The 113,838-nt window shown below is 42.4% G+C and carries 96 protein-coding genes; 52 read left to right on the top strand and 44 right to left on the bottom strand.

From position 1 onward, the window contains the following. Positions 1-2,064: two-component regulator propeller domain-containing protein (locus tag WC743_RS17980; RefSeq protein ID WP_373014134.1), on the bottom strand; the 2,064-nt coding region annotated here is incomplete at its 3' end. Positions 2,065-2,253: 189 nt separating this feature from the next. Between WC743_RS17980 and WC743_RS17985 the strand changes: the two genes are divergently transcribed. Further along, on the top strand, positions 2,254-3,300 hold the full coding sequence (locus WC743_RS17985) for an exo-alpha-sialidase (protein ID WP_373014135.1): 1,047 nt from the start codon (positions 2,254-2,256) through the stop codon (positions 3,298-3,300). 65 nt (positions 3,301-3,365) lie between these two features. On the opposite strand, the gene WC743_RS17990 is transcribed toward WC743_RS17985, so the two are convergent. The 5 genes from WC743_RS17990 to WC743_RS18010 all read right to left on the bottom strand — a co-directional run bounded on the left by WC743_RS17990 (position 3,366) and on the right by WC743_RS18010 (position 12,785). After that, positions 3,366-4,919, bottom strand: a complete 1,554-nt coding sequence (locus tag WC743_RS17990; protein WP_373014138.1) for an FG-GAP repeat domain-containing protein — start codon at positions 4,917-4,919, stop codon at positions 3,366-3,368. A 16-nt stretch (positions 4,920-4,935) separates the two neighbouring features. Next, positions 4,936-7,200 (bottom strand): GH92 family glycosyl hydrolase, encoded by a 2,265-nt coding sequence (locus WC743_RS17995; RefSeq protein WP_373014141.1) that lies wholly within the window; start codon positions 7,198-7,200, stop codon positions 4,936-4,938. 100 nt (positions 7,201-7,300) lie between these two features. Continuing rightward, positions 7,301-8,599: a sugar MFS transporter gene (locus tag WC743_RS18000; protein ID WP_373014143.1), complete on the bottom strand. Its 1,299-nt coding sequence runs from the start codon at positions 8,597-8,599 to the stop codon at positions 7,301-7,303. Between the two features lie 35 nt (positions 8,600-8,634). Continuing rightward, entirely contained in the window at positions 8,635-11,322 is a 2,688-nt protein-coding gene (locus WC743_RS18005; protein ID WP_373014145.1) for a glycoside hydrolase family 2 TIM barrel-domain containing protein, read from the bottom strand. A 26-nt stretch (positions 11,323-11,348) separates the two neighbouring features. Further along, on the bottom strand, positions 11,349-12,785 hold the full coding sequence (locus WC743_RS18010) for an alpha-L-fucosidase (protein WP_373014147.1): 1,437 nt from the start codon (positions 12,783-12,785) through the stop codon (positions 11,349-11,351). Between the two features lie 285 nt (positions 12,786-13,070). Between WC743_RS18010 and WC743_RS18015 the strand changes: the two genes are divergently transcribed. From WC743_RS18015 to WC743_RS18045, 7 genes are all read left to right on the top strand, one after another. Continuing rightward, positions 13,071-13,715 (top strand): RNA polymerase sigma-70 factor, encoded by a 645-nt coding sequence (locus tag WC743_RS18015; RefSeq protein ID WP_373014149.1) that lies wholly within the window; start codon positions 13,071-13,073, stop codon positions 13,713-13,715. A 57-nt stretch (positions 13,716-13,772) separates the two neighbouring features. Then, on the top strand, positions 13,773-14,885 hold the full coding sequence (locus tag WC743_RS18020; RefSeq protein ID WP_373014151.1) for a FecR family protein: 1,113 nt from the start codon (positions 13,773-13,775) through the stop codon (positions 14,883-14,885). A 207-nt stretch (positions 14,886-15,092) separates the two neighbouring features. Then, positions 15,093-18,428: a SusC/RagA family TonB-linked outer membrane protein gene (locus WC743_RS18025; RefSeq protein WP_373014153.1), complete on the top strand. Its 3,336-nt coding sequence runs from the start codon at positions 15,093-15,095 to the stop codon at positions 18,426-18,428. A 4-nt stretch (positions 18,429-18,432) separates the two neighbouring features. Continuing rightward, positions 18,433-20,028, top strand: coding sequence for a SusD/RagB family nutrient-binding outer membrane lipoprotein (locus tag WC743_RS18030; RefSeq protein WP_373014155.1), 1,596 nt, complete (start codon positions 18,433-18,435; stop codon positions 20,026-20,028). 111 nt (positions 20,029-20,139) lie between these two features. After that, positions 20,140-23,454 carry a VCBS repeat-containing protein gene (locus WC743_RS18035; RefSeq protein WP_373014157.1) on the top strand — a complete coding sequence of 1,105 codons (3,315 nt, stop codon included), beginning with the start codon at positions 20,140-20,142 and terminating at the stop codon, positions 23,452-23,454. Beyond that, a complete protein-coding gene (locus tag WC743_RS18040; RefSeq protein WP_373014159.1) occupies positions 23,451-24,797 on the top strand; it encodes a vanadium-dependent haloperoxidase in 1,347 nt (448 codons plus the stop codon). Before WC743_RS18035 ends, WC743_RS18040 begins: the two co-directional genes overlap by 4 nt. Positions 24,798-24,817: 20 nt before the next feature. Next, positions 24,818-26,983, top strand: coding sequence for a glycoside hydrolase family 3 N-terminal domain-containing protein (locus WC743_RS18045; protein ID WP_373014161.1), 2,166 nt, complete (start codon positions 24,818-24,820; stop codon positions 26,981-26,983). 72 nt (positions 26,984-27,055) lie between these two features. On the opposite strand, the gene WC743_RS18050 is transcribed toward WC743_RS18045, so the two are convergent. The 3 genes from WC743_RS18050 to WC743_RS18060 are packed head-to-tail and all read right to left on the bottom strand — an operon-like array spanning position 27,056 to position 28,274. Next, positions 27,056-27,505 (bottom strand): SRPBCC domain-containing protein, encoded by a 450-nt coding sequence (locus WC743_RS18050; RefSeq protein ID WP_373014163.1) that lies wholly within the window; start codon positions 27,503-27,505, stop codon positions 27,056-27,058. A gap of 12 nt (positions 27,506-27,517) precedes the next feature. After that, complete coding sequence (locus tag WC743_RS18055) at positions 27,518-27,841, bottom strand: ArsR/SmtB family transcription factor (RefSeq protein WP_373014165.1); 324 nt, start codon at positions 27,839-27,841, stop codon at positions 27,518-27,520. Then, entirely contained in the window at positions 27,822-28,274 is a 453-nt protein-coding gene (locus tag WC743_RS18060) for an SRPBCC domain-containing protein (RefSeq protein ID WP_373014167.1), read from the bottom strand. Before WC743_RS18060 ends, WC743_RS18055 begins: the two co-directional genes overlap by 20 nt. A 233-nt stretch (positions 28,275-28,507) precedes the next feature. Here WC743_RS18060 and WC743_RS18065 point away from each other — a divergent pair, with 233 nt between their 5' ends. The 6 genes from WC743_RS18065 (at position 28,508) to WC743_RS18090 (ending at position 32,237) form a co-directional block, all read left to right on the top strand. Beyond that, the gene (locus WC743_RS18065; RefSeq protein ID WP_373014169.1) at positions 28,508-29,086 is read left to right on the top strand and encodes a Crp/Fnr family transcriptional regulator; all 579 of its coding nucleotides are present in this window, start codon (positions 28,508-28,510) and stop codon (positions 29,084-29,086) included. 91 nt (positions 29,087-29,177) lie between these two features. Continuing rightward, positions 29,178-29,714, top strand: coding sequence for a YceI family protein (locus tag WC743_RS18070; RefSeq protein WP_373014171.1), 537 nt, complete (start codon positions 29,178-29,180; stop codon positions 29,712-29,714). A 10-nt stretch (positions 29,715-29,724) separates the two neighbouring features. Continuing rightward, the gene (locus tag WC743_RS18075) at positions 29,725-29,946 is read left to right on the top strand and encodes a 4-oxalocrotonate tautomerase family protein (protein ID WP_373014173.1); all 222 of its coding nucleotides are present in this window, start codon (positions 29,725-29,727) and stop codon (positions 29,944-29,946) included. A 23-nt stretch (positions 29,947-29,969) separates the two neighbouring features. Continuing rightward, positions 29,970-30,716, top strand: a complete 747-nt coding sequence (locus WC743_RS18080) for an SDR family NAD(P)-dependent oxidoreductase (RefSeq protein WP_373014175.1) — start codon at positions 29,970-29,972, stop codon at positions 30,714-30,716. Positions 30,717-30,772: 56 nt separating this feature from the next. Beyond that, positions 30,773-31,150 (top strand): nuclear transport factor 2 family protein, encoded by a 378-nt coding sequence (locus WC743_RS18085; protein WP_373014177.1) that lies wholly within the window; start codon positions 30,773-30,775, stop codon positions 31,148-31,150. 4 nt (positions 31,151-31,154) lie between these two features. Then, positions 31,155-32,237 (top strand): NAD(P)H-dependent flavin oxidoreductase, encoded by a 1,083-nt coding sequence (locus tag WC743_RS18090; protein WP_373014179.1) that lies wholly within the window; start codon positions 31,155-31,157, stop codon positions 32,235-32,237. 133 nt (positions 32,238-32,370) lie between these two features. Here the strand turns inward: WC743_RS18090 and WC743_RS18095 are convergent, their stop codons facing one another. Continuing rightward, positions 32,371-33,246, bottom strand: coding sequence for an alpha/beta fold hydrolase (locus WC743_RS18095; protein WP_373014181.1), 876 nt, complete (start codon positions 33,244-33,246; stop codon positions 32,371-32,373). Positions 33,247-33,534: 288 nt separating this feature from the next. Then, positions 33,535-34,386, bottom strand: coding sequence for a helix-turn-helix domain-containing protein (locus WC743_RS18100; protein ID WP_373014183.1), 852 nt, complete (start codon positions 34,384-34,386; stop codon positions 33,535-33,537). A 113-nt stretch (positions 34,387-34,499) separates the two neighbouring features. On the opposite strand from WC743_RS18100, the gene map reads away from it, so the two are divergent. The 7 genes from map to WC743_RS18135 all read left to right on the top strand — a co-directional run bounded on the left by map (position 34,500) and on the right by WC743_RS18135 (position 46,988). Beyond that, a complete protein-coding gene (gene map, locus WC743_RS18105) occupies positions 34,500-35,261 on the top strand; it encodes a type I methionyl aminopeptidase (protein ID WP_373014185.1) in 762 nt (253 codons plus the stop codon). Between the two features lie 269 nt (positions 35,262-35,530). Next, on the top strand, positions 35,531-36,103 hold the full coding sequence (locus tag WC743_RS18110; protein ID WP_373014187.1) for an RNA polymerase sigma factor: 573 nt from the start codon (positions 35,531-35,533) through the stop codon (positions 36,101-36,103). A gap of 114 nt (positions 36,104-36,217) precedes the next feature. Beyond that, positions 36,218-37,309: a FecR family protein gene (locus WC743_RS18115; RefSeq protein ID WP_373014189.1), complete on the top strand. Its 1,092-nt coding sequence runs from the start codon at positions 36,218-36,220 to the stop codon at positions 37,307-37,309. Positions 37,310-37,549: 240 nt separating this feature from the next. Continuing rightward, a complete protein-coding gene (locus WC743_RS18120; RefSeq protein WP_373014191.1) occupies positions 37,550-40,933 on the top strand; it encodes a TonB-dependent receptor in 3,384 nt (1,127 codons plus the stop codon). Positions 40,934-40,943: 10 nt separating this feature from the next. Beyond that, the gene (locus WC743_RS18125; RefSeq protein WP_373014193.1) at positions 40,944-42,578 is read left to right on the top strand and encodes a RagB/SusD family nutrient uptake outer membrane protein; all 1,635 of its coding nucleotides are present in this window, start codon (positions 40,944-40,946) and stop codon (positions 42,576-42,578) included. A 78-nt stretch (positions 42,579-42,656) separates the two neighbouring features. Beyond that, on the top strand, positions 42,657-44,798 hold the full coding sequence (locus WC743_RS18130; RefSeq protein WP_373014195.1) for a hypothetical protein: 2,142 nt from the start codon (positions 42,657-42,659) through the stop codon (positions 44,796-44,798). Positions 44,799-44,843: 45 nt separating this feature from the next. Continuing rightward, positions 44,844-46,988, top strand: coding sequence for a TIM-barrel domain-containing protein (locus tag WC743_RS18135; RefSeq protein ID WP_373014197.1), 2,145 nt, complete (start codon positions 44,844-44,846; stop codon positions 46,986-46,988). A gap of 230 nt (positions 46,989-47,218) precedes the next feature. Here WC743_RS18135 and WC743_RS18140 read toward each other — a convergent pair whose 3' ends face one another. From WC743_RS18140 to WC743_RS18170, 7 genes are all read right to left on the bottom strand, one after another. Continuing rightward, positions 47,219-48,748, bottom strand: coding sequence for a RagB/SusD family nutrient uptake outer membrane protein (locus tag WC743_RS18140; RefSeq protein WP_373014199.1), 1,530 nt, complete (start codon positions 48,746-48,748; stop codon positions 47,219-47,221). Between the two features lie 19 nt (positions 48,749-48,767). Then, positions 48,768-52,217 carry a TonB-dependent receptor gene (locus tag WC743_RS18145; protein WP_373014201.1) on the bottom strand — a complete coding sequence of 1,150 codons (3,450 nt, stop codon included), beginning with the start codon at positions 52,215-52,217 and terminating at the stop codon, positions 48,768-48,770. Between the two features lie 372 nt (positions 52,218-52,589). Next, positions 52,590-53,777, bottom strand: a complete 1,188-nt coding sequence (locus tag WC743_RS18150; RefSeq protein ID WP_373014203.1) for a FecR family protein — start codon at positions 53,775-53,777, stop codon at positions 52,590-52,592. A gap of 100 nt (positions 53,778-53,877) precedes the next feature. Next, on the bottom strand, positions 53,878-54,486 hold the full coding sequence (locus WC743_RS18155) for an RNA polymerase sigma factor (protein ID WP_373014205.1): 609 nt from the start codon (positions 54,484-54,486) through the stop codon (positions 53,878-53,880). A gap of 831 nt (positions 54,487-55,317) precedes the next feature. After that, positions 55,318-55,737, bottom strand: coding sequence for an OsmC family protein (locus WC743_RS18160; RefSeq protein ID WP_373014207.1), 420 nt, complete (start codon positions 55,735-55,737; stop codon positions 55,318-55,320). Between the two features lie 51 nt (positions 55,738-55,788). Continuing rightward, a complete protein-coding gene (locus WC743_RS18165; RefSeq protein WP_373014209.1) occupies positions 55,789-56,583 on the bottom strand; it encodes an alpha/beta fold hydrolase in 795 nt (264 codons plus the stop codon). A 149-nt stretch (positions 56,584-56,732) separates the two neighbouring features. Next, complete coding sequence (locus WC743_RS18170; protein ID WP_373014211.1) at positions 56,733-57,329, bottom strand: Crp/Fnr family transcriptional regulator; 597 nt, start codon at positions 57,327-57,329, stop codon at positions 56,733-56,735. 213 nt (positions 57,330-57,542) lie between these two features. Here WC743_RS18170 and WC743_RS18175 point away from each other — a divergent pair, with 213 nt between their 5' ends. Next, entirely contained in the window at positions 57,543-58,370 is an 828-nt protein-coding gene (locus WC743_RS18175) for an alpha/beta fold hydrolase (protein ID WP_373014213.1), read from the top strand. A gap of 310 nt (positions 58,371-58,680) precedes the next feature. Here the strand turns inward: WC743_RS18175 and WC743_RS18180 are convergent, their stop codons facing one another. From WC743_RS18180 to WC743_RS18190, 3 genes are all read right to left on the bottom strand, one after another. Further along, the gene (locus WC743_RS18180) at positions 58,681-59,439 is read right to left on the bottom strand and encodes a hypothetical protein (protein ID WP_373014215.1); all 759 of its coding nucleotides are present in this window, start codon (positions 59,437-59,439) and stop codon (positions 58,681-58,683) included. Between the two features lie 150 nt (positions 59,440-59,589). After that, complete coding sequence (locus WC743_RS18185) at positions 59,590-60,840, bottom strand: sensor histidine kinase (protein ID WP_373014217.1); 1,251 nt, start codon at positions 60,838-60,840, stop codon at positions 59,590-59,592. Continuing rightward, complete coding sequence (locus WC743_RS18190; RefSeq protein ID WP_373014219.1) at positions 60,840-61,514, bottom strand: response regulator transcription factor; 675 nt, start codon at positions 61,512-61,514, stop codon at positions 60,840-60,842. Before WC743_RS18190 ends, WC743_RS18185 begins: the two co-directional genes overlap by 1 nt. Positions 61,515-61,719: 205 nt before the next feature. Here WC743_RS18190 and WC743_RS18195 point away from each other — a divergent pair, with 205 nt between their 5' ends. Continuing rightward, positions 61,720-62,397, top strand: coding sequence for a cytochrome b/b6 domain-containing protein (locus WC743_RS18195; RefSeq protein WP_373014221.1), 678 nt, complete (start codon positions 61,720-61,722; stop codon positions 62,395-62,397). A 74-nt stretch (positions 62,398-62,471) separates the two neighbouring features. Here WC743_RS18195 and WC743_RS18200 read toward each other — a convergent pair whose 3' ends face one another. The 4 genes from WC743_RS18200 to WC743_RS18215 are packed head-to-tail and all read right to left on the bottom strand — an operon-like array spanning position 62,472 to position 65,322. After that, a complete protein-coding gene (locus WC743_RS18200; RefSeq protein ID WP_373014224.1) occupies positions 62,472-63,695 on the bottom strand; it encodes a DUF3570 domain-containing protein in 1,224 nt (407 codons plus the stop codon). Between the two features lie 15 nt (positions 63,696-63,710). Then, positions 63,711-63,938, bottom strand: coding sequence for a DUF4266 domain-containing protein (locus WC743_RS18205; RefSeq protein WP_090471276.1), 228 nt, complete (start codon positions 63,936-63,938; stop codon positions 63,711-63,713). A 3-nt stretch (positions 63,939-63,941) separates the two neighbouring features. Beyond that, positions 63,942-64,898 (bottom strand): FAD:protein FMN transferase, encoded by a 957-nt coding sequence (locus WC743_RS18210; RefSeq protein WP_373014227.1) that lies wholly within the window; start codon positions 64,896-64,898, stop codon positions 63,942-63,944. After that, positions 64,885-65,322 carry a thioredoxin family protein gene (locus WC743_RS18215; RefSeq protein WP_373014229.1) on the bottom strand — a complete coding sequence of 146 codons (438 nt, stop codon included), beginning with the start codon at positions 65,320-65,322 and terminating at the stop codon, positions 64,885-64,887. Before WC743_RS18215 ends, WC743_RS18210 begins: the two co-directional genes overlap by 14 nt. 351 nt (positions 65,323-65,673) lie before the next feature. Between WC743_RS18215 and WC743_RS18220 the strand changes: the two genes are divergently transcribed. Then, the gene (locus WC743_RS18220) at positions 65,674-65,943 is read left to right on the top strand and encodes a hypothetical protein (RefSeq protein WP_373014230.1); all 270 of its coding nucleotides are present in this window, start codon (positions 65,674-65,676) and stop codon (positions 65,941-65,943) included. Between the two features lie 84 nt (positions 65,944-66,027). Here WC743_RS18220 and WC743_RS18225 read toward each other — a convergent pair whose 3' ends face one another. Next, the gene (locus WC743_RS18225) at positions 66,028-66,738 is read right to left on the bottom strand and encodes a Crp/Fnr family transcriptional regulator (protein WP_373014232.1); all 711 of its coding nucleotides are present in this window, start codon (positions 66,736-66,738) and stop codon (positions 66,028-66,030) included. A gap of 136 nt (positions 66,739-66,874) precedes the next feature. Here WC743_RS18225 and WC743_RS18230 point away from each other — a divergent pair, with 136 nt between their 5' ends. The 6 genes from WC743_RS18230 (at position 66,875) to WC743_RS18255 (ending at position 72,064) form a co-directional block, all read left to right on the top strand. Continuing rightward, positions 66,875-67,588 carry a class I SAM-dependent methyltransferase gene (locus WC743_RS18230; RefSeq protein WP_373014234.1) on the top strand — a complete coding sequence of 238 codons (714 nt, stop codon included), beginning with the start codon at positions 66,875-66,877 and terminating at the stop codon, positions 67,586-67,588. A 5-nt stretch (positions 67,589-67,593) separates the two neighbouring features. Next, a complete protein-coding gene (locus tag WC743_RS18235) occupies positions 67,594-68,253 on the top strand; it encodes a hypothetical protein (protein ID WP_373014236.1) in 660 nt (219 codons plus the stop codon). 64 nt (positions 68,254-68,317) lie between these two features. After that, a complete protein-coding gene (locus WC743_RS18240; RefSeq protein ID WP_373014238.1) occupies positions 68,318-68,743 on the top strand; it encodes a DUF983 domain-containing protein in 426 nt (141 codons plus the stop codon). Between the two features lie 8 nt (positions 68,744-68,751). Next, complete coding sequence (locus WC743_RS18245; RefSeq protein ID WP_373014239.1) at positions 68,752-70,428, top strand: SulP family inorganic anion transporter; 1,677 nt, start codon at positions 68,752-68,754, stop codon at positions 70,426-70,428. 7 nt (positions 70,429-70,435) lie between these two features. After that, a complete protein-coding gene (locus WC743_RS18250) occupies positions 70,436-70,813 on the top strand; it encodes a glycine cleavage system protein H (RefSeq protein ID WP_373014241.1) in 378 nt (125 codons plus the stop codon). Between the two features lie 15 nt (positions 70,814-70,828). Then, complete coding sequence (locus tag WC743_RS18255; RefSeq protein ID WP_373014243.1) at positions 70,829-72,064, top strand: aminotransferase class I/II-fold pyridoxal phosphate-dependent enzyme; 1,236 nt, start codon at positions 70,829-70,831, stop codon at positions 72,062-72,064. Between the two features lie 2 nt (positions 72,065-72,066). Here WC743_RS18255 and WC743_RS18260 read toward each other — a convergent pair whose 3' ends face one another. The 3 genes from WC743_RS18260 to WC743_RS18270 all read right to left on the bottom strand — a co-directional run bounded on the left by WC743_RS18260 (position 72,067) and on the right by WC743_RS18270 (position 73,153). After that, on the bottom strand, positions 72,067-72,303 hold the full coding sequence (locus WC743_RS18260) for a hypothetical protein (protein WP_373014245.1): 237 nt from the start codon (positions 72,301-72,303) through the stop codon (positions 72,067-72,069). Between the two features lie 113 nt (positions 72,304-72,416). Next, positions 72,417-72,797 carry a hypothetical protein gene (locus tag WC743_RS18265; RefSeq protein WP_373014247.1) on the bottom strand — a complete coding sequence of 127 codons (381 nt, stop codon included), beginning with the start codon at positions 72,795-72,797 and terminating at the stop codon, positions 72,417-72,419. A 179-nt stretch (positions 72,798-72,976) separates the two neighbouring features. Beyond that, the gene (locus tag WC743_RS18270) at positions 72,977-73,153 is read right to left on the bottom strand and encodes a histone H1 (RefSeq protein ID WP_166087356.1); all 177 of its coding nucleotides are present in this window, start codon (positions 73,151-73,153) and stop codon (positions 72,977-72,979) included. Positions 73,154-73,879: 726 nt separating this feature from the next. Between WC743_RS18270 and WC743_RS18275 the strand changes: the two genes are divergently transcribed. From WC743_RS18275 to WC743_RS18285, 3 genes are all read left to right on the top strand, one after another. Then, complete coding sequence (locus WC743_RS18275; RefSeq protein ID WP_373014249.1) at positions 73,880-74,095, top strand: hypothetical protein; 216 nt, start codon at positions 73,880-73,882, stop codon at positions 74,093-74,095. 104 nt (positions 74,096-74,199) lie between these two features. Next, positions 74,200-75,360 (top strand): hypothetical protein, encoded by a 1,161-nt coding sequence (locus tag WC743_RS18280; protein ID WP_373014251.1) that lies wholly within the window; start codon positions 74,200-74,202, stop codon positions 75,358-75,360. Between the two features lie 36 nt (positions 75,361-75,396). After that, a complete protein-coding gene (locus WC743_RS18285) occupies positions 75,397-75,588 on the top strand; it encodes a hypothetical protein (protein ID WP_373014253.1) in 192 nt (63 codons plus the stop codon). A 36-nt stretch (positions 75,589-75,624) separates the two neighbouring features. Here the strand turns inward: WC743_RS18285 and WC743_RS18290 are convergent, their stop codons facing one another. From WC743_RS18290 to WC743_RS18320, 7 genes are all read right to left on the bottom strand, one after another. Beyond that, positions 75,625-76,578 carry a nucleotidyl transferase AbiEii/AbiGii toxin family protein gene (locus WC743_RS18290; RefSeq protein WP_373014255.1) on the bottom strand — a complete coding sequence of 318 codons (954 nt, stop codon included), beginning with the start codon at positions 76,576-76,578 and terminating at the stop codon, positions 75,625-75,627. 1 nt (position 76,579) lies between these two features. After that, the gene (locus WC743_RS18295) at positions 76,580-77,164 is read right to left on the bottom strand and encodes a hypothetical protein (protein ID WP_373014256.1); all 585 of its coding nucleotides are present in this window, start codon (positions 77,162-77,164) and stop codon (positions 76,580-76,582) included. 280 nt (positions 77,165-77,444) lie between these two features. Next, a complete protein-coding gene (locus WC743_RS18300) occupies positions 77,445-78,269 on the bottom strand; it encodes a DUF6544 family protein (protein WP_373014258.1) in 825 nt (274 codons plus the stop codon). Between the two features lie 9 nt (positions 78,270-78,278). Then, positions 78,279-78,728, bottom strand: coding sequence for a hypothetical protein (locus tag WC743_RS18305; protein WP_373014260.1), 450 nt, complete (start codon positions 78,726-78,728; stop codon positions 78,279-78,281). Next, positions 78,725-79,060 (bottom strand): hypothetical protein, encoded by a 336-nt coding sequence (locus WC743_RS18310; protein WP_373014262.1) that lies wholly within the window; start codon positions 79,058-79,060, stop codon positions 78,725-78,727. Before WC743_RS18310 ends, WC743_RS18305 begins: the two co-directional genes overlap by 4 nt. 29 nt (positions 79,061-79,089) lie before the next feature. After that, a complete protein-coding gene (locus WC743_RS18315) occupies positions 79,090-80,205 on the bottom strand; it encodes a nitroreductase (protein WP_373014264.1) in 1,116 nt (371 codons plus the stop codon). Continuing rightward, positions 80,202-82,733 (bottom strand): cation-translocating P-type ATPase, encoded by a 2,532-nt coding sequence (locus tag WC743_RS18320; RefSeq protein WP_373014265.1) that lies wholly within the window; start codon positions 82,731-82,733, stop codon positions 80,202-80,204. Before WC743_RS18320 ends, WC743_RS18315 begins: the two co-directional genes overlap by 4 nt. A gap of 479 nt (positions 82,734-83,212) precedes the next feature. On the opposite strand from WC743_RS18320, the gene WC743_RS18325 reads away from it, so the two are divergent. Together WC743_RS18325 and WC743_RS18330 are read left to right on the top strand one after the other, a co-directional pair. Continuing rightward, positions 83,213-83,797: a CDP-alcohol phosphatidyltransferase family protein gene (locus tag WC743_RS18325; protein ID WP_373014267.1), complete on the top strand. Its 585-nt coding sequence runs from the start codon at positions 83,213-83,215 to the stop codon at positions 83,795-83,797. A 12-nt stretch (positions 83,798-83,809) separates the two neighbouring features. Then, positions 83,810-84,880, top strand: coding sequence for an AI-2E family transporter (locus WC743_RS18330; RefSeq protein WP_373014269.1), 1,071 nt, complete (start codon positions 83,810-83,812; stop codon positions 84,878-84,880). Here the strand turns inward: WC743_RS18330 and WC743_RS18335 are convergent. Together WC743_RS18335 and WC743_RS18340 are read right to left on the bottom strand one after the other, a co-directional pair. Continuing rightward, a complete protein-coding gene (locus WC743_RS18335; protein ID WP_373014270.1) occupies positions 84,877-87,570 on the bottom strand; it encodes a cation-translocating P-type ATPase in 2,694 nt (897 codons plus the stop codon). The genes WC743_RS18330 and WC743_RS18335 overlap by 4 nt on opposite strands. 60 nt (positions 87,571-87,630) lie before the next feature. Then, positions 87,631-88,473, bottom strand: a complete 843-nt coding sequence (locus tag WC743_RS18340) for a universal stress protein (protein WP_373014272.1) — start codon at positions 88,471-88,473, stop codon at positions 87,631-87,633. A gap of 377 nt (positions 88,474-88,850) precedes the next feature. Between WC743_RS18340 and WC743_RS18345 the strand changes: the two genes are divergently transcribed. Further along, complete coding sequence (locus WC743_RS18345) at positions 88,851-89,729, top strand: universal stress protein (protein WP_373014274.1); 879 nt, start codon at positions 88,851-88,853, stop codon at positions 89,727-89,729. Between the two features lie 33 nt (positions 89,730-89,762). Continuing rightward, on the top strand, positions 89,763-90,248 hold the full coding sequence (locus WC743_RS18350) for a pyridoxamine 5'-phosphate oxidase family protein (protein WP_373014275.1): 486 nt from the start codon (positions 89,763-89,765) through the stop codon (positions 90,246-90,248). A gap of 191 nt (positions 90,249-90,439) precedes the next feature. On the opposite strand, the gene WC743_RS18355 is transcribed toward WC743_RS18350, so the two are convergent. Continuing rightward, the gene (locus WC743_RS18355; RefSeq protein WP_373014277.1) at positions 90,440-91,339 is read right to left on the bottom strand and encodes a CorA family divalent cation transporter; all 900 of its coding nucleotides are present in this window, start codon (positions 91,337-91,339) and stop codon (positions 90,440-90,442) included. A gap of 97 nt (positions 91,340-91,436) precedes the next feature. Between WC743_RS18355 and WC743_RS18360 the strand changes: the two genes are divergently transcribed. The 15 genes from WC743_RS18360 to WC743_RS18430 all read left to right on the top strand — a co-directional run bounded on the left by WC743_RS18360 (position 91,437) and on the right by WC743_RS18430 (position 111,120). Beyond that, positions 91,437-92,123, top strand: a complete 687-nt coding sequence (locus WC743_RS18360) for a response regulator transcription factor (RefSeq protein ID WP_373014279.1) — start codon at positions 91,437-91,439, stop codon at positions 92,121-92,123. Further along, positions 92,120-92,419, top strand: coding sequence for a hypothetical protein (locus WC743_RS18365; protein WP_373014281.1), 300 nt, complete (start codon positions 92,120-92,122; stop codon positions 92,417-92,419). The genes WC743_RS18360 and WC743_RS18365 overlap by 4 nt, the downstream gene beginning before the upstream one ends. A gap of 93 nt (positions 92,420-92,512) precedes the next feature. Beyond that, complete coding sequence (locus tag WC743_RS18370) at positions 92,513-92,857, top strand: hypothetical protein (RefSeq protein WP_373014283.1); 345 nt, start codon at positions 92,513-92,515, stop codon at positions 92,855-92,857. 71 nt (positions 92,858-92,928) lie between these two features. Then, positions 92,929-97,275 carry a CusA/CzcA family heavy metal efflux RND transporter gene (locus WC743_RS18375; RefSeq protein ID WP_373014285.1) on the top strand — a complete coding sequence of 1,449 codons (4,347 nt, stop codon included), beginning with the start codon at positions 92,929-92,931 and terminating at the stop codon, positions 97,273-97,275. A gap of 2 nt (positions 97,276-97,277) precedes the next feature. Then, positions 97,278-98,447 carry an efflux RND transporter periplasmic adaptor subunit gene (locus WC743_RS18380; RefSeq protein WP_373014287.1) on the top strand — a complete coding sequence of 390 codons (1,170 nt, stop codon included), beginning with the start codon at positions 97,278-97,280 and terminating at the stop codon, positions 98,445-98,447. Further along, positions 98,440-99,672 carry an MFS transporter gene (locus WC743_RS18385; protein ID WP_373014289.1) on the top strand — a complete coding sequence of 411 codons (1,233 nt, stop codon included), beginning with the start codon at positions 98,440-98,442 and terminating at the stop codon, positions 99,670-99,672. The genes WC743_RS18380 and WC743_RS18385 overlap by 8 nt, the downstream gene beginning before the upstream one ends. A gap of 213 nt (positions 99,673-99,885) precedes the next feature. Continuing rightward, positions 99,886-100,350, top strand: a complete 465-nt coding sequence (locus tag WC743_RS18390; RefSeq protein WP_373014291.1) for a 5-fold beta-flower protein — start codon at positions 99,886-99,888, stop codon at positions 100,348-100,350. A gap of 157 nt (positions 100,351-100,507) precedes the next feature. After that, positions 100,508-102,547 (top strand): copper-translocating P-type ATPase, encoded by a 2,040-nt coding sequence (locus WC743_RS18395; RefSeq protein ID WP_373014293.1) that lies wholly within the window; start codon positions 100,508-100,510, stop codon positions 102,545-102,547. Positions 102,548-103,363: 816 nt separating this feature from the next. Then, complete coding sequence (locus tag WC743_RS18400; RefSeq protein WP_373014295.1) at positions 103,364-103,750, top strand: hypothetical protein; 387 nt, start codon at positions 103,364-103,366, stop codon at positions 103,748-103,750. Between the two features lie 137 nt (positions 103,751-103,887). Further along, entirely contained in the window at positions 103,888-104,133 is a 246-nt protein-coding gene (locus WC743_RS18405) for a heavy metal-binding domain-containing protein (protein WP_373014297.1), read from the top strand. A 60-nt stretch (positions 104,134-104,193) separates the two neighbouring features. Next, positions 104,194-105,468, top strand: coding sequence for an efflux RND transporter permease subunit (locus WC743_RS18410; RefSeq protein ID WP_373014299.1), 1,275 nt, complete (start codon positions 104,194-104,196; stop codon positions 105,466-105,468). Continuing rightward, a complete protein-coding gene (locus WC743_RS18415) occupies positions 105,465-107,357 on the top strand; it encodes an efflux RND transporter permease subunit (protein WP_373014301.1) in 1,893 nt (630 codons plus the stop codon). The genes WC743_RS18410 and WC743_RS18415 overlap by 4 nt, the downstream gene beginning before the upstream one ends. 4 nt (positions 107,358-107,361) lie before the next feature. Continuing rightward, entirely contained in the window at positions 107,362-108,624 is a 1,263-nt protein-coding gene (locus WC743_RS18420; protein WP_373014303.1) for a TolC family protein, read from the top strand. Further along, positions 108,621-109,877: an efflux RND transporter periplasmic adaptor subunit gene (locus WC743_RS18425; RefSeq protein ID WP_373014305.1), complete on the top strand. Its 1,257-nt coding sequence runs from the start codon at positions 108,621-108,623 to the stop codon at positions 109,875-109,877. Before WC743_RS18420 ends, WC743_RS18425 begins: the two co-directional genes overlap by 4 nt. Next, positions 109,870-111,120: an efflux RND transporter periplasmic adaptor subunit gene (locus WC743_RS18430; RefSeq protein WP_373014306.1), complete on the top strand. Its 1,251-nt coding sequence runs from the start codon at positions 109,870-109,872 to the stop codon at positions 111,118-111,120. The genes WC743_RS18425 and WC743_RS18430 overlap by 8 nt, the downstream gene beginning before the upstream one ends. Positions 111,121-111,151: 31 nt before the next feature. Here WC743_RS18430 and WC743_RS18435 read toward each other — a convergent pair whose 3' ends face one another. The 5 genes from WC743_RS18435 to WC743_RS18455 all read right to left on the bottom strand — a co-directional run. Next, the gene (locus WC743_RS18435) at positions 111,152-111,322 is read right to left on the bottom strand and encodes a hypothetical protein (protein WP_373014308.1); all 171 of its coding nucleotides are present in this window, start codon (positions 111,320-111,322) and stop codon (positions 111,152-111,154) included. 46 nt (positions 111,323-111,368) lie between these two features. After that, on the bottom strand, positions 111,369-111,944 hold the full coding sequence (locus WC743_RS18440) for a sigma-70 family RNA polymerase sigma factor (RefSeq protein WP_373014310.1): 576 nt from the start codon (positions 111,942-111,944) through the stop codon (positions 111,369-111,371). Beyond that, positions 111,910-112,602, bottom strand: a complete 693-nt coding sequence (locus WC743_RS18445; RefSeq protein ID WP_373014312.1) for a metallophosphoesterase — start codon at positions 112,600-112,602, stop codon at positions 111,910-111,912. Before WC743_RS18445 ends, WC743_RS18440 begins: the two co-directional genes overlap by 35 nt. After that, positions 112,602-113,372: a metallophosphoesterase gene (locus tag WC743_RS18450; RefSeq protein WP_373014314.1), complete on the bottom strand. Its 771-nt coding sequence runs from the start codon at positions 113,370-113,372 to the stop codon at positions 112,602-112,604. Before WC743_RS18450 ends, WC743_RS18445 begins: the two co-directional genes overlap by 1 nt. Beyond that, positions 113,372-113,838, bottom strand: a 467-nt coding sequence (locus WC743_RS18455; protein WP_373014315.1) for an arsenic resistance protein, incomplete at its 5' end; no start/stop codon positions are given. The genes WC743_RS18455 and WC743_RS18450, both read right to left, overlap by 1 nt.

Consider the following 113,838-nt stretch of genomic DNA (forward strand, 5'->3'; position numbering starts at 1 on the left):
CAGCTTAGCCATATCAATAATACCCTTGTAATCAGTAAGCTTGCTTGCGCCCAGTAACTGCTTGTTGTTTACCTGAAGGCCAACGATTTTAAGGTTTGGTTTTGACTGATACTGATTGATACTATCAGGATGAAAAACGTTGAAACCGTTTATTCCACCGAAAACCAGTTCGCCGCTTCGTAACTTCAGTGCCGCGTTAAAATTGAACTGGTTACTCTGTAAACCATCAGATACATCATAATTTTTAAAGGTGTTTGACCGCACATTATACTCAGCCAGGCCGTTATAGGTACTTGCCCAAAGCCTGTCCTTATCGTCCATAAGTACATTAAGTACAGAATTACTTGGCAATCCGTTTGCCTGGGTGTACCTTACAAGTTTACCTGTGGCTTTAATATATTTTAGTAAGCCGCCGCCCTCTGTACCAAGCCATAAGTTGTGCCAACGGTCCTCTGTAATGGAACGTACCGCATTCCTGACCGAAAGGTATTGGTGCCGCTTTCCAGAACGATCTATCCTTATCAAATTGGAATAATCTCCGGCCCAAAGATCGCCCCCCGAATCTTCGAACAAGGCATGTATATTTATAAGCCTTTCGTCAAACAGTTCAAATTTGTTTTGGGCGCTGTTAAATTTGTATAATGCACCGCCACGCGTGCTGCCCGCCCACAGGTTATTTTTGCGGTCAACATATAGTTTCCAAAGGTTCTTATCCTCTGTGCCGGTTGCGGTGTTGAAACATTTGTAATGAATAAACTTACCTGTTTGATCGTCAAACTGATCGATACCACCATTAAACGTGGCAACCCAAATACGCTTCAGGCTATCCTTAACGATACTAACTACGAAATTACTTTTCAACGAGGCATTGTCTGCATTGTGGCTATAGTTGGTAAACGTGTTATATTTTCTGTTCCAAACACTTAGCCCGCCTCCGTCTGTACCGATCAATAAATTGCCCAACTTGTCTTCGCAAAAGGAAAGAATAAAGTTGTTTACAACGCTATTCTGGCTAAACGGATCATGAGTAATTAACCTGAAAGCATTCTTTTTGGTATCGAAGCAGGTAGCACCCCCTCTTAGCGTCGCAACCCATACCAGCTGTTGGTTATCTTCGTAGACCATGCTGACGGCGTCACTGCGAAGGCCGTTGGATGCAGGGTTTCTGTTACTGGTAATATACCTTACCGTTTTTTTAACCGTGTCTAAAACATTAACGCCGCCGCCGTTGGTGCCTATCCATGCATTGTTAGATTTTACGAACTTTATATCTGTTATATTCTCATTATTTAACCGGGCAGATAGGGTTGAGTTTTTTTCAATATTTCCGGTTGCCATGCTGTATTGGTAAAGGCCATTGTCGGTACCTATCCAAATATTGCCCTTATTATCAGTTGTAAGACAGTTGGCATATTTAAGCCCGGGGTTTACAATATCAGCCTCTTTTTTGGTTTTATTCAGGCGGCACAAACCAACGTTTCTAACAAAAAGCCAAATATTTTGCGCTGCATCAACAGTTACAGATTGCACACTGTAATCGTTGCCACGGCCTTTGATTTGAACCCGGTAAGCAGAGGAGTTACCGGAATTGTAAATAAACAAACCTGTATATTCCGTCCCAATGAAAATGTTCCCGGTGGCATCAGCCTGTAAAGCGGTTACATTACCGGTTATTTTTGATCTGGGTCCATCCTTTTTTTCTTTATAATAGATGTGAGAAAATTTAGATGTGCTGTAATCAAAATAAACAGCCCCCTTCAGGGTACCTGCAAAGACCTTGTTTTTATACCCGGTAAGCCGATTAATATGATTGTCTGCCAGGGAGGTGGTATCCTGCCAGATATTTCTGAAAATAGTGACCACACTTCCGTCATACCTGTTTAAACCGTCATAAGTGCCTAACCAAATAAAACCATGCTTATCTTTATAAACGCTGGTAACTGCATTGTTGGACAAGCCGCGATCAATTCCAAGATAGTGACTTGACTGCGCTTTTACTTCATTGCCGAAAAATATAAATAAGCCAGTACTAAAAGCACATAACATGTGCAGAACTTTCTTCATGAACGGTCTGGGCAGGATATAATTAGTTAAAGTATAATTAGTTAAACAAAGCTAATCATTCTACTAAAATAACCTCCTAAAAGATCGTCTCCTTAATAAATTAATCTGCCGTTACTTGTTCTCGTAGCTGATAATTCAATATTGGAATTTAAGGTAAGCTGTGAGTGCTTATCTTTACCAAACATGACCATGATCTCCCGTCGAAAAAACGTGTATATACCAGGAATGATTTTGCTGGCTTTGATTGCTTGTTTAAATACAAAAGCGCAACAGGTTACAGTGGTTGCTGAAACCTATCTGAGCGATTCAACAGCATTCAAAGCCTGCCATGCTTCAACCGTTGTGAGGTTACCTGATAATGAACTGATGGTTGCATGGTTTGGCGGTAAGCATGAAGGCAGCCCTGATGTAAGTATTTGGACCGCGACAAGAAAAGAGGAAAGCTGGAGTCGCCCCAAAAAAGCTGCCGATGGAATTGGAGCTGATGGGACACGGCAGGCTTGCTGGAACCCGGTGTTGTTTAAGGCGAAAGACGGCCGTTTATACCTTCACTACAAAGTAGGCCCAAACCCGAGAGAATGGAAAGCCTGGTACAAATGGTCGGCTGATAATGGCAAGAGCTGGTCAACTGCCATTAGCTTACCCGATAAGTATCTCGGCCCCATTAAAAACAAACCGGTACAGCTGCGCAATGGTTCCATACTTTACCCATCAAGTACCGAAAGCCTTGATGAAAAGCAGTGGCTCATCCACCTGGAAAAATCTGATGCACAATTAAAGCACTGGAAACAAGTTGCTATAGATTGTGACACCTTTCAAACTATCCAGCCATCTATCCTTGTTTATCCTGATCACCGGCTTCAGCTCCTTGCCAGAAGCAAGCAGAATGTAATTGTACAAAGCTGGTCTGATGACGAAGGAAAGTCGTGGTCAAAATTAAGTGCTACCCAATTGCCTAATCCAAACTCGGGCAGCGATGCCGTTAATTTAAACGGCGCCCAATACTTAGTTTATAATCCGTTAAAAGCAGGTAAAAATTGGTGGGAAGGCCGGTCGGTGCTTAAGCTTGCCGTGTCGCGGGATGGTATACATTGGAGGGATATTTATACTTTCGAAAATCAGGAAAAGGGTGAATACAGCTATCCGGCCATTATAGCCGGCAACAACGGCCACCTTTACGTTACTTATACCGCTGATAGAAAAAGCATCAAGTTTGTTGAATTAACAATAAAATAAAGACCAGTTTTTATTTTACCGAACGGGCCGCAGCGTATGCTAAAGCGGTGTTAAGGGAAAAATTTCTATTTAGCCTTTATCAAATTATTTAAGAAAATAGTTAAACCATGCCTCGCCGATTTCCATTTCTGGTCTAATTCTGGTGGGACAGCGCCCGGGCTTTGAGCAAAATTGCCGGCTATGATATCTATATCACCGTCACCATCTATATCGGCCTTCTCCAACGCTAATGTCTTTAAAGGCACATCGCTTTTTAAGTTGAAAGGCTTAAAGGTGTACTTGTCCCTGTCTATGTTCTCCAGGTAAACGAATGATTCATTTATCAGCGGCCCCATATCAGGGAAGAAGGCACTGGCAGCAAGATCAATGTCTCCATCCTTGTCAAAATCTTCAGCCAAAACCTTTGTAACGCCATATATAGGGTAAAAAAACTTTTCGGCGTAAACAGCATTGCCCTGGTTTATATGCAGCCTAACCCCGTGATAGGGCTTTAAAATATTCGAGTAGTCGGCATTGTCGCCATGTACCGTAACAATATCAGTAAGCCCATCATGGTTATAATCAACCAGGACCATGTCCGTAGTACCATAGTTTGGCGGGAAGCGCAAAACACGCAGGCTTTTGAATCTTAGCTTATCGGTTTGATAAAAAATGTAAACGCTCTCATCGCCCTGCGAAAACATGGCTACAATGTCCTTTTTGCCATCGCCGTTCATATCCTGCACATAACATTTAATTGCGCCGGGCAAGGCTGACAGGATCTCCTCTTTATACTTTGCTGCTTTTACCTTTTTGAACAAGGATAACGATCCCGTTTTATTACCAAAATTGCAAACTACCATCTCTGGCACACCATCATTATCAAGATCATCTACCACCGTATTAACCGGCCTGTGAAGCGACCCGATCAAAGTGGATGAATCATTATATTTTGTAATTGCCCCTATACTTAGTTCGGTGGGATACAGCTTGCCTACCTGCGTAAAGTAGGTGCTGTTTTGATAGAAACTAAAATCAACAACAGGGCTTTGCGTTCTAATAACTTCGATTACACCTATGCGGGGCTTCCAGGTTAAAACTTTATTAAAGTAACTGCCTATCCATAACGTGTTGGTTTCGGTATTAAACTTTAAGCCGGTAATTAATGATGGCAATTGTTCATCCACGCGGATATCGGCCCTTTCAAACTGTGTTAAATTACTATTCCGGGTTAAGCGGGTTTCATCAAGTAAAACAGAATCAGGCGCATTGCTTATAACATACTTTTGCAGCATATCCCATTGTTTTTGAGTTAACATGGGTTTTGAGGGGATGATGCCATTACGATTTACAATGTCTCGTTCCTCTGGCGACAAACCTTTTAAAGGGTCATAATTAGGATAAATAATCCCCATACGGCTGGCCATAACCGGCAATACATGCATTTTCCAGATAGTCTTGGTTAAACTGGCCGGATCAGGCAGCATGTGGCAGGCGGCACAGTAAATGGTAAAAAGCCCTTTACCATCCTCTTTAATGCTTCTCTTTTTTTTAACAGTAAAAGCATTAAAACTAATAAGGGCAGTACTTACAAATAAGGTTGTAAATATCAAACGTCGTGATTTGATCCTGATTTGCATGCACTGCCCTTTTGAATTAATTTACAGATCTTGGCCTGCTTTCAGGCGTCGTTCCGAATTTGGTTGGTTTATCTGCCATGGTTATTAGCAGTTCACCGCCGGCTGCCACACTGCTATGGGCCAGGTAGTTTAACAGGTATGGCTTGCCATTTAACGTAACGCTTGCTATATACTTATTTGCCGTACTATTGTTCTTAACCAAAATATGAAACTTCTTACCGGCAGGTAAATTAATGGTAGCCTCGTTTACGCGGGGGCTGCCAAATACATATATGCCATTAGCCGGGTTTACAGGGTAAAACCCAAGCGTTGAAAGCACATACCAGGCCGACATCTGGCCTACGTCTTCATTACCAATAATACCATCTGTTTTGGTAGTATAAAAGTTATCCAGAATAAAGCGCACCTTATCGGCAGTTTTCCAGGGCTGGCCAACATAGGCGTACAAGTAAGCTATGTGATGGCTGGGCTCATTCCCATGAGCATATTGACCAATAAGGCCTGAAATATCCGGTGAATGTTCCTTGCCAAGGTCGCCCTGCGCAATAAACAACGAATCAAGCTTTTTGATGAATGGCTGCTCACCACCTTGTAAACTGATCAGGCCCTCCACATCATGCGGCACCAGCCAGGTGTACTGCCAGGCATTTCCCTCGGTGTAATCGTCCTGCTCATGGCGCGATTCAAACGGACTAAACGGCGTGCGCCATTTGGTAGCCGACACCTTGCCCCGCATAAAGTGGGTTTGCTTATCAAAGTAGTTCTGGTAATACTTGGCTCGTTTGCTAAAATATTGGTAATCTTCAGTTTTGCCCATTTTGCGGGCCATTTGGGCAATGCACCAATCATTTATAGCGTATTCCAAACCCATTGCCACGTTTTCCCGGGTGCTGTCAGCAGGGATAAAGCCCAGTTCTTTTACAAACTTAAGGCCGCGCGCATCCTGCATTTGTGTTGCTTTAACCGCCTCGTATGCAAGGTTTGCGTCAAACCCTTTAAACCCTTTTAAGTAAGCATCAACCACCACCGGCACGGCACTATTACCCACCATTGTATTGGTTTCGTTTGCCATGAGGTGCCATACGGGCAATTTGCCCTGCTCTTTATAAATGGCAAGCATAGTATTGATTATGTCGGGGACACGCTCAGGTTGTATTATGGTATATAAAGGATTAGCCGAACGATAGGTATCCCACAAGGAAAATGTAGTTAAGTTGTTAAATGAAGCTTTTTTATGCAGCTGCTTATCAGCGCCCCAATAATCGCCGTTTACATCGTTAAATATTGATGGCGCTATCATAGTATGATACATGGCGGTATAAAACTTCTTTAATTGGGAAACAGAATCGGCTTTGATGGTAAGCTTTTGCAATTCTTTGTTCCACTCAGCATTTGCATTAGCAACTACCTTATTAAAGTCCCAGCCGGGTATTTCGGTATTGATGTTAAGCAAGGCGTTGGCCGCACTCACCGGTGAGATACCAACCTTCACAAATACCTTTTCGCCCTTTTTGCTTTCAAACGAAATAACACCTTTTACCTTTTTACCGGTAAGGGTTAGCCCCTTTTGTAAAGCAGTGCTATCATAGACGGTAAACTGGGTTATGGGCTTAGAAAATACCGCTGTAAAATAAATGCGTTGCGCACGTGCCCAGCCTCTTGAATAACGATAACCCTCAATAGTAGTATTGTTAACTTGCTTAATGTAAGTTTCTGTAGGTATGTCGGCTATACCTTCGGCCAGATCTATTAGGATGTTTGCTTGCTTAGCCGCCGGGAATGTGTATTGATGGAAGCCTACCCTTTTAGATGCTGTTAACTGTACGTTTATATCGTACTTTTTTAGTTTTACACTATAGTAGCCGGGCTTTATCACCTCGTCTTTATGGCTAAACAGCGAAAAATACCCTTCTTGCGGGTCTTTAATATCGCCTTTATTTACATTGATATTGCCGGTTGTGGGCATAAAAGAAATATAGCCAAGATCGCCGATACCCGTACCGCTTAAATGCGTGTGCTGAAAACCTACAATGGTAGAATCGGAAATATGATAGCCCGAACACCAGTCCCATCCTTTTGATAACTGGGTAGGCCCTAATTGTACCGCACCAAATGGCACGTTTGCGCCAACGAATACATGCCCGTGAAAACCCGTGCCGATAAGCTGGTCGACGTATTGAGTAAGATCGGCCTTAATGCTCTGCGCTTTTTTTGATTGTTGTGCAAATGCCAGCGAGGCAATAAAAACGAATGGTATAATTAGCTTGAATTTGTTCTTCATTAATTGGTATATAATATATTATTTAACCTGCGCCTATCCCTGCAGTGCTTGTTCCTGTTCCCTTATCACTTTACTTAAAACGCCATGGTTGGGTTTATATTTATTCAACAGGAACTAATACTTCGTTAATTTTCGTTTTTTTCAATCCTGCTTTATGACCCGAGATCGCGTAATACAGAATAAATAAATAACACGGTACTAAAAGCCAGTAAGCCAATCTTGGTGACATAGCATCGGCAAGGCGGCCATATATCAATGGCAATATAGCGCCACCGGATATCGCCATGATCATGAACGAAGCGCCGATTTTAGTAAATTTCCCTAAACCGGTTATCGCCATAGGCCATATAGCAGGCCACATTAATGAATTTGCCAGGCCCAGCATGGCAATAAAAAAAACAGATGTGTAACCGGTAGTAAAAACTGCCACAACAGTAAATATTGCCCCAAAAAAAGCAGATACCTTTAAGGCTGCTTCCTGTTTAAAATATTTAGGGATACAAATAATGCCCAACACATACCCTATTGTCATCCCTATTAAAGTGAAAGTTGTAAAAAATTTAGCGGTAGATAACGGGATACCCTGGCTTGAGCCGTAGCTGATGATCGTATCGCCTGCCATAACCTCTACACCTACGTATAAAAACAAGGCCAGCACCCCTAATAGCAAATGCGGAAATTGAAAAACACTTGTTTTGGCAGTGCTTCCGGTGTTGGTGGCTATATCATCTTCTGTTTTATCAATTTCAGGCAGGCCCGAAAAATAAATAAATACTGTTAAGGCCAGCAATACCACTATTATAATAATGTAAGGCCAGATAACCCTGCTTGCCAGTTCATTCAACTCAATTATTTTTTGAGCAGGCGCCATGGTTAGCAAGCGCACCTTTAATCCATCTGCATCTTTAAGTGCTATAGCACCAAGCACTATCGGTGCAATTGCCCCGGCTACCTTGTTGCAGATCCCCATAATACTTATACGTCTGGCAGCGCTTTCAACAGGCCCCAAAATCACAATGTATGGGTTAGATGCTGTTTGCAATACCGACAACCCGGTGCCTTGTATAAACAGCCCCAATAAAAACAGTGCGTAAGTACGGGTCATAGCGGCGGGTATAAATATCAAAGCACCTAATGCCATAATAGCCAACCCTATTGCCATGCCGTTTTTAAAGCCCGTAACTTTTAAAACCCATGCCGATGGAATAGCCATTACCAGGTATGAAAGATAAAAGGCTGTTGTTACCAGGTAAGCTTCAAAGTTATTTAACTCGCAGGCTAACTTTAGATAGGGTATCAACACGGAATTCATCCAGGTTACAAACCCAAATATGAAAAACAGGATGCCAATAATAAAGATGGCTTTGTTACTTTTACTGGTGGTTGCTGTATCGGTCATTTATTTATGCGTTTGATATGTAAATTAACTTTATACTAATTTGCTATAGTGATGTGTGATGCATTTGATGTCCCGTTCCAGCCTTCAACATCTATCATAAGGTTTTTACCAAATAATGCCGGATTGTAATCTACAATGATCTTTTTTTGCTGGCCAGGTAAAACAGATACGTAATTATCGCTATAAAATGCGGGCAAAATGCGGGCTTTTGTAGTGGCATCAATCAACGATATACGATTAAAGAAAGCTACTACTTTATTCTGAGGATTTGTAAGTATTACTTCAACTTTTCCTGATCGCAAATATCTGGCTGTAGTTATCAGGCTATTGGTTTTTATTTTTTGCAAACCGGTGAACTCCCCTTTTGCATCAGGTATCCAGTAAAGGTTATCAGCAAATATCTTTTTATCAGTATCCAATAATTGTAACGAAAGAAACACGCCCTCTTTTGCGCCCATTTCATCAATTATTTTTTTAACTGATAAGATCCTTTTGGTAGCCGTTGGTACTATATCAACAAAGACCTGGGTAAGTAAGCTATCCTTACCTGCCATATCATAGGCTTTAATAACCAGCATTATGCTGCGTTTGGCTTTAAAGGTATTATTAGCAAGCACTACCATGCCATTTACCGGGTTATACATTACATGCAATGCCTCGCTTCCATTATGCAGGCCGTAAAGACAAGCATTCGGATCAAGGTAATAATCATACATCTGCCCGCGCATAGCGCTCCATGGGTTTTGTGTTTTCCAGATAATAAAGCCTGTATACCAATCCCACATATGTGAGGTAAAGCCTTCGGCCAGGCCGCGATACTGATCATAGTTTACAAGCTGTGCCTTTTTGGCAAAATCTGCTGCGCTTTTTATTTTACCATATTTACTAATACTGGTGTCATACCCTATGTATTTATGATAATCCCAAACGCTATCGGTTTTGCTCTTCCGGGTAACCGGGTCAAACTCGGGCGCTACCATATTTTTTGCAGGAATGAACCTTTTTAATGATTCATAATCGCCAACACCAACAGAGCCTACCTCAGAGTTGAACGGATAAGTTTTAAACTCCCAAAACACAGATAGCGGTTGTATGCCATAAGGGCCATCGCCATTGCCGCCTAAAACATTGCGTGACATTTCTTCTGAATTGGAATAATCAACAAACCAGCGGGTGTTATCTAACCTTGGCAAAATATCTTCTTTTAACGCGATCAGGATATCTTCAGGCGGGGTGATCTCGTTTCCGCCGCACCAGATAGCCAAAGATGCATGATTACGAATCATTTTTATCTGGTCTTCGGCCGAGCGCAGGAACAAGCCATGGTCATCCGGGTATTTGCGGCGTGTCCATTGGTCATCAAGCTTCATTGGGTCTAACCAGCGCCCGTTACAATCGCCTGATCCCCATAGGTCCTGGAAAACCAGTATGCCATATCTATCGCAGGCATCATAAAATTCCGGGCGCTCTATCATGGCGCCACCCCATATCCTGATGAGGTTAAGGTTCATATCCCTGTGGAAACGCACTTCGGCATCATACCGAAGATCAGACAGGCGCAGCATCGCATCAGATATTACCCAGTTACCGCCTTTGATAAATATTTTTTGCCCATTCACCCTAATTTGCCTGCTTCCGGTATGGTCATTCCACTCGCTCTGAATTTCGCGAACGCCCACTTTAAGCATTTGCTGATCTGAAACTACTTTACTACCAGCCACAAATTTTACTTTAACATCGTACAAATTTTGCGGACCGTAGCCATTTGGCCACCATAACTTTGGATTTTGCAGGGTGTAATTGTCCAGTTTTACAGTGGTGGTTGTTTTAGGTTTTAAAGTAACGCTTTTTGACAATACCGATCCGGCTATTTCATAGCTTAAAACGCCTGTAATATTACCTGCAGTAGGGTTACTAACTTCGGCCTCCAGCTTAATAATAGCTGGTTTTTGCGGACCTTCAGGTAGCCTTGTGCCCGGCACTATAGTTACAACATGTGTGTCGGTTATGCGTACGGCTCCGGTTTTTTGGATGGTAACTTTATCCCAAATACCCGTATTTCTGTCGCGGATGGGTTGGATCCAATCCCAACCGGCTGTGTATTGTAAACCAACATTGCGGGCAATAGTGCCATCACCGCCCTGGCCGCCATTGGCATTGCCCAAAACATCGGGCGGATGCACCAATACTGCCAGTTTGTTGTTACCTGTTTTATTTAAATAGGATGTAATATTATAAGAAAACCTCAGGAACATCCCCTTCTGCAAGGTCTTATTTAATTTATGACCGTTCAGGAAAACATCAAAGCTATAGTTAACCCCTCTGAAATTAAGATAAACCTGGGCGCCATTTGTAGTGGATGTTTCTTTAAACTCTTTTATAAACCAATAGGTGTAGTAAGCTGCACCGGTTTTAAATATATCCGGGATCGCCTCATTGTTCATCCCGTAAAATGGGTCGGGCACTTTTTTATTATTTAAAAGCGTGGTTAATACGGTACCGGGTACCGTTGCCGGCATCCAGGCGGTGGTGCTATATGATACATTTGAAAGTTTAGATCCGTCTTCTTTTACATTGGCAATTGGCGCGCATCTCCAGCCGGAATTCAGTTCATAAGTGCTTTGAGCTTTAACTTCATGATAAAAGCAACTTAAGGCAACTAATACGGTAAGAGCAGATATTATTTTCGGTTGTAGTAATCTGCAAAATAATTTCCGGAGCATTTTTAGATGATATTAAGATGAAATAATTAGTACTGAATTTTAAAAACAGCCGCTTGTGTTAAGCCATTATTGGTTTGCAGGGCGGCCGGTATACTTATATTAATGGTGCCATCATTGGCCGTCCACTTTGCTTTTTTATGTACGCCTAATAATGTTATATTTTTCACTTTAATATCCTTTAGATGTAATGTGATATTTGATGGCAATATCACAGCATCTTGAGCTGAAATTACAAAGGCATAAATAGTATTACTGTTGGCTGCTTTAGTATAATAAGTACTCCCCTCTGAATATGGTGCTACCGCGGTTGAATTATAGATGCCTTCGCCGTTCACTTTTATCCAGCTGCCTACTTGCTGCAGGCGACTGTAAGCTACCGGATCCCAATCACCATCGGGGCCGGGGCCAATATTCATTAAAAGGTTACCTCCGCGCGAAACTATCTTGATCAGTAAGGTTATGATCTCATTAGCAGATTTGTATTTGTCACCCGGCACATAGCTCCAGGAATTACCCATGGTAATGCAACTTTCCCAGGGGTGGTCCAGCGGGCTATTGGGTACCTGCTGCTCGGGGGTGGTGTAGTTTTCGTAAGGGCCCGCAACAGTGCGATCTACCACAATTAAGCCGGGTTGCTTTTCACGGGCCATTGCAGCTATCCGGGGCATATCTATATCCTGATTAAAGGTGATGGATTTTTGCCAATTTACCTCTGTGTTAATAGTTTTTTTAGGGCGCACCCAGCCGCCATCTAACCATAAGATATCCACCTTTCCGTAATTACTCATCAATTCACCAATCTGGTTATAAGTAAAGTCTTTAAACTTTTGCCATTTATCCGGATATTTGGCAGGGTCATAATTTACATTCCTGTCCTTAGGTGGAAAATATGGCCACCAATAGTTTTCAGAATGCCAATCCGGTTTTGAAAAGTAAGCCCCTATCATGAAATTCTCTTTCGAAAAAGCATTGAAAATTTCTTTGGTGACATTGCTTTTAGGGTTTGATGAATAGGGTGTTTTAGTACTGGTTATTCTATAATCTGTCTCTTTGGTATCAAACATGCAAAAACCATCATGGTGCTTGGTTGTAAATACCACATATTTCATCCCGGCCTCTTTGGCGGCCTTTACCCATTTGTCTGGGTTGAACTTTACGGGGTTAAAAGAAGTCTGAAGATTTTCATACGCTTTTTTGTAAGCATTATAATCGGCACCGTAAGGGCCTTTACGCTGTGTCCAGCCCTCGTCTTCGGGGCAAAGGCTCCAGCTTTCAACCACGCCCCATTGACTATAGGGCCCCCAGTGCATAAATAACCCAAATTTTAATTGCTGCCACTTATGAAGATTAGCCTGCACCAATGCATCGGTAGGGGCCACATAATTTTTAGACTGCTGGTGCTCCTGAGCCAATAAAATTTTAAACTGAACTAAAAGCAGAAGTACTAAGGAAAGTTTTTTCATATCTTTTAAAAAAGTAAATATAGTTGACTTGTAATAGCAAATGCTTTAACCGGCGAAATGATACGCTGTTAATTTGCAAAATCCATTTAATTACACCCTACTTGTGTCGATTACTGTTCTATTGACAATATATATTTAATTATTGCCTACAGTGTTGTTAAATTTTTTTAAAATCTTCAAATAGAATGCAGTTTTTTTTAAGAAAGTTTACAATTTCTTTTTATTTTTATAACGGAAATGTTACATTGCGGTTAATTGTCATGGAGACACTTAAATAAGTCGATTTTGAAGATAAGCGATACCAACACATTAGATTTGTGGAAAAGAGTTTGCATAAATAACGATCTTAAGGCATTTGAACAACTTTTCCATACATTAAACACTAAGCTGATAAAATTCTGTATATTTTATATACGGCAGAAGGAGGCGGCCGAAGATATCGTGTCCGAAGTATTCATACGATGTTGGGAGTCGCGTCACAACCTAAGTGAAATTGCCAATCCCGAAACTTATTTGTTTGTAGTGGTTAAAAACCAATCGCTCAACTACATCAAAAAGTATTCAAACATACACCTTGTCCAGACCGAGGATTCTAAGGAATTAGAATTTGTAAATAATTACGATCCTGAAAAAGAAATGGAACGTAAAGAACTTCATTTCATTTTAGACAAAGCTATTTCTTCATTGCCACCACAGGCATGCCTGGTATTCCGCCTTGTAAAGGAAGATGGCTTGCGTTATAAAGAAGTAGCCGAGATATTGAACATCTCACCACGAACAGTACAAACCCAGCTTTTTAGAGCAATAAAAAAGCTAAGCCTTATACTGGCACACCATCGGGTATCAGTTAAACAAAATAAACGCTCCGTAGTTGACCTGTATGCTCCTGGTATTTTGTTATTATTAACTTTTTGTAAATTCCTTTCTTAGCCTGTAGGCAATTTTTAATTTTTAATTGTCTTAACTTAAATCGGGTTCACGAACTACATGGTTAACGATAGATTTATTCAGCTTCTTACAACAATACTTACAGACGAGCTCGATCCGAAAGAACAAGAAGAGTTTAATTACCTGCTTGAAGATAACGAACTTAATAAGCTGCAGTATAATTTTTTTAAGACTTATTGGGTACAGGATCAGGAACAATATTCGAATTCCGATTTGATGTTTCAGCAGATAAGAAGTAAGATCACTTTACCGGAAGAAGGAGGCGAAGCAACAAATACCAAGCGCTCTAAAGTTAAAACACTCACTATACTCATAAGTATAGCAGCCATATTAATAGTAGCCCTGGGCACGGGCTTGTTCTTTTACTTTAATCGGCAACCGGATCTAAACAATAACGCAAAACTTGAACTGATCAAAACGCCAAGCCGCGTTAAATCTAAGATAGTTTTGAGTGATGGCACAGTTGTTACCTTAAACTCAGAAACACGACTTAAATATCCACCCGAGTTCAAAGGCAAAACAAGAGAAGTGTATCTGGATGGTGAAGCTTTTTTTGATGTTAAAAAAGATCACCAGCATCCGTTTATTGTGCACACCGGTAAAATGAGGGTACGAGTTTTAGGCACTGCATTCAATATAAAGTCATATGCCAATGATGTAGCCAGCGAAACGTCACTGATAAGAGGTGCAATAGAGGTTACACTTACAGACAGGCCATCTGACAGGATCATATTGAAACCGAACGAAAAATTAGTAATCAGGAGCACTCCTGTGAAGGGCGTAAGTAATAAAAAGAGTAAGGTGGTATTAAATCACGACAGTGTAAATACCAGTTATGCATTAACTACCCTTACTTATCTAAGATCTAACGATACTGCTGTGGTTGAGACTTCATGGGTAAACAATAGGTTAGTTTTTAAAGACGAAGAATTTAAAGATATAGCTAACCAGATGGAACGCTGGTATGGTATTAAAATAAAGTTTAAAAACAGTAACGTGGAAAAGTATCGTTTTACCGGTGTTTTTGATAAAGAAAGCATTTACCAGGCCCTTAAGGCCCTGCAAATGATAGAACCTTTTACTTACAAGCAAGAAAATGGAACCGTATATATTTTTAAACCTGTAATTGATTTGAGAGTGCCTATGGATTGAAAAAGACTTAACGACCCCCAAAGAAACGGGGACTACAAGTGTAATCCCCGCAAAGATGAAAATCTGTTAGATAATTAACGCAATGTTCTCTCGAACAGAACATTGCTATTTATTCAAGTCACCTTTTAATTAAGTAAAAGTATGGAATATTTTAAACACCCTAAGGGTGTAAGAGATAAATATTGGCTATTAAAGTCTATATTAATAATGAAATTGACACTTATTTTAATAGTAACATTTACTCTACAATCCGTAGCCAATGTATACTCTCAGCAAAAAGTAACCATTAACCTTAAGTCTGCGGATTTTACAAAGGTTATTGCGGCTATTCAAAAGCAAACCAACTACCACTTCGTTTTTAGCGAGCGTAAACTATCTGCAACAAAAAAGGTATCCATCAATGTGGAGAACCGCGACGTTAGCGAAGTTCTTACCCGCTTACTTGAGGGGACCGATCTTAAATTTACGCAGCTTGAAAATAACCTGATCGTTATTACTACTAAAAACGAAATTGTTAATGCTGCAGTTATTACCGGTAATGTTGTTGATGAAAATGGCTTGGGTTTACCCGGCGTAACCGTAAAGGTTAAAGGCACAACTACTGGTACAGTAACAGACTCTAATGGCTCATTCTCTATTAATGCGCCTGATAATGCCATACTGGTATTTTCATTTTTAGGATACGAAACACAGGAAGTTTCAACAGCCGGCAAAACCACTATTTCGGTTAAACTGGCAACAGCAAGTAAAGGCCTTACCGAAGTTGTTGTTACCGCTTTGGGTATAACAAAAGAGCAAAAAAAGTTAGGCTATTCTGTATCTACCGTTGGCGGCGATCAACTTAATAAAGCAAAAGAATCAAACGTTGTACTTTCGCTTGAAGGCCGCGTAGCGGGTTTAAGTGTTGGTGCTGCAAACGGTGGCCCGGGCTCATCTGCAAGGGTATTGTTACGTGGTTTAACCAGCTTTACAGCGGGTAGCCCATTATACGTTATAAACGGCGTACCTATGGATAACACCCAGCGTGGTGCATCGGGCGAATGGGGTGGTGCTGATTATGGTGATGGTATCTCTAACATCAACCCTGACGATATTGAATCAATGACTGTATTAAAAGGCCAGTCGGCATCAGCGCTTTACGGTTCAAGGGCCGCAAACGGTGTTATATTGATCACTACTAAAACAGGTAAGAAAAACACTGCTTTTGGTGTTGAATTTAATACCAACGTGCAATTTGATAAACCTGTAGATAATACAGATTTTCAACAGGTTTATGGCCAGGGCATACAAGGCGTAAAACCAACTACACTTTCTTCTGCAATCGCATCAGGAAGTTTGGCATGGGGTTCTAAAATGGATGGTTCTGATGTAATGCAGTTAGATGGTGCTATGCATCCGTACTCGCCGGTAAAAAACAACTATATTTCTTTTTACCGTACAGCTCCAAGCTTTACTAATACTGCTTCGTTTACAGGCGGCAATCAAAACGGTGCTTTCCGTTTGTCTGTTTCAGACCTCCGCGCAAACTCAATGGTGCCAAACAGCTACCTTGACAGAAAAACTTTTAACTTTAATGGCAACCAGAATGTTACCAGTAAACTTAACATTAACGTAGTAGCTAACTATGTTATTGAAAATTCTAAAAACAGATCAAGCTTAAGTGATGGCCCGGGTAACCCCAACAACGGACAGCTTTTAGCCCCTAACCAGGACCAGAGGTTGCTTTCTCCAGGCATTAAAGCCGATGGTACAGAGCTCACCTTTACAGATGACACATATGTAACTAACCCTTATTTTGCAGCCAACTATTTTGTAAACAATATAAAACGCAAGCGTTTAATTACTTCGCTTTCTGCAAAATATGATTTCACAAAATGGCTTTACTTACAAGGCCGTGTGGGTTATGATAACATTAACGACGACAGGACTAATATTGAACCAACAGGTACCGCATATCGTAATGATAATGGTACAATGAGATATCTGAACACCCAAACAACAGAGTTTAATACTGACGTTTTGATCAATGCAAAGCATGACCTTGTTAAAGATCTGTTAAACTTAGACCTATCAGTTGGTGGTAACATCCGTAAATCAAACTTTGGCGGTTATTTCATTAACGGAGGTAACGGTGGTTTTACCATTCCTTATTTTTATAGTTTAACTAACTTTGCTTCTCGCGATAGCGGGCCGTTAAGAGATGATAACAAGCCATCGGTAAAACAAGTAAACTCTGCCTATTACTCAGCAGATTTTTCTATCAAAAACTTCCTGGTAGTAAGCACAACCGGCCGTTATGATGCTTATAGCAGCATTTCAAACGCTGTAGGTCGCGGTATATTTTCACCATCAGTTTCAGGTAGCTTTATATTCTCTGAATTATACCCGGTTACTGGTATGGATCTAGGTAAAGTAAGATTATCATATTCACAAACCAGTGGTGACCCTGATGCTTACGCTAACCAGGTTTATTACAACATCAACAACTCTATCAATGGTATACCTGCTGCCGGCATCAGTACGCAATTGCCAAATCTTTTCTTAAAACCATATACTTTAAAAGAACTTGAAGCTGGTTTGGAAATGAAATTCTGGGGCGATAGGTTAGGTTTTGACGTTGCTTACTTCTCTCGTCGTACACATAACGAGATCATTAACGCTACTATTGATTATTCTACTGGTTATAACAACAGGTATATCGCTACCGGTTCAACCCAAAACCGCGGTGTTGAAGTTGAAATACATGGCACCCCCGTTAAAACCTCAGACTTTAGCTGGACCCCATCATTCAACTTTACCTACGTTAAAAATAAGATCATTCAAACAGACGGGGTAACCAATTCAAATATTGCCTTCGGAACTTACCGCCCGTTAAATGCTAACCTTGCGTTAGTTGCCGGTTTACCTGGCCCGCAAATTTTAGCATACGATTACCAGCGTAGTGCAAATGGCAGTATTGTTTATGATGACAGCGGTTTACCAGTACAAGGTGATCTTAAACCAATGGGTTCAACTATCCCTAATGTTTATGGTGGTTTAAATAACAATTTCAACTACAAACAATTCAACCTTTCATTCCTGGTTGACTACCGTTTTGGCAACAAAGTGCTTTCTGCAACAAACTATTACAGCATTTTCAGAGGCTTAAACAAAATAACGCTTGATGGCCGCGAAACCGGTGTTGTTGGCGATGGTGTTACAAGCACCGGTGCTGATAATACAGTAAATGTTCCTGCACAAACTTATTACCAGGCTTTGGCCCGCAGAATATCTACTTTAAACGTATTAGACGGCAGCTTTATAAAATTACGCCAGGTTAGTTTAGGTTATACTTTCAATGCATCAATGCTAAGAGGCACTCCGTTCAGCAGCATAGGCGTATCGGCAGTTGCACGTAACCTTTGGACTATTATGAAACATACTGACAACATTGATCCGGAATCAGGTTTCTCAAATGATGTAAGGTATGCAGGTATTGAAGGCACAAGCCTGCCTTTCGCCAGGACATATGGTTTAAACGTCAACTTTAAATTTAAAAACTAACGAAATGAAAAAACGATATATATACAGCTGCATTATAGCGGGATCTATATTTATGGCGGGCTGTACCAAGAATTTTGATGAGATAAACACCAACCCCAATAAAACTACTGCTGATCTTATCAACCCTAATTATTTGGTTTCTCAGGCTCAGATGAACTTTTCTCAAACAGGCTATGATCAATTGCTTTTTCAGAGCATGTGGACCCAATCACTGGCATCAACATTTAGCTATTATAGCAATGGTGATAAATATGTGCTTGGTGGTAGCGGAATTGGTTACTATAACCGTACCTGGAATGCAGGATACAGTGCGCTTACCCTTGTTGACGAAATGAAGAACCTGGTAAAAGACAAACCGGAATTCGCTAACCTTGACAATTGCGGAACCATTATGCGCGTGTTGTTTATGCAACGCATTACAGATTTGTATGGTGATGCTCCCTACTCTGAAGAAGGCCAGGCAAAAAGCGGGATATTTACGCCTGTATTTGACAAACAGCAAGATATTTATACCGCTATGTTAAGTCAGTTAGATGCAGCCGCTTCGGCTCTGGATGCCTCAAAAGCAGGCCCGACATCAGATTTATTTTATGGCGGCGACATTTCAAAATGGAAACGTTTAGCCTACTCATTAATGTTGAAAGTTGCTATGCGTTTAACAAAAGCTGACGCGGCAACCGCCCAAAAGTACGCTGAAAAAGCTTTTGCAGGTGGCACTATGACAAGTGTTGCCGATAATGCAAAAGTACTTACTGATAACGCTAACGGTAATTCAAATTCCAACTCAAACGCGTTGTTGGTAACTGATGATTTCAGGGAAGTACGCTGGGGTAAAACATTAATTGATTTATTAAAATCAACTAATGATCCGCGTATATCTGCTATAGCCGAAATAACTGTTGGTAATGGTAAAGCTGCTAATGAAGACAGGAATACAGCCGGAGACAATACCGCAAGTTTACAATTAGGTATGCCTAACGGCTATGACCTGCTTAACGGCAGTACCGATATATCTAAAGCTCCTGGCTATCCTGGTGCTACCCCTGCGGCAACCGGTACTGATGCACCTGCACCGCTTGGTAAGTATTCTCGCCCACGCCTTAGGGTTTACGATGACCGTAATGCGGTAAATATGATATACACTTACGGAGAATCTGAACTATTATTGGCAGAGGCAGCTTCAAAAGGCTGGAATACAGGCGTTGCGGCAACACATTTTGCAAACGCTTTAGCAGCCGATATGAGGTCTCTTGCGTTAATGAATGCAACTCCGGTAGCAGTTGTTAGCGATGCAGATATTGCACTTTACGTTGCTGCTCATCCGCTTTTACCTGCAACAGCATTACAGCAAATTAACCTGGAGTATTATGTCGTTACCTCAACAACATTTAACTTTAATGAAACATTTGCTAACTGGAGAAGATCCGGGTTCCCGGTATTAACTCCTGTTACCTATCCGGGGCAATACGTATCAGGTGGTTTACCAAGAAGAATGCCTTACCCGGTTACTTTACCACAAACCAATGGTACAAACTACCAGGCGGCTGTGTCTAGTATGGGTGGAGACAACTTTAGCACCAGAGTTTGGTGGGATAAATAATCATACCCATTATAAAAAAGGAGACGAAATGTCTCCTTTTTTATAATTCTTTGTTCTTACTTATCTTATCTGCAACACCTAATTATTTATTATAAGTATCAACAAAAACTTATGGCCCTATTTGATAGATACTTTTTCAAGACAGCCTATAAAGCCGCTGTTATATGCATTGTTGAGGTTTGTTTTGTTCTTACATCATCTTTTGCACAGCAACCGCTTTTTAAGCTTTTGCCGGCTGCACAAACCGGTATAAAATTCAGCAATGATATTGTAGAGAAAGAATCGCTTAACGTACTATCATACGAGTATTTTTACAATGGCGGCGGCGTTGCAACCGGCGATATCAATAACGATGGCCTGCCCGATCTGATGTTCACCGCAAACATGAAACCCAATAAACTTTACCTCAACCTGGGTGGGTTAAAATTTAAAGACATTACAAAAGAGGCATCAACTTACCTTGAAGGCCGGTCAAACGGCTGGAAAACCGGCGTTACCATGGCCGATGTAAATGGTGATGGCCTGCTTGATATTTATGTCTGCTACTCGGGCAAAACTGATAACGAAACCCGTAGTAATCAATTATTCATTAACAAAGGAAATAACAAATTTACAGAAGAGGCAAAAGCCTATGGCTTAGCCGACCCGGGATACAGCACACAGGCTGCTTTTTTTGATTATGATAATGACGGTGATCTGGATATGTTCCTGCTCAATCATAACATTAAAAAGATTGACAATATGGAACTGGCGCGTTACAAAAACGAAACCGACCAACTGGCCGGCAATAAACTTTTCCGGAATGACGACAACCACTTTACTGATGTATCTAAAACAGCCGGTATTATTCAAAACCCGCTTACATTTGGCCTGGGCATTGCCATTGCCGATATTAATAAGGATGGCTGGGCAGACATCTACGTAACAAACGACTATAACGAACCCGATTATATATACATAAACACCCACGACGGCAATTTTGCCGAACGTTCAAAAGACATGCTGAGGCACATGTCGCACTTTTCGATGGGTGCCGACATTGCCGATTTTAACAATGACGGCCTGCCTGATATTATTACCCTGGATATGATGCCCGAAAGCAACCACAGGCAAAAATCGCTGCAATTACAGGAGAATTATGAATCATTTGCATTGATGCAAAACCAGGGGCTTTACAACCAATATATGCGTAATATGCTGCAGCTAAACAATGGCGATGGTACTTTTAGCGAGATTGCACAGTTAGCTGGTTTAGCAAACACCGACTGGAGCTGGTGCCCGCTCCTGGCCGACCTTGATAACGATGGTTATAAAGACATATTTGTAAGCAACGGTTACCTGAGAGATTACACCAACAAAGATTTTTTACGCTATTGGGGTGATTATAAAATTAAAAAGGCAATGGCCGCCGAGCCCTTTCTGTTGATGGATCTGATCTCGGCTATGCCATCTACCGCCCTGGCTAACTATGCTTTTAAAAACGACCATAACCTTACCTTTACCCAAAAACAGGCCGAGTGGGGATTAAATCAGCAAAGCATCTCCAGCAGTGCTATTTATGTTGATTTAGATAATGATGGCGACCTTGACCTCGTTGTAAACAATATTAACCAACCGGCATTTATCTATCAGAACACCGCTCGCGATAACGGGAACACATCGTATCTGGCGGTAAAACTACAAGGCACCGGCAAAAACACCAATGCTGTAGGCGCAAAGGCTTATATATACACCGGGCAAAACACACAGTACCAGGAAGTAAACCCTAACCGGGGATATTTGTCATGCGTATCAACCACTTTAAACTTTGGATTGGGCAATAGTAACGAAGTTGATTCGGCACGTATCATCTGGCCTGATCAGTCAAGTCAGCTGCTTACAAAAGTAAAGGCTAATCAGCTCCTTACCATCAGGTATCAACCAAAAGAAAAATTGTATAATGTAACGGCAAAAACAGTAAAGCCCATATTTACAACAGCACCCGCATTCATAAATTTTAAGCCCGAAGAGATCACCCTGAACGATTTTAAGCGCCAATTATTAATGCTTTTCATGTACTCACGCACGGCACCGGTTATCACAAAAGCAGATGTGAACGGTGACAGCCTGGAAGACCTTTTCATCAGCGGTGATAATAACGGGCCTGGTAAAATTTACCTGCAGCAAAGCGGTAGCAAGTTCCAAATGGTAGATATTATACGTGGCAGTAATGATAACATCGGTACAACTTCAGCCGCCGAATTCTTTGATGCAAACGGCGATGGCAAACCCGACTTGTATATTGCAAAAGGCGGTTATTCAACCTATGAGCCCAACACTGCCGTTTTGCAGGACGAATTATACATAAATGAGGGTAATGGCCGTTTTGTACTGTCCCCTATGGCTTTACCGGTATTAAACGCCAATAGCAAATCGTGTGTAAAGCCGTGCGACTTTGATGGCGATGGTGACCTTGACCTTTTTGTAGGCGGCAGGGTTATTCCGGGGCAATACCCTCTTCCGCCCGAAAGTTATTTGCTGGTAAATGACGGCAAAGGTAAGTTTACTTCCGCAACTATCCCGTTCAGGAAAGCGGGTATGGTAACCGATGCGCAATGGATAGACCTTGACGGTGACGGCCGTAAAGATTTAGTTATATGTGGTGAATTTATGCCGATAACTGTGTTACTGAATACAAAAAACGGCTTTCAGGATAAAACACCGGATTACTTTGGTACCCCTCAAAAAGGCTTTTGGTTTAAAATATCATTTGCCGATGTAAATGGCGATGGCAAACCTGATCTGATAGCCGGTAACCTGGGCCAAAACGTCCAATTCCATGCATCAGAAAACGAACCTGCCGAACTATACTTTGCCGATTTTGACAAGAATGGTTCAATTGACCCTTTCTTTAATTTTTACACCCAGGGCAAAAGCTACCCATTTGTAAGCCGTGATGAACTGAATGAGCAGATCTACCCCATGCGCAGACGGTTCGCCTCTTATAAAGCCTATGCCGATGCTTCTATCTCAGAAGTATTTACCTCTGAGGAATTGAGCACAGCCGCTAAACTAAGTATTAACGAAACTAAAACAACGCTCTTCATCAATCAAAACGGAAAGTTTATAGTTTCGGCATTACCAATACAGGCACAGTTTGCACCGGTTAGTCAAATACTAACCAAAGATTTTGACCAGGATGGCAAAACTGATATCTTGCTCTTAGGCAACCATGCCGACAATCGCCTTAAGCTGGGAAGTATAGATGCCAATTACGGATGTTTGTTAAAAGGCGATGGAAAAGGTGGGTTTACTTATGTAGATCAGCCCGTGTCAGGCTTATCCATTACAGGCGATGTAAAAGCAGCTTTGGAATTACAGATAAATAAAGCGCCCTATTTACTGATAGGCGTAAGTGACGGCCCTTTAAAGTTTTATAAAGAATGAAAATTTTAAAACAGTCCCTTATTATCTTTTTTGTATTTGCATGCCAATATTGCCAGGCGCAAAGCACTAAAAGAACACCCTACCCCAATTACCTGCAAATAAACCACGCAGTTAATGCAGTAACTATGGTAATGGTGCATGATGTTGTGAGCCCGCCGGTAGCAGCCCGCTATTACGCGTATTGCATGCTTGGCGCTTATGATATTGTTTCGGTCAACAATAAAAAAATCCCTGCCTTAAACAGCTTTGTTAAAAGTTACTTGCCCAATAATAGTTTAACGGATCTTACTATAAAATACGATTACAAAATTGCGGCTTATTACAGCATACTGGAAACCGCCAAACTTTTGCTCCCGTCAGGTTTTATGCTCAGTGATGATGAAGAAGCCTTTATCCGGTTGCTTCAAAAAAACGGGGTAGATCAAAATATAATTACCAACTCCGTAAAAGTGGCCGAAATGGCTTCTGCTGCGATAGTAGCTTTTTCAAAGTCTGACCATTACAGCCAGCTAAGTGCCCTTAGGCGCTATACCCCTTTAAAAGAGGACGGAAAGTGGTACCCAACGCCGCCCGCATATATGGAAGCCGTTGAACCTAACTGGAAAACCATCCGTACATTGGTTATAGACTCTGCCACGCAATACAAACCAACACCGTTAATACCTTTCAGCAAAGACAGTACATCAGCATTTTATGGCCAGGTAAAAGCGGTTTATGATGCTTCAAAACACTTAACCCCCGAGCAAATAAATCAGGCGCTTTTTTGGGATTGCAACCCGTTTGCGGTAACAACATCCGGCCATATGGCTATCGGCTACAAAAAAATAAGTCCGGGCGGGCACTGGATGCACATTACCGCGCTGGTGGCTAAACAAGCTAATCTTGGGTTTGATGAATCTATTATGCTCATCTCGTTAGAAGGTATCACCCTCATGGATGCCTTTATAAGCTGCTGGGAAGAGAAATTTACGAGCAATCGTATCCGCCCCGAAACGTTTATAAATAAGTATATGGATGTAAAATGGCAGCCGTTATTGCAAACACCTCCTTTTCCTGAGTATACCAGCGGGCATGCGGTAATATCTAATGCCTCGGCCGAACTGCTCACTTACTTTCTGGGTGACAATTTTGCTTATACTGATAATACCGAGATCCCGTTTGGTAGTGGCCAGCGTAACTTTAAATCGTTTAGAGAAGCAGCCGCCGAAGCTTCCATGTCACGTTTTTACGGCGGCATCCATTATATGGAGAGTATAGAAAAAGGCAATAAACAAGGAAAGCAGATTGCAGCAGGCATCCTTTACAAAATAAAAAAAGCGGGCATCGAGCCGCTACGCAAATAGTTAATTAAGCACTAAGAAAAATGAAACACCTCCTCGCCAAAAAAGTATCCTTATTATTCCTTTCAATTTTTTTGATAAGCAGTACAACGTTTGCACAACAATCCTACAAAAACGCTTCTTTGGATATAGATACGCGGGTAAAAGACTTGTTATCAAAATTAACACTGGCAGAAAAAGTATCCTTATTAGGCTACCGTAGCCAGGCTGTGCCAAGGTTAGGCATCCCTGCTTACAACTGGTGGAACGAAGGTTTACATGGTGTGGCACGCGCAGGCGAAGCAACTGTTTTCCCGCAGGCTATTGGTTTAGCGGCCACTTTTAACCCGGATCTTATCCAATCAGTATCAGACGTGATATCAACCGAGGCGAGGGCGAAATATAACTTATCTATAGCAAAAGATCGCCACCTGCAATACATGGGACTTACCTTCTGGACCCCAAACATTAATATCTTTCGCGACCCAAGATGGGGGCGGGGGCAGGAAACTTATGGCGAAGACCCTTACCTGACCTCCCGGATAGGCGTCGCATTTGTTAAAGGCCTGCAGGGTAATGACCCACTTCATTTAAAAACCGCTTCGGCCGCCAAACATTTTGTGGCCCACAGCGGCCCCGAGGCAACCCGTGATTATTTTGATGCCATTGTTGATGAAAAAGACCTGCGCGAAACGTACATGTATGCTTTTCACAAATTAGTTAACTCGGGCGTTGAATCTATCATGACAGCCTATAACCGGGTAAACGGCATTCCAAACTCCGTTAATAAACACCTCATATCAGATGTGTTGAGAAAAGAATGGGGATTTAAAGGCCACGTGGTAACAGATTGCGGTGCATTAGATGATGTTTTTTTAACCCATAAAACTATCCCAAACGCAACCCAAACCGCCGCCGCTGCTATTAAAGCCGGCATTGATCTGGATTGCTCATCAGTTTTGCAGGGCGACGTTATTAAGGCCGTGCAACAAAAGCTGTTAACCGAAAAAGAAGTAGACACAGCCCTTGGCCGTTTACTGAAAACGCAGTTTAAATTAGGATTTTTTGATGAGGCCGCTAAAAGTCCTTATGCCACTTACGGGGCAGACAGCATTCACTCAACTCAACATATTGCGCTGGCCCGTAAGGCTGCGCAACAAAGCATGGTGCTCCTGAAAAATAACAACAATATTTTGCCATTGAAAGAGGCCAACTACCCTGCCATAATGGTACTTGGGCCAAACGCGGCATCGTTAGATGCCATGCTGGGCAGTTATCATGGAGTTAGTAGTAAAGTAGTCAATTTTGTTGAAGGGATAACCGGCGCTGTAGACCCTGCAACAAGGGTGGAGTATGACCTGGGTTGCGATTATCGCGATACCACGCATTTTGGTGGTATTTGGGGTGCAGGCAATGCCGACCTCACTATCGCGGTTTTAGGCCTATCACCCGTACTGGAAGGCGAAGCCGGCGATGCTTTCCTGGCCGAGAACGGCGGTGACAAAAAGAACTTAAGCTTGCCTGCAAGCGAGATAGCCTTTATGAAAGCTTTGCGAAAAGGGGTTAAGAAGAAGCCCATTATAGCTGTAATTACAGCAGGCAGTGATGTTGATGTAGCTGCTATAGCAGAATACGCAGATGCCATTTTATATGCCTGGTATCCCGGCGAACAAGGTGGCAATGCACTTGCCGACATTGTATTTGGGAAAGTGAACCCTTCCGGGCGTTTGCCACTTACATTTTATAACTCTGTTAATGACCTCCCCCCTTATAACAGCTACAGTATGAACAACCGCACCTACCGCTATTTTAAAGGCCAGGTGCAGTATCCTTTTGGCTTTGGCTTAAGCTATACTACCTTCAACTACAATGCTGATGTAACGCCCAAAAAACAGTATACCTTTAAAGACACCATAGCAGTAACCGTTGCCGTTAAAAACGCGGGCAGTGTTGATGGCGACGAGGTTGTACAGGCATACATTAAATACCCGGATATTGACCGTATGCCGCTTAAGGAGTTAAAAGCTTTTAAAAGAGTTTCCGTCCCAAAAAATGGCACTGAAAAAGTATCAATAAAAATTCCTGTAGATGAGCTTCAAAAATGGGACATTAAAAACCACAAGTGGAAGATCTATCCCGGCACCTATCAATTGGTTCTGGGTAGTTCATCAGCCGACGAAAAATTGATCTCAAGTTTTCAAATCAAGTAAACGATCAGAAAGCTGTTTTTTAGTCTTGCAAGCCTTTCAGCCAAGCCGGAAAGTCTGCCGCCCTTAGTGAGTTTATTCCACTTTGGGGTTAGGCTGGCCTTTACCTGTAGTGATAAGGCTTTGCAAACTACCTTTGATATAGCTGCTCCAGGCATCAAAACAAATATCATAACATTCATATGCCGGAACCAGGCCCCAGTGGGTGAAATGAAGTTGCGTTTTCCCATCCTTTTCAGAAATATCAAAGCTGATCTTTGTACCGATCCACTCTGTCTTGTCTTCCGTAAAACTGAAATAGTTGTCCAAAACCAGCCAAACAATTTTTTTGTCTGGTATAACCTCTATTAATTTCATGGTACACTTGTGAAGGTCCCAGCGCTGGTAGGTAAACTCATCGTTCAGCTGGTTTGTACCGCCGTCAATTCTTTCAGACCACCATCCGCGAACGTTATTGACAGCATTGAATACCTCGTTAGGGGTTTGCTCTACCAAAAAGGTTGTGTTAAAATCGGGAGTTGCCATTTTATTACTTTTTTAGTTGGGTAATTTGTTATTTAATAAAGTTTCTAACTTTTTCAGTTTCGATGCCCAGAACTCGTCAAAGTAAGAGATCCAGGCTTGCAGTTCTTCAAAGCCATCCTTTTTCAGCGTGCAATACCGTTCCCTGCCAATATCCTGGATAGAGATAAATCCTGCGTTATGCAATATTTTAATGTGCTTTGAAACGGCAGGACGGCTCATGTCGAAATTATCTGCCAGGCTGTTGATAGTCAAACTATCGGCGGAGAGCAGCATCAGCATTTTCCGTCTGCTGGGATCTCCTATTACCTGGAATACGTCAAGCGTTGGTACGGCCATTTTGTGCAGTGTTTAAAAGTTTGTCGATGTTTTGGAGTTTCTCCACCCAGCCATGCAGCAAACCATTGTAAAAATCCAGGTTTTCTTTTTTCGAGAAACCACTGTGTTCTAAGAAAACCTCGGTGCCCTTATCCTTTGGTTCCAGTTTCCATATCACTACCGAATCCAGCGTGATCTTACCCTCACCCGGGCCGCTCTTCCATGAATAGGAAAGTTTTTTAAAGGGAACGATCTCTAATACTTTACAGTAAAAGATGCCATCAAAATTGAGGCTGGATATCGGGCCTGTTCTGAATTGAAAGTCGAGCCCTACAATGGGCTGAAAATCATTTTTCATGAGCCATTGCTCCATCAGTTCAGGTTTTGTAAGGTATTCCCAAACCGTCTCAGGAGGATGAGGGAAGAAAAATTGGTGATTAATGCTTTTTTTCATAATATGTAACTTTGAAGTTACTCAAATGTATAGGTAACTTTTGGGTTACGCAAATTTATTTCAAAAAAAATCACTTAAATAACTGCAATGCACTTATAATCATTTTGAACTGTACTCATATTCGTTAGTATATTTATAAACTATAACAAACATGTTCACTATAGCCATTCCTTTTTTTTGGATTATAGTAGTATTACAGGCATGCTATATTACAAGCACTTCAGGCAGGGCAAATGGAAACGAAAGAAATATTAAAACAGCACATTGCCAAAACAGCTACACTAACCGATGAGCAGTTCGATTATCTTTTTTCGCACTTTAAGCCGCAGTCTTACAAAAAAGGCCAGGTAGTAATTAGCGAGGGTGATAAAGTAGATAACGAATACTTTGTGATCTCCGGCTGTTTAAAAGCTTTTTTCATTAATGACGAGATTAAAATGTACATTCTGCAATTTGCTATGCCCACCTGGTGGACCTCGGATTATGGCGCTTTATACAACCATACCAGGGCTACTATCAGTATAGATTGTATCACCGATGCAGAAGTGCTTTGCCTTTCCAATCATGACCGGGAAAAAATTTGCAGCGAGTTGCACCAGGCCGAACACTTTTTCCGCTGGCGTACAAACCGAGGGTACCTGGCTTCGCAAAAAAGGCTGCTGTCATTTATGAATAATGATACCAAAGCCAGGTATGAAGAGTTGCTGTCATTATATCCACAGCTTTATAACCTGGTGCCCAAACACCTCATAGCCGCCTATCTTGGCGTTTCACGGGAAACGTTAAGCAGGCTTTATCACTCCCATAAATAGCCCTGCCGAATGTGATGTACATCACGTAGGTACCTGAAATTTCCTGCCGTCCTTTGTGCTATCAAATCATTAACGATTGATACATAAAGAAATGAAAACTAAAAATTTTAAAGTTGTAAGCACACAAAGCAACATCGATTGGACCGGCAAAAAAGTGACCGGCGCTCATAATGGTACCATCTCCATTAAAACAGGCACACTTGTTCTTGATAATGGCAAGCTCTTCGGCGGAAATTTTATCATTGACACTACCTCTATTAAAATACTGGATATTACCGATCAGGCTACCAACGCTCAATTTGCAGGCCACCTCTTTTCTGAAGATTTTTTCGCTTCAGACAGTTTCCCCGAAGCCTCATTTACTATTACCCATGCTGATAATATCGACAATGGTAAATATCAGATAAGTGGTGATTTAACCATTAAAGGTATCACCCACCCTGTTAGCTTCGCTGCAGATGTAATTATAACAGATGATGCAATTACCTCATCAGGCAAAATACTGGTTGACCGTACCAAATACGACATGAAGTTCCGTTCAGGTAACTTTTTTACCAACCTGGGCGATACACTCATCTATAACGAGTTTGAACTGGATGTGAAATTAATTGCAGAAGTCACCTTTTAATTTAAAAGCCATGCCATACGTAAAAATTGAGGTAACCCGTGAGGGCGTTACCCGCGAACAAAAACAAACCCTTATTGCAGGAGTGACCAAGCTGATCACCGAAGTATTAGACAAAGACCCAAAACTTACCCATGTGGTGATACAGGAAATTGAACTGGATGACTGGGGTTATGCAGGTGAGCAGGTATCTGTACTCCGCGAAAAAGGTATAACAGCTAAAAAACAATTTTAATAACAATTTTTAAAAACAAGATCATGAAACAACAAACCATTATAGTAACAGGAGCATCAACGGGTATTGGCAAAGCCATTGCCGGTTTATTTTTACAACACGGCCATAACGTAGTCATTAACTCGGCTAATGGCGATAATTTAACGGCAACTTTTAACGAACTGGGCCACCATGACAAATTAGCTATGGTTACCGGCAGCATTAGCAACCCGGCAACAGGCCAGCTACTTGTTGATACCGCCGTTGAACGCTTTGGCGCGGTTGACGTACTTGTAAACAACGCCGGTATATTTGAACCAAAACCGTTTTTGGATGTTGATGAAGCACATCTGGACAGCTTTTTAAACATCAACCTAAAGGGCACTTTTTTTACCAGCCAGGCCGCAATTAAGCAAATGCTAAAACAAGGCGAAGGTTCAGTGATTAACATTGGTACGGTATTGGTTGACCATGCCATTGGTGGTTTCCCTGCAACAGCGCCTATTTCCAGCAAAGGTGGTATCCACGCTTTAACAAAGCAGTTGGCTGCCGAATTTGGTAAAAACAATATCAGGGTGAACGCCATAGCGCCGGGTATCATCAGAAGCCCGTTACAAGCTAAAAATGGCGTTAGCGATGCGGATAGCCTTGCCGGTTTACACCTGTTAAACCGTATAGGCGAAACGCAGGATGTTGCCGAACTGGCCCTTTACCTTGCAGGTAGTAATTTTGTAACCGGCGAGATCATTAATTTAGATGGTGGTCATGTTTCTGGTCACCACATTGGGTAATAAACAGGTATGCAAAGGGACAATATACCCGGTGCATACCTTAAACAAGAAAAACGATGAGCAATTATGCAGATAATGCAACGGCTGTAGCAGCCGTATTATCAAACTACTTTGAAGGGATATTTAAAGGGGATATAGAACTACTTCGCAGTACCTTCCACCCACAGGCACTGGTAATTGGCGATATTAACGGGCAGCCTTATTTTAAAAGCCTGGATCAATACCTTGATGGTGTTAAAAACCGCAAAAGTCCGTTTGAATTGGGTGAAACATCCCGTATGGAAATATTGGCGATAGAAATTATCAACTCAATAGCTACTGCTAAAGTACGTGTGCCTATGTTTGACTTTAATTATCACGATCTGCTTTCCCTAAGCAAAATTAACGGGGAGTGGGTAATTGTAAATAAATTATTAACTAATGTAAGTATTTAAAGCCATGTGGAACCAAACCCCAATAACCACACTTTTAGGCATCAAATACCCAATCCTGTTAGGCCCTATGGGCGGAGGTTTTTCAACCCCCGAACTTTTGGCGGCAGTATCAAATGCAGGCGGACTGGGAAGCTTTGGAGCTTATACCCTTAGCCCCGAACAGATCCAGGAAGCAGATAAGGCTATAAAAGCGAAAACAGACAAGCCGTATAACATCAACCTTTGGGTTTCGGATGTGGATGACCGCTTAACTAATTATCCCATCGAAAGCCTGGAAAAAGTAAAGGCGTTATTTAAACCTTATTTTGATGAACTGAGTATCCCGCTACCTGATCTGGATACTCATATTCCTTCCAAATTTTTGAAACAGGTGGAAGCCATTTTCGAGATAAGGCCCGCCGTATTCAGCTTTATATTTGGTATTCCCTCAAAAGAAATACTGGACGAGGCCCGCAGGCTTGGCATTAAAACCGTTGGGGCAGCTACCACACTTGATGAAGCCTTAGCTTTGGAAGAAGCAAAAGTTGATGCCATTGTTGCTGCGGGGTTTGAAGCCGGTGGCCACCGGCCATCGTTTCTCAGGCCTGCACATGATTCTTTAACAGGTACATTCGCGCTTATCCAGCAATTAAAGGCTAAAATAAAAACACCAGTTATTGCTGCCGGCGGTATTGCGGATAGTAAGGGTATTGCAGCCGCACTAACTTTAGGTGCAGATGCAGTACAAATAGGAACAGCGTTTTTGGTTACCGATGAATCAGGCGCCACAACTGTTCATAAAGAGAGGCTTTTTTCTGATGAATCTAAATACACCATACTATCCAAATCATTAACCGGCCGCATGGGCAGAATGATCCGCAATAGGATCTCGGAAGAAGTTAATTACGAAACCGAGGTTCTGCCATTTCCACTTCAAACCCGTTTAATGGGCCCGTTGAGAGCAGCGGCACTGGCCCAGGGTAAAACAGATATGATTAATTTTTGGTCGGGGCAAAATGCGGTTAATTTAAAACATACCAAAGCAACAGAGCTCATGAAAACGCTGATAACCGAAACGCAAGATATATTCGATTCTTCAGAGAAATAAAAACTGTCAAGGATTGCACATTTTGCGCATGGCGATATGGGTTAGGCGTAACAGGACAAATCCCGAACCGCTTTTTTGAGGATTTGAAGCGTTTAGCGATCGAAGCATCTTTTAATACCAAATACGATTATGTTTACTTTAAAAAGCCATCCAGATAATCTAATATTGTTTTCGTCTGCATCATTAGGCTGACATGCCCCTGCGAAGGAACAATGGCCAATTGCGATTTCGGCATTGGCTCCAAATCAGCAGATACGCCACCTCCCAGTAACTGGTACGTTTTCATCAATTCCACTTTGTCCAGGCCATCATTGTCGCCCGATATAAGCAATACCGGCGAAGCAATTTTCGCAATATTGGCATCACCCACATTAAAGGGCACCCCGGCAAAAACAATCATTTGTTCAATGAACTTTGTCCATTTTGTTTTGTCAGGCGCTACCGCATCATATGCCACCTTTATAGGAGTATTGTTAAAAAATTCAGGCTTAAAACCTTTAAACCCATTATTTACTACGGGCAGCCAGCCACTGGTTTTGTAGGTAGAAGAAATGATCACTAATTTTCTTACCCGTTTAGGGCTTTTTACTGCCAACTGGTAAGCTATGGAACCACCCATACTATATCCTGCAACATCAGCACTATCAACTTTTAAAAAATTCATTACTCCTTCCACATCACTTGCCAGGGTAACAATGTCTAATTTTCTGTCTGAAAACGGCGTGTGTCCATGCCCCTGCAATTCAATGGCAATTACCTTTCTTGTTTTTGACAATTCAGGTATTAATTGCGCCCAGTTCATCTGAATTGTATAAAAAGCACCATGAAGCAAAACGAGAGGCCTACCCTCACCATATACTTCGTAGTAAACTTTAATGCCATTAACGGGCGCATAGCCACTGTCGGCAGGTTTAAGCTGTTGCCCGTTAGACTGAAATACTGTAAAAAATAGAACAGCGATTAATAGTACCGGTTTGAGGACCTTAGATCCTTTAAATACTCTTTTCATAAAACGTTGTTTTAGATTATTTTGATTTTATTGACAATACAAAGATGGAAGGCATTTCAGGATTTTACGCTGTGTAAAAACGACAAAATGAGGGTGAATAGCGACAAATAACAACCACTATAAAAGACGATATAATTTGAGTAGGGCACTGCCCGGAGCACGGCATACTCGTGACTCTTTTATCTAAATGACCTAGCTCGAACCCAAATGTGCGGAAGAAGGGACTCGAACCCAAATGTACCCAGCGCCGGGGTCGAATGATTTACTTAGAATAGCATACTACTAACATCAACTTATTTGATAGAGATCAGGCTGTAATTGAAACTTCAGGTATTCTAATGGTGTTTTCCCGGTATAGGCTTTAAAATCTTTTAGAAAGTGGTTTGAATCGTAGTACCCGTTTGATATTGCGATGCGCATCAAATCTACATCTTCACTTCCAACCAGTTCAAGGTACGCATGAATAAAGCGTTGGAGCTGAATGTACTCTTTGGGCAAAAGTCCAATATTCTTTACAAAACTCCTTTCCAGCCACTTGTAGTTTACGCCGGCATCATTGGTCACATTACGTACAGTGCTTTTCCCTTTTATTTTATGGATATAATCCAATGTTTTATGTAAGGTTTCAGGAGTGTTGATCTCCGTAAAAGAACTCTGAACGTATGCTCCGACAAATGCTACCTTTTCGTCAATAGAATTGCATTCAAAAAACTCTTCTATACTGAAGTTATTGTTCTTAGCAATGTATTCAAATGGGGTAACTGGGTTATATCTGAAATACTGAGCGTTTAAACCAAACAACTGATAGAAAGCACCCGGATGGAAACGAACTATAAAAACCTGTTCTGTATTATCATTGTATTTTACATAAACATTCTTAATTGAGCCGGCACTTGCCCATACAGCTTTAATTTCGAATGCATCGTTTCCCCCTGTTACCGCCACTGTGTCTTCACAAATTTGCAAAAACACAAGCACGGGAAACCCATCATTGAAAATAAGATGTGTATTATTCTTTGGGTCTCTGGAGAAAACATAAAATCCCTCGATAACAGATTCAATCTCTTTTGAAGGGCTAATTCTATAGCCGTCCTCATTAAATTCCCCTAATTGTATCTTCTTCAGATAATTTATTGGCATATCGCAAATTTACGGGAAATGCTAATGGCCGGAGAATTATACCATGTCTAATATTTACTATGCGTACAGTTTAAATACCCCTAGCTTTGCGCAAAACCGAATGATATTAATTTATGCTGATAAAAACGGAAGAAGAGCTGCAGGGCATAAAGAGAGTGAGTGAGGCAGTTGCGCTTACCTTACAAAAAATGAGAGTGTATGCCCGGATAGGCATGTCCACAAAAGACATAGACGAATACGGAAGACAATTATTAGAGGCCCTTGGTGCAAGGTCTGCCCCATTCGAAACCTATGGTTTCCCTGGTTATAGTTGCATTAGCGTTAACAAAGAGTTTGCTCATGGCGTTCCTTCAGACAAAGTCAATCTAAAAAATGGGGACATCATTAACATTGATGTATCCGCAGAACTAGGTGGCTTTTGGTCTGATAATGGATGCTCATTTGTTGTTGGAGAAGATATTCAGGAGGTACAACATTTGATAGATACTTCAAAAGAAATATTGCTTGATGCGATTTCTCAAATTAGCGGGGGAGTAAGAATTTCTGATATTGGGAAACTGATAGAAACCAAAGCTAAAAAAGCGGGATATACCGTTATACGAGATTTAGGTGGCCATGGGGTTGGGCGAAGTTTACATGAAGAGCCTGATGGGATAATGAATTATTACGACCGTTATGATAAATTGAGGCGATTTAGAAAGGATTCTGTTGTTGCTATTGAAACATTTATCTCCACTAAGTCTACATTTATTGAAACGGCGTCAGATGGTTGGGCTTTTGTAGGCAATAAAGGCGGATTTGTTGCCCAACACGAACACACCATATTGATAACGTCCGGCAAACCAATAATTTTGACAGCAGCGAATGGAATATAAAGGGAGCTGTACACCGCCGTGGTTGCCGGGAACTGCTGAAACGACTCTTTTTACGAAAAGAACGAGGCGCGTTTAAACCGGCCTGGGCGAACTGATAATAGCGTGCGGTCCTGTATTTGTGGGCAAACCGGCAATTATGCGCGATCATAAATTCTGAAACCTATGCACCCATTTATATAACGGGTTATACGTAATGCGGCTATTTTGTATATTAGTCCGATTACAAACATGATTAGCAGAGTAACGGGTTGGATAACGAAACAGTTCTAATGATGGAAGATTCAGAATTATGGGAGCTCTTCCGGGCCGGCAATCAGCCTGCTTATACGCAATTAGTTAACAGGCACTATAAGCCGCTGTTTAATTATGGCCGTCGTTTTTGCCAGGATCGTGAATTTTTGATGGACTGCATCCAGGAAGTTTTTTATGAATTGTGGAACAGAAAAGAAAAAATCAGTTCAACGCCATCAGTAAAATGGTACCTGTTCAAGGCTGTCCGGTTGAGGGTATTCCGGGATCAATCTAAATGGACTAAAAATGAAGAACTTTCCGATGAGTATAATTTTTCAGTTGAATTCAATATTGAATCAAAAATCATTAATGATTTAGAAATAAATGACTTATCTGTAAAAGTAAAAAATATCCTGAATGCCCTGCCGCCCCGTCAGCAAGAAATCATGTATTTGAGATTTTATGAGGGTTTAACTCTTAACCAGATTTCAGAAATCATGGGAATCAGCAACCAATCGTTACGTAATTTATTGCAGAAGTCTTATAAAAATTTCCGGGCAGAGTGGATCCCCCTACTTATTTTCCTCCCCTGCTGTAAATTAATTAACTGACAATCAGTTTTCTACAAAAAAAATAAATTTAATTACTTCTTTTCACCTTTTCCAGGGGTACATTTTATCGGTTTTTGAATATTGTTAGTATAAACCCATTGTAAATAGAGTTTCATGGCCAATTACGACAATTACGAAATTGAAGATTTTCTGCAGGATGATTCTTTTATTGACTGGATATTGAACGAAAAAGCCGAAGGCAATGCCTTTTGGACAACATTTTTGTCAGAGCATCCGGAAAAAAGAACTTTAATAGAAAAGGCCCGCGCTATTCTTATTTCGATAAACGTGAAACCGCTTGAGGATCAGCTATCGGATACCGAGATAAACCTGAGGGTAAACCTAATTCAAGACCAGGCTTTCCGTCAAATACCGGAAAGGCAGGTGCCCATGATCAAAATTTATCAGCGTCAATGGTTCAAAACAGCAGCTATCTTTCTGATTTTTATAACTATCGGGTTTATCTCTTACCAAACACTGACTAAATCTGATGATCTTATTACCAAAGATGTGTTAAACAACCAGGTGAAAATCAGTAACACAAGTAATAAATCGAAATTGGTGCTGATGAACGATGGGAGCCTGGCGGTGCTGACCCCGGGGTCTGAAATACAATTCCCTTCTGCCTTTAAAGGGGAGGAAAGAAATGTTTATCTGCAAGGCGAGGCTTTTTTTGAAGTTCACAAAGACCACAAACACCCGTTTCTGGTACACAGTCAAAATATGATCACCCGCGTTTTAGGAACAAGTTTTACTGTTAAGGCATTTAAAAATGCTGCAGAGTTCAGGGTTATAGTAAATACCGGGAAAGTGTGGGTTTACGATCAGAAGACTAAGCCGGCAGCCGAGAAAAAAGATGTTGTTATTGCCCTTTCGCCAAATCAGCAAGTTACCTACAAACGGAATGCCCTGCAATTTAAAAAAGACACGCTAATCCATCCATTATTACTTTCAAAAGAAGTGGCTGTTAAGGAATTGAATTTTACCAACATTCAGTTTAGCACTGTCATTAGCAAACTAAATGAAGCCTATGGTATTCAAATCGAGTATAACAAGCAAAAACTTGGCGATCTAAGAATAACCGCGTTATTGGCGGAACATCCGCTTAATGAAAAGGTAGAGCTGATCTGCCGGGCAGTGAACGCGAAATATAGGTTCGCAGACGGCCGGATAATTATTGAAGAAGACACACCGACTAATAAATAACCTGATTATAAAACCACAAAAGCCCACAAGTATGAAAAGAAAAAGTACATAGATAATCCCACCCTAAAAAAAGACCGGTAATATTTGCTGTATTACCGGTCATAGTTTTAGCCCCAAATGCATTCGAACTCATTTTAATTAATCGCCTAAGCGATTAAGAGGGGCCTTTTTTGTCGAGTTTTTTATGAATTATTAACCCAAACCAAATTTATGAAATATAAACCTTTACTGCTAAAAATAATGAGAATAACATTTTTACAGTTAATCATAGTTTTTTCCATCATGGGGAGTGTTTATGCTAATGGCGTAAAAGCACAAGCCGTACTGGATACAAAAATATCTATCAAAGAAACCAATAATCAACTTCGCCAGGTTCTTCAGAAACTGGGAAAGCAGTATCATATTGAGTTTGTTTACAGCCCGGATATCATCAATGAAAAGCTCGTTGTAAACGTTGATATGCAAAGAAAAAAACTTTCTGACGTACTCCGGAAAATTTTGCAACCGTTGAATTTAAGCTTTGATATGGTCGGCGATGTGATCGTGATCCGCAATTTCAGTGGGAATCAAAAAGGTGTTCCTTTTTCATCCACTACATCATCATCGGAAGCACCGGCAGACCAAACAGATGGCGTTATTCCGGTTGAAGCCCAGGTTGTTATTACGGGCAAAGTTACCGATGAAAAAGGCGAAGCTATACCAGGTGCCACGGTAAGGCACAAAGAAACAGGTAAAGCCCTGGCAACTAACATTAATGGAGAATATACAATGGTATTGCCGGAGCCAGCGGGCACCTTATCATTTTCTTTCCTGGGTTATCAGACCAGGGAGGTAGCAATAGGCAGTGACCGGCGCATTAACGTAACGCTTGTAGCGGTTAGCGGCAACCTGAACGAAGTAGTGGTTGTAGGTTATGGAACACAAAAGAAAGCTACGCTGACCGGTTCCGTTGTAGCGGTAAAAGGTTCTGAAATTGTGAAAAGCCCGGCAATAAACGTGGCAGCCTCCCTCGCCGGGCGCTTACCTGGCGTTATCATTAACAGCAGATCCGGCGAACCCGGACGGGACGATCCGTCAATTTCCATAAGAGGCCGCAGCACAACCGGAAATTCTTCTGCACTTGTGATCATCGACGGTGTGGAACGAGGTGGCTTAGGGCAGATCAACCCTAACGACATTGAGAGTATATCTGTATTAAAGGATGCTTCTGCTGCAATATATGGCGCGAGGGCCGCAAATGGAGTTATATTGGTAACCACAAAACGTGGAATTGCCGGAGCTGCGCCTCAGGTTAACCTTTCTTTTAATCAGGGGTTTACCCAGCCAACCAGAAATCCCATCATGGCTGATTCTTATACTTTTGGCAAAGTTTATAATGAAATAGAAACCGGAGAAGGCAGAGCGCCAAGGTATACCGACGATGAACTAAAAAAATACCAGGATAATTCAGATCCGAACTACCCAAACACAGACTGGTATAAATTTATCGTAAAAAACTGGACGCCACAGCACAGGACTAATTTGTCTGTGTCCGGAGGTAATAATGGCACAACCTATTTCCTTTCCTTCGGAGAGGTTATGCAGGACGGTCAGTATAATGGTGGTACCGAAAAGATCAGGCAGTATAATATCCGGTCGAATATTGATGTTCAGGTTACAGATAATTTCAAAATAGGAATGAATTTGTCCGGACGATTTGATAACAATCATTTCCCTTATCAGGGTGCCAACAATCTTAATAGTCATATTTTCCTATATCAGCCCAATTGGCAACCCTACTGGCCGGGTACGAACTTAGCCCAGCCCAACCGGGGTAATGAAAGCATAACCAATTGGGTGAATGATAATAACGGTTATCAGAACGTACGCACAAATACGTTCCAAAGCACCTTGTTCTTTAACTGGAACCTGCCCTGGGTAAAAGGTTTGTCGATCAACGGCAGCGGAAGCTACGATCCAAACAGCGTTTTTACAAAGACCTTTCAGACGCCTACGTTTGTATACTATAAAGATGCAACAAGCGGTGAATATACGCGCGGACGCTCTGGAATGGGTGCTAATTTGGCTGATCTTAATGATAGGACAAGTTTGGGTTCTTTATTTTACCTGACTGGCAAGATCAACTATGAGCGAAAATTCGGGCTTCATGGCGTCAAAGTATTATTAGGATACGAACAGCAGACCATTAATAGCAATTATGATATCGCTTACCGAAGTGACTTTGTTTCTACCGTGATACCACAAATATTTGCAGGTAGCAGTGATAAAAGCAAACAAGGTAATGACGGATCTGCCACCCAGGGTGCCCGGAAAAACTACTTTGGAAGAGTAAACTATGATTACGCAGGGAAATACCTCGCTGAGTTTACGATGAGACGCGACGGCTCTCCAAATTTTGCTGCAAACAAGCGATGGGGAAATTTTCCAAGCGCATCTGTCGGCTGGAGGATATCCGAAGAAAATTTCATGAAGAAATTCTCGTTCGTAAACGATCTGAAGATCCGTGGATCTTACGGCGTGTTAGGTAACGATCTTGTAAATTCTTTTCAGTACCTGACAACATACGGTTTCGGTAACAACTATGTTATCGGAGGCAACGATGTTACCGGGCTGGTTCAAACAGGCGCACCAAATCCCAGCATTACGTGGGAAAGGGCAAAAACAGGCAACATCGGATTAGACGCGACCTTGTGGAACGGCTTCCTTGGTATTACATTTGATTATTTTAAAACCAGGAGATCTGATATTTTAACAAGACGAACAGCCGTGATCCCAGGTTACACCGGGTTAGTTTTACCTGATGAAAACGTAGGTATTGTGGATAATCAAGGCTTCGAACTGGTGCTTTCTCATGCAAATAACAACCATGAATTCAAGTACAATTTTTCCGGTAACGTTGCATTTGCCAGAAACAAAGTAATATTCAGCGATGAGCAACCCGCGGCTGAACCTTATCAGTTAGCTACCGGCCGGCCAATAGGTTCGTCTCTATATTACAAAGCTATTGGGATATTTCCCGATCAGGCAGCCATAGATGCCTATCCTCATTATCTGAACGCCCGCCCCGGAGATATCAAATATGAAGATGTTAATAACGATGGATCTATAGACTCGCGTGACCGCATCCGCATCAATCAAACTAATGTCCCGGAGATCACTTTTGGTTTTAACGCAAATTTAAAATACAAAAGCTTTGACCTTTCGGTTTTGTTACAAGGACAAGCTAACGTAAAACAATATTTCGGCGGCTATTTTCCTGTAATGAGTTATTCACTGGGTAACTTTTTGGGATGGCGCGCCGACGGCCGGTGGAGTCCTGAAAACACCAATGCAACACAGCCACGTGCCAGCTATGAACTATTTAACAATAACACGCAAACTTCAACCCAGTGGCTGCTTGATGCTGGTTTTTTAAGGGTAAAGAACGTGGAGTTGGGTTATAATTTACCGAAAGGCGTCATTAGCAAGATTGGGATAAAAAATTTACGGGTTTCTGTCAGCGGCAGCAATTTGTTTGTTATATACGACCACATGAAAGATTTAGGCTTTGATCCGGAAACCACAGATTACTGGTATTACCCGCCACAACGAGTGATCAATTTCGGCATTAACGTAACCTTATAAATTAAAAAACATGAAAAAGATTATTTATATACTATTGATCGTTTTTACGGCTACTTCTTGTAATAAGCTGGATTTAAAACCATTGGATAAAATATCAGAAACGGATACCTGGACCGACTCTGCCCTGATCCAATTATATGTGAACGCAACCTATAATTCTATGCTGCATGGCTTTCAGCAGGAGCTGTTATCCTCGGCATGTGATGAGACTTACAACATCCATGGTTATGGTAATCTTGCAGTAATGCAAAGAGGAGAACTAACCCAGGATAATGTTTCAGGCCTCTCTGACAAGATCGACTATTTTAATTTCGCCTACGGTTATATCCGTAACATCAATATCTTTTTCTCGAAGATCGATGCGGCTCCGGGCGAAGCGGGGTTTAAAAACAGCACTACGGGTGAAATGAAATTCATCAGGGCCTATATTTATGCGAATTTGATTTGGCGGTATGGCAGTGTCCCGTTGATCACTAAAGTATTTGGCCTTCATGATGATTTTACAGTTTCACAAACTTCTTATGATGATTGTGTAAAATTCATCGTAACCGAACTTGATGACGCAGCAAAATTGCTACCAGCCGATCAGCCGGCCGGTCAGTTGGGAAGGGCTTCAAAAAATGCCTGCCTGGCATTGAAGGCGCGGGTATTGCTTTATGCGGCCAGCGCGCAAAATAATCCAAGCCATGATCAGGTAAAGTGGCAGGCCGCGGCAGATGCTGCGGGCGCATTGCTTACTGCTGGTTATCAGTTAAATGATGATTACCAGGGAACTTTTTTAAGTAACAACAAAGAAGTTATTTTTGCACGCCAGTTTACGCAAGCCAATAATACCGGCGGTACCGGCTTTAACCTTGAACAGGGGCGCAATGGTTCTAATGGTTACGGATCAGAAAATCCTTCACAAAACCTCGTTAATGCTTATGAGATGGCGGCTACCGGAAAGCAGCCCTATATTGTACAAAATAACGGCACCCTGATCGCAAACCCGGGTTCCGGTTATGACCCCGCTAACCCTTACAGCGGCAGGGATCCCAGATTTGATGCTTCGATCCTGCACGACGGTTCTGTTTGGGCAGGAAGGGTGACGGAAACATTTCATGGAGGCCAGGATTCTCCGGAAAGCAATTCCGGGTTTAATGCCTCACTTACTTCGTATAATTTCAAGAAGTTTTTGGTCGAAAGTATCCCTCCCTCGGGCTCCAGCCTTAGGCCTACCAATCCCTGGATCTTTTTTCGCTACGCGGAGGTGCTGCTAAACTATGCGGAAGCAAAATTTGAATTGGGTGATGAGGTTACGGCAAGGCAATACCTGAATATGGTGAGGAGCCGTCCAAGCGTGCACATGCCCGCGGTTACCGATGCCGGTGATGCGCTCAGGAGCCGTATACAGAATGAGCGCCGGGTGGAACTGGCCTTTGAAGAGCATAGGTTCTTTGATGTCCGCCGTTGGAAAATTGCAACGGAGGTATTGAACCAGCCATTTCTCCGTATGGATATCGTGAAACAGGCCAATGGGACAAAAATCTATAACATTATCAAATTGAATGATAGTAAGTTTTTAGAACCGCAGTATCTGATGCCCTTTCCGCGTGCGGAAGTAGACAAGAGCTTAGGCTCACTTAAACAAAATCCGGGATATTAATAAATTTAATCCATTGGCATAAGGCAGCGGCTGAGCAGCTGCCTTATTAATATTTTTCCATTTACTTAGCCATTTAAAATGATCATTACTTTTTCAAATTTGAAGATGTGCATAAAAAGGCCTGTATTATTATTATTTATTTTTGGCTGTTTAGCTGGCCGGGCACAACAGGTTAGCCGGGGAACGATTGATCGGAAAGCGCTGGTAAGCCGGCATAATCTTAAAATTACCGACGCCAAATTCGCCGGGCCAACCCAGGTGGGGAATGGTAATTTTGCTTACGGGTTTGATATTACCGGTATGCAAACCTATAATGACCAGTTTACCACGATGTCACAGTGGAGCTGGCACAACACGCAACCGCCAAAAGGCATGAAGCCCGCCGACTTCAAACAAACACCTGTTGACACGCATGGCCGGATGGTTGGCTATGACCTGCCTAATTCCAATCAGCCTGAATTGACCCAATGGCTCGCCAGCAACCCACACCGGTTTAACCTGGGAAGAATCGGATTGATATTGAAAAAAAAGGATGGTAGTACGGCCCTGCCGGATGACCTGCAAAATCCGGTTCAATATTTAAACCTGTGGACCGGTATCGCCGAAAGTAATTTCACTATAGAAGGGAAAAAAGTGAAGGTTACCACCATCTGTGATCCAGATAAAGATATTTTAAGTTTCAAAATTGAATCCGATTTAATACCGGAAGGCCGGTTAGGTATCTTTCTGAACTTTCCCTATGCAAGTTTAAAATACTTTAGTAATGGTTCAGATTATAAAAAGCCCCTGTTACATCAAACCAGCATCACGTTAAAAAACACAAATTCGGTGTTATTTGACCGGCACATGGATAGCGCCCGTTATCAGGTAGCTTGTAAGTGGTCAGGGAGCGGAAGTATGATAAAAGAAAGTGAGCACAACTATTCGTTTTATCCGGGTAAAACAAATAGAAGTATAGAATATGTCTTTGCTTTTTCCCCTTCTAAAATTAGCTATAACTTACCATCGTTTACGGAGGTCAAAGCCAAAAGTGCTAACCATTGGCCGGCATTCTGGAAAAGCGGTGCAGCCGTAGATCTGTCTCAAAGTAAAGACCCACGCTGGTTTGAACTGGAACGGCGGATCATACTTTCTCAATATGTGATGGCCATCAATGCGGCCGGAAACTTCCCGCCACAGGAAACAGGGCTTGTCAATAACAGTTGGTATGGCCGCTTTCATTATGAAATGTACTGGTGGCACGCGGCTCACTATGCGTTGTGGGATCGCTGGCCGCTATTGAATAAAAGCCTTCATGTTTATTCAGACAACCTGGCATCGTCGCTTAAACGGGCAAGATTGCAAGGATATGCCGGGGCGAGATGGCCAAAATGCACCGGCCCCGACGGCAGGGAATGGCCGGATAAGACACATGCGTGGCTGATATGGCAACATCCTCATCCAATATTCTTTGCCGAACTTGATTATCGGGCGCACCCAACTTTGCAAACGCTAAAAAAATGGAATAAGATCGTTGAAAAAACGGCGGATTTTTTAGCTTCTTATGCCTTTCTGGATACGGCCCGCAAACAATATATTTTAGGTCCGCCTATAAAAACAGTCCCGGAAAACAATGAGCCACTGACCACACAGAACCCGGCCTTTGAGCTGGCTTACTGGCGTTTTGGCCTGCAAACCGCACAGCAATGGAGAAAGAAGCTGAAACTCCCGCCAAAACCAGAATGGGAGAAAGTGCTTAAAAATTTAGCACCAATACCTGTAAAAGACAGCCTTTACGAGCAATGGGAAGGTATCGACAGCATGTGGACAAAATTCAATTTTGAGCATCCGGCCATGGCGGGGATATTTGGCGTGCTGCCCGGTAATGGTGTAGACAGACGCATCATGGAAAAAACCTACCAAAAGATCCAGACTGTCTGGAAATATGATACCGGCTGGGGATGGGACTTTCCGATGGTCGCCATGTCTGCTGCCAGGCTTGGGCACCCGGAACAAGCTGTTGACATGCTTTTACATCCTTCAAAAAAATTCGGATTTGACGAGCATGGTTTTGTTGGCGGGGGCAATCCATATCCTTATATCCCTTCAAACGGTGGTTTGTTATATGCGATAGCATTTATGACCGCGGGCTGGGATGGTGATCAAAACATTCATGAACCCGGATGGCCGAAAGATGGCTCTTGGATAGTTAAATGGGAGGGGTTTAAAAAAGCCCCCTGATAATACATATAATGACTCCCGATTTTTTTAATATTTACATTTCATATGAAAAAACATACGATTACTACGCTTGCCCTGCTCCTGATTTTGCAGGCTCCCTTTATCAAGACAATTGCGCAGGTTACCAAGCTGGCAGCCGGTATACAAAGAATCTCCGCAGGCCACCCCGATAAATTTACACCATACGCCTTTTGTGAGGAGTTACCAATGAAGACAGCACTTGCCGGCCTGCCAGCCGGGAAACTACCTTTTAAACTGGCTGATATCAGAATAAGTACAAATGATCGTGGGGTAGTAGTAGAGATCCCGCTGGATAATAGCGAGCAGCTTTACGGCTTTGGGCTACAACTGGGTTCTTTTAACCAGCGGGGTTTAAAAATAAAACCCATTGTTAACGATAATCCGTTAAACGATGTTGGTTATACGCATGGCCCCACAACCTTTTATGTATCGAATAAAGGCTATGGGATATTAATAAATACAGCGCGCTATACCACTTTTTACTGCGGCACCACGGCTAAACTGAATGACAGGAACGGTGCACCTGCAGAAATAAAAGGCGGCAACTCGGTTGATGAGCTTTACAAAAGCGGTGACAAAGCGCTGGGCAATGTAACAGTGGATATCCCGGGCGCCAAAGGAATAGAAGTTTTTGTTTTTGAGGGCCCCGATCTTAAAAACGTTATGCAGCGGTATAACTTATTTGCAGGCGGTGGTGCTTTACCAGCAATTTGGGGGTTGGGTATTAAATACCGTGTAAAAGCGGATTTTAATCAGCAGCAGGTGATTAAAATGGCTGAATATTTTCGTAAAAATCATATCCCGTGTGATGTATTAGGTATCGAACCTAAATGGCAAACCGCGGCGTATTCTTGCTCTTACGTATGGGCCAAAGATTTCTTTCCCGATCCTAAAACATTTATCGCCACCATGACAAACAAAGGCTTTCAGGTAAACTTATGGGAGCATGCTTTCGTATCACCTAAATCCCCGCTTTATGAACCTTTGAAAACCAGGTCGGGTAATTACCTGGTATGGGGCGGGTTAGTTCCTGATTTTGCCGATAGCACGGCAAGAGGTATTTTCGCCGATTATCATAACGAAACCTTTGTAAAACAAGGTATCTCGGGCTTTAAAATGGATGAATGCGATAATTCCAATATCGCTTTTGGAAGCAATTCGTGGAGCTTTCCTGAGCTTAGTCAGTTTCCATCGGGTATTGACGGCGAGCAGATGCATCAGCTTTTTGGCTTGCTGTATCAAAAAACCGTATATGATATTTATAAGCGCTCCAACAAGCGCACCTATCTTGATGTACGGGCCTCAAATGCTTTCGCATCTTCGTATCCTGCTGCTTTGTATAGCGATACATACGATCATGATCAATACATTAAAATGATATTGAACTCCGGATTCTCGGGTATGATATGGTCTCCGGAAGTGAGGGAGTCCAATTCGATAAAAGATTTTATGCGCCGTAGTCAAACCGCGGTACTGTCGGCACAAACACTGTTCAATTCCTGGTACCTGCAGAACCCACCATGGTTACAGATCAATATTAAAAAGAACAATAATGGTCAATTAATGGATAATGCAAAGCAAGTTGAGGCCGATATCCGCAAACTGTTCGAATTCAGAATGAGCCTGATTCCTTACTTGTATAACGCTTTTGCTCAATATCATTTTAAAGGGATACCCCCATTCCGGGCTTTGGTGATGGATTATCCGGAAGATAAAAACACATTTAATTTGGCGGATGAATACATGATAGGTGAAGGTATACTGGCGGCACCATTAACAGAAAAGATGGACGAAAGAAAAGTTTACCTGCCGGCAGGCACATGGTACGACTTTAATACTAACCAAAAGTACGAAGGCGGAAAAACCTACACCATTAAACCAAGCCTTACCCAGTTGCCTATTTTTATAAAAGAGGGTACTATATTGCCGTTGGCCAAACCGGTTGAACATGTTGCGCCAAACACCAAATTTGAGATCACCTGTTTCGTTTATGGCGATCATAAAGCGGTAGGTTCATTATTTGAAGACGACGGAGTGACCTTTAACTATGAAAAAGGAAATTATAATTCTGTCAACTTATCATGGGATAAAAACAAAGGGGCGATAAAACGCAATGGACCTTTTAAAAGCACCATGTATAACATAGTAAATTGGCAAGTTATCAAATAATGGAGCTTTTTAATTACAGTTCTATAGGCTGTATGAATAACCCGACGAACAGGCCGATGTGAGTTGAACAAAGACTACAGTAAATTGAAAACCGCCTCATAACTTTGTTATGAGACGGTTTCATTTCGGGCGGGGCCAAATGACCGGGCTTTGTATGATAAAAGGCTTGAGAGTTGTGCATAAAAATCATTTGTTTGACTTTACATGCATCAACAATGCCTGCTACCAGACTAATAGCCAGTATTTTGTGTATACAAACCCGGTAGCGCATCCAATTGCGACTGCGGGATGGGATAAACTACGTAACCAGGTATGACCGGATTAATTTGCTTTAGTTTTTTTGCGTCTTCACTTGCAATCCATGCGTTCATGGTCGTCAGTAAATTTCCGCTCCGTTGTAAATCAAACCAGCGTGAGCCTTCGGCTGCAAATTCTTTACGGCGTTCATTAAACAATTGTGTTAATGTTACATTTACCAATGGGCTTAATCCGGCACGTGCACGTACTGTATTCACAACTGCATCCACATCTGCACCTTGCGAGCCTGGTGCTCCGTGCAATACACATTCTGCCTTCAACAGTAAGATATCTGTGTATCGGATTGCTATAAAGTTGATTGCCCAGTCACTATTTGAATTTGAAGGTATTTTAGTCACATCCAGATATTTTTTAAAGAATGGGCGTTTTTCGGCATTCCCGGAAAAAGCATAACCGGCAGTAAAAACAGATACTGCTTTCCGAAGGTCGCCGGTTTCGTACGAATTCATGAAATCATCCGATACCGGAACAATCTCCAGGCTGCCGTTCTGATTAATGTCTTTTATTGAAAAGAAATAATCCCTGGGGGCAAGCGTCCAGGAAAAAGACGCACCAACGCTCGGCGATTGCCCGGAGGTGTACATGATATCGAAAACGGCTTCCTTATTACCGCTCGGCGTCGGGCTTTGATTCGAATATGAAAATATGCTGGCGTAATCAATATTCATAGCAAACAATCCGCTATTAATAATATCCTGGAGCAGTGGTAATGCCAATCCCCATTCATTGGTAGCCAAGCCAGGTCCGTCTACACCATATGTTGGCCCCGACCGTGTCATATACACAAGCGCCAAAGTAGCTTCAGCTGCATATTTAGTTGCACGGCCAACATCGGCACCAGTATGCTGCACTGGCAGGTTGGCGGCCGCATATTGCAAATCACTTATTATCAAATTGTACACATCGGCCACGGAACTTCTGCCAACAGTATTCGCTTCCGCGGGGGTTAGCGGAGTAGTAACTAAAGGTAGTTTTCCATAATAACGCACCAAATCAAAATAGTAGAATGCACGCAAAAAACGGGTCTCCGCAGTTAATCGCGTTTGTAGGGGTGCTGAGCCGATCTTATCGCCATTCTTAGCCAGTTGATCCATAACAACGTTAGCGCGATAAATGCTGTTAAAATCGGTAGCCCACGCCTCTTCCACATAAACGTTTGCACCACTGGCCTTTTGAAAATTGTTTACAGGATCCCATTCACGGATGCCCTGCGAAGATACCCCATAAATATTGTCGGAACGGATTTCACTGAGGTTAAGCAAACGATTAGGATAACTGCGCAAACCGCTGTAGATTGCATTAACGCCCTGCACAAAATCACTGGGTGAAGAGTAAAATGTGGCTGTTGTAGCACTAGAAATAGGAATTTGATTTAACTCTTTATTACAAGAAGTAATAATAAGTGCAAGCCATATGATTGAGTATTTTAATGTCTTTTTCATCGCAAATCAATATTTAATATTAAAAAGTAAAGTTTATGCCAAAAATCAGCGATTTTGCTAATGGTAAGCCTCCATAATCTCCAGGTGATGGATAATTCGTGTTGCGGCTTAAGTCGGTATTCAAGGCATCTGGATTAGCACCACCATAATATTTATCATGACCAAAGAAATTCTCAGCAGTGATATAAACCCTGGCATTCTTTATCACTCCCGTTTTTATCAACCCTTTCAGGTCATAACCCAAAGTGATATTCCTGACACGAAAATAATCTGAAGAGTAAAGCCAGTCTGTATTTACAATTCGGCCGAAATTTGAGTAGGCTTTACTAACTCGCCCATCCCCCGGGTTATCAGCTGACTGCCAGCGGTTGATATAGAATTCAGGCGCATTGTCTTGAGCTCCCTGCCCCGTACGTGTTATTGCACGCCCCAGTAGCGAATAGATAGAGCCTCCGTTTTGCCCTTGTATCATAACGCTTAAGTCAAAACCTTTATATTTGAATGAGTTGGTAACGCTCCAAATGTAATCTGGGTTGGGGTGCCCAACAATTTGGCGGTCATTTGCATCAATTGCACCATCACGGTTAATGTCCTCATATTTAGGATCCCCAACAGTCTCTGTGCCGAATAAAGGGGCATGGTTATCAATATCAGCCTGAGTCAAAGTACCTAACATTTTAACAACATAGATGCTATTGATTGGCTGGCCAACCTTAATAATAAAGTCGGAAATATCATAAGCAGAAGGCACCAGAATTTGGCTCTGACCATTTGCCAATGACACTACCTTATTTGTATTGTGGCTGATATTGATACTCGTCCTCCACTGGAACTTACCCACCAGGTTGTGAGTAGATATTTCCAGCTCCTGACCAATGTTCCTCACAGAACCAGCGTTACTTAAATAAGTGGCGAAGCCTGTAACTTCGGGCACCTGCACGTTAAGAAGCAACTGCGTATTTAACTTGTTATAATAGTCAAATGAACCGGTGATCCGATTGTCAAAAAAGCCAAAATCAATACCAGCATCATACGTTTGAGAACGCTCCCACAGAAGGTCAGGATTTGCTACTTTGTTTGGTGCTTGCCCGATCACTGACGATGGCGTAGTTCCAAAAACATAATTGTACGTGCCGAGTGTAGGAATCGCGCCATAATCGCCACCCAGGTTATTGGTGCCGTTCACCCCATAACTAGCGCGGATCTTCAAATCACTAAGCTTGCTGATTCCTTTGAAAAAAGGTTCTTCGATTAAACGCCACCCGGCTGATAGAGATGGAAAAACACCGTATCGGTGGTTGCTGCCAAAACGCGATGAGCCATCAGCCCGTAAACTTGCAGAAAGTAAGTACTTATCTTTAAAGCTGTATTGAACCCGACTAAAGTAAGATACCAATGTACTTTGAGTGCTGGTTGTTCCCCCTATGATAGCGTTTGCAGCGTTCAACGTTTGGATCACATTGCTGTTGTATCCCCCATTGGAAGCCAGGTTGGTATTATCAAGCCGGTCAACATTGTAAGATTGACCCAGCAGGACATTTAAATTATGATATTTCCCCAGAACCGAAGAATACGTAAGTGTATTTTCATTAACGAATGTTTGATGACGATAGCTGCCGTAAGTGCCCGAAGTTCCGGCAGTCAGCGATTTAGTCGGGTCAAATGTTCGGCTGACCAAGGTACCTGCGGCGATGTAAGGGATATAGGTTGATGACGTGTTGTCGGCATTGTCGTAGTTTACTGACGTGTGAAAATTCAGTCCCTTTATAATCTGCAAGTCGCCGTAGAGCGTGCCTAGTGTACGGTATGTCTTCGCCTGCCCCTTTGAATATGTGGCTCTGCCTACCGGGCTGTTGCGTTGATTATCCCAGGCATACAATCCATTCTTGCCAATATTTGGCATTACGCCCACTGTATCTTCCTGCACCGGCGCCATGCTTAGCGCGACATGATAAGTATTGTCTTTACCCTCAATTCCCGGATCTTTCGCAATCGAATATGTCGGCGCAATATTTACCCCGATTTTCAAATTTTTTGTGAGACTGGCCTCCACATTCGCTCTTAAAGAATAGGCCTTGTAACCTGTATTAATCACAAATCCGTCCTGATTTTGATAAGCGCCTGAAATGAAATACTTGACATTATCCGTCCCGCCGCTGGCAGATAATTCCTGGCTTTGCATAACCCCTTTCCGAAAAAGCTGATCCTGCCAGTCTATAAACTGAAGACCAGGATGACCGGGCTGAGACCATCTGGGATCCTGAAAATAATTAGCATTAAATGCGCCCACAATACCCAAGCGTGTAGCATAGCTGTCATTAGCAGTTGCGCCTTTCGACCCGTAGGTATTCACATAATTGCCATTTATAATCTCCGTGGCCCGTGCTATCCACTGGTCTCCATTCAACATCTTCAACTTTCTACTGGCTGCGTTGTATCCAACATAGCTATTAAAATTAAAAACGGGCTTGCCCAGTTTACCTCGTTTAGTGGTAATCAAAACCACGCCATTTGATGCCCTGGATCCATAAATAGCAGCAGCAGCAGCGTCCTTAAGGACTTCTATGCTCTCAATATCCGCCGGATTTATATTATCTAAAGGGTTGCCACTTGTAAAGCTTCCACTAGCATTTGTTGTGGTAGTGGACAATGGGAATCCGTCAATCACGTATAAGGGTTCGCTTCCTGCTGAAATCGAGCCAGTTCCCCTGACTTGTACGCTAAACGGTTTGCCTGGCATACCGGTGGATTGTTTTACGGTTACCCCCGCCAGCTGACCTACTAAAGCCTGGTCTACCCGGGATATCGCCCTCTCGTTCAAGTTCTCGTTTACCATCCGGCTTAAGGCACCGCTGACGTTTGCACGCTTTTGAGTTCCATAGCCAATGACCACAACATCGTTTAGTGATTTCGCATCTGACGTTAATGAAACGTTGATGACCAGACGATTGGCAATCTCAACCTCTTTAGTTGTAAAGCCCATGGAGCTGAATATAAGAACACCATCCAGCGATGGAACATTTAATGAGTACTTGCCATTAATGTCTGTAGCCACGCCATTGGCCGTTCCCTTCAGCTTAACAGAAGCACCGGGTAATGGCTCACCCTTGTCGTCTGTTACAGTTCCGCTTATCTTTTGCACTGCAATAACCGGCTTTTCAGTTTGTAATTGCTCCGATTGCTTTAAAGCAATTGTCTTTTGGATTATTTTATAGCTAACCGGAATGCCGCTGAGGCAGCGATCAAGAACATTGGCAATAGTTTCCTTTTCGACATTAATATTTAAGGTTTGGGTTTTAAGAATGTCAAGTTTATCATCATAAATAAAATGGTACCCGCTTTGGCTTTCTATCAGTAATAAAACTTTTTCTATGGATACATTCTTTTCATGAAGCGTTATCAGCTGGGCATAGCTTTTTGCACTTACTTGCGCAAGTCCTATAAACAATAGGATAATCGTTAGTTTCATAATTAGAAAAATCTTGAACGTAGTGCGCCACGACGCTTCCGCGCACTTTAATTTAATTTTCATAATTTTGGTTAGTTTGGGTTAAACGTTAGACTTAAATTCGTTACTTCTGACTATTGGGAACCCAGATATTACCCGGGAAAGTGTTAGCGCACTTCCCGGCTTTTTAATTTAACAAATTGATTGCACAGTAACGGGTAATTTATACCTGGTATACTATACATCATTCATTAAAGGGCCCCGTTTTTTTAGGTGGTTTTTCGTATTTCTTTCTCCATAATTGGTTTTTAAGTGAATAATTGGTTGTTTTAGTATAAACCTGTTAGAGATCAGGCATTAAACAGGCCGGCCTTCTCATGAGCCAGCCATCGCCTAATCAGTAACAATAACAGTTTTTCCTTCTATCCGGAATTTGATTCCTTCAAATTGTAATATTCCTAATAATCCAGAAATGTCTACGTTTCGTGACATTCTTCCGGTAAGCTTTGTTTCAGGAATTCTGCCTTCATATTTAACATCAATATCATACCAGCGTGATGCCTTGACCATAATTTCCCTGATACCGGCTTTTTTGAAATCAAACAATCCGTTTTTCCAGGCAATCTCCATGCTGGCATCTATGTTTTTGTTTACGGTTAACTGTCCTTTATCGTTTAAAACGGCTTGTTCGCCGGGTTTTAGTATAGCGGCCGCTTGTGTACTTTTTATCCTTACAGCGCCTTCAAGCAGGGTTGTTTTGGTATCCCTATCATCATCATACGCCGAAACATTAAAATGTGTCCCCAATACCTGTACTTCGGTTTTGGCTGTTTTTACAATAAAGGGCGTAGCTGCGTTATGGCTCACTTCAAAATAACCTTGTCCGGTCAATTCTACTTTACGCTCATTTCCTTTAAAAGCTACAGGATATTTCAAGGATGAGGCGGCATCCAACCAAACATGGGAGCCATCGGGAAGTATTACCTGGAATTGTTCGCTTCTTTTTGTGGTTAAGGTGTTGTATTGTAGCGCCTGCTGTCCGCTATCATTATCTGACACAACAGTGTAAACAATCTGGCCTTGCCTGGTTTTACTTATTTTAACGCCCACTTCACTGGCTAGTTGACCTTGCAGGGAATCAGTAAGGATCAGTTTTTTGCCATTTGCAAGGGTTAGCGTAGCTTTGTTGATGCCTGGTTTGATATTATGAGCATATGTGTTTTCTCTTTGCCCTTTATCATTATTCCGCAGAAAGAACCATCCTGCGCCTAAAGCAAGAAATAGCAAAGCCGCAACGCCGGTTAACCAACGGTAAGGAATTAAGCGCCTTTTGTCAGTATTTCCTGGTTCAGTATTTTCCTGCTGGTTTATCCTGGAACTGATGGCGTTAAAAACGGATTGCCTGGCGTCATCATCTGCCTCTGCGAAAGCCGGTTCCTTAAATGCGTTTTTAAGCAAATCATCAAATAATGCCCGATAGCGGTCATCCTGGATAGCCCCCTGTAGTTCCAAAAGGTCTTCAGAGGGAAGGCTATCATTGAGATATTGTTCAAATAATGCTTTAAATCTTTCTTCGTTCATCTTATTGGCATATGAAATACCCCTTGCGAACATGCATGGATCAGGGCATTCTGCTACTAAAGACGGAAAAGAGCAGTAGGGTAAGACAAAAAATAATTATTTATTTTGACACGCCGTACAAAATAGCTCCAGCGGCTAAAATGATGGCAGTATTATCTGTATGCAGGGCCATGAATTTGCGGATATCCAGCAATGCTCTCACCACATACGTTTTGGAGGAAACTACGGATATACTCAGTTGTTTGGCAATCTGCTCATGAGTAAGGCCATCAAACCGGCTCAGCACAAATACATCTTTTACTTTTCCCGTCAATTGATCTATAGCGGATTTAAGCGTATTCTCCAGTTCGTTATATTCCAGCTTTTCATGCGGACTAATTGTGCTATCTTCAAAATAATCAATCAGGGCTTCAATATTTTCGGTATCGAAAACCTTTTTTCGCAGAAAATCAAGAATAACATTGCGCGATAAAATATAGACATAGGCATCTTCTTCCTTTACTTTGCCTAGCTTGTGTCTGTTTTCCCAAAGCTTAATAAAAACATCCTGTGCAAGATCCTGGGCCTTTTCGGGTGATTTAGTCAGCCTCAAACCAGTGCCGTAAACCTGTGGCCAATGGTAGTTAAAAAACAATGTAAAAGCCTGCTGATCTCCAAGTGCTACCCTGGTGCGTATGTGCTCTTGATCATATAATGGTTTTACCTGCAAAGTATCGGTTATCTAATTGGAATTTAAATTTACGCAATAACACGCAAATGTGTAAATTATTTCAAGAATAGGACACGTTTGGCTAAATTATTATGGGTTAGTTTATTATTACCGGTGTGCATGTAAATGGGCATCGCACCACCTTTGTAGTTTTTTGCTTTCTGATGGAAAAAATGCAGATGAAAATTACTATTCATAATTACAAGCTTAAAGGTGAAACAAAAGTAAGTTTGTAGCCTGCCTTTATCAAGATATTCACTCGCTGAATAGGTTGATAATTAATTATAAGAAATTCGGTGCGTAGCATTTTTCCATTTGGTTACGCACCGAATTGCGCTCATTTTTGTTGCGATTTAGTACATAATGTGTTGTTTTGATGCCAACAAAAAACCCTGCAAACTTTTGATTTGCAGGGTTTAGTACCTTTTGGTATTGTTTTTAGTAGCCGATAACTTACAAAGCCTGAACTTTTTTGAGAATGATTTAGGGCTTGCGGCGGCGATCAATGACGATACATGGGCCACTCAATAGGGTTTAAAGGCCGATTGTTTTGGCAATCGGCCTTTTTGCCTTAGTTCAACTTTTGTAGTCTAAGGTGATTAAGCAATTTTCCGCCAGATTGGAAATAAATCAAAAGAAATATTTAAATTGTAACTTGTATAATAAGGACCAAAGTTACTGATCACGATATGGTAATTGGCCATTACCGAGTCTTGATTTTAAGTCGCTAAAATATCGCCCCGATAAGCTGGCAGTTGTCAAACCAAAAAAACTCACCGGAAATCATCCGATGAGTTTCGGTGAGCATGCTACCAGATGCTTCAGATTATGTTAAGCGTAAACAACGCTTAATGTGATTGGAACGCTTAATGTTTTGGAGACAATGCAATGCGCCTTTGCGCCTTCAGCAATTTCAGTAAATGTTGCTTCATCTACACCTTCAATTACACTGGCCTGTAAATCCAGATGAATACCTGTAATGCTTAATGCCTGCATATCAAGATCTACTGTTGCTGTAGTAAAAATGTCGCCGGCAGTGATGTTGTGATGTGCTAATGTTGCGCTAAGTGCCATCGAAAAACAACCTGCATGTGCCGCAGCGATCAGTTCTTCAGGATTAGTGCCGATACCATCGGCAAAGCGGGTTTTAAATGAATATTGTGTTTGGTTAAGCACGGTGCTTTGTGTGCTGATTTCTCCTGTGCCTTCGTGTAAGGTACCGTTCCAATGTGCTTTTGCTATACGTTTCATGATATTTTGATTTATGAGTTAAAGATTTATTGTTTGATGTTTACTGATTTATTATTTGCTTTCAGCGATCAAGATTGCAGCCAGTTTGTCTGGCATAGAAATGAATGGGGTATGGCTGCTTGACAGGGTATATACTTTAGCCACTTTGCTTGCTTTTACCATATACTGTTGTGCAGGATAACTGATCGCATGGTCATTAATCGTATGGATATAGACTTTTTTAATGCTGCCGAAGTTTTTCTCAGTCAGGTGAACTGGTGTGGCAAGAGGTACTAATGGCTCCGGTTTAATGTTAGCGGCGATATATTCCTGAACTTGCTGAGGTGCATCGGCAGCAAAGATATCGGCTACGGCGTCTTTCGCTATGATTGCTGCACCATGTTCCTGATCAATTGTAAGGGATTTACCGATATGAGATGCAGGATCCCCTTTTGCCAGTGATAAAAGGCTATCACCATCATGCGGCAACGCTGCTGCAAGGAAGATCAGTTCTTTAACTTGTGCTGGAATTTGTTCAGCTACCTGGCTGATCACCAGCCCGGCAAAACTATGTCCCACCAAAATTACATTAGTACGCGTGCCGATAGCTGCTTTTACCTGGTCAACATAAGTTTGAAAGGTGATACCGGCAAATGAGGTGGTATCTTTTCCGTGACCTGCAAGGTTAACATTGATCACTTCTTCACCCTGGGCTTTTAACAAAGGGGTCACTGCATCCCATGAAGATGCATCTGACCAGGCTCCGTGAACAAGTACAATAGTTTTAGAATTTTTGTTGTTTGCTTTTTGGGCTTGAGCGGTAAAACCTAATACACTCATTGCCATCATTATTATTGCTGTTTTCATGTTGTTTAATGCCTAATTGTTTAGGACATGACAAACATCGGGCTATGCCGCTGCAATAAGTTTAACCCAGGTTAAAATCGAAAATCCTCTAAAAAAACTTTTTTAGAGGATTTCAGCAATTCAGAAACGTGATGGCAGAATAACGGGTGTTACCTTCCAACCATTCTTTTACGAATCCGGCTCAATGATGGCCCCTGGATACCCAGATAAGAGGCGATGTGATAAAGTGGTACCGAATTAAAAATATTCGGATGTTTTTCCATCATTTCCCGGTACCGGTCCTCCGGCGTTTTAAATAAGAATCCTTCGGTATTAACCATAACCTCGTGAAAAGCCGTTTCGGCAACTATCCTCCCAAACCGTTCCCACTGGTGTGATTGCGCATAAAGTTCATTCAGGTGATCGATATGTATATATAATATAACTGAATCAACCATCGCTTCAGTATAATAATCGCAGGCTGTCTGGGCTAAAAAGCTTTTATAAGATGCTACAAATTGGTGATCAGTAAAAAACAGCATGTTCTTTTCTTCACCCGTATCGCTATTTACCCGGTAGATTCTAAACACGCCGTTGATAACAAACCCGAGGTGCTTACAAACATTTTTATACTCATTATAAAACTCGCCTTTTTTATATTGTTTTAATTTCCAGTGAGGTAATGATAATTCAAATGCTTCCGGTTTCATACCGGCAGATCCTAAAATCGTTCGTAATAAATCTATTTCTGTTTTGTTCTCTAACATGTTATAAAAATATAAAATTTAATAATATCGCACTCGAAGACGCGCGATAGTCAATAGCTATCATTATTACTGATTAATTATTGTACTGGTTGCTTTATAGGATAGCTTGTTTTGGCGGCTTTCTACTATTTTTCGATTTTAACCTGGGTTAAACTTATCCAGAGCGCATAATCGGATGTTTGTCATGTCCTAAACAATTAGGCATCTCAAATCATGAAAAAATATATATTAATCTTACTTTCTGTAGCTACTGCTACTATTATGTTTTCATCTTGTTCAAAAAAGAATGATGAAGTGAAACCGGTTGCTAAAAATTATGTACTGGTACACGGTGCATGGCAGGCTCCTTATGTGTGGGACGCGGTAAAAGCCAAACTTATCAATGAAGGAAACAATGTTACAGTTGTAGAACTTCCAGGCCACGGCAGCGATAATACTGTTCCTTCAACCTTAACCTTAAACACTTACAGAGACAAAGTGTTTGATGCTATGTCAAGGATAAACGGCAAAGTTATCCTGGTAGGCCATAGCTTAGGCGGTATGATCATTTCTGCTGTTGCCGAACAAAATCCTTCAAAAATTGAAAAACTTGTCTATCTCGCAGCCTATCTGCCATCTTCCGGCCAATCCTTACTTGCTCTTGCTGGTACCGATGCCGGCTCAGCACTTGGTGACTCAGTTAATAAAGTTCCCATACTTACGCAAAATGCTAACGGAACCCTTGATGTGCTACACGACCAGATTGTGAATGTCTTTATCCAGGATGGTTCTGCTCAGGTACAAAATCTTGTTTTACAAAATTACCGTCCTGAACCAGCAATTCCATTTACCAATCCGGTGACATTGACCGCTGCCAATTTCGGTTCTGTTGAGAAGGTTTACATCAAAACCTTGCAAGATCACGTGGTATCGCCAGCCTTGCAAAACCGCATGATTGCTACAGCCGGCGTAAAAACAGTTTATCAACTAAATACCAGCCATTCCGCATTCCTGGCCAAACCAGATTCAGTGGCAATATTGTTAACTAAAATAGGACATTAATATAGCTGGACATTCAATAACATAAATTGGTCAAAGAAACCCAACAAAAAAGCCGCTTTACTTTCGTAAAGCGGCTTTGTAGCCCGTAGGGGAATCGAACATGATTCTTAACCAATTGGCTTACAATATTTTATATGGTTTAAAACTGGCTACGCACCGAATTACCAACCATTTTTTGATGCAGATTATTTACAAATCTTACTATACTAAGATACGAAATATTGCAAAAAGCACCAATAATATTGTAATTTCCTGTCTAACAACATGTTCCTTATTGATCGTGCGAGGCGTATTAAACCAATTATTCAAATTAAAATCTTCGGCCCACGATAATTTTAATAATAGCCTTATCTGCATTTTGCGTAAAACCATAACCTATTCCACCATTAAATTCCCATTGTGGATCAAAATTCAGATCCGTTGCTACGAATAACTGGTGATCCTGCTGTTTGAAAGCATCATAATGAAAAAAGGGACCGGTACTGCCATAATATTCTAATCCGAGGGCAACAACTTTGGTTACATCATAACTGCCTTTAACATTGGGTGAAAAGGTAAATCCGCGGTTTTCATCCGGGCCTTTAAAGCTTTTCTCCAGCGTTGGGTTAACCGAAATATATAATTTATTCCATTTTTTATCTACTATAGGTCTTATTTCCAGCGTGCTTGTATTGGCCGAAAATGCACTTTTCTGAAAGCCAAATTCGGTTGAAACACTTACACCCACAGGCCAGTTCCAACTCTGTGGCGCAGCAACCCTGGGCCGGATATGAGAGCCTACATAAGCCGAGCGACCGGCATCGCCTATGGAATTAAAAAAATAAAAACCGGTTTCAAACCAAGAAGTCCAACCGTGTGTTATCTCAATAGTTTCGTGTTCTACATGATTTGTCGGAAGCTCGCCATTGGTTACAGTTTTACTTCCATTAATTGTAAAATTGCTATGTAGTTCAACCATGGTTTTACCTTTTTCAACTGTTTCAGATCCATAAACTTGAATCTCATAATTGTCCTGTGCTTTAAGATTAAGAAAAGAAAAAACAAGGATCAGCAAGCATATATATTTCATTAGCATTCGGCTTTAAAACGCGTGTAAATCACATTCGCCCTAAAACTATAGCTGTAATCTGAAGCAAAATTGAAGTTGGTCGCTGAGTTTTAATTGTATGATAAAAGTGACAAAACAAGAACATTGCCAAAGCTAATTGACTACAATTTGTTAAAATATGAGCATAAAAGTGTGCCATCCGGATTCATAATTGTAATGAATCGTATATCCGTAATGCTGGCAGATATTTTTAACCAACGTTAATCCCAAGCCGGTACCTTGTGATTCCTTGCCTTTTTGAAAACGCTCGAAGATCAATTGCTCATTTAATGAATGATTAGCCCCGGTATTCTTAATGGATAATTGCTCTCTGTTCAATTCGATAATAATAACGCCACCGGGGTTATTGTGTCTGATCGCATTGCTGAACAGATTATTTAATAAAATATCAATCAGGTATTTGCTGGCTAACACCTGCTTGGGCTGCAGGTTAGGCTTAAACGAAAGATCTTTGGTTTGCATTAGCTCTTGAAACTGCAGCATTTTTTCGGACAGCACAACCTCAAGGTTTATTGGCACTTCATCAGTGATCAGTTTATTTTCCAATTTTGCCAGCAATAATAGAGATTGGTTAAGCCGGCTGGATTTATTGATCGAGCTGTAAATGTCCGTGATCTGTGCCAGCTGTTCTGCATTTAATGTTTCATCTTGGATCAGGGTATCCAGCTTTGTCGTGACAACTGCCAGCGGTGTCATCATTTCATGGGAGGCATTCTCCGTAAATTGCTTCAGGTTCAAATAATCATGAGTTACCCTTAAAGACATCTCCCGGATGGCTTCGTTCAGTTCAGCAAATTCCTCCACCTTGCTTGGTTTTCCTTTAAACTGGTCAACATCGGCGATATTGAATTGCTTGATCTCTTTCAATGTTAACTGAAATGGTTTCCAGAGCCCGTTGAGCATATACTTATTGGTGATAAATAGCACCAATAACAAGCCAGTAAGCAGGGCTAGTGTAATGATGGTAATAACTTCTATGAGATATTTTTGCCCCGCTCTGGAGATAGTGATAACAACTTTGTAATTCGTATCCTTTAATTTGACCAGGTCTTCAACCGCACGCCCAGCTTCTTTCCGTTGCTCTTTTGGATTGAAATATGTGGTATCAAAAAAACGTTTCTGTAATTCCTGCTCATTAGTTCTGATAAACACTGCATGATCTTTATCGAGATCATACTGTTGAGGGTCGTGATTACTGCTCCTTACATACTCTTCTGCTTCTATCAATTGCTGCTGAAGTCCCTGATCCAGTTGCTGCTGGGCAATGTAATTAATAGCAAAAAAATAGATGACCGCCCCGGTCAGTAAGACGGTCAAGGTAATATAAATACTCGTCCTGGTATAATGTGCCGATAATTTCATTAACCTATAAATTTATAACCAATCCCATAAATGGAAGTTAAATAGTCCTTACCCCCCGCATCCAATAACTTCCTGCGCAGATTTTTGACGTGTGTATAAATAAAATCAAAGTTATCATGCATATCCATCTCATCTCCCCATAAATGTTCAGCAATAGCATTTTTAGAGATAACCTTTCCCTTATTGGCAATAAAATACAATAACATATCATATTCCTTCCTGGTGAGGATAATAGCGGTTTCATTAACTTCAACCGTCCGGCCCTGTACATCGATGGTAATCTCGTTGAATATTAACTTATTGTTGGTATTTAAAGTCTTTCGGCGATAAACTGCCATCAGGCGTGCCTTGAGTTCTGCTAAATGAAAAGGTTTGGTCAGGTAGTCATCAGCCCCGACATCCAGTCCCTTCAATTTATCCTCCAGGGAGTTCCTGGCAGATATGATCAATACCCCTTCGTTCTTCTGGTTGGTCCGAAGGTATGCCAGTACATCGAGCCCTTCTCCGTCAGGCAGTCCGATATCCAGCAAAACACAATCATAATCATAGTCTGATAGTTTCTGCAGGGCCGAATTCAGCGCGCTACAGCTCTCGCAGATATTGCCATCTACATTCAAATAGTTTGTGATGTTCTCACGTAAACTTTGCTCGTCTTCTATTACCAGGATTTTCAAGGCTGCTTTTATTCAAATGTAATGCCCAAAATTGAAGAGAACCTGAAGTATATGCGTCCTGTAATTTTATTAATAGTGCAACTACAGATTTACTTCATATTCATTCAGTAATTTACAAACAATTCAAATGCTATGTGCGATAAATTGGGATGCTCAAAAAGAAAGTTCCATCCCTAAGCAAAGCTTGCACTAATTCAAAATCAATATGACAACAATCGAACCGGTGCGGAAAGACATACAGCGTCAGGGACATATTAAAAAATATCCGGCTTCCCTGCGTCTATGGCATTGGGCCAATACCATCGTTATCAGCGGTTCACTGCTTACCGTACTGATCAATTCAACCATTACTGATGAAAGACCCGTATCTGCTCTGGTCAAAAATGAATTGAAGAACGCCAGTGCCACGGTAAGCGTCGAGCAGGCCGATTCAGTTGCGCATGCCCTTGGCGATAGTGTTTGGAGCGTTCATATTTACTTTGGGTATATATTGGTTGCTTTACTGATTTTTCGTTTAATTCTTGAATTCTTTCAGCTTGCTGACCAAAAGTTCATTCGTAAAATGAAAAGTGCTTACAGGCAATTTCAATCAACAAAAAAGGAAAGGGAGTTGGCCAAGCATGAACTTACGGTAAAAGCCATCTATGCCGCATTTTATATTTTGCTCATCATCATGGCAGTAACCGGTTTGTTTTTGGCATTTGAAGATCTGTTAGCACCCTTCAAGTTTATCAGACACAGCGTTAAAGAAGTGCATGGGTTTTGTATGTACCTGATCCTTACTTTCATCTTTGTTCATCTTGCTGGTGTTTTTTTAGCAGAACGTAAGGATAATAAAGGTATCGTTTCTGATATGATTAACGGCGGAGGTGACCATCAATAATCATTTTCTGGTGATCAGCTTAGCCAGCAAGAATGTGACGATCAAGGCAGCTACCCTGATCGTCACACGGTTAACTATTTGAACTTCATGGCCAGGGTTACAATATTTGAATTCAGGCCGGTAGAACGCATATAGTGGCCGGCCCTGATCTCCAATGAATTGAAATGCTGCCAGCCAAATACACCCGTTGGAGGCGATAGCCTGATATTAGCCCCAACAAAATTGCTGTGTAAGGTAGACAGATCATAATCACTGGTGTAATAGGTATCCGTAGGATTGTGTTGTCCGTAAGGAGCGAAATAGCGCGTGCCTTGCTGGGTATTATAGCGGTAATAAGGGCTCACCGATACAAATGAAGTCAGCTTAACAGGTATTTCCATTTCGGCAGTATGTGCCCGGATGCCCCAGTTATCCATATAATACCGGTAAAATGTCCTGATCACAAAATGATCATCCAGGAAGTAATTAAACCGCACCGCTATAGGGAGCTTGTACCGGCTGCCCGGCAGATTTTCTACCCGTTCAGATCCATCGGTAAAATAATCACGCTGGTATTTGGTGGCCAGCAAGCCATGCTGATAAGATGGTTCGATGATCAGTAAGGCCTGCAGCCGCGAGGTCAGCACCTGTGACAGGGAGAACGAAGTACTGAATGAATTGCGCGGACTATGGTCAACCGGTCCTTTACCTTCACGATCTGATCCTGAACCATAGCCCGGCGGTCGCAGTTCAACCGGTAATATCACTTTCCAGGTATCCAGGAAAACCATGCCCTTAAAATCAAACTGGGTATTTTTATCTTTAGACACCCGTGTAAGATTTATCCCACCGCCGAAAGATTGATAATCGAACTCATGCGAATAAGATCCTGTTAACCCGAAAGCATTACCGGTTTTGTCGTTTGAAACTGTCCAGTTCAAAGATGGGTATACGCGGCTATCCTGCCTGGAGGCAGAAGATATGCTGTTTGGATCGATTTTATCTGACGATGCTGAAGTATAATGATCTATCCCCAGTTCAAATGTAAAGGTGTGTTTTTTTCCGCTGGTGCCATATTTTGATAACTGCAGATCAAAGGTATTGGCAAAGTCGGTCAGTTTTTCTGTACCGATACCGCCAGTAACCGCGGAATTATTGCCATCCTGGTGATAGTAAGCCGAGATGATGTTGATCTCTTCAATTTTAAGTTTACGGGCTTCATAGTTACTGCTGTCCTTAACCGGTAATGTTTTGGTTTGCGCATGTGAAGCTACTATCCCTAAATATAGGGCGGCAACACATAGGTATATTTTTCTCATATCGGCAACTATCTTTTAGTTACATCCACAGCCACCGCCACTTTTTCCACCATTAGCCCCCGAACCGCCTTCACGGTACAGTTGAAAACTTTGTTCAAACTTTTGCGACTTACGGGCAGAAAGCTCCATCTCCGCGTCGTTTAACCTGTTCTTTTGGTAAGCTTTTACTGATGAACATGAGCTTAATCCAAGAGCCGGTATACTGCCGACCAGCAATAATTTAATTAGGGGTAACTTTTTCATGTGCTAATTTTTGACGTTAATATTTCTGGAGGTGTAAAGCCGGTTCTCGTCATCAATAATGACGCAGGCTATTTGTTGTAATTGATTCACCAAATCGAGCCCCACGCGGATACCCATAACTGTTACAGGTGTTGCCATGGCATCCGCAAATTCGGCGCTGGGGCAAATGATGCTCACGCTTTTGATGCCACTTACCGGTAGGCCGGTTTTAGGATCAATCGTATGAGAGTATTTTTTGCCATTAATCGTGGCGTACTTCTCATAGTTACCGGATGTAGCAATGGCCATATTGCTGATATTAAGTGTAGAAAACGGTGTCATTTGCTTGTCGGGGTCTGCAATAGCTATCGTCCAGGGCTGGCCGTTGGGTTGTGTACCCCAGGTGATTAAATCGCCAGCCGCATTCACTATCCCGCTGACTACTCCATTTTGTTGCAAAATAACTTTAGCCCGGTCGGCCGCATAACCTTTTCCGATACCCCCAAAACCTATGCGCATACCTTTTTCTTTTAGGAAAATCGTTATGGTATCAGGATCAAGAATGACATTCCTGTAATTGATCAGTCCAACGGATTGCAGTGCAGTTTCAGCATCGGGCAGCGATTTCATATTGACATCAAAGTTCCAGAGGCTTTTATCTATTGAACCATAGGTAATATCGAATGCACCCTGGGTCAACTCTGATATTTTAAGGGAACGTTCAATTAACTGGTAAACTTCGAGGTCAACCTTTATCGGCTTGATACCTGCAGCTGCATTGATCAGGTTGGTCTGGCTGTCGTCGCTAAAAGTCGTCAGTAGCTTTTCAATACGGCTGATCTCAGCCACTGCTAAATCAATACAACTATTTGCCCAATCAGCATCATCGCTTACCACACTGATCTCAAACCTGTTTCCCATCAGCTTCAAGATTCGCTTATGCACTGTTTGGGCTTTTTCTATCGTTTCAATGATTGGCATTCGCAAAAGGTTTAATCTGGTCAATAAACTGGTCGGGGGTTTCATCAGGGTATCCGTCCCATTCCTTTAATACTTTACCATGCTCATCAACCAGCAAGGTAAAGGGAAACTTACCATCGGGGTTATATTTGTCGGCCAAGGTTTCGTTCAGCTTTACCTGTTCTTTGCTCAGTTGATTTTTCTTTTGCCGGGGGAAATCGGCACGAACCAAGACCAGATGATCCATGGCAAAATCATTGAATTTTTCTGATTCCAGGATTTCCTTCCTCAACCTTATGCATGGGCCACACCAATCGGATCCGGAGAAATTCACCAGGATTAGCTTATGTGCTGCTGCCGCTTCAATTTGAGCTTTGTTAAAGTCGCCAAACCATGTAGTGAGATTGGTTGTCAATAGGAAAAGAAAGACAGTTAATAGTTTCATTTTTATCTATTTTTAAGAGAGGCCCCTCAGCGATGTTCCCGTTAAAGTAGTTTGATATGCTGGAAGCCTGTATATCACTTCAGGAACAATAATATCAGGAGATTCTGTAGTTGGCATGAAATTGCCTTCATTTAACAGATTTTAACAAGCTTGGCTTTAACCGATTGCGGTTGTCAAATGTTTATTGGACGTTGATTGTATCTTACCTGTAATTTGGTACAGTAAAAATACATGGGTCTCATCCTTGTTTAATTAGTCAATTGGCGAACTACAGATTTGCTCCAAATTTGAGCTCTAACTTAGGGTGGCTTTTAGGGGGTTACTATCGAGCACATAAGTAAACAGAATCAAATGATCAATCAATCGCAATTTAGGTCCTCCAGGTCGCGAATCACTAAACAACAGGAAGAATATAACCGGATAACCGATCAAATTTTATCATATATTAAGAATCTTACGGAGGAAGAGGATGCGGAAACGCTTTGGTTTGGAATGAGAGCCGTGGGGCATGAATTAAGTATCAGCTCTTTTAATTCCAAGCTAAAAAAGCTGGTAGAAGCTGACCTTGTTGAAAAAAAATCTGTTGGCTACAATAAACATTTTTACCGATTTATTAAATAAACCATTTTTTCCAAAGAAATCCTCCAGCTCCATAGTATTCAGCCTACCTTTACATTCTGTCGTCCACGCTATAATATCGGCGGTTCATTGCCCGTAGTTTGATTTTTTAACCAGCCGCTTAATATCCTTGATCCATATTTTCCGGCCATCCGTTTCCAAAATACCTTCCTCTTTAAATTCCTTTAACAGGCGGATCACATTTTCCTGGGCGATACCGGCCAGATTGGCCAGATCCATCCTGGATATATTTAGAATAATCTCTTGTTCACCGGATCCTTCATCCTTAAACTTTTCTCTCAATACGATCAGCGCAATGGCAAGCCGCTCTGTTGCGGTTCTTTGCGAAATCACGGAAATACCATTGGCCAGCACACTAAACTCGTGGCTCAATGTTTTCAACAAGCGCCGGGCAAAAAGCGGGGATTTATCCAGAATAGTTAAAAAGTCTTCTTTAGGAATAAAACTAACCAGGCTATCTTCTAAAGTGGCGGCAGAATCAGGACAACGTTCTTCCGCTAAGATCGCATGGTACCCGATCAGTTCGCCTTTATTGGCTACGTATATGATCTGCTCTCTGCCACTCCTGTCAACTTTATACTTTTTTATTTTCCCCTGGTGGATAAAATAAATACCGGAAGGCACCACACCCTCCTTGAAAATAATTTCCCCTTTTTGATATTTCTGTGCTCCCTGACGGGAGATCAAAAAATGGTAATCTTCTTCTGAGAGGGTATTAAGAACAGACTGTGTTGTGAATTCCCATTTGTCAATCGGAAAAATTCCAGATAGGCTCATATTACAAAGATACGAATTTATTGAAGCCTGTTTTTAAGGGCTGCCGCACGCTGCATGAGCCAAAAGCGTAACTCGCCTGGAAGATATAAAGCCCCTATTCATTGGCAAAAACTGATAAATATCAGCCAGCACGCTGATGTCTTACCATAACGTTGCCACTGCTATAGCGCTAATTTTGTATACGATGAAAGATGATCCGTTTTCGCCTCTGCCACTCAGCCCCCGGGATCAGATCAAACCAGCAATAATCCGATCGCCGAAAAACAACCTGGTTAATAAACTCTTATTCAGCGACGATACGGAATTTGATGGGCTATGCCCAAAACATTTCCAATTGCTATCGCTCAAATATTTCACTCCATTGTCTATTGCCCGCAAAGCCGCTGAATTCCTGTCTTTACCAAACACCAGGGTGCTTGATATTGGTAGTGGCGCTGGTAAATTCTGTTTAACTGCGGGTTATCATTTCCAGGAAACTTCTTTTTACGGGGTGGAGCAAAGGCATGAATTGTATCATTTGGCAGAAAGCATCAAAAGATATATCGATTTGCCCAATGTGAATTTCATTTATGGGAATGTCACTCAGATTAATTTTAAAGAGTTTGATCACTTCTATTTTTATAATTCATTCTACGAGAATATTGATCAAATAAACCAAATTGATAACACCATCGAATTATCTGAAGGCTTATATAACTACTATACCCAATACCTTTATATGGCGCTAAGCGCAAAACCTTCAGGAACACGCCTGGTTACCTTCCACAGTTTAGAACAGGAGATCCCGCCTGACTATAGGCTGGCAGATGTTTCCTATGATACTTTGCTAAAAATGTGGATCAAAGAATAGTCCAAATGAATGTTTTCAAATTTTTAACCGCCCCTTTCAGAAGTTTTGAAACCGATAAAAAAGACAGCAGTATGCTTCATGATACGTTAAGTCCATCCATTTTTCGTAAAGACCATGTTTTTGACGATCTCTACCCGGAACATATCCAGGCATTATCACCCATGCACTGGACCTCCGTTGACATCGCTAAAAAAGCGGGGGAATTCCTGGCCATTCCAAACGCCAAAGTATTGGACATCGGGAGCGGTGTCGGAAAGTTCTGCCTGGTAGCCGGTTTTTTTCATCCGGAAACAACGTTTTATGGTATTGAACAGCGGAGCGAACTATTTACTTTCTCAGAAATAGCCAGGGAGGAAATTGATTTACCCAATGTAAATTTCATTCACGGTAACCTGACCGAACTGGACTTTGATGATTACGATCACTTTTATTTTTATAACCCTTTTTACGAAAACATCGAACCCGATAGCCGGATCGATTATGCAGTAAAAACCTCATTTGAGCTTTATGACCGCTATAGCCGGTTTGTTTATGAAATGCTGGACAAAAAGCCCCCGGAAACAAGGTTGGTGACATTCCATGGCGCTGAAAGCCAGGTTCCGCCAAGTTACCAGTTGGTCAGTAATTCCTATAGCAGATTCCTGAAAATGTGGATCAAAGAATGAGTTCGCGGATTAGCATAGTAATTCAAGGGTTTATAAAAGAAGCTCAGCATTGATAAAATAAATCATGGAAAGAACGTCAAAATCGTGGGCCATGCTGCACGCCAAATGCCCGCGCTGCCGCAGGGGAAATATGTTTGAGGGAGGTATATATAACCTTGGTTCAAATGGTATCAACCTGAATTGTCCGCATTGCAAGATGGTCTTTGAGATCGAGCCGGGCTATTTTTATGCGGCTATGTATGTGAGCTACGCTATGAATGTAGCAGAAGGCGGATTTTTATGGGTAGCCACCTTTCTGATCACCGGAAATAACGATTCACCCTGGTTATATCTTGCAACGATCCTCGGCGGCTTATTCGTCCTGTCACCGCTGAATTTCCGGTACTCCCGTGTGGGATTACTGTACTGGTTGTCGCCCAAGGTGCATTATCATCCCGAGCTGGATACGGATACGCCAGTTGACGGGAATAAATATAAATGGTTTCAATAATGAACAGCATGATAAATTTGTTCAGACCAAAGCTGATCGATACCCTTAAAAATTACACCCTGGCGCAATTTTATAAAGATGCAGTTGCCGGTGTAATTGTAGGTATCGTGGCCTTACCCTTAGCCATTGCATTTGCCATAGCCTCTGGCGTATCCCCGGAAAAAGGAATTTTTACTGCTATTATTGCAGGGTTGACCATATCCGCTTTGGGAGGTAGCCGGGTACAGATCGGTGGCCCTACGGGTGCCTTTATCGTCATCGTCTATGGAATCGTCCAGCAGTTCGGTATCAGCGGTTTAGTTATCGCCACTTTTATTGCCGGGATACTCCTGATCATCATGGGCCTGGCCAAATTGGGCAATACCATCAAATATATTCCCTATCCTCTGATCATTGGTTTTACCACCGGGATCGCTGTCATCATTTTTTCCTCCGAGGTCAAAGACTTTTTAGGTTTGCAAATGGGAAGTGTTCCCGCTGATTTTATCAGCAAGTGGCAGGATTATGCACGACACCTGTCTTCTGTAAATCTATATGCCCTGTTCATCGGGATTTTTACCTTACTGGTTCTTTTGCTGTGGCCCAAAATAACCCATAAGATTCCGGGCTCACTGATCGCTATTGTTATAAGTACATGGGTTGTTTGGTTCTTTCATCTCCCAGTAGAAACCATTGGCAGCCGTTTCGGGGCTATTCCTTCTTCTTTACCGCACCCGGTAATTCCGGGCGTCAGCCTGGCAACCGTCCAGCAATTGATCAGGCCTGCCTTTACCATCGCATTACTTGGTAGTATTGAGTCTTTATTATCAGCGGTTGTCGCAGATGGTATGATCGGCGGAAATCACCGGTCTAATACAGAACTGATCGCTCAGGGATTCGCGAATATCTGCTCCTCCATTTTTGGAGGTATCCCGGCAACCGGTGCGATCGCCAGAACAGCCACAAATGTTAAAAACGGCGGACGAACCCCCATTGCGGGCATTATCCATGCCATCACCCTGCTCCTGATCATGCTTTTTGTAGGCAAATGGGCAGCACTGATACCGATGGCAACACTCGCAGGGGTATTGATCGTGGTCGCCTGGAATATGAGCGAGCTGGAAAACTTTATAGCTGTATTTAAAGGCTCTAAAAGTGATGCCGCAGTTTTACTGACCACTTTTGGGCTGACCGTCCTGGTGGACCTGACCGTAGCTATTGAAATTGGGATGATCCTGGCTGCCTTCCTGTTTATGCGCAAAATGATGCAATCAAGTTCTGTACAGCAAGCTGTTTTTTCCGCAGATCAGTTACCTGACCAGGAACTTAACCCGGATATTATTCCCGTGGGGGTTGATGTGTTTGAGATCAAAGGCCCTTTGTTTTTTGGTGCGGCCTATAAATTTAAAGATGCGATGAAAGTATTGGAGAAGCCAGCCAGGGTACTGATCATCCGGATGGGGAACGTTCCAGTTATTGATGCGACCGGTATTCGGATATTGAGGGATGTTCATCAGGAAGTAAAAAAGAAAGGAACTAAACTCATCCTTTCCGAGGTGAATAGCGAACAGGTAATGGCTGAGTTAAAAAAAGCACGTTTGTTATTTCAAATAGGAAAAGGCAATATCCGGGACACTTTTGAAAAATCCTTAAAACGAGCGAACGACGTTTTATCACAAACTACCATTTACCAAATACATCAATAGGGCAAATATGAATTATCCTGAACAATTATCATATACAACAGGCCACCAATGGGTCAGTTTAGAAGCGCAGTACGCCTTTGTGGGCATAACAGATTTTGGACAACGGGAACTGGCGCATATCGTTGCTGTTGACATACCCTATTTAAACAAAACGCTGGAGCGGAATAGGTTTTTGGGCAGCATTGAAGCAGCCCATGCTGTTTTGGACCTGTTCATGCCGTTCAGCGGAGTGATCACCGAAATCAACCCGGACATGCTAAAATACCCCGGTCTGATCAACCGTGACCCTTACGACACCTGGATCATCAAAATCCTGGTGCCTTTAATAGACAACGGGAACCTCCTGTTGACAGCGGATGAATACCAGGCGCTTGTCAGCCAATAAGCCCAATATGTACTCATGAATAAAAAACTTCATCATAAGATCGCACAGTTTACAGATGCGTCAGCAATTAAAGCAAAAGGACTTTATCCTTATTTCAGGGCAATTGAATCTGGTCAGGATACCGAAGTTATTATTGGAGGTAAGCGGGTATTGATGTTCGGTTCCAATTCCTATCTGGGGTTGACCGACCATCCGAAAATAAAGGAAGCAGCCAAAAAAGCTATTGATAAATACGGCACCGGTTGCGCAGGTTCACGGTTTCTCAATGGCACACTCGATATCCATGTGGAACTGGAAAGCCGTTTGGCCCGCTTTGTTGGCAAAGAGGCCGCAATCTTATTCAGCACCGGTTTCCAGGTTAATCTGGGTGTCTTATCCTGTATCACCGGGCGAAATGATTACCTGGTACTGGATGAACAGGATCATGCTTCCATTATAGATGGCTGCCGCCTGTCATTTTCCCGGGTGATCAAGTATGCACATAATGATGTGCAGGATTTAAAGCGTAGGCTCAGCATGTTGCCTGAAGAAGCAGTTAAGCTCATTGTAGTGGATGGCATTTTCAGCATGGAAGGAGATATCGTAAAATTGCCTGAAATAGTGGCGATTGCAGATCAGTATGGTGCCAATATCATGATCGACGATGCGCACAGCCTGGGCGTGATCGGCTATCAGGGTTCCGGTACAGCCGCTCATTTTAATCTGACGGATCAGGTTGACCTGATCACCGGGACTTTCAGCAAGTCCCTGGCGTCTTTGGGGGGTTTTGCAGCCGGTGATGCGGAAACCATAGATTATCTGAAGCACAAGGCAAGATCATTGATGTTTAGCGCCAGTATGCCTCCGTCAGCTGTAGCCAGTGTTTTAGCGGCCCTGGATGTTATAGAGAGCGAACCCGAACGTATGGAGAAATTATGGAAGAATACCCGCTATGCTTTCCAACTCATGTTGGCGGAGGGCTTTGATCTGGGTATTACAGAAAGCCCTATTTTACCTATTTATATCCGTGATAATTACAAAACGTTCCTGGCTACAAAATATCTGCTGGACATGGGGGTATTTGTAAACCCTGTGGTGTCTCCGGCCGTTCCCCCCGAAGCTTCCTTACTACGATTTTCATTGATGGCTACCCATAGTTTTAGTCAGATAGAAGAAGCCGTTGAAAAAATCGCTATCGTATTTAAAAAGACAGGAGTGGTGTCGGTTAAAGAAAAAAGCACCATGCAAGGCATCGGGCACTATAACTCCTGAGGTTAAATAGGATAGCGCAGGGTCACAGCCCTGCTAATGGCCAGGATCAATCCGGATTCAAGAGAACAATTCTCTTCAGGAGCTTTCTCCATCCACAATTTATGTTCACTCAGGATAAGCGTATAGCTTTTACCATCCAAAAGGATTTCAATGCTAAGGCTCTTTTTACTCGGAGCGGAGATAATATAATAGATATAGTCTTGCTGATTATAGTTTACACGTAATGGAAATCCGATCATAGGTAAATAGAAATTAGGTTATATAAACGAGGAACGGACACAAGAACCTCAACGCAAATATTTATCGTGAATGCCTGTTGGAGAAATAGCTTGGTGATTGACACGATTGTTTGTTAAAAGGACTCGTCAAATAATTCATTAAACAGCGGACTTTTTCTATGGGTTACTTTCCCGGCTATAACGCTTTTTTTATTGAGTGACAAAATCACAATAAAGTCATCTCCCCCAACCGACAGTAAAAGCTTAAGTAATTCAGCTATGATTTCATCTTTACCTATGCTTAGCCCTGCCCTGGAAGCGGATACTTTTACAAAGTCTGCGGCGATTTCACATAACAGATCCAGGTTGGAATTACAGGATATATAGGGAGGATCAAAAATAAAACCGGCTTTATGCAGATCATACCCTATAAAGAAATGATCCTTGATGCTACTGCCTTTTTTTAATAAACTCATCAGGTGTTTTGATATCCGGTTCTCCTTATTTCCTTCCATGGTTTCAGTTTCCCGATAGTCAAAAGTACTTCAAACTTCACCCGCTAGAGGAATAAAATATCAGCCCTAATACTGATATTTATCAGGTTGTCCTACCTGTTAAGCACTTGAATCATCACCATAAAATAAGCCCGGTCGAAGGTGACCGGGCTTATTTTCCCAAAACAATTTTTAAACTATTATTGATTGTTTTTCTTTTCTGTTACTTCCTTGCGAATATCCGTTGCAATAACTTTTAATTGTTGCATGGCATTTCTAAGCCTGGTTCCTGCTGCTTTGTTGCCTTTTTCATAAAAGCTGACTACGTCGCTTTCTACGGAGGCCACAAGATCTTTTACTGATTTAAATTTTTCCATTATGTTTTTTATTAAGTAAATAAATGACGTTCGTTTCCACCTTTTCTGAAAACAAACATGCAAAACTAAGATTTTTCAGTATAAACAGTTTTTCTGACGATCGTTGACCTCGTTCTTTATCATTCAGGCCGATATTCCCGTTGCAAATTTCTTTGAAGTTATTTTACAATTAAGGCAGCCTTAGTACACAGTCTTCAAGCTATTTTATTGAAGACTTGAAACAAGCTTAATGTCACATCAGGTAATGACCATGATCATTATTATGCTGTGGTGTTTTGCCCAATTTTGTGGTAATAAATACAGATCAAAGCCAATATCATATTAATGTAATGCTGTTATTGTGCCTGCGGAAATGCCCCAGGCGGGTTTGGTTGTCTGGCCGATGGAGGAGTCTGACGAATTATTGATGGATAGCACAAAAGAATTACAATACTTAATGATACCGCTTTACAATCTTTTTCAGTAAATGACTTACGACCCCGGCCTGGAGTTCTGACGGGCAATAGCGATTATTCGCTGTTACCCGGATGGGAAGCTTATGAACTATAGATCAGGATACAGATGTAGTTATGCAGGATTATACCATTTTGAACCAATGGGCCGCTGATAATACGTTTTTCCGAATCGAGACCGTTTTCTGCATCATCTGCTGGATAACCTCATTGCCGGATGCCCTGAAACAGATCAGGTGAAAAGTTTAAACAAACAAAAATCGATCTATACCAGTTGGAAGCCCATGAACTTCATGTAGAGGAAATTCTGAAACAGCAAATGGAAAACCTTGCCGAAATGATTAAAGGTACATTTACCCTGATTGATACTGACCTTTATGCCAAACAGATACAACTGGAGAAATTGACGAAAGGTCTTACACTGGAATATCGTGCCTTTAAGGAAATGCTATATGCGCTTTCAAAAGAAGAAGTGAAAAAAAGGGTTTAGCGGGTTTGTATTTAACCTCTGTTTCTACTGATCGTCAATGTTTTAAATGACGGATATCATTTATTAAAGCACTTGTTAGCCGGATCTTTACAACAAATCCAGTTATGATGAAAAGTTTTTTAAGACCAACCCGTTATTTACTTGCCCTGTTAAACCTTTTAGCACTTTCAGTGGCGGCCGCACCTGTCATGTTGGTTGATACAGGCATGGCAGCTTCTATTAAGATGCAGATCAAAATGCATCAAAAAGAGCTGTATTACCCACTATCTGTGCTACGTTTTTATAAAAGCAACGGTAATAAATTAGTTTGGGTTGCGCCCGACACCGTTAAAACGCATGCAACCGATGCGATGTTATTATTGGATTGTGTTGTTCAATATGGATTAAACCACGCAGACTATCATCCCAACAAGCTTTTATATGATGAACTGAATTTACTTACCTCGAGTACTGCCAAGGTGAGCAATGAACGAAAAGCAATGTTCGATATCTGGCTAACAGATGCCATACTTACGTTTGAAAACAACCTGCATTATGGAAGGCTTAACCCTGATTATACTGCAAGAAAAATTGATGCAAAGGAGCGTGAAGTTTTCAATTCCATGGTTGTTCTGAATGATGCACTTAAAAGTAAAGAATTTAAAAAGACCATCACACTGGTGCAGCCCAAATCCAAAATCTATCAAGATCTAAAATATCAGATGTACCTGGAAACAGGACTATACACGAGTGATTGCTATGAATTTCCAGAAGCGGAGATTCAAAGAATGGCTATCAATATGGAGCGTTTACGCTGGTATAGCGTCCGTAAAAAAGAAGTAATGGAAATCAATATTCCATCCCGGGTCTTAACCATTCATTTCCGACACAACGACTATCATTTTAAATTGAAGATGAGCAAATCAGTACTGCATGCTTTGGCAAAACAGTCAATCTATCCGGCTATAATGACAATATCAGTTGTACATAGGCAACCGATACTTCATATTACGCCCGCTATCCGAAAAGATCTACAGGAATTAAACAATATTCCGCAGATCAAAACAGCGAAGGACGAACCGTTCAATATTCTGGTGTTTAAGAGCAAAGAATTGTCCGCTTTATTAACGTCTTTGGATGTTGAAAAAATAAAAGTGAATTCTAATCCCGTAAATTTCACATACATAACCTGTGAGATAAAGGAGGGAGAACTTGTTAACTATAAGGATATATATGGCTTGGACAATGGCTTGCAGCTGGTCTTGTATCATGCAGAAAAAAAATAGATCGAAAAAGCTAATTTATAGTTAATGATAAATGCTATGAGCGAGTTAAATTTAATTATGGCCGAGGTTAGGTTAGCCCTTGCTGCCAAAGAAAATGAGATCAATAAAGTCGGAGATTGTGTAATTGGATTTGTAAAAGACGCGTTTAAAAAACGGCGAATGGAAGTAAGCAGTTTTGAGCGGAGTAATGGGAAAAAGCAAAATGGGAACCATTGTGGATATTTGTGATAGTAAGAAACTCTTTTACAATGGTTTTTTAGGCCTTTAAAGGTTGTCGATGTGTTCTTTGATGCGCTCCAATATCGTTTCAAAATCTGGCTGTCCATGATAATACAAGGCGGCGGTACTTTTGTACCTTTGTATAAAGTTTTCTCTCGTTGCTTTGTCATTGAGAAGAAATGCTTCGTTTATGTTAATGGGTATAGCGAAGTCTGGCGGCGGAAAACGCTTTTTCTTGTGGGCAAGGTATGCTTCAGAGCCAATGAACGCTTTTACTTCTTCGGTGCCCATAAGGGAATAGATATCGTAGTACTGCCGCATGAAATTAACACCAGTATCCCCGGTTTCCTTTTCCTTACGATATTTAGTAGCAATTGTCTGTAGTTTCTCCACAAAGGTGTAACCCGGATTGTAGCATGATATATCTTTTGCCCGGTTGTCGATGATCTCTATTTCGCTTGCCATGGCTCGTTCATATGCCCAGGAACTGATCGTGATATTGGTGTTGGGCGTAACAGTATCGAAACCGGCTTCTAATAAGATTCCCTCTTTTACTCCTTCAACAAGGTCATTATGATTCTTGTAATGCAGTCGTATTCCTCCGCTATTATATGTTTTTTCGTTATCGAAAGCTGTGTCGCGTTCTATTGAAATGACACCATCAATTTTGATATTTCCAGCTAGCCAGTCATAGAAGTTTTTCTTAGCTTCCACGTTCCTTGGTTTCACATTATTAGGGTTCTCATTAACGTTGAGCTCGACGGGAGGTTTGATGTGGATATCGATATCCTCAGAAAATCGCTCGATGATCTTAAAGCCTTTGGACAGGGATGTGCCGCCTTTTAGATCGAAATCAAAACCCTGAGTTTTCAGCCCGAATAATACGTGCATAATCCAGTAATCCTTTTCGATCAACCCTGCCTGTATTCCTTTTTCATTTTCGAGTATTCGTAGAAGATCTGGAAAGTTCTTGTGATTGTGAAGGAAATCAGTGGCCATATTATGCGTTTGAAAGTTGCAGGATAGGCTCAAAAAGTTTCTTTGCCCGGACATTTCCATAAGTGCTGACCGACTGCTTCAGTTTCCTTTTGTCCATCGACTGGGCTTTGTTCAGTACATTCTTTAATATAGCCGGCCTGTCTTCTGCCAGTTTATCCAAATTGTTGACCAGGTCTACCATTAAAAATTCAGGACTCGCCTTAGCCGGAAAATGTGGCTTTACCTGAAAATCGAACTTACGGTTGCCCAACATAAATTCACCGTGCCGTTTGTGATTATAAACGGTTCGTTTATTATAAAGCTGCGTAGTTCCCACCCCCAGGGTGTTGTAAGCATTTGGAGAGGTTAGCAAAAAACGGTCATCCTTTAAAAATTTACGGACAAGTACTTCCTCTTCCGGCGGTGTTTGGCCGAATACCGTTTCTTTGGGATAATAATAAACGCCCTGTGAAAGCTTTTGGAGTGTGCCATCACCGACCAGTGCACCTAAATGCCGGTCAACAGATTTTGACCAGTGGGCAAGCTCTTCCCTCCGGTAAACATGCCCGCGCTTCAAGTGTTGTTTAAGTTCATTCAATTTGCTCATCGCTATCCTCCTTTTACAAAGATCGCAATAATATAATTAATACATAAATATTTTTATTGAAAATTCATGCAAAACACATGTCATTAAATTTGCTTGTCTTGCAATTCCTTTTGGAGAATTGGAAGCCCGACCCGCCGCCAGAAATCGCCACACTGAAATCCTGATGTACCTTATAAAAATTTTCAGCCAGGCTTACTGCTAAATTCACCTCAGTGTCAGAACCTTTGACTTTGATAGATTTCCCGAATCGATACAGTTAAATACGAAACATAGATTGCGCTCAAAAAGCTTTAGGCACATTATACTCTACCGTTTTTATAAAGAATTTGGCGTAACTAAAATCACCTTTTTTTAACCTCCACAATACTTCAAAAGCTGTGGGGACAATTATTTGATTCAATACTTTATAGTCAGCCAGTTTAATAACCCAAGTTTCTAAATTTTCCTTGTCCATATACCGTTTCGATTCCAGTTGGATTATTTCGCCCGCATTATTAAACGAAACGATATAAAAGAGCGACAATCCATCATAGTTGAAGGTAAGTTTAGCTGTCCGGCTATCAATTGCAAACCATTGAAGTTTATCGCCTGGTAATAAATTTGTTGGATACAAAACACTTTCACCAAGCCAGCGAAGTAATTCGCCCTGGTCAAATGTTTTGCCTGCGCCATCTACAATTGTATAAATGGAGAACAGCGAAACAACAAGTCGCCCTTTATCCTTAATATACATATCACGGGCAGTAAACATTGTTGTTGAACCTTTCCAAATAAAGCCAGGCTTTTCGGTAGTAGCGTATTGTTCCCCGTTTATGTTTATCCAATCTTTATCTAATCCGGTTTTAAATTGCCCACCGTGTGTAATTCTTGCATAACTAATATATGGCTGACCTTCTTTTAAAACAAGTTTGAAATAGCGCTGTACCGGTTCGGGCAAGCCAATTAGTTGACTGTAAGTAAATGTTTTGCCCTCTATATTCTTCGACTGCGAAAACAGTTCTTTTACCTGATGGTGAAATTTGTTTGATAAATTTATCCTGCCAATAACCAGGGTTATTAGCAAAATGCCGGATACTATGAGCGTAATGATCATAAGCTTTTTCATTTTTGAGTTTTATTTTTTATATAAATTCCTAACCTGCGGCAACAATGCAACAAAAATGATTGCAACCGACAAAAACATATAAAAAGTATGCAGCCAACTTACCGCTTGCAGAAAAATCATTTCGATTTGTATCCACGCGATTAGCATAAATGCTGTATAAATACTATAAGTCCAGGACCAGTGCATATCATAATAGCAGTTTAGTTTTTCGGCGAATGCGGATGCGGGCTTTCTTATTAAAGCGATTGTTAACAGACAAGGGGCTATTCCAAGTAAAATAAACAAAATGCCTCCCGGTATTAAAAAACTATGAAAAGGCGACTTTTCCAGTATGGATAATGGCATGCCTATCAAATTGCCGCTTGGTGAAATAATTAACAATCCACCTCCGCCAAGGGCTCCTAAACCGAGAAAGCCCAACAAGAAAATTAAATAATTTCGCCCTTTTGTTGTTTTCATTTTTTGGAAAGCTGGTAAACGGTAAGAATTATGATTATTATCACAATGATGGTATAACCCTGCTTATTATACCTGGCTAACCACTCCGGCAAATAGATGTCGAAGTTGTATTTAGGGGATTGTGAATATTTGCGGGCCATAATGGTTAAAGGGCACATTTTATTGAAAATCAATAAGATGATACCTTCCATCAGTATTAAGCCATAACAGGTCCAAAGCCTCCAGTCAAGCTTGTTTTCAATTACTGCATAGAGCATGTAAAAGATGACAAAATTGAAGAAAACCCATATCACACTGTGGGTGATTTTTATGTTGGTTAGTTTTGAGAACATTTATTGGTTTTTAATGAGCTGTCATTTCTTTAAGAATGTATCAGCCGGTCTACAGGCCGTCTCAATGAAACCGGTTCAGGATAATCCTTTACATAGCCCGTTCGTAATATAAATTGTACCGGGTCATTTATGCCTATTGATGCGTTAAGGCCTTGATGAGTATACGGTTCTTCTAATATTTGGGTCATCGGGTGTATGGCGATATTTTTATCCCTGACTTTTAGGAACAACCGTTGCATTCTCCTCCCCGTTTCAATGAGGTTGGTTACAGACGCATCTTTACTTGTAATCAGAAACCAGCCTGCGGAGGAAGCTACCTGTTTCTCCACCTGGTCAATATTTTGATCTCTGAAGCTTTTCCCCATCACATTGGATTTTCCATAAAAGTTTCGGACTACCCAGCCGGAAATGCCCTCAATTTCCATACTTCCGGGGGTAAGGCCATCCTGGTATTTCTCAGCATCGTTGTTGGAAAACCTGATCCAGTCAGCCAACTCATTTTGCGCAGCATCGCGGTAGGACTGAACCCTATTAGCTTCGATAGTTTGTTCATTGAGATAACGATATGCTTTCGCCGTGCTGGGAATGAAGTGAATGAGATCGGGTTCATTATCAACTAGTAGCCTGATATCTTCCGTTTTCAATGCTTCGGATAGTAAATTTGATCTTACTGTCCGGCGTTGTACAATACTGTTGGTATTATACCTGAACTGGTCGCCCGACCGGATCATTTTTATGTCCATTACTTTTTCGTCCTGATTAGTGTTGGCCATTAAATTGAATTGACACCTATAGTCCAAGTTATGAGCAGCATACTCTAAGTTTTGAATAAATGCTCCAATAGATAATATCGTTTCCCTTTGCGTCGGATCAACAGCTGGCAACCATTTACTTTTATCGTTGCAAATGATCCAATGTAAAGGCTCCATGTGTTTGATAGACCATGGCTGTGTATTATGCCCGCTTGGAGCCAGAGAGGCCAGGTATAATATGTGCCGTTCATCGGCCGTTAATTGTATATTAACGTTGGTTACAGGCTTTAAATCGGCCCTTACAAAATTGCTTTTATCGCTCAGCGCATAATAGGTTATTCCCGCTATTGCAACCGATCCTCCCGTTAGGCCTAAAAATTTTCTTCTGTTCATGATGAGGTGAGATTTGTAAAAGTCTCGCTGGTGGGCATTCGTTTTCGCCATTTAAAAAGTTCAAACCATATCACAGAGAGAAAGCCAATACCCGCGCAAATTAAAAGTTCAGGTATGTTTAACGGCTCGAAACCAAAGAACGCGGTTAATGGGCTGACGTAAATTAAACAGGTTGAAATAAGCAGGGTAATCCCGATGATCAGCAACACCAGGTTATTCTTATACCTGATTGTGGTAAACAGTGAATAGTAAAACGAACGGTTGACCAATGTAAGTAAGATATTAGCCGATATCAGGCAGGTAAATACCATGGTGCGGGTTAGTTGTTCATCTGCTCCTTTGCTTACGGCAAATTGGTAAGTAGCCAGGGTCCCGGCAGTGATGACCAGCCCCTGAATGATACTGGTCGTTAGTTCTTTCCAGTTAAAAAAAGTTGTACTGATGGGACGTGGTTTTTGTAGCATCGTATTCTTTTCCATTGGCTCATTCTCATAAATGATGGAACAAGTTGGCCCCATGATTAATTCCAGGAAAATAATATGCACAGGAGAAAAGATGTTAGGGTAGATCCAGCCCAAAGCCAGCGGGATAAATACGGTTAATACGATAGGTATGTGGATGGAAATAATGTATTGTATTGCCTTTTTAAGGTTGGTGTATATACGCCTGCCCATCGCTACGGCATCTGCCATTTTCGAGAGGTCATCCTCCAATAATATCAGCGATGCTGCCTGCTTGGCGATTTCCGTGCCTTTTTTACCCATAGCTATACCGATGTGTGCGGCCTTTAAAGCAGGGCCATCGTTTACACCATCCCCTGTCATAGCCACTATTTCGTTTTTGGCTTTTAGTGCATTAATGATCTTTAGCTTGGCATCAGGGAACATGCGGGTAAAAATGTTCACTGTTTCCACTTTGTCCCGAAGTTCTTTATCGGACAATTGCATCAGTGCATCTCCGCTTATACATTGATCATCTCCACGGAAATCAATTTGCCTTGCAATAGCACCAGTGGTTTCTGCGTTGTCGCCGGTGATAATTTTTACTGCGATACCAGCCCTGTAGAAGCCTTGCAGTACTGAATTAATATTTTTCTTGGGCGGGTCATAAAAGGCGACCAGCCCTTTAAATGCAAAATGAAATTCCTGCTGTGTAGCCGGGAAATCACTTCCCGGAAAATTCGCTTCGCCTACAGCTAATACCCGGTAACCTTCGGCAGCCAATGCCTCAATTGCTCCGGCTATCTGCTTTTTCTCGCTACTGTTTAGATTGCTGATGCTGATCAGTGCCTCCGGCGCGCCTTTAGCCGCGATAATGCGTTTGCCCGTTCCATTTTCAAACAGATGGGTCATCATGGGCGGTTTGCCCCCCAGGGGATATTCATGGATCATTTGATAATCAGGACGCTCATCCGTAAGGCCCGTTTTTGAATAGGCATTGTGCAGGGAAATTTCCATGGGATCGAAAGGAATCGGTTCACTGGCCCACATAGCCAGCGTTATCAGCTGCTGCACAGGGCCATTTGAGATCTTTCCTGTAGCATCTGTGATGCAATTCTCCGGCAGTGTGTACACTTTCGCCAGGCTCATCTTATTCTCGGTGAGGGTACCGGTTTTATCGGTACATATCACGGAAGCGCTGCCCAGGGTTTCAACCGTTTTCATTTGTTTAACAACGATACCTATTTTCATCAGCCGCCAGGCACCCAGGGCCATGAAAGTCGTAAATGCAACCGGGATCTCTTCCGGCAAAATGCTCATGGCCAGAGTAAGTGCTTTAATCAGGCTATCCAGAATATTAGCCGAATGGAGATAGTTAATGCCCCACACGATCAGGAACACGACCACCCCGGCGATCACCATTTTTTTTACGAAATTGTTGATCTGTACTTCCAGCGGTGTTCTTTCTCCTGTAATAGATTCCAGGCTTTTTCCAATTTTACCAAGCCGGGTTTGATTGCCTATGGCGGTTATGGTTGCGATGGCAAGGCCGCTTGCTACCGTTGTGCCATGAAAAATTAAATTGTCAGCCGAAGAGCTGTCTTTATAAACGGCTAAGGACTCACCGGTTAGTATGCTTTCGTTGACCGAAAAATCGTTAGCATGTACAATTACCCCATCCGCAGTTATCGACATTCCTTCCTCTACCATCAGGCTGTCGCCAACTACAAGATCTTCGCTTTTTATTTCTAAAACTTCTCCGTTCCTGATCACTTTACATTTAGGTCGCGAAAAATCCTTTAGCTTTTCGAGTGCGTTACGGCTTCGGGAGTCCTGATATAAAGAAATGCCGGCCACCAGTACAATGGCTGAAGCCAGAAAAATGCCGTCGCCGGGCTTCCCGCTAATAAAGTAAATACATGAGGTAACCATCAGTAATATAACCATCGGTTCCTTTACCAGTCCTCTCAGCGCATCAACAAAACCGTTTTCCTTTTTAAACGATAGGCTGTTTGCTCCATATTTTGACTTGGCCGTAATTACTTCATTGTTACTTAATCCCAATACATCAAAGTTATTTACCGTCATCTGTTTTATCGATTAACATCATTACAGCCTTTACAGACTATGGATGATTACTTCATTTCGGTCTGATAACTATCAAAGATATATGCTGATTATCCAAAACAGCCGCCGTTGTAGATCTGTCAAACAGGTCCGACAAAAAACACCCTGATGATGAACCAGCGCCAGCATATCCGAGCCGCTAAAAGTCAGCTAGATCAGGATCGTCTGCACAGCTGATTACTTTAAATTGTAAATCTGGCTATTTAACAGCGGGAACTAAATGACGAGGATCATTAATGAACTTGATGAAAGTTACTTAAACAGCAGTGTTAAATAGCGATTTTTGATAAAAAAGTTATGAGCCGGACGCACATCCACCTGTTGATCACATATTTAAGGGGACAGATCAGGCACACAGAAATAGGAATTAACACGGTATCCCCTTTGAAAGACGGGAAGGGAAAGGACAATGATTGATTATAAGCATGCTTATCAACCCTATGCATAAACCGAGTTATTATATGGTCAATGCGATCACCTTTTACAGGTTGTTAGCAGCTCCCATGCTTTTGACGTTATTGTTCAATGAGCAGCTGGACATTTTTAAATGGTTACTGGCCGTTAGTTTCCTTACAGATGCGATTGACGGATACCTGGCCCGCAAATACAAAGTAACCAGCGTGTTCGGTTCTATCCTGGATTCTGTTTCAGACGACCTGACCATCGCGGCAGCTATCATCGGTATAACTTTGGTGAACCCGGAATTTCTGAAAAAAGAATTAGTACTTGTTGCTATCCAGGTGGTGCTTTTTGTCACCCAGATCGGGTTTGCGCTATCTCGCTATGGAAAGATCAGCAGCTTTCATACCTACCTGGCCAAATTTGTTACTGTTTTTCAGGCTATATTCATGGTACTTTTTTATTGGCTACCCGAACCGGTTTATGCGCTGTTTTACCTGGTTTCAGCCTTAACCATCCTCGACTTGATGGAGGAGATCGCTCTCGTCCTTATTATCCCCAAATGGGAAACTGATATAAAAGGTTTATATTGGGTAATAAAAAAACGCGCACTGCAAAAAGCGTAAAAACTGCACCCCATGGTAAAAGAAATGCCGGTGACCGTGAAACGCGCCATCGAACTCATTGGCCTGTTTGTTTTAGGAACGATCGTAGTGGCTGGAAATACAATCATTATGCCCTTATTAATGGCATTCTTCTTCAGCCTGGTGCTTTTACCGGTGTTCCGCTTTTTTAGGAAACTAAAAGTCCCGGAAGCTATTGCTGTTTTTTTACCGATATTATTATTAACGATCGTTGTGGCGCTGATTATTTGGCTGTTCTCCAGCCAGATCGGTGCTTTATTGGATGATTTTCCGCAGATACAACGCACCGTGGCCAAACATTTGGATAATTTAAGTATCTGGATCAGCAAGTCGTTTGGATACTCCCCGGCAGAACAGGTGAAATTCATTAACGTGCAGAGCAAAAAGCTATTCAGTTCTCTTGGCGGGGTTTTGAGAGGCGCGGCGGGACCTTTGTCGGGCATGGTGATATTTATAGGATTACTGCCTATCTATATCTACCTGATCATCTTGTACAGGAACCTTTTTTTAAAGTTCCTGCTGATGTGGTTTAAAAAAGATGAGTACCAAAATGTGGAGGAGGCTGTACGGCAGACTGAAAAAATGATTAAAAGCTACCTTGTGGGGCTGCTGATACAGATCACCTACATCGTTGTCCTGTTAGGCGGCGCATTATGGCTTTTCGGTATCCAGAATGCCTTGCTGATCGGGATCATCTTCGCTTTTCTGAACCTGATCCCGTACCTGGGCGCCCTGATCGGCAATATTCTGGGCGTGTTGCTAACCCTTGCTTCGTCGGATAGCATTGCAGATGTACTGATCGTATTGGGAGCTATTACAGCGGTACAATTCCTGGACAATAATATTTTAATGCCGCGTATAGTAGGTTCGCAGGTAAAAATTAACCCGCTTGTTTCCATTGTCGGTATCATTGTTGCCGGAACGATGGCTGGCCTGTCAGGCATGTTCCTGGCAATGCCGGTATTGTCTATTTTAAAGATCGTGTTCGACCGCAGCGAAAATTATAAGCAATGGGGGGTGTTGCTGGGCGATGAACGGCCGGTAAAAAGCCAGATGAGGGTTTAACCCCTTCGGCTATATATTTTCTGGACGGCTTTGAAAGCCTGGAAAACAACCAAAGGCAGCAGGCTAACGGTTATTGCGGCTACCCACAACTTAAACGAAAGCACCGATAGCCCTAAAACTATACGCAGACCGGGCACGGCAAACACCATCAACGTGAGACCGCTGCAGATTAAAATGGCGATCCATACCCATTTGTTCCTGGTAATTTCATTATCCACAATTCCTGCGCCATCCGAGGACATGTTGAACACATGAAATAACTGGGCGAAGGTAAGGGTGATAAATGCTACATTATTGCAGGTACGATCATCGCTATTCAGCACTTCTTTGCAATAAACAACCGCAATGATCACAGCCGAGGTGATGGCAGCCGAGTATAAGGCGATAACCAGCCATTTTTTGTCGGTAATCATATTCTTTTTGGGGTCTCTTGGCGGTCTCGACATCACAGTTCTATCCCCTGTACCTAAGCCCAGCGCCAATGCCGGGAAGATGTCTGTCACCATATTCAGGAACAGGATCTGTAGCGGCAGTAAAGTGGCACCCGGTATAACTACGCCTAAAATAGTCACAATGAATATCTCGCTCAGGTTACAGGACACCAGGTACACCACAAATTTTTGAATATTCTGAAAGATCTCCCGGCCATGAGCCACCGCCTGGGCTATGGATGTAAAAGAATCATCTTTCAAAACAATACTCGCCGTTTCTTTGGCTACCTGGGTTCCCCTGATACCCATGGCAATACCCACGTCCGCTTTCTTTAAAGCCGGTGCATCGTTTACGCCGTCACCCGTCATGGCAACTATTGATCCTGCCTTTTGAAAAACATCCGCGATTTCCAGCTTTTGTTTAGGGGAAGCTCTTGCAAAAACGGCGGTTGCCAGAATACGTTGCCGCCATGCTTTTGTTAATAGTTCGGCTTGGGGCAGCTCTTTTCCGGTAATCACCTCTTTGTTGTCCTCGTCGATCAAGCCCACCTTTCGGGCAATATTTAATGCTGTTTGCGGATGGTCGCCGGTGATCATGACCACTTTGATGCCCGCTTTTCTGCAATTCAAGATAGCTCCTTTGATGTCCATCCGGGGCGGGTCAAGGAAACCGGCCATTCCGACATAAACCAGCTCATTCAAATAATTGTGCGTATCAAGCCCGTCACCCGACCGGTAAGCAAATGCAAGGACCCGCAGCCCGCCGGCCGCCATTTTCTCCGATTTCAGCAGGATGGCATTACGGGAGTCGCGATCAAGTATTTTGATGCGCGCACCCGATTGTACCTGGCTGCATTTCTCCAGCAAATGTTCAACAGAGCCTTTGGCCGCGGCAAAGTATCCTGACGGTGTTTGGTGCAAGGTACCCATCATCATGATCTCCGAACTGAAAGGCACTTCTGCAATACGTACATATTGCTTCATTAAACCGCGTGTATCTAAGCCGGCAGCAATGGCCATTTGTATTAACGCAACTTCTACCGGGTCCCCGGAAAATTGAGCTTGCTCAACACTTTTGTCTCCAGTTTCAATAATGGCATTGTTGCATAAAATACCGGTTAATAACAGTTTATCAAAATTTTCGGTGCTTAGCTTAACTGCTCCATCGGGGAATTTTAACAAGTTCTTTTCTACTTGTACTTTAATGGTTTCATCCGGAAACGCCAAAGTATCGGCGTATATTTTGTTTTCAGTTAGGGTGCCAGTCTTATCCGTCAGGATAACCCCGGTACTGCCCAGCGTTTCTACGGCAGATAGTTTTTTTACTATAGCGTTACGCCTGGCCATTAGCAACATGCCATAGGATAGGGCAACCGTTGCAACAATAGGTAAACCCTCGGGTATAGCAGCCACCGCCAGCGCAATGGATGTTTCTATAATAGTTAGTATGGCTTTGCCCTGTATAAATCCGGTTACTGCAAATATCGCGGTCATGACGAGTGTGATCCAGATCAGTTTCCGGCTTAATCTATTCAGCTTCTTATCCAGGGGTGTGGCTGTATCGGCCGAACTTTCGACCAAAGAAGTTATGGTACCTAATTGCGTATTTGCGGCAATACCCGTGATCACCATTTTGCCGTTCCCGTTAATGACCGAGGTCCCTTTAAAAACCATGTTATGCTGGTCACCAACAACAGTATCTTCTTTTAATGTTTCAATAGTTTTATTCGAAGGAAGAGACTCGCCGGTAAGCGATGATTCATCGCATTGTAAGCGGTTTACGACAACCAAACGGCCATCCGCCGGGATAATATCTCCGGCTTCCAGCGGAATGAGATCACCGGGGACTAATTGTTCTGATGGGATCGATCTGGATTTACCACCACGGATAACCTTTGCCAATATGATATCCATTTTTTTCAGCGCGTTCATGGAGCTGCGTGCCTGAAACTCCATAAAAAAGCCGATCAGGGCATTAATCAAAATAACGGCCAAAATGGCTGTCGTTTCTAAAATATCTTTGAAGTAAAGTGAAACGGCAGCCCCGACTATCAGCAGGTAAACAATAGGGCTTTTAAATTGGAACAGCAAGATCAACCACAGGCTTTTCTGTTTTTGAGTTTTGTAGCTATTCAGACCGTAAACACGGCTACGCTTTTCAGCCTCATGATGGGTGATCCCTTCGACAGTATTGGCTTGTATCAGTTTAACAACTTCTTCAACAGGTAATGAAAAAGGCTGGTCTAAAGGGTATTTCATTATCATGCTGAAATTGGTTTTATTTACCGGTACTCCAGGAAAGGAGGGGACAGGTAGCTTTTACTTGTCTTCCTTTTTGTTGAAGGTGAGTAAAGGGATTTTTCCATAAAAAGAGTACTCTTCGGCATTGGAAGGAAAAAATAACTTTTCAAACATGGACCTTGACTGATGGGTGAATAAGACCAAAAGAGAAGGTTTGCTGATCTTAACAGCATGGTCTATATCCTGAAGCAAGGCGTTGGTAATATCCCTTTGGGGGTTTAGTATGGTCACTTTATAATCCGTTTTTTTCAGTAGCGTCGCTTCCGCCAGTTCCTTCTCAAAAGCGAATTCATAAGGATAGGCAATATGCATCATCTCGACACTGGCATGAATAGGCTTGGCAAAATCAATAACTTTTTTAAGTTCGTTTTCATAGTCGGTCATATCCGATGCATAAAGAATGTGTTTTAATTCCTTTAAATGGTAGCCGCTGGGTATGCATAAAACAGGGACAGCAGAACTGCTGATCAATTTAGCGGTATGCGTGCCGAATATTTTTGTAATGGCACCGGCACCGCGGGTACTGATGCAGATATAAGAACAATTGTGCTTGCTGGCATATTCCATGATCCCATCCACCACATCAATGTTGGATACCAGCACTAATTGGTGGTTAATTTCGGGTTCATCGATATCATGATAGATACCGGCAATAAATGATGACAATTCTTCGGCCGTTTTTTTTGTAAAGCTATCGGTATGCTCCGCAAAAGCGTGGTCGCTCCATTTGAACGGCTTTAAAAGATGGTATACGTGAAGGATGATCAATTCCGCTTTACGCTGTTTGGCCAGTTTAATGGCAAAACGGATGGCCGCCTTTGAATTGGTGGACTGATCTGTAGTAACAAGTATCTTTTCCATAATCTAATTAGTGGTTAAACCGTTGTGGTGGTACTTCATTCATCATGGGCATCGTTACAGTTATTAATATGACCAGACTGCTGATCAGGAACTCAAAATCACCTTCAGCGCTTTCTCCTTGGCTGCGTTTCCAAACGTATCGTACTGGTTACTACAAAATTGCTGTTATTTTGTTTATTTAAGATATTGATTATCAATTTAAAAAATGATCTTCATCACTGTTTAAAGATGGAAAATGCTCCATCTTTGTTCTATTAACATACCGTCACAAAAAGACCTGTGAAACTAAAGTTTCTGATGAACATACAGATCGGGAATCGATGTAAGCCATTTCACAGCACTGAACAACAAACCTTTTTTCAATTAGAAAAAGCATTATGAAAACGATCTTAGTTCCAACTGATTTTTCATCCGCTTCAAAAAACGCAGCGAGATATGCTATGCATCTGGCAAAGAAAATAAAAGCAAACTTGCTTTTGTGCAATGCAATTCTAATCCCCGCTGAAGCACCAATGGCGGGGCAAGTGGTATGGCCCCTTGAAGACTATGACTCATTAAAAGCATCGGCAGATCATGAATTAAATGCGTTAGCTGACAGACTAAAGCTGCGTGAAGAGGAAGCCACGGTTCCTGAAAATTTTCATCCGGCTGTCAATATAAACACTGAAATAGGCCAGGTTACCGATGTGATCAGGAATGTATTTGCTGGAAGTAAGGCGAATATTACTGTAATGGGCATGTCGGGTGCCGGAAATGTCAGCGGCTTTTTTTGGGGTAGCAATACCCAAGAATTAATTGAGACTGCAACGTTTCCCTTGATCCTGATACCGTCAGATTTTATTTTCAAAGGTATAACAAAGATTGCTTTTGCAACCGATCTAAGTGAGGGCGACATAGAGGTCATCCATTCCATCGCATCTTTTGCAAAGTATTTCAATGCAGAAATATTAGTTGTCCATGTCACAGACGGAACTTATGACGAAAATGCCTCGCAAAAAAAAGTAGAGAATTTTTTGTGCCAGGTTTCCAACAAGGCTAATTATCCCCGGATTTATTACCGGCATGTTCTGAATACCAGCATTAATGATGGGCTTGATTGGTTAACGGAGCATGGCCAGGTAGATATGATGGTAATGATACACAGAAACCATAGTGTTTGGCACCGTATTTTCAAAGGCAGCCATACACAGCAAATGGCCAGGAACTTGAATATACCGTTAATGGTTTACCCAGCCGACTGCCACCCTATGATTTAGTTCGTTGAGACAACATACTTAAATTAATATCTTATGTTAGGAGAATTAAATAAGGAAATGATCGAAGAATTGCTGAAGACGCAATTGATCGGACGTATTGGCTGTCATGCAGATGGAATAACGTATATCGTCCCTGTGAATTTTGTCTATGAAAACCCTTATATATACGCCCATTCCGCAAAAGGCCTGAAAATTGACAACATGCGAAAAAATCCGGAAGTATGTTTTGAAGTCGATAAAATTGAAAGTCTTTTTATATGGCAAAGCGTTGTTTGCTGGGGCACATTTGAGGAAATAACCGACATTTCAGAATGCGAGCAGGCCATGCAAAAGATAATCCGTAGCATTGAACCGTATCTCTCTAAAGCAGACGATGCGCACCCTTCGCACGGTATCGCCGATAAGACCAGTGAAATTGGAAGTACAAAAGAACTGATTGTTTATAGGATCAATCTTACGAAAAAAACAGGGAGGTTCGAGAAACGGGAATACTCATCCGGCTACAGCCAAGAGCAATGATAAGTTAGTATAATCGCCTTATATAATTATAGTGGTTACCCGGATTCCGCTATTAAAAGATCTATGCACACCAGGAAACGATGCTGATTGTGTAAGGGATTTTAATAATCAGATCACCAGTTTTCCAACATCCGCACATGGCGATGCCGATCCGCTTAAAAAACAACTAAGCGATAATTCCGGCTGTATTTTTACAACCACTTTTTTCTTTTAAACCATATATAGATCAATACCGTTACCAGCCCCATCAACAGCATTACCCCGGGGTAACCCAACTTCCATTTCAATTCTGGCATAAAGTCAAAGTTCATACCGTAGATACCCACAATAAAAGTTAAAGGCATAAAGAACACAGAAAAAATGGTCAGGATACGCATCGTTTCATTTGTTCTTTGGGAAGAGGCTGAAAAGTAAATATTCAGCAGTTGGTGGATGTTTTCAGAAACCGAGGCGAACATATTGTTTAATTTAACATATCGATCCCTCGTATCCCTGGTGTTCACATTTCCCTGGTCTTTTGAATCTATGTTGTCAATAATTTCATAAGACAAAATCAGCATCTGTTTCAGCAGGTCGATCTTTCTTTTTAAATAATACAACGCCTTTAATAAAGGGACCTTTTTAGGCCGAAGAAAGACAATTTCTTCATAATAATTCACCGATTTGGATAGTTTTTGTAAGGGCTGCTCATAAGTATTCAAGCAGGCACCAATCAGCAAATTCAGAACTTCGTAACTATCGATACTTTTCTGTTTACCAACCGATTCTATGATTTCATCAAAAAGGGTTTGCTTCTTTCTATGGATCGTCAGGATGAAGTCTTCGGAATAAAAAATAGCAATCTTACTGGTTAATTCTTGTACGCTATCTGCTTCGAGCAGATCATTGTTGGTGTATATCCGGAAAATAATAAAAGAATAATTTTCCAGCCGTTCAAATTTGGGCAAATGATCAGGCTGCAAACAGTCATTAACTAACACAGGGTGCAACTTGTATTTTTTTGCTATTTCCGCAAATTCTTCATCGGATGGGGCGGTAATATCCAGCCATTCAAATCCATTTCCCTTTTTATCTATGATTTTATTTACCATTAAGGTTCATTTTAGTTGGCTAAAGATAAACAGGATGTTGCGGACAATATCAATTACCTGTTATATAAAACCTTTACCTTTACGCGAGAATAATCGAATGAACCGGATACTACTGATAGAAGATGAAGAGCGCATTGCTGAACTGATTAAAAAAAGTTTGGAGGAACAAGCTTATTGGGTTACAATTGCTTTGGATGGCCTTACCGGTAAAAAACTTGCTGTCGCCAATGATTTTGATCTCATCATTACAGATATTATTCTACCGGGCATGAACGGCATCACACTCTGTAAAGAGATTCGGAGTTTAAAGCCTGTTATCCCAATCATCATGCTGACAGCCTTGGGCACGACAGACGATAAGGTGGATGGCTTTGATGCGGGAGCGGACGATTATCTGGTAAAACCCTTTGACTTCCGCGAACTGTTGGTACGCATAAGGGCGGTAATGAACCGTAAGAGCGTTAACCTTATTGTTCAACCAATTATTTTAAAATATGCCGATCTGGAATTAAACAACCAGACCAAAACCGTGAGCCGTTCGGGTAAGGAGATCAGTCTTACACCAAAAGAGCTGAAACTGCTGGAATACATGATGCAAAATAGCGAGAGGGTTTTATCCAGGGCGGAGATTGCGGAAAAAGTATGGGAAACCCATTTTGATACGGGAACCAACTTTATTGACGTCTATATCAATTACCTGCGAAAAAAAATCGACAAAGACTTTGGCAGCAAGCTCATCCACACTAAATCCGGTTTGGGCTTTATTTTTAAAGAAGAAATATGACCATACGCAATAAACTCACATTGCTGTTTACCTCCATCATTGCTGCCTTATTGTTGGCCTTTGCACTGGTTGTCTATTTTTCCTTTTCAAAAAACAGAGAGAATGAATATTACAACTCTTTGCGCCACACTGCCATCAATAAAGCCAATCTCTTGCTGGATGCCAAAGTTGCCCCTTCGGTATTACAACTGATTTACCGGAACGCTGAAAACTCGTTGTTTAAGGAAGAAGTAGCCATTTATGATACCTCCTTTAATCTATTATATCATGATGCGGTGGATAACTTAACTGTCTAACAATATGTTATTTATTGGCCATATGGGAGGCTGATAAATTAACCATTCCATTTTCATAAATCATTTATAAATTCTATCTCCTATATTTGTCATATGAAGCTATGGATCAGCAGAATATTCTTAATGACAGGACTTGTCCTGTTGCTGTTCCATAATATCGTGGCCCACCATCACGATGATGACCATGACGATCATATCACACATCATGACAACGATGTGCTGGAGCATGCAAAAGTAGATCATATCTTTTCCCCGCAGGTTTACCATTTCGACGGCTTGCAAGCCATCATACCGGATTTAGTTTATCGACCGGAATACAGCTTTGTGCAGTTCCCACTGGCACTTCACATCAAGCCGGTGATTTTACCCGACGAACCCTACCCGCCCGGCTGGATCACGGATCAAGTCATTCTTCGCGGCCCTCCTTCCAACTGTTAATACTGCTGTCTATACAGCATAAGGCTACGCCTTTGTCTCTTCTGAACATTAACAGTTAAATCTTCTTCTTCATGTTGAATAAAATCATCGAGTTTTCCGTCAGGAATAAACTCATCATCGGCCTGTTTATACTGGGCTTAATCGGCTTTGGTATTTACGAGGTTAACCGCCTGCCTATTGATGCCGTCCCGGATATTACGGATAATCAGGTACAGATTATTACCCGTACACCTTCATTGGGCGCTCCCGATGTGGAAAGGCTCATTTCTTTTCCAATAGAACAAAGCTGCCGTAATATACCGGATGTTAAAGAGATCCGTAGTTTTTCCCGCTTCGGCTTATCCGTGGTCACCATCGTTTTTGAGGACAAGGCCGATGTGTATTGGGCGCGTCAGCAGGTGAGTGAACGGCTAAACGATATTGCCACGCAGATCCCCATTGAATTTGGGAAGCCCGAAATGGCACCGGTGACGACCGGTTTAGGGGAGATCTACCAGTACTCGGTACGTGCCAAAGCCGGGTACGAAAAAAAATATGATGCGATGGCTTTACGCACGATTCAGGACTGGATCGTACGCAAACAATTGCTGGGTTTGCCCGGCGTTGCCGATGTCAGCAGCTTTGGCGGTTACCTCAAGCAATATGAAATATCGGTCAATCCCGACCGGTTGAAGGCCAATAACGTAACCATTACGGATGTCTTTACCGCATTACAAAAGAATAATAACAATACAGGAGGGGCTTATATTGAACGCGGGCCTACGGTATTGTTTATCCGTAGTGAAGGCTTGGTCAGCTCTCTGGATGATATCGGCAGCATCGTGGTAAAAAATCTGCCGAACGGTACGCCTTTGCTGATCCGGGATGTAGGCGAGGTTGGTCTTGACCACGCCACCCGCTATGGTGCCATGACCTGGAACGGCAGGCAGGAAGTGTCCGGTGCGGTAGTCATGATGCTTAAAGGAGCAAACAGCAATGAGGTGATCAAGAACATCAAAGATAAAGTTGCACAAATTCAAAAGACCCTGCCCGAAGGTGTGGTGATTGACGCATTCTTAGATCGTACCAAAATGGTAAATAACGCCATCAGTACGGTAGAACATAACCTGCTGGAAGGAATGGCCATTGTACTCATCGTCCTGATCATCTTCCTTGGAAATTTCAGGGCTGGTTTATTAGTGGCCTCCGTGATCCCACTGGCGATGCTGATCGCGGTAATCCTAATGAACATTTTTGGCGTTTCAGGAAACCTGATGAGCCTGGGCGCATTGGATTTTGGATTGATCGTTGATGGCGCGGTGATTATCGTGGAAGCGATCATGCACGAGGTTTATGGGAAAAAGCAGGACAAGATCAATGCTTCGGAAATGGATACTGAAGTGGTAGCTGTTTCCTCGCGGATGCAGAATGTTGCCGTGTTTGGCGGGTTGATTATCCTGATCGTTTACATCCCCATTTTTACGTTACAAGGGATTGAAGGCAAAATGTTCAAGCCGATGGCACAAACAGTATCTTTCGCGCTTTTCGGGGCATTTATCCTTTCCCTAACCTATGTGCCAATGATGAGCAGTATCTTCCTCAGCCGTAAAGGCAAACACGAAAAAAACTGGTCAGACAGGATGATGGATTTTTTCCTGAAACATTACCAATATCTGCTGCAAAGGGTGATTAAACGTCCCAAAATGGTGATTGCTATTGCTTCGGTTTCCTTTATCATTGCCGTATTTGTGCTGACCCGATTGGGCGGTGAGTTTATTCCAAAATTAGAAGAAGGCGACTTCGCGGTGGAAACCAGGGTCTTGACCGGCAGCAGCCTGCAAACTTCTGTTAAGGCGGTATCGGAAGGCTCCCGTATCCTATTGAGCAAATTCCCGGAAGTGGAACAGGTGGTCGGCAAGACCGGAAGTTCAGAGATACCGACTGACCCGATGCCGATCGATGCCAGTGATATGATGGTCATCCTAAAAGACAAAAGTAAATGGACATCGGCCAAGACCTTTGACGAGCTAACCACCAAAATGTCCAAAGAGCTCGAAGCGGTGCCGGGAGTAACTTTTGGTTTCCAGTACCCGGTACAGATGCGCTTTAATGAGCTGATGACTGGTGCCCGGCAGGACGTGGTCTGTAAGATCTTTGGCGATAACCTGGATACGCTGGCCATGTTTGCTAAAAAGTTAGGTGCGATTGCAGGCGGAATCAAAGGTGCCAGGGATATTTACGTGGAAAGCATCACCGGTATGCCGCAGATCGTGATCCGGTACAACCGGGCATCCATCGCCGAATATGGCCTGAATGTGGAAGATATTAACCGCGTGGTGAATACCGCATTTGCCGGGCAAAGCAGCGGCACGGTTTACGAGGGTGAAAAACGTTTTGATTTAGTGGTAAGGCTGGCTGGTGAGCAGCGTAAACAATTGAGTGATGTACAGGATTTATTGATCCCTACACCCAGCGGATCGCAGGTACCTTTACAGCAGGTTGCCGATGTAAAGATTGAGGAAGGCCCCAACCAGATCCAGCGGGAGAACGCACAGCGACGGATCATTATCGGCTTTAACGTATTGGGCCGGGATGTGCAAAGCATGGTAGAAGAATTACAGCAAAAGGTAAATACACAGATCAAACTGCCTCCCGGTTATTATACCACTTACGGTGGTGCTTTTGAGAACCTGAACGCCGCCAAGCAACGGCTGACCATCGCCGTTCCGGTATCCTTATTATTGATATTACTCATGCTCTATCTCGCCTTTGGCTCGGTTAAACATGGGCTATTGATTTTCTCTGCCGTTCCTTTATCTGCCATTGGTGGTATCCTGGCATTGGTGGTAAGGGGAATGCCTTTCAGCATCAGCGCAGGAGTAGGCTTTATCGCATTATTTGGTGTTGCGGTATTGAATGGATTGGTACTGATCTCCGAGTTCAACCGCCTGCGGGCAGCAGGTTGGGATGACCTGCGGGCTATTGTATTTGAGGGCACCAAACTAAGGTTGCGACCGGTGCTCATGACCGCTTCGGTAGCTTCATTAGGCTTCCTGCCAATGGCATTAAGCAATGGCTCCGGCGCAGAAGTGCAGCGGCCCCTTGCCACCGTGGTGATCGGCGGTTTGATGACTGCTACTTTACTCACTTTGTTTGTACTGCCCATTTTATACATCCTGTTTGAAAAAGGAAAAGCTATGAAAGTACCTGTTAAACCTGTTGTCATTTTGTTTTTAAGCTTTTTTGGCGTGTTTGCCGGAAAAGCAACAGCACAAACACCCATCACGCTGAAAGCGGCTATAGATACCGCCATAAAAAACAACCTGAATTTGAAAAGCGAAAGGCTGAATGCCGACTATCTGAAAAGGAATACAGGAACGGCGGTTACTATACCCAAAACCAGCATTTCAGGTGAGTACGGCAATATCAACAGCGCCAATACCGATAACCGCCTGTCCGTTGTGCAATCGATTAATTTCCCTACGGTTTATACCCGGCAAAAAGCTTTGCTGAATGCCGAATACCAGGCCGGGGAATTGAATGTTAATTTGCGGCGGCGCGAACTGGAACGGATGGTTACCGAAAGTTTTTACCAGATCCTTTACCTCGAGCAGAAACAAAAATTGCTATTGAGTACGGACAGCACCTACGCCGTGTTTGTTAAAAATGCGAACCTGCGTTTTGAAAAGGGAGAAAGCAATATCCTGGAAAAAACAACAGCAGAAACCCAGCGCGGGCAGATCGCAAGGCAAACCGAAATGGTGAACGCGGATCTGGCTATTGCCCATGACCGTTTCCGGGTTTTACTAAATACCCCCGCGGATTACCGGCCGGAAGCTGCGACTTTTAAATTGTCAATACCTGCAACAACTGATACTGCATTGAGCCAGCATCCACAGGTATTATACCTCAGCCAGCAGCAACAGATCTCTAAAGCACAAACGCAATTAGAAAAAGCGAAGTTTTTGCCGGATCTCAACCTCGGTTATTATAATCAAAGCTTCAAAGGCACACAGCTGATCAATGGCGTTGACCGCTATTATGATAACAGCAACCGCTTTTCATCTGTGCAATTAGGTGTTTCGGTACCTTTATTCTTCGGCGCACAAAAGAATAAGGTCAGCGCATCCCGTATCAAAGAACAGCAGGCACAGGTGGATTACCAGTCCGGTCTGCAGGCCCTGCAAAGCCGGTATAGCCAGGCGGCAGCAGAAGTCGGCAAGTATCAGAAGCTGGTTGACTATTATGAAAAGACCGGGCTGCCCAACGCCGGTCTGATCCTGAAAACAGCTAACCTGCAATTTACCGGCGGACAGATCAATTACCTCGAATACGTATTGCTCATTAACCAGGCTACCGCGCTTCGCAGTGAATACACCGATGCAGTCAATAATTTAAATCAGGCCATTATTCAAATCAACTCGCTTCAAAATAAATAACGATGAAATTCACGATCAAAACATATATACAGACAACAACGGTAATACTTATTGCTGTTACCTTTTTCTCCTGTGGCAACCAGCCGGATAAAACAGAAACCCAAACAGCCGAAACACCGGCAAAGCCGAACAGCACAACGGTAACCTTAACCGACGCCCAGCTGAAAACAGCCGGGATTGATACCGGCCATGCGGCTAACCGCCCGGTAGCTACCACCCTGAAAGTAACGGGGGCCATTGATGTGCCGCCGCAAAATATGGTGAGCATCAGTTTCCCCATGGGTGGCTATCTCAAATCCAGCCAGTTATTGCCGGGGATGCATGTGAGCCGTGGTGAAACGATTGCCTTGATGGAAGACCAGCAATTTATCCAGTTACAGCAGGATTACCTGACGGCCAAAACCAAACTCAATTATGCGCAGAAGGATTTTGAGCGCCAGCGTGACCTAAACCAGAGCAAAGCGAACAGCGACAAGGTATTCCAGCAGGCCCAGTCCGATTACGAAAGCCAAAAGATCCTGGTCCGCGCATTAGCTGAGAAGCTGCGGCTGATCGGACTGAATCCGGCTAAAGTAACGGATGGCAATATTACCCGCAGCGCGGCGGTGCGTTCACCAATTGATGGCTATGTGAGCAAGGTGAATGTCAACATCGGTAAATATGTAAACCCAAGTGATGTATTGTTTGAGATCGTTGATCCTAGGGATATACACCTCGCTTTGGATGTCTTTGAAAAGGATGTGCCCTTATTGCACAGCGGGCAGAAAGTGATCGCTTACACCAACAGCAGTCCGGATAAAAAGTATATCTGCGAGATCGTCCTGATCGGTAAAGACCTGACCGACCAGCGTAAGACCGAAGTGCATTGTCATTTTGAGCAGTATGATAAAAACCTGCTTCCTGGTACTTTCATGAATGCCGAAATTGAAGTGACCGCGAATAATGCACTAACCCTGCCGGAAGAGGCGATTGTGAACTATGAAAACAAAAGTTACGCTTTTAAGGTAAAGGGTAAAAACAGTTTTGAAATGATGGAAGTAAAAACAGGAATCACGAAAGCTGGCTTTGTGGAATTGACCGCGACCGGGGCGGAATTGCGCAGCCAGACCTTTGTGACCAAAGGTGCTTACAGCCTGCTCATGAAAATGAAGAATACCGGGGAGGATGAATAATAAACTATCCACATTAACGGAGCCATTCGCAGCGTTGAAAAACCGGGTATTTGCCGGGCTGTATTTTGCGGAATCCATCAGTTTGTTAGGTGATGCTTTTACCTGGGTGGGGCTGGCTTTGCTTTCCTACCAGTTTGGTAAAGAGAAGTCGGCCATTATCTTAGCAACGGCGTTAACTCTGCGTGTAACGGCCTTTATCATTTTCTCCCCTTTCGCGGGGGTACTGGCCGACCGCATGAGCCGGAAGACCATTTTATACACTACGCATTTTATCAGGATGGCGATAGTCGCCTGTTTACCATTCGTCAACCAGGAATGGCAGATATATGCATTGGTGTTTTTGCTGAATGTATTCAACGCCTTTTTTACACCAACCTATCGTGCCGTTATACCACAGGTAACAGATCATGCCCATTACCGGCAAGCTGTTGGTTTATCCACGGCTACTTTTCAGATCCTGGGTGTATTAGGGCCCGGATTGGCTGGGATACTGGCGGTTTGGTTTGGCGCAAGGGAGATCTTTTTTGTTGATGCAGGTTCATTTGTGATCGCAGCAATTCTCATCCTGTTATTACCAGCAAACAAATTGCAAAAGCCCGTCAGACAAAACGAAAAGACTTTCACCGCCTGGCATGATGCGATTAAAGGTATCCGGCTCTTATTTAAAAACCCACTGATCCGGTTTGCGCTGTTTATCGAATTTGTATCGGCTATTGCCGGGGCGCAGATCCTGGTCAATACGGTGGGGCATATCAAGAGCGGTTTGCACCTGGACGATAAGCATTATGGCTGGGTGATGGCTGCCTTTGGCATTGGTGCCAGTATTGCCGCGTTTGTAGCAGGTAGTTTGGATAAGACTAAAACACGCAGGTTATCGCTGATCGTTGGCGCATTGGTGCTGGCGATCACTATCTCTATTACCAATTTTGTTGGTTACCCGGTGATGCTGATCTTGTGGCTGTTTGCAGGTTTGGGACAAAGCCTGGCTGAAATGCCATCGGAAACCCTGATCGGTGAAAATATCGCAGATAATGAGCAGGGCAAGGTTTATGGCTCGCACTTTGCCTTTTCCCATCTTTGGTGGGCCATCGCTTATCCGATGGCCGGATTTATGGGAAGCCATTTTCCAGGGTTGGATTTTTTTTACGGCGGCATCCTGTCTATAATTTTATTGGGCGCTGCCCTGCTTTTTTACACCAACAAAGCAAAAAATATTCCCAGGTAAACCGTTTACTGGAATCTGCACATTGGGTTTGAATAATGCCAAAGGATATGAAAGCGAGGCAATGTTCCGGCGATATTTCGGGCAGATTTGGAGGCGGATTAACTTTGACCTATTGATGTAAATAAAAGTGATTTCCGTCACTTAATAACAAGTTGATTATCATTTGATTGAAAATAAAAATAAGGGAGATTTATGCCAGATAAAATCAAAATCATGAAAAAGCTACTTTTATTTTTGTTTATACTAACAATGACAACATCTGTTACCGTTAGTGCGTGGGGTCAAGCCAAAAAAGACACGACATTTAAAGTCTATATTAATGCCAAAGGTGGCATACATAACCACGGCGGCACGCCACTGGGGTATATTGATAAAGACAATATCGTCCGTAACAACAAAGGCCAGAAACTTTATTTTATTGATGGTAATGGTAATGTGATCGATACGAATGGTAAGAAATTGGGGATGGCCAAGAAAAATGGTTCCTATTACAATATCAATGGAGAGAACATTCTCAGTACGAAAGACCTGGATAAAGAAAAATGTGCTATTTTAGACCCACAGGGTCATAATTTTGGTACGGCGCACATGAATTACAAATTACACGCCTGCGCTGTACATTGTTATTTCCTGGAACAGCAAAAGAAAAGGGAAGAAGCAAAAAAGGAAAAGGGCTAACACTTTAGTTCCATCAAGACACTTGGGCTGGGTTTTCTAACGGATACCCAGCCTTTTTATTAATACCTGGCTATATCAATCTAAATACCTGGCTGGTTGTTAAACAGATGCGTACTTTTATAGTAAACCAGCCTTAACAGGAAATTACCAATCCAAAATGGAACACACTCACCAAGCAGATGAAATGAAAATGGAGAATATGGACCATAGCAAAATGCAGCACGATCATGATCCTCATAGGGGCATGTCGGAACATGACCACCACGCCATGATGATTGCCGATTTTAAAAAGCGGTTTTATGTAGTGTTAGTGCTTACTGTCCCGATCATGCTGTTGTCCATGCAGATTCAGCAATGGCTGCACGTAGATTTCAGCTTCACAGGATCACCTTACGTGCTTTTTGCGTTAGCTTCCGTAGTGTTTGTTTATGGCGGCTGGCCGTTTTTGACAGGGTTAGTAGAGGAAGTCAAAGCAAAGAACCCCGGCATGATGTTTCTGATCGGCTTTGCGATCACTGTCGCTTACAGCTACAGTGTAGCCATTGTTTTTGGTTTAAAGGGCATGGACTTCTTTTGGGAGCTGGCGACGCTAATCCTCATCATGCTATTAGGCCATTGGATAGAAATGAGGTCGGTAATGGGCGCATCAAATGAACTGGAATTACTCGTACAGTTGATGCCATCGGATGCACACATGATCATGAAGGACATGATACATGACGTAAAGACCGATACACTGAAAGAGAACGATATAATCCTGGTCAAACCAGGTGAAAAAGTTGCAGCAGACGGGATCATACTGGAAGGAGAAAGCTATCTGAATGAATCCATGCTGACCGGCGAATCTAAACCTGTACAAAAAATCAAAGGTGATAAAGTGATCGCGGGTTCTATCAATGGAAATGGATCTTTTAAAGTAACGGTGTCCCATGCAGCCAAAGATTCCTATCTGTCCCAGGTCGTTAAACTGGTTGATGATGCGCAAAAATCAAAATCACAAACCCAATTACTGGCAGACACAGCAGCCAAATGGTTAACGATCATTGCTCTTGTTACCGGTATTTCTACATTTTTATACTGGTACTTAGCCGGGCAAACCTTAGCCTTTGCGATGGAAAGAATGGTTACCGTCATTGTGATCTGCTGCCCCCATGCTTTGGGTTTGGCCGTTCCGCTTGTCGTTGCCAAATCAACCGCCTTATCGGCAAAACATGGCCTGCTGATCAAGAATAGGACTGCATTTGAGAACGCACGAAGAATTACCACGATTGTATTTGATAAAACGGGGACGCTTACTGTAGGAAAGTTTGAAGTATCCAAAATAATATCTCTTCAAAAAGAACTGGATGAAAAGGAACTCATTCGCCTGGCATCTTCACTGGAACAAAACTCAGAACACCCGATTGCTACCGGCATCCTGCAAAAGGTAAAAGATTTAAAGATCACTATCCCCAAGGCAGAAAACTTTAACGCCATAACCGGTCAGGGAGTTGAAGCAACGGTAGAGGGTAAAAAGATCATGGTGGTTAGTCCGGGCTATTTAAAGGAAAACAAGCTTACTGTTCCTGATGGTTTTACAGCTGACGATACGGAAACAGTCGTATTTGTAATTATCGGGAAGGAATTGGCGGGATATATTGCTTTATCCGATGAAGTACGGCCGGAATCAGCCGAAGCCATTAAAACCTTAAAACAGGAAAATATCAAATCAATCCTGCTTACCGGCGACAACAGCAAAGTAGCTGCCAGCGTAAGTAAAACGTTAGGAATGGACAGTTTCATTGCTGAAGTTTTACCGCATCAAAAATTAGAGAAAATTAAAGAACTGCAAAGCAAAGGCGAGTTTGTAGCTATGACCGGCGACGGGGTGAATGATGCTCCTGCACTGGCCCAGGCAGATATCGGCATTGCAGTTGGTTCTGGCAGTGATATTGCGGCGGAGACCGCCGGAATAGTGCTGGTCAACAGCAATCCGAAAGATATTGTCAGTTTGATCTTATTTGGCAAAGCCACTTATCGAAAAATGATCCAGAACCTGGCCTGGGCAACCGGCTATAATGTCATTGCCTTGCCACTGGCTGCCGGAGTGCTTTATAACCAGGGAATTGCATTAAGTCCGGCAGCTGGGGCCGTTTTAATGACCGTAAGTACAGTTGTTGTTGCAATCAATGCAAGCTTGCTAAAAGTAAAGGCTTAGTACAATAGGATGTAAATTTTTAACAGAATTATATAAAATTATCAAAAGGATCTATCCATACCTTAGCAGTGTAATAATTTAAAGCGCAAAGTAATTGTCGCAATATTTTAAAAAATTATAAGTTTAACAGAATAATGAAATGTCTCGCTGTTTTCCTTGCATCATGTATCCTGTTGCTATCGTCGGTTTCGGGGATGGCAAGCCCTCATCAGGGGCAGGCATCTTGCTGCAAAGAAAGTACGCATAAGGATCGCTGCAAACAACAGAAGCAAAACTCCGATAACAATTGTGCTAAAGGTGTCTGTAATACCATGTTGTCTTGTAGTACCTGCGGATTTATGCTGAATCCATCTGTTCTTCTTTCACCGGCTACGATTGATTTAAATAATCAAATAGCCCGCCCTTTTATTACAGGCGAGATATCAGATTTCCATGATAATGATTGGAACCCTCCGAAAGCTTAATAATTGATCCCATTGAGCAGTCAATTCCTGACTGTAGTATTTCAATTAATTATTAATCTTTAAATTCAAAATCATGAAAAAGTTTCTTTTCATCACTATGGTGATGCTATTATCCGTTATATCCATTACTTATGCGAATACTCCTTGCTGTAACAGCAAAATGAACCATTGTACCAAATGTGTAAAGGGCTGTGACAAGCCAAACTGCCTGGATTATTGCAGCAAAAGCTGTAAGGCTTCCGGAGAATGTACGACTAAATGTAAATAATATAACAAAGCCGCCTCTTCATTGGGGCGGCTTTATAAACTATTCCACACAAAAAACGTATCAATAATTTATTATCTTCGGTCAGTGAAACGTATCGCACTTATATCATTAACAGTTATTTACCTGCTTTCGGCATCAGGTATTACTGTTAGTAGTTTTTATTGCTGCGGTAAACTGGAATCTACCAGCGTTTCTTTTGACAGTGCCCAAAAAACTGCCTGCAAAATGGCAACAGGAATGCCGGGTTGCTGCAAAACAAAAACGCAATTATTTAAAGTAAAGGATCAGCATGTTGGTTCGCAGGCTTTGAGTTTAAATGCCGGTTTGTTTCACGCCATTATTCCTGCCTGCTCCATATTCGATTTCAGCGTTTATAGTTTCAAACCTGACTATACCGCTTTTAACAGCCATGCACCGCCTGACTGGCCTCAGGCACCTGTTTATATTCTTAATTGCACCTACAGAATCTGATCTGTACTTTTCTTTATAGCCTTACGATCCGTAAAGAGGCTATCCTTTGAATTAGAATCCATCATCTTAATTTATAATTAACGCACAGGGCTTAATATGACCTGGTGCCATTTATTCAATTTTTAATTTTTATTTCCATGAAAAAAGTAATGTTGATGGCTGTTGCCATCTTATTCTCGGCCGCAACCGTTTTCGCTGCAAGTCCTACGACCGCTGCTTCTGACACGACTAAAACCAAAAAAGTTAAACCGGCCAAAGTGCAGTACACGTGTACCATGCATCCGGAAGTCTTAAGTGACAAGCCCGGTAAATGCCCTAAATGCGGCATGGAACTGGTGAAAAAAGAACCTGCTAAAAAGAAAGCTGAAAAAATGAAAATGTAATTCATTTAAGCCCGTCCGTCTGCCAGCTGGTGGATGGACGGGCTTATCAAAACCTTTAAGATGATCAATCAACTTATTACCCTGTCTTTAAAAAACAGGTATATCGTATTACTGATCGCCATTGTGCTTTTTGTATGGGGAGCCTATTCCGTCAGGGAAAACCCTATTGATGCCATCCCAGATCTCTCGGAAAACCAGGTGATCGTATTTACCGAATGGCAGGGCCGTAGTCCGCAGATCATGGAGGACCAGGTAACCTACCCGCTGGTCAGCAACCTGCAGGGTATCCCCAAAGTGAAAGCCATTCGTGCCACATCCATGTTCGGGATGAGCTTCGTTTATATCGTTTTTGACGATAAGGCCGATGTATATTGGGCGCGCAGTCGGGTACTGGAACGACTGAACTACGCGCAGCGCTTATTACCGCAGGGGATCACCCCAACCTTAGGCCCGGACGGCACCGGTGTTGGCCATATCCTATGGTATACGCTGGATGCCAAAGGCATGGACCTGGGCGAACAACGCGCCTTGCAGGACTGGTATGTAAAACTGGGTCTGCAAACCGTTCCCGGGGTTAGTGAGGTCGCCTCCTTCGGTGGCTTTGAAAAGCAATATCAAGTTACTATAGATCCACATAAACTTAACTACTATAATATCCCCTTATCGCAGGTGCTCAAATCCATCAAAAGCAATAACAACGATGTAGGTGGCCGCAAATTTGAAATGAACGGCACAGGCTACATTGTGCGCGGACTGGGCTATATCAAAACATTATCCGATGTGGAGAACATCCCGGTTGGGGTGATCAATACCATACCCGTAAAGATCAAAGATCTAGCTACCGTACAGATGGGTGGCGATGAACGCTTGGGCATATTTGACCAGAACGGCAACGGAGAAGCAGTTGGCGGTATTGTGGTGATGCGTTATGGTGAGAATGCCGACAAGGTGATCCATGCGGTCAAAGTTAAAATGACCGATATTCAAAAGGGATTGCCTACGGGTGTAAAATTCAAGATCGCCTATGACCGGAGCGAGCTTATTGAAAGCGCCATAGGTTCTGTGAAACATACACTGATCGAAGAGATGATCACGGTATCCATTATTGTGATCCTGTTTTTATTGAGTTTAAAAAGCGCTTTAAGCATCATTATTCAGATCCCTATTACCATCGCAGCCAGTTTTATCCTGCTTAATGCCTTTGGCATCAGTTCTAATATCATGTCGCTAACCGGTATTGCATTGGCTATTGGGGTGATCGTGGATAACGGTATCGTCATGGTAGAAAACTCGCACCGGAACCTATCCCTTGCACAACAAAAAGAAAAATCATGACCACAGCAGAACGCATAAAAATCATAGAAGCCTCCTGCAAACAGGTGGGGCGTGGTGTATTCTTTTCCACGCTCATTATTGTAGCTTCATTCCTCCCGGTGTTTTTGCTGGAAGGACAGGAAGGTAAATTGTTTGGCCCGCTGGCCTGGACAAAAACATTTATACTGGCTATAGATGCAATTTTGGCGGTAACACTGGCCCCGGTGCTGATCTCTTTTTTCCTGAAAGGGAAATTGAGAACAGATGACCGCAATCCTTTAACCAATACACTGGAAAAACTATACCGGCCAATCCTTAACTGGTGTGTTACCTGGCGTAAAACAACTATCGGGATTAACCTGGTTGCTTTATTGATCAGCATACCTTTGTTATTAAGCTTAGGCAGTGAATTTATGCCGCCATTGGATGAAGGAACGATCCTGTTTATGCCGGTTACCCAGCCGGATGTATCCAACTCACAGGCCAAACAGCTTTTACAGGTACAGGATAAGATCATTAAAAGCGTACCCGAAGTAAAAAATGTTCTGGGTAAAGCAGGTCGCGCCAATACCGCTACCGATAATTCGCCGATCAGCATGACAGAGACCATCATCCTCTTAAAACCTAAAAGCGAATGGCGCAAGGGTATTAAAAAGGAAGATATCGTCAATGAACTGAACGCTAAATTGCAGATACCAGGTGTGGTGAACGGCTGGACCCAACCCATCATCAACCGTATCAATATGCTTTCCACAGGTATCCGTACCGATGTAGGTTTGAAAGTTTACGGACAGAATCTGGATACGATCTATGCTTTGTCCAGCCAGATGAAACAGGCCCTACAAGGCATTAACGGGGTAAAGGATCTGTATGTTGACCCGATCACTGGTGGCAAATACCTGGATATACAAGTCAATAAAGAAGCTATAGGCAGATACGGCCTGAGTGTAGATGATGTGAACGAAGTGGTGGAAAGCGCCCTGGGCGGCATGAACCTGACCACCACCGTGGAGGGTAGACAACGGTTCAGTGTCAATGCCCGGCTGGCACAGGATTACCGTAGTAACCTCGATGCAATCAAAAGGACGCTCGTGCAAACCGCTAACAACGGCCCGGTCCCTTTATCGTCTGTTGCCGATATAAAAATTAGTGACGGTCCGGCAATGGTGCAATCAGAAAATGCGCTCTTGAGAGGAACAGTTCTGTTCAATGTACGCGACCGGGATCTGGGCAGTACGGTTAAGGAAGCCCAGGAAAGATTAAACACCATGGTTAAATCGCTACCCAAAGGCTATTTTATAGAATGGAGCGGGCAGTATGAAAACCTGATCCGTGCTGAGCATACCCTAAAGCTGGTATTACCTATTGTCCTGCTCATCATTTTTGCCTGTTTGTATTTTGCCTTTCATTCTATCCGCGAAGCTTTTTTCAGCCTGATCTCCATCCCATTTGCCTTGATTGGCGGCGCTTATATGGTGTACTTCTTTGGCGTGCATTTATCAGTTGCCGTAGCTGTTGGCTTTATCGCCCTGTTTGGGATCGCGGTAGAAACTGGTATCGTGATGGTGATCTATCTCAACGATGCCATGCAACAACTGATTGCCTTAAAAGGTAATTCCCGAGAAACTATCACCAGAGAAGACCTGAGAATTTATGTGATGAATGGCGCGGTGAAACGCTTGCGGCCAAAACTCATGACGGTTTGTGTAGCCCTGTTTGGCTTGGTACCTGTGCTTTGGGCAACCGGGACAGGTAGTGATGTAATGCTGCCCATCGTATTGCCGATGATCGGCGGGGTTTTAACTTCTTCCACACATATTTTACTGGTTACCCCGCTCATCTTTTTGATGGTAAAGGAGTACGAGTTAAAAAAATATGGCAAGCTGGAAGTATTAGAAGTAAAGGAGTAATAACATGAAAACGAAATATCATATTATAATTATGCTGGTCGCCTGTTTTGCATACCTATCGACAAAAGCGCAGGCACAGCGCCTGTCATTGGATAGTGTTGTGGCAAAGGTATCCGCCAACCCGGCATTGCTGGCTTTTGATGCGAAAGCCAGCGCGCAGGATGCTTATGCCACAGGTGCAAAAAGCCTCGATGCGCCGAAGATCAGCGCGGGCCAATACCAGGTACCCTACCAGTTTAGTCCTAATGGTGGCTCATTCATGATCCAGGCTGAACAAATGTTTACCAATCCGGCGAAGCTAAAGGCCAAAGAGGAATATATGAAAGGACAATCCAAAGTGACGACAGCTGAAAAAGACTATTTAAAAAATCAACTGATCGCGCAGGCAAAGCAATATTATTACGAGCGTGTGGTACTGGAGAAAAAGCTTGATCAATTGCGGAATACGCAAAGCCTGCTGGAGTACATGCTCAAGGACGCCAATATCCGGCTGACCTATGGCAAGGAAAAACTGAGTAATATTTATAAAGCCAAAGCGGACCTGTTTGAACTGGACAATACCCGTGATCAATTGAACAGCGAGATCAGCCAGAAGAATATCATGCTCAATACGCTGATGAACCGGGATAAACAAGCGGCTTTCACCGTGGACACTACTGTTGTTTTGAATAATTATGAAACGGAATTAACCGATACCGCAACATTGGCCAATGCTCGTAGTGATATTAAAAGCCTCAACCGGAATATTGAGTTGCAGCAATTGAATGCCAGGGTTGAATACAGCAAACGCAAACCTGATTTTGGTATCCAGGCTGCACACATGCTCAGTTATGGTGGTTACGCTAACCAGTATATCTTAATGGCTTCCGTAACGATCCCTATCGTTCCCTGGGCATCTAAAGAATATAAGGCTAACCTGAAAGGGATTCGTTACGAGGTAGAAGAATTACAGCAGCGGAAAATGGATGTGCTGAACCAGGCCCAGGGACAACTGGCCAGTATAAGAACAGATATGGTCAGCAAGAAAAAGCAGATCGGCAACTATCAACAAAATATCATTCCGGCCTTGCAGAATGGTTATAAAACAGCATTACTGGCCTATGATCAGAATACCGGCGATTTGCCATCTGTGTTAATTGTTATTAAAGATCTGCAAACATCCAGAATGAATGCCTTAGACCGTTTACAGGAGCTTTTAACCTTACAGGTTGCTTATGAACGGGAAAACGAGATCACGGCATTATCACCAAACAACCAGAACAAATGAAAAGTATTAAAATCATAATGATCAGCCTGCTATCATGGATGTTGTTTTTCGCTGCCTGTTCAGATCAGAAAAAGGAACCGGCCAAAGCGCAGGTCAAAACTGATGCCAAATATACCTGCCCGATGCATCCGCAGATACTGGAAGATCATCCCGGCAACTGTCCGATCTGCGGCATGGCGCTCGTAAAAAAATCAGGCCAGACCAGTGAGGGCTCAGGCATCAGCTTGAATACAGTTTTGCAACCAATTAATTCTTCGGTGCTATCAAACGTTAACGCCATTGTACCCGAACAAAAGGAAGTACCGACGATAATCTCAGCCCGGGGTTATCTTGACTTTGATACGCGTACCTTTAATAATATCGCGTCCCGCTTTTCTGGCCGGATTGAAAAACTATATATCAAATATGCTTTCCAAGAGATCCACCGGGGCCAGCGCATCTTTGATATCTACAGCCCGGATATGGTTACTGCCCAGCAGGACCTGATCTACCTCACAAAAAACTCCGCTCAGGAAACAGGATTGATCAATGCAGCAAGACAAAAATTGTTATTACTGGGTATGACCGCTGAACAGGTTAACCAGGTGGTTAAAACAGGAAAAGCTTTTTATAATCTGCCGGTCTACAGCGCCTATGAGGGGCATGTACATGATATGCCGCATAGCCAGATGGCGGGCGCGGCACCAGTACAAGCACCATCTGATTTTGCAAGTAACCTGCCGCTATCTGTCAAAGAGGGTATGTATGTTGAAAAAGGGCAGAATTTGTTTAATGTAGTTAACCCGCACAGGCTTTGGGCCATTGTAAAAATTGATCGCTCCGCCATTACAGGGTTAAAATTAAATCAGCCGGTTACGATAACCTTGCCGGATCTGCCGGGTAAGACCATCACGGGCAAGGTCAATTTTATAGAACCGACTTTACAGGAAGGCGATAAAACAACCAGCATTCGGGTTTATATTGACAATATGGAGCATGAACTGAAAGTGAACAGTATCGTCCAAGCGACCATTCAAACCGGCACCCAAAGAGGTGTATGGATACCACGGACTGCACTGATTGATCTGGGCCAAACTAAAATTGTGTGGTTAAAAAATGGTGCATCATACGCGGCTCACCAGGTAAGTGCAGGCATAACTAATAGTAACGAAATACAAATTACAAAAGGTTTATCCGCCACAGATAGCCTGGCATCCAATGCCCAATATTTAACAGACAGTGAAAGCTTCATTAAAACGCAAGGCCATGAATAAGAAATATTTTTTAAGATTAAGTGCAACCGGTTTCTTTGCTTTTGTTGTACTGATCGCTGTACTTTTTACAGCCTGCACCCAAAAACCGAAAACTATTGCTACTGCCACTAAGACAATGAATAAAGCTTATTATACCTGCTCTATGCATCCGCAGATCCATGAAGATCATCCGGGAAACTGCCCGATCTGCGGTATGAAGCTGATCAAGGTGGAAATGACCGGAAATAGTATGGATATGACCGCAAACAAGATCAGGTTGACAGCTACACAGATCCAGCTGGCAAGCATACAAACAGACACGGTAAGGGAAGAAAATGTAGGTAGCGAAAAGACAGTGACCGGAACAGTTACCACCGACGATAATAAATCGGAAGAGCTGAGCGCAAGGTTGGCAGGCAGGATACAGCAATTATTTGTCAAAACAACCGGTGAGAAAATAGCCATGGGGCAGCCTGTTTATTCCATCTACAGCGAAGATCTGCAGGAAGCCGAAAAGGAATATTTGCTGGCCAAACAGCAGCAAAAAGTGCTGCATAATCCGGATGTGGATTATCAGCAGCTCATTAGCGCTGCCGAAAACAAGCTACAACTTTGGGGCTTGTCGCCGGCACAAATCAGGAACATAGCGGTTTCCGGCAAAGTATCCGCAACCACAACCATATTGAGTAAAGTTGGTGGAACCGTTAGTGAAATAGCGGTACATGAAGGAGATTATGTTACCGAAGGGATGTCTGTATTAAAAACACAAGCCTTAAACAGTTTATGGGTAGAAGCGCAGCTGTACGCCAGTGAAACAAACAGCTATAAAGAAAATGACCGGGTAAGTGTTTCCTTTCCTGATCTGGGGGGACAGGTCATTAATGGTAAAGTTGAGTTTATCAACCCGGAACTGTCCAATGCCTCGAAGGTCAATTTGATCAGGATCAGCATTCCAAACCCGCAAGGCCTGATCCGGCCCGGTATGCTGGCTTATATTTCGATTCCAGGTGGTAATAACCATACTTTAGCGGTGCCTGTTTCCGCTATTTTAACCGATGGAAAAGGCAGCCAGGTATGGGTCAAAAATTCGGATGGCAGTTTTTCAGCCAGGATGGTCAAACCGGGGAATGGTAATCAGAGCTATGTGCCTGTTCTTTCGGGCTTAAATATTGGAGATGTTGTGGTAACTAACGGAGCTTACCTTTTGAATAGTGAAGCGATATTTAAGAACGGTGGCGACAATATGGCCGGAATGAAAATGTAGAAATTAAGGCCCTTTATAATGGGCCTTAATTTTACTTGCAGCAAGATCCACCTCTACAACAGTTCGGGTCTTTTTTCGCTTTCTCACAACATTGTTCTTTCTGAACGGCTGCTTTTGCTTTCTTTCCTTTTTTGATGTTTCCGGCAGTAGCGATACTGGCTACCGACAAGGCCATCAGGCCCGCCATAAGAAGTTTTTTCATATTCTTGTTTTTGCTAAAGACGGAGCAGCTTTAAAAAAGACACAGCTCAGCAGGAATGATTTTCCACGATGTTGCCATAGTTGTCAAACTCATAGTTACAGCATTTCAGGATCGCGGCTTTGAGTTGCTGACGTGCACGTTGTACGCGTACTTTGGCCGCAGAAAGGCTAATCCCTGCCCTCGCTGCCAATTCCTTGTGAGGTAAACCTTCGATGTCGGCCAGTAATAATGCCTCACGGTAAATAGGCGACAACGCTTCGATCATGGGTCGCAGGCAGCAGTCAGCCAGCTTCAGACTGCCATCCCTGATCTCCGGATCATGAACGGGCCGGTCAAAGTCCATCACTTCATGCAGTTCATATTTTGAGTTGCCCCGGTAGTGATTCATCACTTCATGATGCGCCATTCGGAATAAGTATGATGGCAAGTTACGTGCCTTTTTAACCAGTTCAACATGACTGTCAATTTTAAGGTAGAGGTTCTGCAATATATCATGGCATTCTTCACCATGATTGACTTTGCCGCATACATACTGCTTCAATCCCTTGTCAAACTGTTTCCAGATGTTTAATGTCTCGTTATACATATCAGTAAGCATTGCGTAAGCGGTCAGCAAGTTCATCCGGCAAAGGACTGTCTTCAACTGCTTTAGCTGCCCATTCTACATCGTAAGGTATCCTGATGAAGTCTACCTGGATTCCCTCCTTGTCATTAACCGAACTGTTTTCATTTATAGTCAGCAGCACATAGCATCCAGCGGCATTGCCATCTTTTGGTTTACCAACGGAACCGATATTAATGACATGCTTAAAGCTGCCGTTATTATTAATGATGCGGTAATAGGGCTTATGGGAATGGCCCACACATAAAATATCCGCTTTAGCTTCGTTCATCATATCCAGTACATAAGCTTCATCAGTATCTTCCAAAACATATTCATTGATACTGCGGGTACTGCCATGCGCCAAAACGATATTCAAATGGTCGTTATTCAATTGAAATTCCAGCTTAATATGTGCGGGCAGTGTATTCAGGTATTGCCTGTTTTCGGCAGATACTAATTCATAAGCGTAGCCCTTTGTCTTTTGGTCATGGTTGCCGGCCAGTGTGGCGATACCGCGCCTGCGGATTTCCGCAATGACTTCGTTCGGCCAGATGTTATAACCGATCAGGTCACCCTGGCAATAAATTGCATCGGGCTTATGTTTGTCCAGGTCTTTTAAAAAAGCTTCAAATGCCGGCAGGTTGGCATGTATATCAGAAAATAGCGCTATCCTCATTATCCGTTCCTTAACATATCTGCATATTCGTTCGGAAGCGGGCTGTCTTCCACCGCTTTGGCCGCTTTCTCGATATCATAGTCAAAGCGGATAAATTCCACCTTAATACTGTCTTTATCTTTAACAGAACTGTCTTCGTTAATGTACAGCAACACATAACCACCACGCGGGTCTTTATCTTTCGGTTTACCAACCGAGCCGATATTGATGGCATGGCGATAATGTCTGTCTTCCGTGATTTCGGTTGATAAAATGCGGTGATAGGGCTGGTGGGTATGTCCGAAGCACATGACATCCGCATCGGCTCCTTCCATAATGCGCAGCATACTTTTTTCATCCCTGTCTTCAAACAAGTATTCGTTTACTTTACGGGGACTGCCATGTACAAAAAGCACATTCAGTTTATCATTATTCAGTTGAAACTCTAAACGAATATGAGCAGGCAGGGTACGCAAATAAGCTCTTTGTTCATCTTTTACAACCTCGTTAGTATAAGCAATAGATACTTTGCCCATTGCTTTTTCTTCATCGGTTTTATAGGCACAGCCGCAATCATCGCTGTGACGGCCGATGCCAAAATCATAGTTTCCGGTAATACAGGGGATGCCGCGCTTGCGGATCTCATCAATGACCTCATTAGGCCAGATATTATAACCTACAAGGTCACCCAGGCAATAAATGGCATCAGGCTTTTGGGTTTCGACATCAGCGAAGAAAGCCTCCAGTGCCGGTAAGTTAGCGTGTATATCAGAAAAAAGAGCAATCTTCATTATTGTACAGTAGTTAGCGTTTTAGTTTTAGAAGTATAATATTTTTTGCGGAAGTAGAAAGCAAGGTTAACTAAAGCGATCAATGCGGGCACTTCCACCAATGGGCCAATCACCCCGGCAAAAGCTTCGCCTGAATTGATACCAAAAACACCAATGGCGACAGCGATAGCTAATTCAAAATTATTGCCGGTAGCTGTAAAAGCAATAGAGGTACTTTTGGAATAATCTGCCCCAAAAGATTTACCGATAAAAAAGCTTAGCACGAACATGATGGTAAAGTAAATCACCAACGGAATTGCTATCCGCAATACATCAAAAGGTATCTGTACGATCAGGTTACCTTTTAAGCTGAACATGACCACGATGGTAAATAGCAAAGCTATCAGGGTGATGGGCGATATGAACGGTACATATTTCGTTTGGAACCATTCTTCGCCTTTGAGTTTGATTAAAGTGTAACGGCTGA

Source organism: Mucilaginibacter sp. (genome assembly GCF_041660805.1).
In the GTDB taxonomy this organism is placed as follows: Bacteria; Bacteroidota; Bacteroidia; order Sphingobacteriales; family Sphingobacteriaceae; genus Mucilaginibacter.

Excerpts from the sequence above, each read along its gene's own strand:
- WC743_RS18330 (WP_373014269.1), top strand. The coding sequence starts at position 83,810 with ATGGTAAAAGAAATGCCGGTGACCGTGAAACGCGCCATCGAACTCATT.
- WC743_RS18200 (WP_373014224.1), bottom strand. The coding sequence starts at position 63,695 with ATGAGAAAAATATACCTATGTGTTGCCGCCCTATATTTAGGGATAGTA.
- WC743_RS18110 (WP_373014187.1), top strand. The coding sequence starts at position 35,531 with ATGATGGAAGATTCAGAATTATGGGAGCTCTTCCGGGCCGGCAATCAG.
- WC743_RS18005 (WP_373014145.1), bottom strand. The coding sequence starts at position 11,322 with ATGCTCCGGAAATTATTTTGCAGATTACTACAACCGAAAATAATATCT.
- WC743_RS18115 (WP_373014189.1), top strand. The coding sequence starts at position 36,218 with ATGGCCAATTACGACAATTACGAAATTGAAGATTTTCTGCAGGATGAT.
- WC743_RS18380 (WP_373014287.1), top strand. The coding sequence starts at position 97,278 with ATGAAATTCACGATCAAAACATATATACAGACAACAACGGTAATACTT.
- WC743_RS18415 (WP_373014301.1), top strand. The coding sequence starts at position 105,465 with ATGACCACAGCAGAACGCATAAAAATCATAGAAGCCTCCTGCAAACAG.
- WC743_RS18095 (WP_373014181.1), bottom strand. The coding sequence starts at position 33,246 with ATGAAAAGAGTATTTAAAGGATCTAAGGTCCTCAAACCGGTACTATTA.
- WC743_RS18000 (WP_373014143.1), bottom strand. The coding sequence starts at position 8,599 with ATGACCGATACAGCAACCACCAGTAAAAGTAACAAAGCCATCTTTATT.
- WC743_RS18075 (WP_373014173.1), top strand. The coding sequence starts at position 29,725 with ATGCCATACGTAAAAATTGAGGTAACCCGTGAGGGCGTTACCCGCGAA.
- WC743_RS18425 (WP_373014305.1), top strand. The coding sequence starts at position 108,621 with ATGAAAAGTATTAAAATCATAATGATCAGCCTGCTATCATGGATGTTG.
- WC743_RS18215 (WP_373014229.1), bottom strand. The coding sequence starts at position 65,322 with ATGAAACTATTAACTGTCTTTCTTTTCCTATTGACAACCAATCTCACT.
- WC743_RS18230 (WP_373014234.1), top strand. The coding sequence starts at position 66,875 with ATGTCTTACCATAACGTTGCCACTGCTATAGCGCTAATTTTGTATACG.
- WC743_RS18360 (WP_373014279.1), top strand. The coding sequence starts at position 91,437 with ATGAACCGGATACTACTGATAGAAGATGAAGAGCGCATTGCTGAACTG.
- WC743_RS18255 (WP_373014243.1), top strand. The coding sequence starts at position 70,829 with ATGAATAAAAAACTTCATCATAAGATCGCACAGTTTACAGATGCGTCA.
- WC743_RS18345 (WP_373014274.1), top strand. The coding sequence starts at position 88,851 with ATGAAAACGATCTTAGTTCCAACTGATTTTTCATCCGCTTCAAAAAAC.
- WC743_RS18295 (WP_373014256.1), bottom strand. The coding sequence starts at position 77,164 with ATGAGCAAATTGAATGAACTTAAACAACACTTGAAGCGCGGGCATGTT.
- WC743_RS18205 (WP_090471276.1), bottom strand. The coding sequence starts at position 63,938 with ATGAAAAAGTTACCCCTAATTAAATTATTGCTGGTCGGCAGTATACCG.
- WC743_RS18170 (WP_373014211.1), bottom strand. The coding sequence starts at position 57,329 with ATGTTAGAGAACAAAACAGAAATAGATTTATTACGAACGATTTTAGGA.
- WC743_RS18050 (WP_373014163.1), bottom strand. The coding sequence starts at position 27,505 with ATGGCAACTCCCGATTTTAACACAACCTTTTTGGTAGAGCAAACCCCT.
- WC743_RS18310 (WP_373014262.1), bottom strand. The coding sequence starts at position 79,060 with ATGTTCTCAAAACTAACCAACATAAAAATCACCCACAGTGTGATATGG.
- WC743_RS18090 (WP_373014179.1), top strand. The coding sequence starts at position 31,155 with ATGTGGAACCAAACCCCAATAACCACACTTTTAGGCATCAAATACCCA.
- map (WP_373014185.1), top strand. The coding sequence starts at position 34,500 with ATGCTGATAAAAACGGAAGAAGAGCTGCAGGGCATAAAGAGAGTGAGT.
- WC743_RS18385 (WP_373014289.1), top strand. The coding sequence starts at position 98,440 with ATGAATAATAAACTATCCACATTAACGGAGCCATTCGCAGCGTTGAAA.
- WC743_RS18335 (WP_373014270.1), bottom strand. The coding sequence starts at position 87,570 with ATGAAATACCCTTTAGACCAGCCTTTTTCATTACCTGTTGAAGAAGTT.
- WC743_RS18040 (WP_373014159.1), top strand. The coding sequence starts at position 23,451 with ATGAAAATTTTAAAACAGTCCCTTATTATCTTTTTTGTATTTGCATGC.
- WC743_RS18225 (WP_373014232.1), bottom strand. The coding sequence starts at position 66,738 with ATGAGCCTATCTGGAATTTTTCCGATTGACAAATGGGAATTCACAACA.
- WC743_RS18320 (WP_373014265.1), bottom strand. The coding sequence starts at position 82,733 with ATGACGGTAAATAACTTTGATGTATTGGGATTAAGTAACAATGAAGTA.
- WC743_RS18055 (WP_373014165.1), bottom strand. The coding sequence starts at position 27,841 with ATGGCCGTACCAACGCTTGACGTATTCCAGGTAATAGGAGATCCCAGC.
- WC743_RS18420 (WP_373014303.1), top strand. The coding sequence starts at position 107,362 with ATGAAAACGAAATATCATATTATAATTATGCTGGTCGCCTGTTTTGCA.
- WC743_RS18025 (WP_373014153.1), top strand. The coding sequence starts at position 15,093 with ATGAAATTGACACTTATTTTAATAGTAACATTTACTCTACAATCCGTA.
- WC743_RS18325 (WP_373014267.1), top strand. The coding sequence starts at position 83,213 with ATGCATAAACCGAGTTATTATATGGTCAATGCGATCACCTTTTACAGG.
- WC743_RS18120 (WP_373014191.1), top strand. The coding sequence starts at position 37,550 with ATGAGAATAACATTTTTACAGTTAATCATAGTTTTTTCCATCATGGGG.
- WC743_RS18160 (WP_373014207.1), bottom strand. The coding sequence starts at position 55,737 with ATGAAACGTATAGCAAAAGCACATTGGAACGGTACCTTACACGAAGGC.
- WC743_RS18375 (WP_373014285.1), top strand. The coding sequence starts at position 92,929 with ATGTTGAATAAAATCATCGAGTTTTCCGTCAGGAATAAACTCATCATC.
- WC743_RS18080 (WP_373014175.1), top strand. The coding sequence starts at position 29,970 with ATGAAACAACAAACCATTATAGTAACAGGAGCATCAACGGGTATTGGC.
- WC743_RS18030 (WP_373014155.1), top strand. The coding sequence starts at position 18,433 with ATGAAAAAACGATATATATACAGCTGCATTATAGCGGGATCTATATTT.
- WC743_RS18245 (WP_373014239.1), top strand. The coding sequence starts at position 68,752 with ATGATAAATTTGTTCAGACCAAAGCTGATCGATACCCTTAAAAATTAC.
- WC743_RS18405 (WP_373014297.1), top strand. The coding sequence starts at position 103,888 with ATGAAAAAAGTAATGTTGATGGCTGTTGCCATCTTATTCTCGGCCGCA.
- WC743_RS18065 (WP_373014169.1), top strand. The coding sequence starts at position 28,508 with ATGGAAACGAAAGAAATATTAAAACAGCACATTGCCAAAACAGCTACA.
- WC743_RS18165 (WP_373014209.1), bottom strand. The coding sequence starts at position 56,583 with ATGAAAACAGCAATAATAATGATGGCAATGAGTGTATTAGGTTTTACC.
- WC743_RS17985 (WP_373014135.1), top strand. The coding sequence starts at position 2,254 with ATGATCTCCCGTCGAAAAAACGTGTATATACCAGGAATGATTTTGCTG.
- WC743_RS18340 (WP_373014272.1), bottom strand. The coding sequence starts at position 88,473 with ATGGAAAAGATACTTGTTACTACAGATCAGTCCACCAATTCAAAGGCG.
- WC743_RS18270 (WP_166087356.1), bottom strand. The coding sequence starts at position 73,153 with ATGGAAAAATTTAAATCAGTAAAAGATCTTGTGGCCTCCGTAGAAAGC.
- WC743_RS18010 (WP_373014147.1), bottom strand. The coding sequence starts at position 12,785 with ATGAAAAAACTTTCCTTAGTACTTCTGCTTTTAGTTCAGTTTAAAATT.
- WC743_RS18350 (WP_373014275.1), top strand. The coding sequence starts at position 89,763 with ATGTTAGGAGAATTAAATAAGGAAATGATCGAAGAATTGCTGAAGACG.
- WC743_RS18430 (WP_373014306.1), top strand. The coding sequence starts at position 109,870 with ATGAATAAGAAATATTTTTTAAGATTAAGTGCAACCGGTTTCTTTGCT.
- WC743_RS18265 (WP_373014247.1), bottom strand. The coding sequence starts at position 72,797 with ATGGAAGGAAATAAGGAGAACCGGATATCAAAACACCTGATGAGTTTA.
- WC743_RS18410 (WP_373014299.1), top strand. The coding sequence starts at position 104,194 with ATGATCAATCAACTTATTACCCTGTCTTTAAAAAACAGGTATATCGTA.
- WC743_RS18395 (WP_373014293.1), top strand. The coding sequence starts at position 100,508 with ATGGAACACACTCACCAAGCAGATGAAATGAAAATGGAGAATATGGAC.
- WC743_RS18070 (WP_373014171.1), top strand. The coding sequence starts at position 29,178 with ATGAAAACTAAAAATTTTAAAGTTGTAAGCACACAAAGCAACATCGAT.
- WC743_RS18140 (WP_373014199.1), bottom strand. The coding sequence starts at position 48,748 with ATGAAAAAGACATTAAAATACTCAATCATATGGCTTGCACTTATTATT.
- WC743_RS18450 (WP_373014314.1), bottom strand. The coding sequence starts at position 113,372 with ATGAAGATTGCTCTTTTTTCTGATATACACGCTAACTTACCGGCACTG.
- WC743_RS18060 (WP_373014167.1), bottom strand. The coding sequence starts at position 28,274 with ATGAAAAAAAGCATTAATCACCAATTTTTCTTCCCTCATCCTCCTGAG.
- WC743_RS18145 (WP_373014201.1), bottom strand. The coding sequence starts at position 52,217 with ATGAAACTAACGATTATCCTATTGTTTATAGGACTTGCGCAAGTAAGT.
- WC743_RS18100 (WP_373014183.1), bottom strand. The coding sequence starts at position 34,386 with ATGCCAATAAATTATCTGAAGAAGATACAATTAGGGGAATTTAATGAG.
- WC743_RS18300 (WP_373014258.1), bottom strand. The coding sequence starts at position 78,269 with ATGAAAAAGCTTATGATCATTACGCTCATAGTATCCGGCATTTTGCTA.
- WC743_RS18435 (WP_373014308.1), bottom strand. The coding sequence starts at position 111,322 with ATGAAAAAACTTCTTATGGCGGGCCTGATGGCCTTGTCGGTAGCCAGT.
- WC743_RS18085 (WP_373014177.1), top strand. The coding sequence starts at position 30,773 with ATGAGCAATTATGCAGATAATGCAACGGCTGTAGCAGCCGTATTATCA.
- WC743_RS18285 (WP_373014253.1), top strand. The coding sequence starts at position 75,397 with ATGAGCGAGTTAAATTTAATTATGGCCGAGGTTAGGTTAGCCCTTGCT.
- WC743_RS18020 (WP_373014151.1), top strand. The coding sequence starts at position 13,773 with ATGGTTAACGATAGATTTATTCAGCTTCTTACAACAATACTTACAGAC.
- WC743_RS18355 (WP_373014277.1), bottom strand. The coding sequence starts at position 91,339 with ATGGTAAATAAAATCATAGATAAAAAGGGAAATGGATTTGAATGGCTG.
- WC743_RS18195 (WP_373014221.1), top strand. The coding sequence starts at position 61,720 with ATGACAACAATCGAACCGGTGCGGAAAGACATACAGCGTCAGGGACAT.
- WC743_RS18260 (WP_373014245.1), bottom strand. The coding sequence starts at position 72,303 with ATGATCGGATTTCCATTACGTGTAAACTATAATCAGCAAGACTATATC.
- WC743_RS18445 (WP_373014312.1), bottom strand. The coding sequence starts at position 112,602 with ATGAGGATAGCGCTATTTTCTGATATACATGCCAACCTGCCGGCATTT.
- WC743_RS18250 (WP_373014241.1), top strand. The coding sequence starts at position 70,436 with ATGAATTATCCTGAACAATTATCATATACAACAGGCCACCAATGGGTC.
- WC743_RS18240 (WP_373014238.1), top strand. The coding sequence starts at position 68,318 with ATGGAAAGAACGTCAAAATCGTGGGCCATGCTGCACGCCAAATGCCCG.
- WC743_RS18220 (WP_373014230.1), top strand. The coding sequence starts at position 65,674 with ATGATCAATCAATCGCAATTTAGGTCCTCCAGGTCGCGAATCACTAAA.
- WC743_RS18235 (WP_373014236.1), top strand. The coding sequence starts at position 67,594 with ATGAATGTTTTCAAATTTTTAACCGCCCCTTTCAGAAGTTTTGAAACC.
- WC743_RS18150 (WP_373014203.1), bottom strand. The coding sequence starts at position 53,777 with ATGAACGAAGAAAGATTTAAAGCATTATTTGAACAATATCTCAATGAT.
- WC743_RS18280 (WP_373014251.1), top strand. The coding sequence starts at position 74,200 with ATGATGAAAAGTTTTTTAAGACCAACCCGTTATTTACTTGCCCTGTTA.
- WC743_RS17995 (WP_373014141.1), bottom strand. The coding sequence starts at position 7,200 with ATGAAGAACAAATTCAAGCTAATTATACCATTCGTTTTTATTGCCTCG.
- WC743_RS18035 (WP_373014157.1), top strand. The coding sequence starts at position 20,140 with ATGGCCCTATTTGATAGATACTTTTTCAAGACAGCCTATAAAGCCGCT.
- WC743_RS18390 (WP_373014291.1), top strand. The coding sequence starts at position 99,886 with ATGAAAAAGCTACTTTTATTTTTGTTTATACTAACAATGACAACATCT.
- WC743_RS18210 (WP_373014227.1), bottom strand. The coding sequence starts at position 64,898 with ATGCCAATCATTGAAACGATAGAAAAAGCCCAAACAGTGCATAAGCGA.
- WC743_RS18185 (WP_373014217.1), bottom strand. The coding sequence starts at position 60,840 with ATGAAATTATCGGCACATTATACCAGGACGAGTATTTATATTACCTTG.
- WC743_RS18315 (WP_373014264.1), bottom strand. The coding sequence starts at position 80,205 with ATGAACAGAAGAAAATTTTTAGGCCTAACGGGAGGATCGGTTGCAATA.
- WC743_RS18365 (WP_373014281.1), top strand. The coding sequence starts at position 92,120 with ATGACCATACGCAATAAACTCACATTGCTGTTTACCTCCATCATTGCT.
- WC743_RS18180 (WP_373014215.1), bottom strand. The coding sequence starts at position 59,439 with ATGAAATATATATGCTTGCTGATCCTTGTTTTTTCTTTTCTTAATCTT.
- WC743_RS18135 (WP_373014197.1), top strand. The coding sequence starts at position 44,844 with ATGAAAAAACATACGATTACTACGCTTGCCCTGCTCCTGATTTTGCAG.
- WC743_RS18305 (WP_373014260.1), bottom strand. The coding sequence starts at position 78,728 with ATGAAAACAACAAAAGGGCGAAATTATTTAATTTTCTTGTTGGGCTTT.
- WC743_RS18370 (WP_373014283.1), top strand. The coding sequence starts at position 92,513 with ATGAAGCTATGGATCAGCAGAATATTCTTAATGACAGGACTTGTCCTG.
- WC743_RS18125 (WP_373014193.1), top strand. The coding sequence starts at position 40,944 with ATGAAAAAGATTATTTATATACTATTGATCGTTTTTACGGCTACTTCT.
- WC743_RS18440 (WP_373014310.1), bottom strand. The coding sequence starts at position 111,944 with ATGAACTTGCTGACCGCTTACGCAATGCTTACTGATATGTATAACGAG.
- WC743_RS17990 (WP_373014138.1), bottom strand. The coding sequence starts at position 4,919 with ATGCAAATCAGGATCAAATCACGACGTTTGATATTTACAACCTTATTT.
- WC743_RS18045 (WP_373014161.1), top strand. The coding sequence starts at position 24,818 with ATGAAACACCTCCTCGCCAAAAAAGTATCCTTATTATTCCTTTCAATT.
- WC743_RS18175 (WP_373014213.1), top strand. The coding sequence starts at position 57,543 with ATGAAAAAATATATATTAATCTTACTTTCTGTAGCTACTGCTACTATT.
- WC743_RS18130 (WP_373014195.1), top strand. The coding sequence starts at position 42,657 with ATGATCATTACTTTTTCAAATTTGAAGATGTGCATAAAAAGGCCTGTA.
- WC743_RS18290 (WP_373014255.1), bottom strand. The coding sequence starts at position 76,578 with ATGGCCACTGATTTCCTTCACAATCACAAGAACTTTCCAGATCTTCTA.